105 protein-coding genes, 2 pseudogenes, 1 riboswitch and 1 other annotated feature (2 of these 109 only partly in view) are annotated in these 115343 nt (G+C 38.6%); of the genes and pseudogenes, 73 read left to right on the forward strand and 34 right to left on the reverse strand.

Going from position 1 to position 115343, the window contains the following annotated elements:
* Positions 1-63 carry the beginning of an AzlC family ABC transporter permease gene (locus tag MHH87_RS03390; protein WP_340747924.1) on the reverse strand. The gene continues 654 nt to the left of window position 1, outside the view, so the window shows 63 of its 717 coding nt (coding positions 1-63); the start codon lies at positions 61-63; the stop codon falls past the left edge of the window.
* 114 nt (positions 64-177) lie between these two features.
* Between MHH87_RS03390 and MHH87_RS03395 the strand changes: the two genes are divergently transcribed.
* The 4 genes from MHH87_RS03395 (at position 178) to addA (ending at position 8999) form a co-directional block, all read left to right on the forward strand.
* Positions 178-729 (forward strand): helix-turn-helix domain-containing protein, encoded by a 552-nt coding sequence (locus tag MHH87_RS03395; RefSeq protein ID WP_340747925.1) that lies wholly within the window; start codon positions 178-180, stop codon positions 727-729.
* A gap of 11 nt (positions 730-740) precedes the next feature.
* Positions 741-1367 carry a TVP38/TMEM64 family protein gene (locus tag MHH87_RS03400; RefSeq protein ID WP_340747926.1) on the forward strand — a complete coding sequence of 209 codons (627 nt, stop codon included), beginning with the start codon at positions 741-743 and terminating at the stop codon, positions 1365-1367.
* 380 nt (positions 1368-1747) lie between these two features.
* A complete protein-coding gene (addB, locus tag MHH87_RS03405; protein ID WP_340747927.1) occupies positions 1748-5299 on the forward strand; it encodes a helicase-exonuclease AddAB subunit AddB in 3552 nt (1183 codons plus the stop codon).
* Positions 5286-8999, forward strand: a complete 3714-nt coding sequence (gene addA / locus MHH87_RS03410; RefSeq protein ID WP_340747928.1) for a helicase-exonuclease AddAB subunit AddA — start codon at positions 5286-5288, stop codon at positions 8997-8999. Before addB ends, addA begins: the two co-directional genes overlap by 14 nt.
* A 51-nt stretch (positions 9000-9050) precedes the next feature.
* On the opposite strand, the pseudogene MHH87_RS03415 reads toward addA, so the two are convergent.
* Positions 9051-9337: pseudogene (locus MHH87_RS03415) on the reverse strand (transposase); the annotation flags it as partial.
* 662 nt (positions 9338-9999) lie between these two features.
* Between MHH87_RS03415 and MHH87_RS03420 the strand changes: the two are divergent.
* The 9 genes from MHH87_RS03420 (at position 10000) to MHH87_RS03460 (ending at position 20581) form a co-directional block, all read left to right on the forward strand.
* Complete coding sequence (locus MHH87_RS03420) at positions 10000-11175, forward strand: DUF418 domain-containing protein (RefSeq protein ID WP_340747929.1); 1176 nt, start codon at positions 10000-10002, stop codon at positions 11173-11175.
* A 56-nt stretch (positions 11176-11231) separates the two neighbouring features.
* On the forward strand, positions 11232-12134 hold the full coding sequence (locus MHH87_RS03425) for a fumarylacetoacetate hydrolase family protein (RefSeq protein WP_340747930.1): 903 nt from the start codon (positions 11232-11234) through the stop codon (positions 12132-12134).
* 123 nt (positions 12135-12257) lie between these two features.
* Positions 12258-12626 carry a YisL family protein gene (locus MHH87_RS03430; RefSeq protein WP_340747931.1) on the forward strand — a complete coding sequence of 123 codons (369 nt, stop codon included), beginning with the start codon at positions 12258-12260 and terminating at the stop codon, positions 12624-12626.
* Positions 12627-12831: 205 nt separating this feature from the next.
* Positions 12832-14301, forward strand: coding sequence for an alpha-amylase family glycosyl hydrolase (locus MHH87_RS03435; RefSeq protein WP_340747932.1), 1470 nt, complete (start codon positions 12832-12834; stop codon positions 14299-14301).
* Between the two features lie 483 nt (positions 14302-14784).
* Positions 14785-15816, forward strand: coding sequence for an ABC transporter ATP-binding protein (locus MHH87_RS03440; protein WP_340747933.1), 1032 nt, complete (start codon positions 14785-14787; stop codon positions 15814-15816).
* Positions 15797-16744 carry an ATP-binding cassette domain-containing protein gene (locus MHH87_RS03445; RefSeq protein ID WP_340747934.1) on the forward strand — a complete coding sequence of 316 codons (948 nt, stop codon included), beginning with the start codon at positions 15797-15799 and terminating at the stop codon, positions 16742-16744. Before MHH87_RS03440 ends, MHH87_RS03445 begins: the two co-directional genes overlap by 20 nt.
* A 1-nt stretch (position 16745) precedes the next feature.
* Positions 16746-17708: an oligopeptide ABC transporter permease gene (gene opp4B / locus MHH87_RS03450; RefSeq protein ID WP_340747935.1), complete on the forward strand. Its 963-nt coding sequence runs from the start codon at positions 16746-16748 to the stop codon at positions 17706-17708.
* A 37-nt stretch (positions 17709-17745) separates the two neighbouring features.
* Positions 17746-18651, forward strand: coding sequence for an ABC transporter permease (locus tag MHH87_RS03455; protein ID WP_340747936.1), 906 nt, complete (start codon positions 17746-17748; stop codon positions 18649-18651).
* Positions 18652-18778: 127 nt separating this feature from the next.
* The gene (locus tag MHH87_RS03460; RefSeq protein WP_340747937.1) at positions 18779-20581 is read left to right on the forward strand and encodes an oligopeptide ABC transporter substrate-binding protein; all 1803 of its coding nucleotides are present in this window, start codon (positions 18779-18781) and stop codon (positions 20579-20581) included.
* A 644-nt stretch (positions 20582-21225) separates the two neighbouring features.
* Here MHH87_RS03460 and MHH87_RS03465 read toward each other — a convergent pair.
* Together MHH87_RS03465 and MHH87_RS03470 are read right to left on the reverse strand one after the other, a co-directional pair.
* Positions 21226-21437 (reverse strand): annotated as a pseudogene (locus MHH87_RS03465) (IS5/IS1182 family transposase); the annotation flags it as partial.
* Between the two features lie 425 nt (positions 21438-21862).
* The gene (locus MHH87_RS03470; protein ID WP_340747938.1) at positions 21863-22669 is read right to left on the reverse strand and encodes a Cof-type HAD-IIB family hydrolase; all 807 of its coding nucleotides are present in this window, start codon (positions 22667-22669) and stop codon (positions 21863-21865) included.
* 122 nt (positions 22670-22791) lie between these two features.
* Here MHH87_RS03470 and MHH87_RS03475 point away from each other — a divergent pair, with 122 nt between their 5' ends.
* Both MHH87_RS03475 and MHH87_RS03480 read left to right on the forward strand, forming a co-directional pair.
* Entirely contained in the window at positions 22792-23550 is a 759-nt protein-coding gene (locus MHH87_RS03475) for a prolyl oligopeptidase family serine peptidase (protein ID WP_340747939.1), read from the forward strand.
* Between the two features lie 54 nt (positions 23551-23604).
* Positions 23605-23919: a metal-sulfur cluster assembly factor gene (locus tag MHH87_RS03480; protein ID WP_445683071.1), complete on the forward strand. Its 315-nt coding sequence runs from the start codon at positions 23605-23607 to the stop codon at positions 23917-23919.
* Positions 23920-24094: 175 nt separating this feature from the next.
* Here MHH87_RS03480 and MHH87_RS03485 read toward each other — a convergent pair whose 3' ends face one another.
* Positions 24095-24766, reverse strand: coding sequence for a Crp/Fnr family transcriptional regulator (locus tag MHH87_RS03485; RefSeq protein WP_340747940.1), 672 nt, complete (start codon positions 24764-24766; stop codon positions 24095-24097).
* Between the two features lie 214 nt (positions 24767-24980).
* Between MHH87_RS03485 and MHH87_RS03490 the strand changes: the two genes are divergently transcribed.
* Entirely contained in the window at positions 24981-27113 is a 2133-nt protein-coding gene (locus MHH87_RS03490; protein ID WP_340747941.1) for an ATP-dependent Clp protease ATP-binding subunit, read from the forward strand.
* 124 nt (positions 27114-27237) lie between these two features.
* Here the strand turns inward: MHH87_RS03490 and MHH87_RS03495 are convergent, their stop codons facing one another.
* The gene (locus MHH87_RS03495; RefSeq protein WP_340747942.1) at positions 27238-27429 is read right to left on the reverse strand and encodes a YjzD family protein; all 192 of its coding nucleotides are present in this window, start codon (positions 27427-27429) and stop codon (positions 27238-27240) included.
* 206 nt (positions 27430-27635) lie between these two features.
* Between MHH87_RS03495 and MHH87_RS03500 the strand changes: the two genes are divergently transcribed.
* Both MHH87_RS03500 and fabF read left to right on the forward strand, forming a co-directional pair.
* Complete coding sequence (locus MHH87_RS03500; protein WP_340747943.1) at positions 27636-28574, forward strand: beta-ketoacyl-ACP synthase III; 939 nt, start codon at positions 27636-27638, stop codon at positions 28572-28574.
* Positions 28575-28606: 32 nt separating this feature from the next.
* The gene (gene fabF, locus MHH87_RS03505; protein ID WP_340747944.1) at positions 28607-29845 is read left to right on the forward strand and encodes a beta-ketoacyl-ACP synthase II; all 1239 of its coding nucleotides are present in this window, start codon (positions 28607-28609) and stop codon (positions 29843-29845) included.
* A gap of 247 nt (positions 29846-30092) precedes the next feature.
* Here fabF and trpS read toward each other — a convergent pair whose 3' ends face one another.
* Complete coding sequence (gene trpS, locus MHH87_RS03510; protein WP_340747945.1) at positions 30093-31082, reverse strand: tryptophan--tRNA ligase; 990 nt, start codon at positions 31080-31082, stop codon at positions 30093-30095.
* Between the two features lie 62 nt (positions 31083-31144).
* Positions 31145-31355: a binding site (T-box leader), on the reverse strand.
* A gap of 421 nt (positions 31356-31776) precedes the next feature.
* Here trpS and spxA point away from each other — a divergent pair.
* The 4 genes from spxA to pepF all read left to right on the forward strand — a co-directional run bounded on the left by spxA (position 31777) and on the right by pepF (position 36450).
* Positions 31777-32175, forward strand: coding sequence for a transcriptional regulator SpxA (spxA, locus tag MHH87_RS03515; RefSeq protein WP_340747946.1), 399 nt, complete (start codon positions 31777-31779; stop codon positions 32173-32175).
* 420 nt (positions 32176-32595) lie between these two features.
* A complete protein-coding gene (gene mecA / locus MHH87_RS03520) occupies positions 32596-33249 on the forward strand; it encodes an adaptor protein MecA (RefSeq protein WP_340747947.1) in 654 nt (217 codons plus the stop codon).
* 201 nt (positions 33250-33450) lie between these two features.
* Positions 33451-34587, forward strand: a complete 1137-nt coding sequence (locus tag MHH87_RS03525; protein ID WP_340747948.1) for a competence protein CoiA — start codon at positions 33451-33453, stop codon at positions 34585-34587.
* A 54-nt stretch (positions 34588-34641) separates the two neighbouring features.
* Positions 34642-36450 carry an oligoendopeptidase F gene (gene pepF, locus MHH87_RS03530; RefSeq protein WP_340747949.1) on the forward strand — a complete coding sequence of 603 codons (1809 nt, stop codon included), beginning with the start codon at positions 34642-34644 and terminating at the stop codon, positions 36448-36450.
* Positions 36451-37231: 781 nt separating this feature from the next.
* Here the strand turns inward: pepF and MHH87_RS03535 are convergent.
* The 4 genes from MHH87_RS03535 to MHH87_RS03550 form a co-directional block, all read right to left on the reverse strand.
* Positions 37232-38038 carry a DsbA family protein gene (locus MHH87_RS03535; RefSeq protein WP_340747950.1) on the reverse strand — a complete coding sequence of 269 codons (807 nt, stop codon included), beginning with the start codon at positions 38036-38038 and terminating at the stop codon, positions 37232-37234.
* The gene (locus tag MHH87_RS03540; protein ID WP_340747951.1) at positions 38035-38436 is read right to left on the reverse strand and encodes a globin domain-containing protein; all 402 of its coding nucleotides are present in this window, start codon (positions 38434-38436) and stop codon (positions 38035-38037) included. Before MHH87_RS03540 ends, MHH87_RS03535 begins: the two co-directional genes overlap by 4 nt.
* A 169-nt stretch (positions 38437-38605) precedes the next feature.
* Positions 38606-39394, reverse strand: coding sequence for a lytic transglycosylase domain-containing protein (locus MHH87_RS03545; RefSeq protein ID WP_340747952.1), 789 nt, complete (start codon positions 39392-39394; stop codon positions 38606-38608).
* On the reverse strand, positions 39391-39978 hold the full coding sequence (locus tag MHH87_RS03550; RefSeq protein ID WP_340747953.1) for a CYTH domain-containing protein: 588 nt from the start codon (positions 39976-39978) through the stop codon (positions 39391-39393). Before MHH87_RS03550 ends, MHH87_RS03545 begins: the two co-directional genes overlap by 4 nt.
* Positions 39979-40131: 153 nt before the next feature.
* Between MHH87_RS03550 and MHH87_RS03555 the strand changes: the two genes are divergently transcribed.
* From MHH87_RS03555 to MHH87_RS03580, 6 genes are all read left to right on the forward strand, one after another.
* A complete protein-coding gene (locus MHH87_RS03555; protein ID WP_340747954.1) occupies positions 40132-40524 on the forward strand; it encodes a UPF0738 family protein in 393 nt (130 codons plus the stop codon).
* 76 nt (positions 40525-40600) lie between these two features.
* Entirely contained in the window at positions 40601-41278 is a 678-nt protein-coding gene (locus tag MHH87_RS03560) for a GTP pyrophosphokinase (protein WP_340747955.1), read from the forward strand.
* Positions 41278-42072, forward strand: coding sequence for an NAD kinase (locus MHH87_RS03565; RefSeq protein ID WP_340747956.1), 795 nt, complete (start codon positions 41278-41280; stop codon positions 42070-42072). The genes MHH87_RS03560 and MHH87_RS03565 overlap by 1 nt, the downstream gene beginning before the upstream one ends.
* Before the next feature lie 11 nt (positions 42073-42083).
* Positions 42084-42977 (forward strand): RluA family pseudouridine synthase, encoded by an 894-nt coding sequence (locus MHH87_RS03570; RefSeq protein WP_340747957.1) that lies wholly within the window; start codon positions 42084-42086, stop codon positions 42975-42977.
* Positions 42978-43206: 229 nt separating this feature from the next.
* The gene (mgtE, locus tag MHH87_RS03575) at positions 43207-44583 is read left to right on the forward strand and encodes a magnesium transporter (protein ID WP_340747958.1); all 1377 of its coding nucleotides are present in this window, start codon (positions 43207-43209) and stop codon (positions 44581-44583) included.
* Between the two features lie 32 nt (positions 44584-44615).
* Positions 44616-44975 (forward strand): 4-diphosphocytidyl-2C-methyl-D-erythritol kinase, encoded by a 360-nt coding sequence (locus MHH87_RS03580; RefSeq protein ID WP_340747959.1) that lies wholly within the window; start codon positions 44616-44618, stop codon positions 44973-44975.
* A 42-nt stretch (positions 44976-45017) separates the two neighbouring features.
* Here MHH87_RS03580 and MHH87_RS03585 read toward each other — a convergent pair whose 3' ends face one another.
* The gene (locus tag MHH87_RS03585; RefSeq protein ID WP_340747960.1) at positions 45018-45569 is read right to left on the reverse strand and encodes a CotY/CotZ family spore coat protein; all 552 of its coding nucleotides are present in this window, start codon (positions 45567-45569) and stop codon (positions 45018-45020) included.
* A 147-nt stretch (positions 45570-45716) separates the two neighbouring features.
* Here MHH87_RS03585 and MHH87_RS03590 point away from each other — a divergent pair, with 147 nt between their 5' ends.
* The 6 genes from MHH87_RS03590 (at position 45717) to MHH87_RS03615 (ending at position 48407) form a co-directional block, all read left to right on the forward strand.
* Positions 45717-46121, forward strand: coding sequence for a YhcN/YlaJ family sporulation lipoprotein (locus MHH87_RS03590; protein WP_445683072.1), 405 nt, complete (start codon positions 45717-45719; stop codon positions 46119-46121).
* The gene (gene spoVAC, locus MHH87_RS03595; RefSeq protein ID WP_340747961.1) at positions 46121-46576 is read left to right on the forward strand and encodes a stage V sporulation protein AC; all 456 of its coding nucleotides are present in this window, start codon (positions 46121-46123) and stop codon (positions 46574-46576) included. Before MHH87_RS03590 ends, spoVAC begins: the two co-directional genes overlap by 1 nt.
* Positions 46570-47565 carry a stage V sporulation protein AD gene (locus MHH87_RS03600; protein ID WP_340747962.1) on the forward strand — a complete coding sequence of 332 codons (996 nt, stop codon included), beginning with the start codon at positions 46570-46572 and terminating at the stop codon, positions 47563-47565. Before spoVAC ends, MHH87_RS03600 begins: the two co-directional genes overlap by 7 nt.
* Position 47566: 1 nt before the next feature.
* On the forward strand, positions 47567-47941 hold the full coding sequence (gene spoVAE / locus MHH87_RS03605) for a stage V sporulation protein AE (RefSeq protein ID WP_445683073.1): 375 nt from the start codon (positions 47567-47569) through the stop codon (positions 47939-47941).
* Between the two features lie 64 nt (positions 47942-48005).
* Positions 48006-48143, forward strand: a complete 138-nt coding sequence (locus MHH87_RS03610; RefSeq protein ID WP_340747963.1) for a YjcZ family sporulation protein — start codon at positions 48006-48008, stop codon at positions 48141-48143.
* A 15-nt stretch (positions 48144-48158) separates the two neighbouring features.
* Complete coding sequence (locus tag MHH87_RS03615) at positions 48159-48407, forward strand: stage VI sporulation protein F (RefSeq protein WP_340747964.1); 249 nt, start codon at positions 48159-48161, stop codon at positions 48405-48407.
* Positions 48408-48596: 189 nt separating this feature from the next.
* Here the strand turns inward: MHH87_RS03615 and MHH87_RS03620 are convergent, their stop codons facing one another.
* From MHH87_RS03620 to MHH87_RS03630, 3 genes are all read right to left on the reverse strand, one after another.
* The gene (locus MHH87_RS03620) at positions 48597-49025 is read right to left on the reverse strand and encodes a GNAT family N-acetyltransferase (protein ID WP_340747965.1); all 429 of its coding nucleotides are present in this window, start codon (positions 49023-49025) and stop codon (positions 48597-48599) included.
* 4 nt (positions 49026-49029) lie between these two features.
* Entirely contained in the window at positions 49030-49545 is a 516-nt protein-coding gene (locus MHH87_RS03625) for a YjcG family protein (protein ID WP_340747966.1), read from the reverse strand.
* A gap of 83 nt (positions 49546-49628) precedes the next feature.
* Positions 49629-50348, reverse strand: a complete 720-nt coding sequence (locus tag MHH87_RS03630) for an alpha/beta hydrolase (RefSeq protein WP_340747967.1) — start codon at positions 50346-50348, stop codon at positions 49629-49631.
* A gap of 118 nt (positions 50349-50466) precedes the next feature.
* On the opposite strand from MHH87_RS03630, the gene MHH87_RS03635 reads away from it, so the two are divergent.
* Positions 50467-51048, forward strand: coding sequence for a phosphatidylglycerophosphatase A family protein (locus MHH87_RS03635; protein ID WP_340747968.1), 582 nt, complete (start codon positions 50467-50469; stop codon positions 51046-51048).
* Positions 51049-51310: 262 nt separating this feature from the next.
* Here the strand turns inward: MHH87_RS03635 and MHH87_RS03640 are convergent, their stop codons facing one another.
* Complete coding sequence (locus MHH87_RS03640) at positions 51311-52771, reverse strand: IS1182 family transposase (protein ID WP_340747541.1); 1461 nt, start codon at positions 52769-52771, stop codon at positions 51311-51313.
* Between the two features lie 453 nt (positions 52772-53224).
* Between MHH87_RS03640 and MHH87_RS03645 the strand changes: the two genes are divergently transcribed.
* The 4 genes from MHH87_RS03645 (at position 53225) to MHH87_RS03660 (ending at position 57215) form a co-directional block, all read left to right on the forward strand.
* The gene (locus tag MHH87_RS03645; RefSeq protein WP_340747969.1) at positions 53225-53485 is read left to right on the forward strand and encodes a hypothetical protein; all 261 of its coding nucleotides are present in this window, start codon (positions 53225-53227) and stop codon (positions 53483-53485) included.
* A 551-nt stretch (positions 53486-54036) separates the two neighbouring features.
* Positions 54037-54831: a thermonuclease family protein gene (locus MHH87_RS03650; RefSeq protein WP_340747970.1), complete on the forward strand. Its 795-nt coding sequence runs from the start codon at positions 54037-54039 to the stop codon at positions 54829-54831.
* Between the two features lie 149 nt (positions 54832-54980).
* On the forward strand, positions 54981-56333 hold the full coding sequence (locus tag MHH87_RS03655; RefSeq protein ID WP_340747971.1) for a transposase: 1353 nt from the start codon (positions 54981-54983) through the stop codon (positions 56331-56333).
* 357 nt (positions 56334-56690) lie between these two features.
* On the forward strand, positions 56691-57215 hold the full coding sequence (locus MHH87_RS03660) for a GNAT family N-acetyltransferase (protein ID WP_340747972.1): 525 nt from the start codon (positions 56691-56693) through the stop codon (positions 57213-57215).
* A 226-nt stretch (positions 57216-57441) separates the two neighbouring features.
* Here MHH87_RS03660 and MHH87_RS03665 read toward each other — a convergent pair whose 3' ends face one another.
* Positions 57442-57567: a bacitracin ABC transporter ATP-binding protein gene (locus MHH87_RS03665; protein WP_340747973.1), complete on the reverse strand. Its 126-nt coding sequence runs from the start codon at positions 57565-57567 to the stop codon at positions 57442-57444.
* Positions 57568-57703: 136 nt separating this feature from the next.
* Positions 57704-57848, forward strand: a riboswitch (cyclic di-AMP (ydaO/yuaA leader).
* 161 nt (positions 57849-58009) lie between these two features.
* Between MHH87_RS03665 and MHH87_RS03670 the strand changes: the two genes are divergently transcribed.
* Entirely contained in the window at positions 58010-59836 is a 1827-nt protein-coding gene (locus tag MHH87_RS03670) for an APC family permease (protein ID WP_340747974.1), read from the forward strand.
* Positions 59837-60515: 679 nt separating this feature from the next.
* Here the strand turns inward: MHH87_RS03670 and MHH87_RS03675 are convergent.
* Both MHH87_RS03675 and MHH87_RS03680 read right to left on the reverse strand, forming a co-directional pair.
* Positions 60516-61415, reverse strand: coding sequence for an IS30 family transposase (locus MHH87_RS03675; RefSeq protein WP_340747975.1), 900 nt, complete (start codon positions 61413-61415; stop codon positions 60516-60518).
* A 262-nt stretch (positions 61416-61677) separates the two neighbouring features.
* Positions 61678-62055 (reverse strand): SET domain-containing protein, encoded by a 378-nt coding sequence (locus tag MHH87_RS03680; RefSeq protein WP_340747976.1) that lies wholly within the window; start codon positions 62053-62055, stop codon positions 61678-61680.
* Between the two features lie 363 nt (positions 62056-62418).
* On the opposite strand from MHH87_RS03680, the gene MHH87_RS03685 reads away from it, so the two are divergent.
* From MHH87_RS03685 to MHH87_RS03695, 3 genes are all read left to right on the forward strand, one after another.
* Complete coding sequence (locus MHH87_RS03685; protein WP_340747977.1) at positions 62419-62949, forward strand: YceI family protein; 531 nt, start codon at positions 62419-62421, stop codon at positions 62947-62949.
* A gap of 121 nt (positions 62950-63070) precedes the next feature.
* Positions 63071-64354, forward strand: coding sequence for an AAA family ATPase (locus MHH87_RS03690; RefSeq protein ID WP_340747978.1), 1284 nt, complete (start codon positions 63071-63073; stop codon positions 64352-64354).
* The gene (locus tag MHH87_RS03695) at positions 64351-64926 is read left to right on the forward strand and encodes an RloB family protein (RefSeq protein ID WP_340747979.1); all 576 of its coding nucleotides are present in this window, start codon (positions 64351-64353) and stop codon (positions 64924-64926) included. The genes MHH87_RS03690 and MHH87_RS03695 overlap by 4 nt, the downstream gene beginning before the upstream one ends.
* Before the next feature lie 24 nt (positions 64927-64950).
* On the opposite strand, the gene MHH87_RS03700 is transcribed toward MHH87_RS03695, so the two are convergent.
* Both MHH87_RS03700 and MHH87_RS03705 read right to left on the reverse strand, forming a co-directional pair.
* Complete coding sequence (locus MHH87_RS03700; RefSeq protein ID WP_340747980.1) at positions 64951-65445, reverse strand: hypothetical protein; 495 nt, start codon at positions 65443-65445, stop codon at positions 64951-64953.
* 201 nt (positions 65446-65646) lie between these two features.
* Positions 65647-65802, reverse strand: a complete 156-nt coding sequence (locus MHH87_RS03705) for a hypothetical protein (protein WP_340747981.1) — start codon at positions 65800-65802, stop codon at positions 65647-65649.
* A 233-nt stretch (positions 65803-66035) separates the two neighbouring features.
* Here MHH87_RS03705 and MHH87_RS03710 point away from each other — a divergent pair, with 233 nt between their 5' ends.
* A complete protein-coding gene (locus MHH87_RS03710) occupies positions 66036-67424 on the forward strand; it encodes an aldehyde dehydrogenase (protein ID WP_340747982.1) in 1389 nt (462 codons plus the stop codon).
* A gap of 311 nt (positions 67425-67735) precedes the next feature.
* Here MHH87_RS03710 and MHH87_RS03715 read toward each other — a convergent pair whose 3' ends face one another.
* Complete coding sequence (locus tag MHH87_RS03715; RefSeq protein ID WP_340747983.1) at positions 67736-69313, reverse strand: two-component system sensor histidine kinase NtrB; 1578 nt, start codon at positions 69311-69313, stop codon at positions 67736-67738.
* A 156-nt stretch (positions 69314-69469) separates the two neighbouring features.
* Between MHH87_RS03715 and MHH87_RS03720 the strand changes: the two genes are divergently transcribed.
* The 7 genes from MHH87_RS03720 to MHH87_RS03750 all read left to right on the forward strand — a co-directional run bounded on the left by MHH87_RS03720 (position 69470) and on the right by MHH87_RS03750 (position 80920).
* Positions 69470-70531 carry a M42 family metallopeptidase gene (locus tag MHH87_RS03720; protein WP_340747984.1) on the forward strand — a complete coding sequence of 354 codons (1062 nt, stop codon included), beginning with the start codon at positions 69470-69472 and terminating at the stop codon, positions 70529-70531.
* 4 nt (positions 70532-70535) lie between these two features.
* Complete coding sequence (locus tag MHH87_RS03725; protein WP_340747985.1) at positions 70536-72005, forward strand: UDP-N-acetylmuramoyl-L-alanyl-D-glutamate--2,6-diaminopimelate ligase; 1470 nt, start codon at positions 70536-70538, stop codon at positions 72003-72005.
* 183 nt (positions 72006-72188) lie between these two features.
* Complete coding sequence (locus tag MHH87_RS03730; protein WP_340747986.1) at positions 72189-73766, forward strand: peptide chain release factor 3; 1578 nt, start codon at positions 72189-72191, stop codon at positions 73764-73766.
* 439 nt (positions 73767-74205) lie between these two features.
* The gene (locus MHH87_RS03735) at positions 74206-77259 is read left to right on the forward strand and encodes an efflux RND transporter permease subunit (protein ID WP_340747987.1); all 3054 of its coding nucleotides are present in this window, start codon (positions 74206-74208) and stop codon (positions 77257-77259) included.
* Between the two features lie 18 nt (positions 77260-77277).
* Positions 77278-78363, forward strand: coding sequence for an SDR family oxidoreductase (locus MHH87_RS03740; RefSeq protein WP_340747988.1), 1086 nt, complete (start codon positions 77278-77280; stop codon positions 78361-78363).
* 334 nt (positions 78364-78697) lie between these two features.
* On the forward strand, positions 78698-79453 hold the full coding sequence (locus tag MHH87_RS03745; protein WP_340747989.1) for a TerC family protein: 756 nt from the start codon (positions 78698-78700) through the stop codon (positions 79451-79453).
* 117 nt (positions 79454-79570) lie between these two features.
* Positions 79571-80920: a TrkH family potassium uptake protein gene (locus tag MHH87_RS03750; protein WP_340747990.1), complete on the forward strand. Its 1350-nt coding sequence runs from the start codon at positions 79571-79573 to the stop codon at positions 80918-80920.
* Positions 80921-80964: 44 nt separating this feature from the next.
* On the opposite strand, the gene MHH87_RS03755 is transcribed toward MHH87_RS03750, so the two are convergent.
* Positions 80965-82698 carry a B12-binding domain-containing radical SAM protein gene (locus MHH87_RS03755; protein WP_340747991.1) on the reverse strand — a complete coding sequence of 578 codons (1734 nt, stop codon included), beginning with the start codon at positions 82696-82698 and terminating at the stop codon, positions 80965-80967.
* Between the two features lie 324 nt (positions 82699-83022).
* On the reverse strand, positions 83023-84243 hold the full coding sequence (locus MHH87_RS03760) for an ISL3 family transposase (protein ID WP_340747992.1): 1221 nt from the start codon (positions 84241-84243) through the stop codon (positions 83023-83025).
* Positions 84244-84419: 176 nt separating this feature from the next.
* Here MHH87_RS03760 and MHH87_RS03765 point away from each other — a divergent pair, with 176 nt between their 5' ends.
* Entirely contained in the window at positions 84420-85736 is a 1317-nt protein-coding gene (locus MHH87_RS03765; RefSeq protein ID WP_340747993.1) for an ATP-binding protein, read from the forward strand.
* A gap of 80 nt (positions 85737-85816) precedes the next feature.
* The gene (locus MHH87_RS03770) at positions 85817-86263 is read left to right on the forward strand and encodes a MarR family winged helix-turn-helix transcriptional regulator (RefSeq protein ID WP_340747994.1); all 447 of its coding nucleotides are present in this window, start codon (positions 85817-85819) and stop codon (positions 86261-86263) included.
* Between the two features lie 240 nt (positions 86264-86503).
* On the opposite strand, the gene MHH87_RS03775 is transcribed toward MHH87_RS03770, so the two are convergent.
* From MHH87_RS03775 to MHH87_RS03790, 4 genes are all read right to left on the reverse strand, one after another.
* Complete coding sequence (locus tag MHH87_RS03775) at positions 86504-86677, reverse strand: hypothetical protein (protein WP_340747995.1); 174 nt, start codon at positions 86675-86677, stop codon at positions 86504-86506.
* A 56-nt stretch (positions 86678-86733) separates the two neighbouring features.
* Positions 86734-86931, reverse strand: coding sequence for a hypothetical protein (locus MHH87_RS03780; protein WP_340747996.1), 198 nt, complete (start codon positions 86929-86931; stop codon positions 86734-86736).
* 118 nt (positions 86932-87049) lie between these two features.
* Positions 87050-87661, reverse strand: a complete 612-nt coding sequence (locus tag MHH87_RS03785) for a CPBP family intramembrane glutamic endopeptidase (protein ID WP_340747997.1) — start codon at positions 87659-87661, stop codon at positions 87050-87052.
* Positions 87662-87832: 171 nt separating this feature from the next.
* Positions 87833-88015 carry a YkvS family protein gene (locus tag MHH87_RS03790; RefSeq protein ID WP_340747998.1) on the reverse strand — a complete coding sequence of 61 codons (183 nt, stop codon included), beginning with the start codon at positions 88013-88015 and terminating at the stop codon, positions 87833-87835.
* A gap of 121 nt (positions 88016-88136) precedes the next feature.
* Here MHH87_RS03790 and MHH87_RS03795 point away from each other — a divergent pair, with 121 nt between their 5' ends.
* The 16 genes from MHH87_RS03795 to MHH87_RS03870 all read left to right on the forward strand — a co-directional run bounded on the left by MHH87_RS03795 (position 88137) and on the right by MHH87_RS03870 (position 106220).
* Entirely contained in the window at positions 88137-88325 is a 189-nt protein-coding gene (locus tag MHH87_RS03795; RefSeq protein WP_340747999.1) for a hypothetical protein, read from the forward strand.
* Between the two features lie 100 nt (positions 88326-88425).
* Positions 88426-88641 carry an aspartyl-phosphate phosphatase Spo0E family protein gene (locus tag MHH87_RS03800; RefSeq protein WP_340748000.1) on the forward strand — a complete coding sequence of 72 codons (216 nt, stop codon included), beginning with the start codon at positions 88426-88428 and terminating at the stop codon, positions 88639-88641.
* Positions 88642-88827: 186 nt separating this feature from the next.
* Entirely contained in the window at positions 88828-89697 is an 870-nt protein-coding gene (locus tag MHH87_RS03805) for an NAD(P)-dependent oxidoreductase (protein WP_340748001.1), read from the forward strand.
* 278 nt (positions 89698-89975) lie between these two features.
* A complete protein-coding gene (locus MHH87_RS03810; RefSeq protein ID WP_340748002.1) occupies positions 89976-90881 on the forward strand; it encodes a chemotaxis protein in 906 nt (301 codons plus the stop codon).
* A 147-nt stretch (positions 90882-91028) separates the two neighbouring features.
* Positions 91029-92570 carry a Ppx/GppA phosphatase family protein gene (locus MHH87_RS03815; RefSeq protein WP_340748003.1) on the forward strand — a complete coding sequence of 514 codons (1542 nt, stop codon included), beginning with the start codon at positions 91029-91031 and terminating at the stop codon, positions 92568-92570.
* 2 nt (positions 92571-92572) lie between these two features.
* The gene (locus tag MHH87_RS03820) at positions 92573-94738 is read left to right on the forward strand and encodes an RNA degradosome polyphosphate kinase (RefSeq protein ID WP_340748004.1); all 2166 of its coding nucleotides are present in this window, start codon (positions 92573-92575) and stop codon (positions 94736-94738) included.
* Positions 94739-94835: 97 nt separating this feature from the next.
* A complete protein-coding gene (locus MHH87_RS03825; protein ID WP_340748005.1) occupies positions 94836-96860 on the forward strand; it encodes a sensor domain-containing protein in 2025 nt (674 codons plus the stop codon).
* A 248-nt stretch (positions 96861-97108) separates the two neighbouring features.
* Positions 97109-97876 (forward strand): 2,4-dienoyl-CoA reductase, encoded by a 768-nt coding sequence (gene fadH / locus MHH87_RS03830; protein WP_340748006.1) that lies wholly within the window; start codon positions 97109-97111, stop codon positions 97874-97876.
* A gap of 102 nt (positions 97877-97978) precedes the next feature.
* On the forward strand, positions 97979-98221 hold the full coding sequence (locus MHH87_RS03835; RefSeq protein WP_340748007.1) for a short-chain dehydrogenase: 243 nt from the start codon (positions 97979-97981) through the stop codon (positions 98219-98221).
* A gap of 296 nt (positions 98222-98517) precedes the next feature.
* Positions 98518-98964, forward strand: a complete 447-nt coding sequence (gene cbpB / locus MHH87_RS03840) for a cyclic-di-AMP-binding protein CbpB (protein ID WP_340748008.1) — start codon at positions 98518-98520, stop codon at positions 98962-98964.
* Positions 98965-99148: 184 nt separating this feature from the next.
* Entirely contained in the window at positions 99149-100045 is an 897-nt protein-coding gene (locus MHH87_RS03845; protein WP_340748009.1) for a LysR family transcriptional regulator, read from the forward strand.
* Between the two features lie 83 nt (positions 100046-100128).
* The gene (gene dapD, locus MHH87_RS03850; RefSeq protein ID WP_445683074.1) at positions 100129-100845 is read left to right on the forward strand and encodes a 2,3,4,5-tetrahydropyridine-2,6-dicarboxylate N-acetyltransferase; all 717 of its coding nucleotides are present in this window, start codon (positions 100129-100131) and stop codon (positions 100843-100845) included.
* Positions 100846-100857: 12 nt separating this feature from the next.
* Positions 100858-101976 (forward strand): N-acetyldiaminopimelate deacetylase, encoded by a 1119-nt coding sequence (locus MHH87_RS03855; RefSeq protein ID WP_340748010.1) that lies wholly within the window; start codon positions 100858-100860, stop codon positions 101974-101976.
* A 167-nt stretch (positions 101977-102143) separates the two neighbouring features.
* A complete protein-coding gene (locus tag MHH87_RS03860; RefSeq protein WP_340748011.1) occupies positions 102144-104477 on the forward strand; it encodes a hypothetical protein in 2334 nt (777 codons plus the stop codon).
* A complete protein-coding gene (locus MHH87_RS03865; protein ID WP_340748012.1) occupies positions 104470-105405 on the forward strand; it encodes an ABC transporter ATP-binding protein in 936 nt (311 codons plus the stop codon). Before MHH87_RS03860 ends, MHH87_RS03865 begins: the two co-directional genes overlap by 8 nt.
* Positions 105402-106220, forward strand: coding sequence for an ABC transporter permease (locus MHH87_RS03870; RefSeq protein WP_340748013.1), 819 nt, complete (start codon positions 105402-105404; stop codon positions 106218-106220). Before MHH87_RS03865 ends, MHH87_RS03870 begins: the two co-directional genes overlap by 4 nt.
* Before the next feature lie 51 nt (positions 106221-106271).
* Here MHH87_RS03870 and MHH87_RS03875 read toward each other — a convergent pair whose 3' ends face one another.
* Positions 106272-107462 carry an MFS transporter gene (locus tag MHH87_RS03875; protein ID WP_340748014.1) on the reverse strand — a complete coding sequence of 397 codons (1191 nt, stop codon included), beginning with the start codon at positions 107460-107462 and terminating at the stop codon, positions 106272-106274.
* Positions 107463-107822: 360 nt separating this feature from the next.
* On the opposite strand from MHH87_RS03875, the gene MHH87_RS03880 reads away from it, so the two are divergent.
* Positions 107823-108803, forward strand: coding sequence for an MBL fold metallo-hydrolase (locus MHH87_RS03880; protein WP_340748015.1), 981 nt, complete (start codon positions 107823-107825; stop codon positions 108801-108803).
* Between the two features lie 188 nt (positions 108804-108991).
* Here MHH87_RS03880 and MHH87_RS03885 read toward each other — a convergent pair whose 3' ends face one another.
* From MHH87_RS03885 to MHH87_RS03905, 5 genes are read right to left on the reverse strand one after another with little or no spacing between them, the layout of a single operon-like run.
* Complete coding sequence (locus MHH87_RS03885; protein ID WP_340748016.1) at positions 108992-110068, reverse strand: ABC transporter substrate-binding protein; 1077 nt, start codon at positions 110066-110068, stop codon at positions 108992-108994.
* Positions 110065-110865 (reverse strand): ABC transporter permease, encoded by an 801-nt coding sequence (locus MHH87_RS03890; protein ID WP_340748017.1) that lies wholly within the window; start codon positions 110863-110865, stop codon positions 110065-110067. The genes MHH87_RS03885 and MHH87_RS03890 overlap by 4 nt, the downstream gene beginning before the upstream one ends.
* On the reverse strand, positions 110865-111671 hold the full coding sequence (locus MHH87_RS03895) for an ABC transporter permease (RefSeq protein WP_340748018.1): 807 nt from the start codon (positions 111669-111671) through the stop codon (positions 110865-110867). The genes MHH87_RS03890 and MHH87_RS03895 overlap by 1 nt, the downstream gene beginning before the upstream one ends.
* On the reverse strand, positions 111661-112764 hold the full coding sequence (locus MHH87_RS03900; RefSeq protein WP_340748019.1) for an ABC transporter ATP-binding protein: 1104 nt from the start codon (positions 112762-112764) through the stop codon (positions 111661-111663). The genes MHH87_RS03895 and MHH87_RS03900 overlap by 11 nt, the downstream gene beginning before the upstream one ends.
* Before the next feature lie 17 nt (positions 112765-112781).
* Complete coding sequence (locus MHH87_RS03905) at positions 112782-113324, reverse strand: helix-turn-helix domain-containing protein (RefSeq protein WP_340748020.1); 543 nt, start codon at positions 113322-113324, stop codon at positions 112782-112784.
* A gap of 422 nt (positions 113325-113746) precedes the next feature.
* On the opposite strand from MHH87_RS03905, the gene MHH87_RS03910 reads away from it, so the two are divergent.
* From MHH87_RS03910 to MHH87_RS03920, 3 genes are all read left to right on the forward strand, one after another.
* Positions 113747-114289 carry a peroxiredoxin gene (locus MHH87_RS03910; protein ID WP_340748021.1) on the forward strand — a complete coding sequence of 181 codons (543 nt, stop codon included), beginning with the start codon at positions 113747-113749 and terminating at the stop codon, positions 114287-114289.
* 152 nt (positions 114290-114441) lie between these two features.
* A complete protein-coding gene (locus MHH87_RS03915; protein ID WP_340748022.1) occupies positions 114442-114909 on the forward strand; it encodes a redoxin domain-containing protein in 468 nt (155 codons plus the stop codon).
* A gap of 140 nt (positions 114910-115049) precedes the next feature.
* Positions 115050-115343, forward strand: partial view of a potassium channel family protein gene (locus MHH87_RS03920; RefSeq protein ID WP_340748023.1) — the 5' portion only. 366 nt of this gene lie beyond the right edge of the window; 294 of the gene's 660 nt are visible here — the first part of the coding sequence; it begins with the start codon at positions 115050-115052; its stop codon lies beyond the right edge, outside the window.

Below are 115343 nucleotides of genomic sequence, written 5' to 3' on the forward strand. Positions count from 1 at the left end.
AAAGTAGCCGATTGCAATGGGCATACCGGCTTTCAAACCAGTAAAAAATCCGAGTTTTTTCATGTCTTTTTCCTCCCGCAACACTAATGATATACTATAATGAAATTAAAATATCCAGAAAATGTTTACTAGATTATACAATTGTCCGTTTAAATAAACAAGAGGGTGAAAATTAAAATGGAGCAAATGAGTCGGAATTTAGGCTTCCAACTAAAAAAAATACGACAACAACGCAGTTTGAGTTTAGATGATGTAGCAAAAGCAACAGCAGTAAGTAAGGCACAGCTAGCACAAATTGAAAAAGGTGAATCGAATCCAACTGTATCCACGATTTGGAAAATTGCTGCGGGCTTACGCATTTCTTTTTCCTCGCTATTACAGCCACCTCATGAGCAGTTCCAAAAATATGATGGCAATCGTGCGGATTTTGTGGCGGAGGATAACGGCAAGTATCGTGTTTATTCGATTATTCCTTATGATCCTGAGCGGGGCTGGGAGTTGTATAAAGTCGAAATGGATGCCGGTGCAGTACATAAGAGTGAGGCACATACAGAGGGCGTTGAGGAAACGATTACTGTCATTGAAGGACAAGCAATCATAGAAGCGGGCGAGATGAAGGAACTATTAATACAGGGGGAAACGTTAGTATTTTCTGGACATCAAACCCATCAATATGAAAATCCAACGAATACACGGACTGTATTACACTTAATCTTGCAATACAGGTAGAGGTGAACGATATGTTAGATTGGTTAACCTTCGATAATATCGAAAATATAACGGAGCAGTATAAATTACTCGGTCCGATAATGGGCGTTTTACTAACGTTTTTTGAAGCGTTTATGCCGTTCTTACCATTAGTAGTCATTGTCGTAGCGAATGCGAGTGCATACGGCTTGTTTTGGGGCTTTATTTTATCGTGGTTAGGGACAGTGTTAGGCTCCTATGCTGTGTTTTTACTTTTGCGCCGATTCGGGCATCATAAACGTGCTAACTTCTTAACCCAGCGTGTACAAGTACAAAAGCTTATAAAATGGGTAGACATGCGCGGAATCGCACCATTATTTGCTTTACTGTGCTTCCCGTTTACACCGATTGTAATCGTTAATATTGTGGCCGGTTTATCAAATATAAAAAAGCAATATTACTTTTTGACATTATTCATTGCCAAGCCTGTTATGATTTTTAGTATGAGTTATCTCGGTAGTGATTTACGTTCGATTTTGAGCAGTCCTGTAAAACTCATTTTTGCCGTAGTAGTGCTAATTATCGTTTGGTTTGCAGGAAAGGCTTTTGAGAATCATTTAAATAAAAGAGTAGAACGTGATTTACGTAAAATTGAACAGAGAAAACGAGACAGCCTGTAAATTTTAGGACACTGAAAAAGTCTTAAGCCAGTTCTTGAACGATGTATCGTTCAAGAACTGGCTTTTTTCTTCGATGTCGTTGATTTCCGTTGCGGCGGACGCTTTTCTGGGGGCGAGCCTTGAGCCGCTTCCCTCGCTGCGCTCAGTCCAGGGTCTCAAGCTGCTCGCTAAATCCCCTAGAAGTCGCCGCCTCCACTCCAATCAACTTTGAGCCGTTTACAAACAACATTTTGAAAAATAATAATTAATGAAAAGAACTACTTTAGTATTAAAAAAGGACATCATCGCTCACTTTTTTTGGGTGAAATGTTTCTTTCTAAGCACCGCGAACGTGCATTCTCATGTACAATAAATATAACAAAAAAATGGAGGTGAGGAACATGTCATTACGTATTATTTCAGGTCGAGCAGGGACTGGGAAAACAACAAAAATTCATCGAGAAATCATTGACGATTTACAAGATCATCCGCTCGGGCCGCCAATCTTTATTATTGTCCCAGATCAGATGTCTTTTACGACGGAATATGAATTAACGAATAAATATGATGTGCAAGGAATTATGCGTGCGCAAGTAATGACGTTTAAACGTTTAGCGTGGTATGTACTTCAGGAAACAGGCGGTATTGCCCGCGATAAACTAGATAGTGTCGGTTATCGTATGCTTATTCGCCGTGTATTAGAGGAACATAAAGAGGAGTTCCAACTATTTCGCCAGGCGGCAGGGAAGCGTGGTTTTACAAAGGAAATTGAACGGTTACTGAAGGAGTTCAATCAATACAATGTAACTGGTGAAACTATCGGTCCAATTATTGACGAATTGCAAGCTACGAAAGCGTCCAATACATTACTAGCAAAAATGAAGGATTTGCAAATTATTGTAGAAGAATTAGAAGCACGTGTGGGAAATAGCTATGTAGATGGAGAAGGTTTTTATCCTGTGCTTATTGAGCAGCTACCAAACGCGGAAAGCTTGCATGGCGCTCAAGTTTATTTAGACGGTTTTACATCCTTTACAATGCGAGAATTTGAAATTGTGAAGCAACTGTTATCGTTAACGAAACGCGTGACGATTATTTTACCATTTGAAGGAGAACAGGATGCGTTTGATGCGGGCGCAATTTTCCACCGCGGTGCCCAGACGTATGAGAAGCTACTGACCTTTACAAGAGAGTTTGGTATTGAAGTAGAGGAACGCGAGCATTTGGAGCAAAATTTCCGTTTTGAAAAAGACGATATACATCATGTCGAGCGTTACTTTAATGCCCCGATAATTGAACGAAAGCAGGCAGATGGACATGTCCAAATTATAGAAGGAGCGAATCGTCGTGCGGAAGTGCAAGGTATTGCCCGGGAAATACGTCGACTAGTGGAAGAAGAAGGACTTCGATACAACAACATTGGTGTCATGTATCGACAAGCAGACGTCTATGATCCGATTATTTTTACAACATTCGAGCAGTATGGTATCCCCCTATTCTCGAATGAAAAACGACCGATGCTACATCATCCGCTTATTGAATTTAGCCGTTCAGTTCTTGAGGCTGTATTAACAAATTGGCAATATGAAACGGTTTTCCGTAGCATTAAAACCGATTTATTTTTCCCACTAAAAGCAAATAAAGTAGCCATGCGAGAAAAAATGGATCAGCTCGAAAACTTCGTCATTGCGAAAGGTATTATCGGCAATCGCTGGCATGATGACAATGTATGGTTTTATAAAAAAATGCGTTCATTTGAAAATGTCACAAAAATTCAAACAACGGCAGAACTTGCGATGCAAACGTATTTGACTAGTGCGCGTGATTTAGTTCGTAATCCGCTTCTGGCACTAGATAAGAAGTTGAAGAAAGCAAAAAATGGAAAGGACATTGCCGTTGCGCTCTATGAGTTTATGGAGGGTCTTTCTATTTATGATAAGCTCGTTCAGCTAAAGGACTTAGAGCTTGAAAAAGGCGAGCTAGATTATGCGAGTGAGCATGAGCAGGCGTGGAATGGCTGGGTGAATGTGCTTGAGCAGTTCGTTCTCATGTTTGGGGAGCAAGACATTTCAGTAGAGGATGCCGCACAAATTTTAGATGAAGGTTTTGAAAGCTTACAGTTCTCAAATATTCCACCATCTATTGATGAAGTAACGGTATCAACGGTTGAATTTGCTCGCTTTGATAATATGAAGGTTGTATTCATTATTGGCGTCAATGATGGTATCTATCCGATGCGTATGGATAATGAAGGGATTATTTCGGATGCAGAACGTGAAAGTTTTGAGGCTATCCAATACGAGCTGTCTCCAAGTTCTAAAAACCGCCTATTACAAGAATCATTTTTAATTTATCGTGCATTTTCATCTCCAAAATACCGCTTATACGTGACGTATCCGAGTGCAGATGAGGAAAGTAAAGGATTACTACCATCCCTTTATATTAACCGTTTGCATAAATTATTTGAGGTGAATGGCAAGCGAACATTGCCACACACACGTATTTTCATTGATCCAATTGAGGAAATGGATGCTGCGAAGGTTTTATCTTATTTACGTCATCCTGCACCCGCGCTAGGATTTTTAATGATGCAATTAAAGCGTGCCGAGACTGCGCAAGATGTAGCAGATGAGTGGCTCGCGCTGAAGGCCTATTATGAGCAGGATGCAGAGTGGCAGCGCGTGCTGGAAGTTGTGATGAAGCCGCTTCTGCAAAAAAATGAGGCAGAGCCGCTACGTGAAGAGATTACGCAACAATTATACGGCGAGGAATTACGCGCAAGTGTGTCGCGTATTGAGAAATTTTATAGTTGTGCATTCTCGCATTTCTCAGCGTACGGCTTACGCTTAAATGAACGTTCGGAATACCGTCTTGAAACGTTTGCGATGGGGGACCTGTTCCACGAGGCACTGCGTCAAATTTTATCAGAAACAGAGCCACAAGCATTTAAAACGTATTCCCAATGTTTAGCAAAGGCGCGTCAAACAGTGGAAAGTTTAGTGAGTATTTTCTCCTACCGCATTTTGGAAAGCAATGCGCGTTATACGTATATTAAAGAAAAGCTAATTCGCATTGTTGGACGTACTTTATTTGCCTTAAATGCACATGACACGAAATCAAAATTCAAGCCACTTGTGCATGAGAAACCATTTGGGATGACCGATGCGAAAAACATTGATGAAGCACAGCAAAAGTCTTTAAAAGCGCTTGAGATTAAATTAAAAAATGAACGGAAAATGCTGTTAAGTGGCCAAATAGACCGGATTGATGGCTATAAAGAGGGTAGTAATTACTTTATGCGTGTCGTTGATTATAAATCATCTGGCCGCCAGTTGGATTTAAATGAAGTATATTACGGGATTTCTTTGCAGTTACTAACGTATTTAGACGTGGCACTGCGTAATGCGAAGGACTTGATTCCGAATATGGCCGAAATTGAAAACTTAATCGCAAAATCTGCAGGTGTACTGTATGTGCATGTGCATGATCCGCTGTTAACGCTTGAAGATTACGGCAATGAAGTGCTGCGTGAGCAAACACGTTTAGAAAATTACCGGATGACAGGGTTACTGACGAATGAAACGAATGTCCTACAGGCAATGGATGATGAGCTGAATCCACAAGTGAAGTCAGCAATAATTCCAGTAGAATTGAAAAAAGATGGCAGCCCAAATGCCCATTCTAAAGTAGTAGATGAACAGGAAATGGACGTACTGCAACGCTTCGTTCACCGTAAATTAGAGGACGCCGGCAATGAAATTTACGCAGGAACAACGGCAATTAATCCGTTCAGCTTGCGCACGAAAAACGCCTGTACGTTTTGTAGCTTCAAATCCGTTTGTCAGTTTGATTTGACGGAAAGTGACCAGCAATATAATCAATTAAAACCAGCGAAGTCAGCGGACATACTAGGCACGATTAAAAAGGAGTTGAACGTTGATGATACCGACTAAACCAGCAACTGCACAATGGACTGCTGAACAATGGAAGGCGATTTGGGCTAGTGGACAAGACATCCTTGTGTCAGCAGCAGCTGGCTCAGGAAAAACCGCCGTCTTAATCGAACGCCTTATTCAAAAAATACTTGCTCCAGAAGAGCGCCGCATAGACGTGGATCAGCTACTCGTTGTAACGTTTACAAACGCATCTGCTGCAGAAATGCGTAGCCGAATGGCGGAGGCGTTAGAAAAAGCGATTGCCAATGATCCTGAAAATACGTTTTTACGCCGTCAACTTAGCTTATTAAATAAGGCGCAAATTTCTACATTGCACTCCTTTTGTTTAGCGATCTGCCGTCAATATGCGTATTTAATTGATTTGGATCCAGGCTTCCGTATTGCGAGCCAAGATGAAGTAGCGCTACTGCGTGATGATGTATTAGCAGAAGTACTTGAACAATCGTACCGCGAGGACAATGCGACAGATTTTACAAAGGACGATATGTATTTACTTGTCGATAGCTTTACCGCGGACCGTAATGATCAGGACATTGAAGTATTAATTGAAAAGCTTTATGAAATGTCACGTGTGCAACCGGATCCGTTTAAATGGCTAGACCGTTTGCCAACTGAATATGAAATACCGGAACATTATACAGTCGATGATCTTGACTATGTACAAGATTTAAAACAGTCAATTGCCTACTCACTCATGCAAGCGTGTGAAAACTTAGAGGCAACAAAAAAGTTTTGTACGGATTCGTTTGGATTAGAAGCCTATGGGGAAATGGCGACAATTGAAGCCTTCGCTGCTGAGCAATTACTGCAATTCATTCAAAAAGATACGTGGGAAGACGTTTACAACTATATCCATACGATGGAGTGGCGTGATTTACGTAAAGGCCCCAGACCGAAAAATCCAGATAAAGAGATAAAGGATTTAGCGATGGCGAAGCGTAAAGAAGCAAAAGAGATTATTGATGGGATTAAGAGCAAGTTTTTCGCGCGAAAGCCGCATTATTTAATTCAAGAAATTCGCAATATGCGTCCGATTATTGAAACGCTTGTGAAGCTAACAAAGCTGTATAGTGTGGCGTTTAAAGCCGCTAAACTTGAGCGTGGACTTGTTGATTTTTCTGATTTAGAGCATTTTGCACTCGAGATTTTAACGCTACGAGATGAGCAAGGGGGACTGCAACCGTCTGATGTGGCGATGCAGTTCCAGGAGCGCTTTAGTGAAGTTCTTGTCGATGAATATCAGGATGTAAACATGCTACAAGAGACGATTTTACAGCTTGTGAAAAGCGGGGATGAGGCAACCGGCAATATGTTCATGGTCGGGGACGTGAAGCAATCTATCTATGCGTTTCGCTTAGCGGAGCCACGCTTGTTTTTAAATAAATACAAAAAGTTTGAAGAAAATCCAACGCATAATGGCATGAAAATTGATTTAAATGCCAATTTCCGTAGCCGTCAAGAAGTACTCGCAAGCACAAACTATGTGTTCGAGCAAATTATGGATGAGACGGTTGGCGAAATTGACTATGATGAACAAGCAGCACTGAAATTTAGTGCCCGTTACAATGAAAAAAATATTCCAGTAGAGCTTGTAGTACTAGATGAAAAAACGACGGAAGCACCGAGTGGAGAAGCGGATGATAGCCAAGACGAAAAAGAAGAGGAAACATTAAAGCGTGTGCAAAAAGAAGCGCGTTATATGATTCAACAAATTCGTAAAATGGTTGATAGCGGAATGGAAGTATTTAATCCGAAAGATCATTCCACACGTCCAGTTCGTTATAGCGATATTGTTATATTAATGCGTTCGATGAGCTGGGCACCGCAGCTTTCCGAGGAGTTTAAAGCAGCGGGAATCCCGTTATATGCAGAGTCCTCAAAAGGGTACTTTGATGCACTGGAAGTAATGATCATGCTAAATACGTTAAAGGTAATTGATAATCCGTACCAAGATATTCCACTTGCCTCTGTACTGCGTGCACCGTTTATCGGGTTGACAGAAAATGAACTCGCGGAAATACGCTTAGCGAAACAGAATGCCACGTTTTATGAGGCGTTAAAGTCGTATATGGACAACGAGACAGGTACGTTATCCATTGATACGGAAAGCAAATTGAAGAAGTTTGTCAGCCATCTGGAGCAGTGGCGTGATTTTGCCCGCCGCGGATCATTAGCGGATTTAATTTGGCAAATTTATTTACAAACAAATTATTTTGAAATGGTCGGGGCGATGACAAACGGCAAGCAGCGCCAGGCAAATTTACGTGCGCTTCATGACCGTGCCCTAAGCTATGAAAAGACCTCATTCCGCGGGTTATTCCGCTTCCTACGTTTTATTGATCGTATGAAGTCACGCGGTGATGATTTAGGTATTGCGAAGTCAATTGGTGAAGGGGATAATGTTGTCCGCCTTGTGACAATTCACTCGTCAAAAGGACTGGAGTTTCCGGTAGTATTCGTGGCAGATATGGCTCATCGCTTTAATACGAAAGATTTCCATGGTAAGTATATTTTTGATCAAGACTTTGGTTTAGCGGTGAAGGCAATTGATCCGATAGAGCGCATTATTGCAACATCTCTACCATTTTTGGCTTTGAAGGAAAAGAAAATGGCAAAGATGAAAGCAGAGGAGATGCGTATTTTATATGTAGCGATGACACGTGCAAAAGAACGCCTTATTTTAGTCGGCTCCGTAAAAAACTGGGAGAAGAAAAAAGCGCAGTGGGATTTAATGCAAAATATTGCGGCCAATGAAATTTTGCCAAGCTATCTTCGTGCCTCTAGCTCCAATTATTTAGAGTGGGTTGGTCATGCGGTGGCACGTCATAATGACTATTTAACAATCGCTTCTACGGACACCGATACGACAGAAACAGCATTAACAACTTCTTTATGGCATGTTAAAGTCGTGCCAGCCGAGCGCTTCACGACACCGGTTGAGCAAGGAGAAGTTGTGGAGGAAATGGAGCAACGTCCGGTAAACAAGGAGCTGCTAGAGCAGTTAACGAAACGCTTTACGGCAAGCTATCCGTTTGCCAATGCTGTGACGAAAAAATCGAAAACATCGGTAACAGAAATTAAACGGATCGTTAGTTTGCAGCAGGAGGAGCAAGATTATAATCCATCTGTGCGCAATACGAAGGCGATTATGAAACGACCGAGCTTTATGCAGGAGAAGGAGCTATCGTCTGCTGAAAAGGGAACGGCTGTTCATACAGTGATGCAACTTGTTCCACAGCAAGGACTGACAACCGAACAGGAAGTAGCGAATTTTATTGCGACACTCGTTGAAAAAGAGCTACTGAAACAGTCGGAAGCAGATGTGATTGAATCGGAACGTATTTTGCAGTTTTTCCATTCTGCAATCGGTCAGCGTTTTACGAACGCACAAAAAGTGTTACGTGAAGTACCATTTACGTTAAGTCGAAAGGATGCAGATGGCGATAAGCAAATCGTGCAAGGGGTAATTGACTGTATGTTCCAAGAAACGGATGGGGACTGGGTTCTACTCGACTATAAGACGGACCAAATCCGCAAGCCATTTGATACAGAACCAGCGCTAACCGAGGAACTGACTAAGCGCTACAAAGTACAGCTAGAAATTTATACAGAAGCGATAGAAAACATTAAACACGTAAAGGTAAAGGAGAAAGTGCTTTACTTATACGCAATTGGTGAAAGCATCATAATTGCTTAAAAAAACTACTTATTATTTTTTGAGCGAGCTTGGATTAATGATAGGATTTTATGGCACCAGATTTAAAAAATAATTGAATGATATACCGTATTTTGAGCGTTCCACTAAGTCGACGTCTGCTACATCATGAAGTGCCTTTAATAATAAGTACCTAAACATAAGGATTTGGGAACCGCGTTACGTTTATTATCTAAACAATATTTTGTTTTTAACTCTTCTAATATGAATGTAAAATTTACAAGTTCATTGATTTGGCGAAGCTTTTTATCTTTTGGTACAACGATCTCATAAATCGATATGTATGGACTTAGGTTAAAGGTTTCTTGATTTGAAATCATGGGGCGCACCACCTGTATTTACTTTATTTTATTATCCAGGAAAGGATGTTTCTTAGAGAGGAAAAGAAACATCCTTCTAAGAAAGCAGATACTAGTTGATTGGAGTGGAAGGCGGCGACTCCAGCCGGAATAGCATGAGGTGAAGACCCCGCAGGAGCGATTTAGGAACAAAGGCTAAGAACGCCACGTCCTGTGGCAACGCCTTCGTGACCAACATCGTGTTGGCCCGAGGAGGCTGAGGCCATGCCGGCGGAACGCGTCCGCCTGGAACGCAAATCAACGGCTCGCTATGAAATACCTAGAGGACTTTTCAGTACCCTCCTATTTTTTAGTGGATAAGAAATTATAACGTTCCCATCCACATCAACTCGTCCAATTTCTGGGCGAGTTGTGTTTTTCTAAGAATTTTTTATAAGGGGAGTATTTTTTCTTAATGAACACTCAAATAGACGAAATGAACATACAACTTAACCGTAAATAAGTGCCATTTGCACTTAATTTCAAATAAGTTGTATATCAAGTTCGACGATTTTTACAATTCACGTAAATAAATTTCGCTGGTAATTTTCCTCGCTCGGATTTTAGCAATATACTTTTTTTAGTGTAGAATGGAGTTACATAGTTACGTCACGAATTTTGTTTGCGTATAGGAGGACAACAGTGTGAATTTTCAACCCGTGGGAGCGAATGAACGAATTTCATCGCTTGATATTTTAAGAGGATTTAGTTTACTTGGTATTTTACTAGTTAATATGTTCGGTTTTTATTTACCAATGCCGTACGTGTTTGACTTAAGTTATTGGTTTACGGAGGCGCAAGATATTATTTTGCATCAAATCTTAGATATTTATGTGCAAAGTAGTTTTTATCCGTTATTTTCAATGTTGTTCGGTTATGGCTTAGCCATGCAATATATGAAGGCGCAAAAAACAGGAACCAATTTTTATCAATTTGCACCGAAGCGTTTAGTCATTTTATTTATTATTGGAATGCTGCACGCCATTCTTATTTGGTGGGGCGATATTTTAGCAATTTACGCATTTTGCGGCTTCTTTTTACTGATGCTCCTTCGTTTCAAGGGCGGTACATTACTAACAATTGCTCTTGCCATAAATGGATTGTTTCACGCCTTTTTATTGTTTGTTTATGCACAGATGGGTATGTTGTCAATGCCGGTTGAGAAGGCAGCTGTAGATATCACGGCGATTGAAAATGTGATTACAGCATACGGTGTCGGTACTTGGACAGATGCATTTATGCAACGTCTCGACGATCTGTCCTTACAGATGGGCGGCGACATGTGGATCTCTGGATTATTTACAATTTTACCGTATATGTTAGTCGGTGCAGCTGCAGCAAAATGGCGTTTAATTGAGCGTGCCAAGGAAAAAATGGGTCTCTGGATTGCGCTCGCTATACTCGGCCTTGGACTTGGTATTTTTATTAAAAGTGCACCGATTACGTTTACACGTACATATGGACTCGATTATTTAAAAGTGTATGTCGGAGGGCCGCTATTATCGATCGGCTATATTGCTGTAATTGTTCTTGTATGCTTACTTCCTATTGCCTTAAAACTATTAGGACCAATTGCGAAAGCCGGTCGTATGTCTATGACGCTATATTTAATGCAATCCGTTATTTGTACAACATTATTTTATCATTGGGGCTTTGGATTATATGGACAAGTAGATGTACAAATGGGTATCTACATTGCACTTGGAATTTATGCTACTCAGCTTGTCATTGCTGAACTATGGCTATCGAAATTTACTCAAGGTCCAGTTGAAGCAACAGTGAAAAAATTAACTTATAGAAAAAAGTTGTCAGAAAAGTAAGGCAAGTTCTGTGGATATGATGTATCATGTAGGAAAAAGAAGGAGCGCTTTATACTATGAAAATGTTATCATTTAAGCTAAATGAGCAAGTGAAGTTCGGTCCGAAAGTTAAAAGAGAAGAAGCAGTTTGGGATGTAGTAGAAATTCAACAACAACTACAAGTACTACCTTCTTTTCCGTCAACAATTATTGACGGGATCTCGTTAGGTTTTGATTTCGTTGAGCAAATTCGCAAATTAGTAGATGCTGCTCAAAAAGCGGAAAATGGGGACCGATTTAAATGCGCATTCACTGAAATTGAGTGGCTTTCACCAATTCCACGTACGCCTAAAAATATTTTGTGTGTTGGCAAAAACTATGATGAGCACGCAAAAGAAATGGGCGCTGAAAAAGCACCTGAAGACATTATGGTTTTCACGAAGTCTCCAACAGCAATTGCTGCGGATGAAGCAACATTACCGATCCATGCTGAAAAGACGAGTACGCTAGATTACGAGGGTGAACTTGCAGTAGTGATTGGCAAGCGCGGCAAGGATATTCCTAAAGGGATGGCGTTTGATTACGTATTCGGGTATACAATCGGCAACGATATTACAGCACGAGAGCTACAAGAAAAACATAAGCAGTATTTCTTAGGAAAAAGCTTGGAAGGAACTTGTCCATTAGGTCCGTACCTTGTCACGAAGGACGAAATTCCTGATCCACATGCACTTTCCGTTGTCACGAAAGTAAATGGCGAGGTACGTCAAAACGGTTCTACAAAGGACATGATGTTCTCAGTAGGTGACATTGTTTCGATTTTATCGCAGCATGTAACACTTGAACCGGGAGATGTCATTTTAACGGGTACGCCAGCTGGAGTCGGTAAAGGCATGAACCCACCAGTATATTTAAAAGCTGGCGACGAAGTGAAAATTTCGATTGAGGGTATTGGTACATTAGCGAACCGTTTTGCTTAACTCGTTCGATGAAAAGACAAGATTCATTAATTTCTAAAGATATCCAAGCCATATAATTGAATCACATCCCATCGCATGTTAGGATATTGCATGAAGAGAAAAAAATATGAGGTGGGAAAAAGAATGGATTTATTAACTGGTTCAACACATTTACACATTACAACATGGGTACTGGCAATCATTCTATTTTTAGTAGCAGCACTTGCAAGCAAAAAGTTAACAGGCGTTCAAATGGCGCTACGTGTCGTGTACATATTAATGATCATTACTGGTGGTGCATTATTTATGGAATACCGCGATATCGTAACTGAAGGCGGCATGTATTACGACATGAAAGTATTGTTCGGTGTGTTAGTGATCGGATTTATGGAAATGATTTTAGCTCGTAAAAATAAAGGTAAATCATTAAATATCTTCTGGATTTTATTTGGTGTTGTTTTACTTGTAACGCTTTACTTAGGTTTAAGTGGCGGTATTGGTATGAATTTCTAATAGATGAATGATCGAAAGCTACTTCGGAAATTTTGAAGTAGCTTTTTTTTAGGTAAATATAGCCGTTTGAGAAAATACTGAGATTCATTTTCACGATTGTCACCTTTTTGTCGTAAATAAATAGAAATAACTGTGAAAAGGTAGCGACCAACAGATGAATTTTTGGTAAAATTACGTTTGATTGTTGTGAAAGAGAGGGATTAATTTGAGATTTAAAAAGTGGATCGGTGCGACTGCGGCAAGCGTATTACTTGCGGCCTCGTTTTCAACAGCCTCTATTGCGAGTGCTGAAGCAACACGTACAATCGCGGATGAAAGTATATATGATTTATTAGTAGACCGTTTCTTTAATGGTACAGGTACAAATGATATTGATGTGAATGCAAAAGACCCAACATTGTTTGCTGGTGGCGACTTTAAGGGACTTGTTGCCAAAAAAGACTTCATCGATAAAATGGGCTTTACGATTGTTTCGATTGGTTCTGTATTTGATACAGAAAAATATGATGGCTCAATGCCAACTAGCTACACAACACTTGAAGAACATTTCGGTACAGAAGATGAATTAAAAGAAGCAATTACTGCTTATCGTGCTAGCGATATGAAAATTATGGTCGATTTCCCACTATCAAATGTAAGTGCTAATCATGAATGGGCGACAGATGCTTCAAAAGCAGCCTGGGTAGCTAGTTCACAAGATGGCAAGGTACAGTGGGATTTGTCGAATTCAGATGTACAGCAAGCATTAATAGATGCGGTTGTAACCTTTGTTAAAACGTCGGATGTGGATGGCATTCGTTTAACAAATTTAGAAAATGCAGATACAGCCTTTGTGAATGAAGTAATTGATGCTATTAAAGCAGTGAAATCAACTATTTATATCATTTCAAATGAAGAAAGTGACGCAAATTTTGATGCGAAATATTACGCAGATACACAGGAAATTTACCGTAATATTTATAAAAATGTTGATTTAGATTCTACACATATTGATGCGCATGTGGAAGAATATATAAACGGTGACGGAATTCCGACACAGTTAATGTTCGATAATTTAAATACGAATCGGTTTACATTAGATTCAGCAAATGAAAATATGTTCCCGCCAACACGTATTAAAACAGCAATTTCTGGTACGCTTTTATTACCAGGGCTTCCAGTTATTCAGTACGGTTCGGAAATTGCGATGAATGGTGAAGCTGGTCCGGAAGCGCACCAATTCTATAACTTCAAAACAGATACAGAGTTAATTGACTATATTGGCGATTTGCAATCATTACGAAATGACTCTGAAACATTGCGTACCGGAGAATTCAAATGGCTGAAGAATGAAAATGGTTTCATTGCATTTGAACGTAAATCCGAAGATGAAACATGGATTGTTGTTATTAATAATACAGGTGAAACTAATCGTGTGAACATTTCACCAGAAGAAATCGGCGAAGGGAAAGAACTTCGCGGGATGTTTGAAAGCGAAATTATCCGTAAAAACAAAGAGGGCTATTATCCAATAATTTTAGACCGTGAAATGGTAGAAATATACCAAGTCATTGAAAAACGTGGATTAAATACTTCATATATAGTAGCTCTTGCATTAGTTGGAATTTTATACGCAGGATTCATGGTGATTATTATTAAACGTGGACGTAAACGCCGCGCAGAAAAAGGTCAATAAAAAGTAGAATAATTAATAAATTATAAGCTGCAAGTGCATTTAGACGTCTAAATGCACTTGCAGTTTTTTTGATAGATAAGAAAGTATAACTTTCTTATCTACATAAGTAAGGACATCATCTCGCCCTATATTGGGCGAGATGTGTCTTTCTAACGTTTAATAAACTATAACTTCTCTATGTCATAAACTTCTACTAGCGTAGGTTTCTCTATTTTTTCACAATAGTTATTCTAATTAATTCAAGTAATATCATGTAATAAGAATAGAAATCTACGCATAAATAGTTATACATACACTACCAGTCTCTCTCATATTGTGAACATTAATAGTTTTGCTAGCCATGAATTATAAATTTTGAATTTTCGACTATATTGAATATAAGTATTATAAAAAGAATCCGGTAAAGGATATAAAATATGCGATATTTATTTGATTTAATTTCCTTAATATTCTAGCGTATTTTCGTTTGAAAGGAGAATTAATTTGAAAACATCCAAAGAGCTATTAAAGATAAAAGATTTATACACCGGTTTTCGAATTAAAGATACGTTTTTTGATGCAGTTGACGGAGTATCGCTTACATTAAAAGAAAATGAAATTCTTGCAATTGTAGGTGAATCAGGATGTGGTAAAAGTACGCTTGCAATGTCCATTATTGGATTACATGATCACAATAGAACACGTATACAAGGAGAAATCCTATTTAAAAATAAAAACTTAGCGATAATGATGGAGGAAGAGCTCAACGATGTCCGCGGCTTAGATATCGGTATGATTTTCCAGGATCCATTATCCGCTTTAAACCCGTTAATGAGAATTGATGAGCAAATTGAAGAGGGTTTGATTTATCATACGAAATTAACAAAGGATCAGCGCAAGGCACGTGTGCAGGAGTTATTAAGGCAAGTGGGAATACCAAACCCCGAGCGTGTGGCAAAACAATTTCCACATCAATTATCTGGTGGTATGCGTCAACGTGTCATTATTGCAATTGCCATTTCGTGTAAGCCAAAAATCATTATTGCGGACGAGCCAACGACAGCGCTAGATGTAACGATTCAAGCGCAGATTTTAGATTTATTAAAAGATTTACAAGCTGAAACAGGTGCTGGGATCATTTTGATTACCCATGATTTAGGGGTTGTCGTCGAAGTAGCGGACCGCGTCTCCGTTATGTATGCAGGCCAAATTATTGAAGAAGCTTCAGTAGAAGAGCTTTTCATGAATCCGAAGCATCCGTATACGCGTTCATTATTTAACTCCATACCGCAAATGAACGCAGCGGAGGGAGCGAAGCTAAACGTCATTGAAGGAATGGTCCCTTCATTAGTAAAGCTGCCACGTCAAGGTTGCCGATTTGCTTCACGAATTTCATGGATTCCGCTTTCTGCACATGAAGAGACACCGACGTTACATGAAGTTTCTCCTGGACATTTAGTACGATGCACGTGCTGGCAAGAGTTTTATTTAAAAGCGAAGAAGGAGGACGATCATCATGAGTTTCATGCAGATTAATGATTTAAAAGTCCATTACCCAATTCGCGGTGGATTTTTTAATACGGTCGTAGATAAAGTCTATGCTATTGATGGGATTTCGATGGAGTTTGAAAAAGGCAAAGCGTACGGTTTAGTAGGTGAATCCGGCTGCGGGAAATCAACAACGGGTAAGGCTATTATTGGGTTAGAAAAAATTTCATCGGGTTCGATTTTTTATGAGGGCGAAAACATGACGAATAAACGTCGAGATCGTCAGTCTTCCTATAACCGTGATATTCAGATGATTTTCCAAGATGCAAATTCAAGCTTAAATCCACGTAAGCGTGTACAAGAAATATTAGCAGAACCCATTCATAATTTTTTAAACCTAACTCCGCATGAAGAAAACAGAAAAATCAGTGAATTACTTGCCGTTGTTGGAATGCCGGAAGATGCGAAATTAAAATATCCACATGAATTTTCGGGCGGTCAAAAGCAACGTTTAGGTATTGCACGAGCGATTGCGACAAATCCTAAACTTATTATTGCAGATGAACCTGTCTCGGCGTTAGATTTATCCGTTCAGGCACAAGTACTGAACTTTATGAAAGATATCCAAAGTGAATTTGGACTGAGCTATCTATTTATTTCACATGATTTAGGTGTTGTTAAACATATGTGTGACAATATTGCCATTATGTATAAAGGACGTTTCGTAGAATCTGGTTCTAAAAAAGACATTTATGAAAATCCACAGCATATTTATACGAAGCGTTTATTATCCGCGATTCCTGATGTTACACCAATTGGTCGCGAGGCGCGCAAAGTACAACGTATTGAAGTAGAGCGTCACTATCAACAGGAACATAAAATGTATTTTGACGAAAATGGCCGTGTTTATGATTTAGCGCCAATATCCAATACACATTATGTCGCTATAACTTCGTTAGTGAAGGGAGGCGTTTAGGATGTGGAAAACTGTAGTCCGTCGATTCTTAATAATGATTCCACAGTTAATCGTACTCAGTTTAATTATTTTCTTCATGGCAAAATTTATGCCAGGTGATCCGTTCACTGGGAAGGTAACACCGGAAACGGATCCAGCGCGTATCGAAGAACTACGAGAAAAGGCAGGGTTAAACGATCCATGGTATCAGCAATATACTCGTTGGATGGGCAATGCATTTCAAGGGGAGCTTGGGAATAGTTATACGTATAAAGTAAAGGTAACAACATTAATTGGAGAACGTGCGTTAAATACGTTTTGGTTATCGTTGCTTAGTGCCATTTTCCTGTATGCGATTGCGGTTCCACTAGGGGTTCTCTCAGGACGCTATAGCAATTCGTTATTTGATCGGGGTGTTGTGTTGTATAGCTTTATCAGTTATGCAATCCCACTCTTCGTGTTAGCGTTAATTTTCCTTTATATTTTTGGCTATCAGTTCCACTGGTTCCCAACGAGTGGCTCGGTAAATATTAAACATGATCCAGGTACGGTGGGGTATGTATTCAGTAAAATTTATCATATGCTGCTACCAGCGATCACCTATGCAGTACTTGGAACAACGGGTGTAATCCAATATTTACGTACAGAAGTAATCGATGCAAAAACAATGGATTATGTGCGTACTGCGCGTAGTAAAGGGGTTCCAATTCGTAAAGTGTATACAAAGCATATTTTCCGGAATTCGCTACTCCCGATTGCTGCATTCTTCGGGTTTACAATTACTGGATTACTAGGTGGATCGATTTTCATTGAAACAATTTTTGGTTTCCCTGGAATGGGTCAATTATTTATTTCTTCTATTATGTCACGTGACTACAGCGTAATTACAGCGCTTGTTATGTTATATGGCTTCTTAGCATTATTAGGTAGTCTATTATCCGATATTATTATGAGCATTGTTGACCCGCGTATTAGGATTGAATAGACCATACCATACCAAATGATGAGGAGAGGTGTCGTAAATGGTTCAACTAAACAGCAAAGAGGCACTAGAAACAGGAAGCTCTCCGCCTACAGGGATGCAGGTAATTTGGCGTGAGTTTAAAAAAGATAAAGTTGCAATGTTCTCGTTAGTATCGCTTATTATAACAATCGTCGCTATTTTCATTACTGCATGGTTGTTCCTAGACCAAAAAGAAGTGATGCGTATTTCACTAGGTGGGAAATATGCGCCACCTAGTTGGGATTACTGGTTAGGAGCAGATGTTGGTGGACGGGACATTTTCGGTCAGTTAATTATTGGTGCTAAAAACTCTTTATGGATTGCCATAGCTATTACGTTAATTACGGGTGTCTTTGGGATTTTCGTGGGCTTAATATGCGGCTATTTTGGTGGGTGGATTGATAATATGTTCATGCGTATTATCGATTTCTTCATTACCATTCCGTCGTTAATGATCATTATAGTATTTATTACAATCGTACCGAAATATGATAAATGGGCGTTTATTGGCATTATGAGTATTTTTTTATGGACAGGGACAGCCCGACTTGTGCGTTCAAAAGCGTTATCCGAAAGTAAACGTGATTATGTAAATGCATCCAAAACGCTCGGCACAAATGATTTTGTCATTATCTTTAAAGAAGTTATGCCGAATTTAAGTTCGATTTTAATTGTGGAATTAACATTAAACTTTGCGGGCAACGTTGGGATAGAAACAGGGTTATCTTATCTCGGATTTGGATTACCTTCATCTACGCCGTCTTTAGGAACGTTGGTAAGCTTTGCGAATAATCCACTTGTTCTATCAACGTATTGGTGGGTGTGGTTACCCGCTTCGTTATTAATTCTATTACTCATGTTAGGTATCAACTATGTAGGGCAAGCAATAAGACGATCGGCTGATGCGAAACAACGTTTGGGATAATGACTGTTATCATATTAATCCCATGAATGGAATGTTGAAATATAGGTGTTGAGAGAATTTCATATTAACAGCGGTACTTTCATTTCTATAATGTTTTTATAAATAGGGGGAAAAGGGAGGAATACAAATGAAGAACAAAAAATGGTCACTTCTACTGATGTTGCTAGCAGTACTATTCGTATTAGCAGCATGTAGTAGTAAGGATGAAGAAACAGAAAAAGAGCTTGCATTTCCACTTAAAGTTGACAACGAAGGTAAGCCAATTACAGGTGGTACATTAATGGTCGCAATGCAAAAGGATGAGCCTTTCCAGGGAATCTTCTCTTATACATTATACGAAGATGCCTATGATGATTATTTAATGCAATTTGCATCGAATAAAATTTTCGCAACGGATGGGAATTTCTTATTTACGGATAAAGGAATTGCTAGCTATGAAATAACTTCTCAAGCTACCAAAAAAGATCCAGGCGCAAAAAACATCGTCTCGGTTAAAATCCGTGACGGTGTAAAATGGTCAGACGGTGCACCACTTAAAATTGAGGACTTAATGTTACCATATGAAATCATCGGTCACGGTGACTACACGGGCGTTCGATATGATGGTGATTTCCAAAATATCATTGGTGCAGAAGAGTATCATGCGGGTGCAGCAGACACAATTTCAGGCTTAGTGAAAGTGGATGAATCTACTTTACAATTACATTTAAAAGAAATCTCACCCGGCTTAGCTTCTGGTGGTGACGGGATCTTATACTATGCAGAGCCAAGTCATATAATTGGTGACATTCCAGTGACGGAATTATTAGAAAATGATGCAATTCGTAAAAATCCAGTTACGCTTGGTGCTTTCGTCATCGATAAAGTAGTTGCTGGTGAAACTGTGCAATACAAAGCAAACGGAAATTACTGGAAAGGTAAGCCAAAGCTGGAATCAGTCATTGTTAAAGTAGTGCCATCATCTTCTATCGCTAAAGCGTTAGAATCTGGTGAATACGATTTAACTTTAGCGTTCGGTTCAACTAAATATGTTGAGGTTGAAAATTTAACAAATATTGATATTTTAGCACGCCCAGAGCTTTACTATTCATACTTAGGTTTTAAACTAGGTAAATGGGATACTGCTACTAAATCTGTAGCCACTGATCTAGAAGGATCAAAAATGGGTGATGTGAATCTACGTAAAGCAATGGCTTACGCTTTAAACGTAGAAGAGGTAACAGAAGTATTCTATGATGGCTTACGCGAACGTGCAAATGCAATCGTGCCGCCAGTATTTTCGTCATTCCACGACAGCAGCTTGGAAGGTTTCAATTATGATCCAGAAAAAGCAAATGAGCTATTAGATAAAGCTGGCTACAAAGATGTGGATGACGATGGTTTCCGTGAAGACAAAAATGGGAAACCATTAGAAATTAAATTAGCGACAATGTCTGGTGACGATGTAGCAGAGCAAATCGCTGCATTCTGGTTACAGAATTGGGAAGAGGTTGGCTTAAAAGTAACTTATACAGATGGTCGTACAATTGAGTTCAACTCATTCTACGATAAAGTGCAAGCAGATGATCCAAAAATCGATATTTTCATGGCTGCATGGGGTGTAGCGACAAACCCATCTCCATCTGGTGTATATGGTAACGTAGCACAATATAACTTCTCTCGTTTTACTTCTGACGAGTTACAAACAGCTTTAGACAATATTGATTCTGCGAAATCTTTCGATGCGGACTACCGTGCAGAGGAATTTGCTAAATTCGAAAAAATTATTGCAGAAAACGTACCAGTAGTACCAATGATGTTCCGTTTGGAGCTAACGGCAGTGAACAAACGTGTGAAATCATACACGATTGACTACGCGGATGTAGACTTCGACTGGAACAAGGTTGAATTAGTCGCGGATGCGCCAATTAAACAACAACCGAAGAAATAATAGGTGTAAATTAGCCTAAATAAAAAGAAAACCGCTGAAGCAAAATGCCTCAACGGTTTTCTTTTTCGTCGTGGTTAACCACCGAATGCTAACGGACAGAAAGAATCTAGGTTTTATGGGAAATATTTAATGATTTATTAGTTTTTCAGGAGGGCATTGAAAAGGTCTATAAAGTAGTTTAGCCAGTTCTTGAACGAGACATCGTTTAAGAACTGGCTTTTTTCTTCGATGTCGTTGATTTCCGTTGCGGCGAACCCTTTTCTGGGGGCGAGCCTTGAGCCGCTTCCCTCGCTGCGCTCAGTCCAGGGTCTCAAGCTGCTCGCTAATCCCCTAGAAGTCGTCGCCTCCACTCCAATCAACTTGTAAACGCTAAGAATGAATGGATTATTCTCCTATCAAAAAAGAGTGATTTTCTTGTAAAATAAAAAGAAAGAATACTAACCAAAGCCAAACATCCTATTTTGTTATTAAAAAGTGCAAAGTATGCCTGTTACAAGTCTGAATCGAATATCGTTGTGGCACCTTGAATTTCGATGCCATATAAACGCGGAGCCGATGCCGCATTATAACCGTGTCCGTTTTCCAATTCACCATTCTTCCCTTCTACTTTTTAGTGATTTCAGGCTAATTGCTTAAAAGATTCCGTATTTTGAGCACTCCACTAAGTCGACTTTTGATGCATCATGAACCGGCTTTAATAATAAGTACTTAAAAATGCGGATTGGGGGAATCGGGTTACGTCCATTGTCTAAATGATATTTTGTTTTTAACTCTTCTAAAATGAGTGAAAATCCACGAGTTCATTGATTTGGCGAAGCATGTTATCTGTTGGCACGACGATCTCATAAATCGCCATTTATGGACTTAGGTTAAGGGTTTCTTGATTTGAAATCATGTGGCGCATAACCTGCATTTACATTATTTTAGTATACATTAGAAAGACACATCTCGCCCAAGATAGAGTGAGATGATGACCTTACTTATGTAGAAAAGAACGTTTCTTAGAGAGGTAAAGAAAAATTTCTTCCAAGTAAGAAGATGCTAGTTGATTGGAGTGGAAGGCGGCGACTCCAGCCGGAATAGCATGAGGTGAAGACCCCGCAGGAGCGTAGCGACGAGGAGGCTGAGGCCATGCCGGCGGAACGCGTCCGCCTGGAACGCAAATCAACGGCTCCCCAATTTTAATAAGCGAGTAAGTGAACGATAAATCGTTCATTTACTCGCTATGATATACCTTGAGGACTTTTTCAGTCGTCTCATTTTGAGCTGAAATAAGTCTTTTTATAAGTTTAAACGGTCGATTAAAATGCGGGCAATGCCGTCTTCGTTGTTGCTTAACGTAATTTCATTGGCAATGGTTTTTAATTCGTCAATCCCGTTACCCATCGCGACACCGACACCGGCATAATCAATCATCTCTAAATCATTATCTTCATCACCAAATGCGATAATTCGCTCGCGTGGGATGTTCATTTCTTTTGCTATATGAGAAAGACCGACTGCTTTACTTAAGCCTTTACGTACGATTTCAATGATTGGGAATGGTGCACCCCAACGACGATGTTCAATTAGCTCAGCATGTACTTCTTGCAAGTGCTGACGAATGATGGGCACATTCAATTCGGTTGCCTGAATAAGGAGACTTGTTGGATCGTGAAGTAAATTTATTTTTAAGTCACCCATCAGTACGCGTGGGTTCCCCATATTGAAAAATTGCATCATAGCATCTGCTTCGCGGTGAATATATACATCATCGATTACTTCAGCGATTAAATTTTCATATTCATATTTATGGACAGATTCCAAGACATCATGGACAACACGCATATCAATCGGCGAGTGTATCTCACCCCATGCTTTATTTAATGGATGATGAGTAAACGCACCGTTAAAGTTTACAATAGGTGTAGTAAGGCCAAGCTCCGTATAATACTGCTGACTTGCACGAAATGGACGTCCAGTCGCAATCATCACTTGGTGGCCGGCTTCTTTTGCTTTTAGAAGCGTTTGTTTCGTTAAAGGAGAAATAGTCTGTGTATCTGTTAATAACGTGCCGTCTAAATCTAAGACGATTAAATGTTGTTTCATGAGAAAAGCTCCTTTCATCAGTACAATTTTACCGTTAACTCGATTGTCACGTCAAAGTTTTGAAACAATAGGTATTTTTTGTTAATCTTATAAAGGAGACAAATTGTGAAGGAGTGAGCAAGGTGATTGTCATAAGGGAAGAGTGGAAAAGGATTCCGCTATTACATATTTATACTGAAGAGATGACCGAAAATACACCGGTTGTCATTTTTTTGCATGGTTTTATGAGTGCAAAAGAACATAATCTGCATTATGCCTATCAACTTGTGGAAAAAGGGGTGCGTGTCATATTACCAGATGCGTATTTGCACGGGGAACGGACGGAGCACTTATCAGAAATTCAAATGAATTTGCATTTTTGGAAAATTGTCATGAAGTCTGTAACAGAAGTACATACTTTATATCAGGAGCTTAAATTAAAAAAATTATTAGCGGCTGAACAAATTGGTATTGCTGGCACATCAATGGGTGGCATCACCACTTCAGGGTGCTTGCGTTTATATAATTGGATCCAGGCAGCGGGTATTTGCATGGGGACAACAAGCTTCACAAAACTAGCACTGCATCAGTTAGAGGATTATACGACAAAAGGAATGAGTTTTCCGATGTCACTAGAGCAACAAGCCGCTATTTTTGAAATGCTACGTAGCCATGATCTTGAACAAGCACCTGAAGTATTTGCGCGTTGCCCGATTATTTTCTGGCACGGTCAGCAAGATCGAACAGTGCCATTTTCTATGAGTTACCCTTTTTATGAGCAGTTGCAACAACAAGGTCAGGCAGAAAAGACACAATTTATTGTGGACGGTAAAGCGGGGCATGCTGTATCAAGACATGGCATGCTGGAAGTGACAAATTGGCTTGCGCAACATTTGGCTTAAATCGTAAGTTCTGATATGATTACAGTTAACACCATCGTGAAAGGGGAAACGAAAATGGCGATTGATCAAGATATGAAAGATAGTATGTTTGGAGCATTAGAAAATGTAATTGACCCTGAGCTCGGCATTGATATTGTCAACTTAGGATTAGTATATGAGGTAGATTTAAACGAAGAAGGCGTAGCAACCGTAAATATGACTTTAACGTCAATGGGTTGCCCACTAGGACCAGTAATTGTAGACCAAGTAAAAACAGCGCTTGGTGAATTACCAGAAGTAAAAGAAACAGAAGTAAATATCGTTTGGCAGCCAGCATGGTCAAAGGACAATATGTCGCGCTATGCGAAAATGGCTTTAGGCGTTCGCTAATAAATGATGAAATCCCGTTGCGTTAGTGCAATGGGATTTTTGTATGTTTAATCTACTTGTTAATTTATTGGATACAAGCAGGGGATTGGTCGGTTTAACGTTGTGACTTTAAAGTACTGAGCCTAAGAGCGTCACATCCTGCGATAACGACTAACTGACCCTCGTCGTGCGAGCCCTAATCAATTCGACAAATCGAAAGCGGGCAGTTCTCGCAGTCAATTTCGTCCTTTAAAAATTGTAAATCGAGGATCGTTATATAGCCTTTTCCAATGGTAATAACGCCATGCTTTTTTAAATCATTAAGCATACGGTTAATCATTTCTCTGCTGGTCGCACAGAGATTGGCCATTTCGGTATTCGTTAATGCATAATTAATGTAAATTTCATTTTCTGAACGAAATTCCCCGTACGTATTTGCTAAACGAATTAGCGTCGAAAATAGCGCGCCTTTTTTGCCATGAAGCACTAAATCGCGCAGGCGGCTTTGGTTTTTCATATTTTCTGTTTGAATCCATTTCAAATAGTCCATCATTAAAGAAGGATGCTCTGTTAACAGAAGCTCCAATGCGTCGTTATGTACAACAAGTAGCTCGGATGCTTCAAGTGCCTTTGCAGTTGTGGCATGATAATTCAATTTGCAAAACAATAAACTTTCTCCAATTAAGCCTTCGTTACTACAAATACGGATCGTTAATTCCTTGCCGCTCTCTGTTTCTTTACTTATTTGAATCGTACCACTTTGAATAAGAAAAATACTTTCTGCACGCTCGCCTTCTTGGAAAATGTGACTTCCTTTTTCCGCTTTAGTGTGAACGCCATGCTCCTGGAAAAGTTGAGTAATTTTCAACGGTAAAGAGTTTAATGTAACGATAAAGATCACGTCCTTTACAAAAAATGGAGTAAGTTTGTGAAATAATTACTTCTTCATTTATACAAACATGATAACACATTTTCCACGGGATGAACGGTAAAAATAAGGAAGTGAATTTTTGCATTTTCGTGTAAGTCCTCCTATAATTTAATTAGTCAATAAAGGTCAAACTTTAAAGGGGAGTGATTTTATGCAATTTCAAAAGCAGCAAGATGACCGTACACCATTAGAACAGTTTGGACGGAATTTAATAGAAGAAGTAAAAATTGGGAAAATGGATCCAGTAATTGGCCGTGACGAGGAAATTCGCAATGTTATACGTATTTTATCGCGTAAGACGAAAAACAATCCGGTGTTAATAGGGGAGCCAGGTGTAGGGAAAACCGCTATTGTCGAAGGGCTAGCACAGCGAATTGTACGCAAGGATGTACCAGAAGGGCTAAAGGACTGTCTACTATACGAGCTTGATATGAGTTCATTAATTGCAGGTGCTAGCTACCGTGGTCAATTTGAAGAACGGTTAAAAGGTGTTTTGAAGCAAGTAAAGGAGTCAGAAGGCCGTATTATTTTATTTATCGATGAAATCCATACAATTGTGGGTGCAGGAAAAACGGATGGGGCGATGGATGCTGGCAATATGCTGAAGCCGATGCTTGCGCGTGGTGAGTTACATTGTATCGGAGCGACAACACTAGATGAGTACCGCATGTATATTGAAAAGGATCCTGCACTTGAACGGCGCTTCCAGCAAGTGCTTGTACGTGAGCCGTCAATCGAGGATACGGTATCAATTTTACGAGGCTTGAAGGAGCGCTTTGAGCTACATCATGGGGTACGTATTCATGATCGTGCCATTATTGCCTCAGCCCAGCTATCAAATCGTTATATTACAGAACGTTTTTTACCAGATAAAGCGATTGATTTAATTGATGAAGCCTGTGCAATGATTCGTACAGAAATTGACTCAATGCCGCAAGAGCTAGATATCGTAACACGCCGAATTATGCAGCTTGAAATTGAAGAGCAGGCACTGACGAAGGAAAAAGATGATGCGAGTAAGAAACGTCTTGATGCGTTGCGTGCAGAGTTAAGTTCATTAAAAGAGTCTTCGGAGGATATGCGCAATCGTTGGCAAGTGGAGAAGGAACGCCTGCAAGATATTCAGAAAAAACGCGAGCAGTTGGATAAATTCCGCCGTGATTTAGAAGAAGCAGAAAATAAGTATGATTTGAACCGTGCAGCAGAACTGCGTCATGGAAAAATTCCGATGCTCGAGCAGGAGTTAAATAAGTTAGAAGCGGATATTGTGGCGAGTGAAGATAGCCGGATTTTACGTGAGGAAGTTACAGCCGAAGAGATTGCCTCTATTGTTTCTCGTTGGACAGGTATTCCGGTAACGAAGCTTGTCGAAGGCGAACGAGAAAAGCTACTGCGATTGAAAGAAACGTTACATGAACGTGTCGTTGGGCAGGATAATGCGGTTACGCTTGTAACAGAGGCAGTATGGCGTGCACGTGCAGGTATTAAAGACCCGCATAAACCAATTGGAAGCTTCTTATTTCTTGGACCAACTGGGGTCGGTAAAACGGAGCTCGCGAAGGCGCTCGCAGCACAGTTATTTGATTCAGAGGATCATTTTATTCGCATTGACATGAGTGAGTATATGGAAAAGCATAGTGTGTCACGTTTAGTTGGGGCACCTCCTGGCTATATCGGCTATGAAGAGGGTGGCCAATTAACAGAGGCTGTGCGACGTAATCCATATTCAGTTGTACTGCTGGATGAAATTGAAAAGGCACATCCAGACGTAGCGAATATTTTATTACAGGTGCTCGATGATGGCCGAATTACAGATAGCCAAGGACGAATTGTCAATTTTACAAATACGGTTATTATTATGACGTCGAATATTGGCTCCCAATATTTACTGCAAGCAAATGGAACGGATTATACAACAGAGGATTTAGTAATGGCGGCACTGCACCAGCATTTTAAGCCAGAGCTTTTAAACCGTATGGATGATATTATTATGTTCCACTCATTGTCTGCAGAACATTTCCATGCCATTGCCTGGAAATACGTACAGCAGCTACAAAAACGTGTCGGGCAGCAAGAAATTGAATTGCAAGTAGAGGGTGCAGTTATTGACTGGGTAGTCGAACACGGGGTGGATTCACAATTCGGTGCACGTCCATTAAAACGCTTTGTGCAACGTCATCTCGAGACGGTTGTTGCGCGTGAATTACTGCGCGGAGAGGTTGTTGCTGGAGATGTACTTGTCATGACGCTGGAAAATAAAGAAATAAAGCTAGAGAAAAGATAAAAAAAGCACCTTGCGAAATAAATCGCAAGGCGCTTTTTAGTGGTTTAGAAAGTATAATCTTCTTAACCAGATAATAAAGGACATCAGCTTGCCCTATTTTTGGGGCTAGATATGTCTCTCTAAATTAGTGATGCTCCGCTTCAGCAACTGGCTCGTTTGGAATAATCGCAGCTACGATTAATACTAATACGGCGAATACTACTGAAATGATAACACCTGTCATGAATTCGAACGGTACACCTAATACTGAACTTACTACGTAGTTTAACATAGAAATTAGTAGGAATGACCATAAAAATGTCACAATATATTGCATCAATTTCACCTCTATTGAACTTTATTGAGTCTTTTCATATAACTACATCTTCAATATCATACCATACGACAACTAAAAAGAAAAACAATCTTTATAAACATTTCATGAAGTTATCTAAAAATTAAGCAGTTGTGTTCACGAAAATTATGAGCTATAATTATGACCAAGTACTAATGTTTAGTCTTAAACGCAAAGGAGGACGTTTTATGAATGCGGGGATTATCGGGATTGGAAAATACGTACCTAAAAAGGTCTTAACAAATGTTGATTTAGAGAAAGTATTAGATACATCAGATGAATGGATTCGTACACGCACAGGCATTGAGGCACGTCACATTGCAGCAGAAGACGAAGAAACATCTGATTTAGCATATGAAGCAGCGAAAAATGCATTAGAACATGCTGGCATGACTGCAGATCAAATTGGGTTAATTATAGTTGCAACGGTTACACAGGATCAAAATTTCCCTAGTGTTGCTTGTCAGATTCAAGAGCGTCTTGGCGCAAAGCAGGCAGGTGCAATGGATATTTCGGCTGCCTGCTCAGGTTTTATTTATGCAACAGTTGTCGCGAAGCAATTTGTTGAAAGTAATAGCTATGAACATGTATTAATCGTAGGTGTTGAAAAACTGTCTAAGGTTGTTGATTGGGAAGACCGGAATACAGCTATTTTGTTCGGGGATGGGGCAAGTGCAGCAGTCATTAGTAAAGTATCTGAAGGGCGCGGGATTTTATCGTTTGAGCTCGGTGCAGATGGGACTGGTGGCAAGCATTTATTGATCGATCAGCAAAATAATATTCAAATGAACGGAAGAGAAGTATTTAAATTTGCTGTTCGTCAAATGGGCGAGTCAGCAATAAATGTATTAGAAAAAGCGGGCTTAACGAAGGAAGATGTTGATTTCCTTGTGCCGCACCAGGCAAATATTCGTATAATGGAAGCCGCTCGTGAACGATTAGGCTTACCGGAAGATAAGATGTCAAAGACCATTCATAAATATGGAAATACATCGGCGGCGTCGATTGGAATTTCATTGGTAGACGATTTACAGGCAGGGTATATTAAGGATGATGATGTCGTTGTACTCATTGGGTTTGGTGGAGGACTCACTTGGGGTGCTATTGCATTAAAATGGGGAAAATAATTGCATAACTAATTATTGAGAGGGGTTTATTTATGTCAAAGAGACGAGTTGTTGTTACAGGAATCGGAGCTGTTACACCAGTAGGTATTACAGCTGAAGAAACGTGGGAAAATGTAAAGGCTGGGAAATCGGGAGTCGGTCCACTAACACGTGTAGATGCGAGCAAGTTTCCGGTTAGCGTTGCAGCGGAAGTAAAAGACTTTAATATTGAAGATTATATAGAGCGTAAAGAGGCGCGTAAAATGGACCGCTTTACCCATTATGCGCTTGCTGCATCAATGATGGCGGCAAAGGACGCGAATTTAACAATTACAGAAGAAATGGCGCCGCGTGTAGGCGTTTGGATTGGTTCTGGTATTGGTGGGATGGAAACACATGAACAACAGTTTTTAACATTCCAAGAGCGCGGTGTACGTCGTGTTAGCCCGTTTTTCGTACCAATGATGATACCAGACATGGCTTCTGGGCAAGTATCGATTTATTTAGGAGCAAAGGGGATTAACTCTTGTTCGGTAACGGCTTGTGCATCTGGCACGAACTCAATTGGCGATGCCTTTAAAGTAATTGAGCGCGGTGATGCAGATGTTATGATTACAGGAGGCGCAGAGGCACCGATTGTGACGATGGCGGTAGCCGGCTTTTGTGCCAATACAGCTTTATCAACAAATCCAGATGCTGCAACAGCGTCTCGTCCATTTGATAAAAATCGTGACGGCTTTGTCATTGCAGAAGGCGCGGGTATTTTAATACTTGAGGAGCTGGAGCATGCAAAGGCGCGCGGTGCAAAAATTTATGGCGAAGTAGTAGGCTACGGTGCAACGGGTGATGCGCATCATATTACAGCACCAGCACCGAACGGAGAAGGCGCATCTCGTGCGATGGCACAGGCACTAAAAGATGCAGGTGTAGAACCTAGTGAAGTTGGCTATATTAATGCGCACGGTACAAGTACGCCGTATAATGATTTATTTGAAACGCAAGCGGTGAAAACAGTATTTGGTGAACATGCATATAAGCTAGCGATGAGCTCAACAAAGTCAGTAACGGGGCATTTACTCGGTGCGGCAGGTGGGATTGAAGCCATCTTTACTGTACTAGCTTTAAAAGAAGGGATCCTCCCTCCAACAATGAATTTACAAGAGCCAGATCCGGAATGTGATTTAGACTATGTGCCAAACGAGGCACGTAAAGCGGATATTGACTATGCGCTTAGCAATTCATTAGGATTCGGTGGGCATAACGCTTGTTTACTATTTAAAAAATATAAATAAAAAATACCTGTAGCAACTTTGCTACAGGTATTTTTTTGTGGACAACCGAATATTTGTAAGAAAAGGATGGTGTCAATCGGTCGATTTGTTTTATTTTTATTCTGTTACGGAATTTGTGTGATGTCAATTAGCAATTGCATCATGTACTTAAATTACCGAACACTTGGCTATTCCTGGCGAGCGGTAATGTTATTCATTTTTAACACAGTGGAGTTTTATTTAGCCATTGGCGCACTAATTATATTATTTATCGTCGTTTACGACCTAATCCCATCGCGTTCTCCATTTTCTTAAGCGTTTTATTTGCAATGGCATTAGCTTTCGCAGCACCCTCATCTAAAATAGTGTCAAGTTCTTCTGAATCAATTAATTCGTAATAGCGCTCTTGAATCGGAGTTAAATGCTCGATGACTACTGTTGCCACGCCTGCTTTGAAATCCCCATAGCCTTTACCGTCATATTTAGCGACTAAATCGGCAATCGAAATGCCAGTCAGTGCAGACTCGATTGTTAGTAGGTTTGATACGCCTGGTTTATTTTCCACATCAAATGCCACAATACCTTCAGAATCAGTTACGGCAGATTTAATTTTCTTTTCAATTTCTTTCGGTGTGTCTAATAAACGAATTGTTGCCTTCGTATTTGGGTCAGATTTTGACATTTTTTTTGTCGGCTCTTGTAGCGACTTAATACGTGCGCCTTCTTTTGGTAATTGAATGTCTGGAATCGTTAATACATCGTTATAGCGTTTATTGAAGCGTTCAGCAAGGTCACGTGTCAGTTCGATATGCTGCTTTTGGTCATCGCCAACTGGAACAATATTTGTATTATATAGAAGTATATCCGCTGCCATTAATGGTGGATACGTTAAAAGTGCAGCCGAAACAGACTCTTTACCGTTTGATTTATCTTTAAATTGTGTCATGCGCTCTAATTCGCCGATGGAAGCGACACATTGTAGCATCCAGCCAGCTTGAGCGTGCGCGGGTACTTCAGATTGAATAAATAATGTTGATTTTGAAGGGTCAATTCCTACTGCAACATACATCGCTGCTAAGCTACGGATATTTTTACGTAATTCAAGGCGATCCTGCGGTACTGTAATTGCGTGTTGGTCGACGATGCAGTAAATTGCTTCACCTTCGTCTTGTAAAGAGGGGAATTGTTTAATAGCGCCGATATAGTTCCCGAGTGTAATCGTACCTGTTGGCTGTACGCCAGAAAAAATTGTTGTCATGTTTTTTTCCTCCTTAGATTCAAATAAAAAAACATCATGCGTCCTCCATTAGTAAATCTAATAGAAGGGACGAATGATGTTGAATCCGCGGTACCACCCAGCTTGCCAAAAAGGCCACTCTTCTTCGTAACGTGAAGGATACGAGCTTTACTACTAGGTGTTTCGTAAAGCTAACTCAGAAGTCCATTCCATTTGACTAATCATCTGTTCGCACCAACCACAGACTCTCTAAAGATTGTGTTCAAATGTACTACTCTTCGTCTTCGTTTTTAGTGTTCGTTAGTGAAATTATATTATAAAATAAGTTCCTAATGCAAATATTTTATCTAGGAATAATCTATGTGTAGAATGGGTATATTATTTTTAGGGCAATTATTTAAATAGGAAATGATTAGGGAAAAGGGATTTTTCTCAATTATTTTTATTAAATGAGAATTAATAATTCGTGTTTTTAGAATTCGTAAATAGGTATTATATAGATGTATTTTATTGTATTTTAATTTACCTACAAAATATGAGTTTTTTCGAGATAAAATGTGAATAATTAATATTTCTCATCGAACTTTTTTTATTGACAATGTATATTCAAAAGGTAGTATTTCATGTATAATGGAAACATGATTTTACATTAAACTAATTCTAAACTAATGAATAATATGAATAGATTCCAAAATTGAGGAGAGGGAGTGAAACAATGTTAGTAACTTTATTTACTTCACCAAGTTGTACGTCATGCCGAAAAGCGAAAGCGTGGTTGGAAGAACATGATATTCCATACACAGAACGCAATATTTTTTCAGAGCCATTAAGTATTAGTGAGATTAAAGAAATTTTACGAATGACTGAGGATGGAACGGATGAAATTATTTCAACACGATCTAAGATTTTTCAAAAGTTGAATGTCGATGTTGAAAATCTACCATTACAGCGCTTATATGAGTTGATCCAAGAATACCCAGGCTTATTACGACGACCGATTATTCTAGATGAAAAACGCTTGCAGGTTGGTTATAACGAAGACGAGATTCGCCGCTTTTTACCGCGCAAAGTACGTGCCTATCAACTACAAGAAGCACAACGTATGGTGAACTAAATACATGCACAGTCAGATGTTACACAGCACGCCGCTCTTCGTAACATCTTTTTTCGTTATTAAGAAATAAGCATTTTCTTAATTACATAATAAAGGACAACATCTCGCCCTATATTTCGGCGGGATGTGTCTTTTTAGTTGTACGGAGATTTTGTTCTTGATTTCACTGAAACTGTGCAATACAATTTCAATATTCAAATAATTTTTTTTGATTAGTCTTTTTCCTTTTCATTTTGACACGGTACATCATACAATAGAGTAATAGAGATTCCGATGCAGAAAGAAAGACAAACTGCATAAGCGGTGTCATGTTCAGATGTTGGAACATCGTGTATGATTGAGCTTGTTAAGTGCAAGTCTAAAAGGCGATTCATACTGACATGTAGTTCAACGAATGACTGTGAAGGGAGTTGAAGTCTAATGGACATCGAACGTATTAATGAGAATACGCTAAAACTTTTTATTACGTATAGTGATATTGAGGATCGTGGCTATAGTCGTGAGGAAATTTGGTACAATCGCTCAAAAGGGGAAGAACTTTTTTGGGATGTTATTGGGGAAGTCAATACAGATGATTACTTCGATTTGGATGGTCCAATCTGGATTCATATTAACGCTTCGGACGTTGGCTTAGAAGTTGTTGTCACACGAGCGAATATTAATACTGAATCGGACGCGTCTGCTATGATGCAAAGCTTTGAAGAAAACCGAGATATGGCAGACCAGTTAAATGGAATGGAAGATGCGCTTTATAACACGTATGGGAAAGACCTGAAGGAAGAAGCGCAAATCGTCAATGGGCGTTTCTGCTTTAAGGATATCGACGAGCTCATTCCTTTAGCAAAACGTGCTGCACCACTAGGTTTAAAGTCATCGTTATATAAATTCGAAAATTACTATTATTTATTCGTTGATTTTCAGCATATCGAAAATAACGAAGAAGTAAAAAATTTAATGGCGCTCTTTAAAGAATATTTACCGACATCAAAAGTGACGGTACATCGTTTAATCGAGTATGGAGAAGTCATTATCGCAGAAGATTGTTTCGAAACAATTTTAACATATTTTTCATAATAAACGAGATTGCCCTTTCTTTTGGAAGAGGCAATCTTTTTTTGATTAGAAAAGTTAACTTTCCCATCACCTCGCCCTATTTGGTGCGAGGTGTGTCCTTCTACTGCCCACACTAGTTAAAAAAAAACTTTGCCCATATTTACATATTTTAGTTGAAACGAAAGAGTACCGTCCTTACAATGGTGGAAAAGGAGGTGCTTTATGCTTGTTGCATTAACCGAAGAGGAAGAATTATTTCAGTTAACGCCAAGCATAGCGGAAACAACTTTACGCCAACTACGCCAAACAGCTTTATTTTATTGCCCACAATGCAAGGAACGTCTTCTACTTAAAATTGGAAAAATTAAAGTGCCCCATTTTGCTCATTTAAAAAACAGTGCCTGTGAGTCAACTTTTTCAGAAGGTGAATCCATTACACATTTGCTTGGAAAACAACAATTTCATACATTCTTTCAGCACTTAAAATTCAATGTAGTGCTCGAGCCCTATTTGACAAAGCTACAGCAACGCCCGGATTTGCTTGTGACGACTACGCAGCGTTCGTTCGCTATTGAATTTCAGTGTAGCCGTATTGCAGCCGAACAATTTGCTGAACGAACACAAGGTTATGTGGAACATGGTATTGTCCCAATCTGGATTTTGCAAACACCGAATGCCCACTTTAAGCAAGCTGGAGTTGTTAAAATCTCGTTAAATCATTTCGTACAACAGTTTATTATAACGCAAAACAAACAGCGCTATTTATTAACCTATGATGCGCATAGTGAACAATTTTTTTATGTAAGCAATTTGCTCCCGGTATATGGACAGCAGTATTTCGGCTTCGTTCAAATATTACCGCTGTGCAAGCAAGTTTTTCCGTTTTATATCCCTTCATTATTAACAGAGCATGTGCATACAAACATGTTATCTCGATATATTCAATATAAAGATCGGCATGTTAAAGCGCGCCTGTTATTAAGTAGAAAGGGTGTGAATGACTTGTTATTGCGAAGTATTTATGAACTACGCCTTTCAAGAGAAGAGTTGCCATGCTTTATCGGTATCCCTGTTCGGCATAGTGAAGCCATCCCTCTGTTTTCTGTAGAATGGCAAATTGCTTTGTTTTATTTTATGCACTGCCATAGCCTAACGCCACAAAAGTTAAGTGAACAGGCCATTCCTTATTTCTTTAAATGGGCCAAAATGTCCTATTGTGTGGAGGCAGGCGAAGCAGTTCGGCATTATATTCAACTACTGAAAAAATTGCATATTCAGCATGTGCATTCGGTTGTTGCCGCCCCTCTATTATTTCGTGAGCTCTATTGCGAATTGGTTGCATTTGGGTGTGAAAATTGAGAAAATATAAGTGGAATTTCGAATTTCGGAATAACTAAGCTGGAGGAATAAACTATGGCGAAAACAGTATTAACGCGTGCAGAAGTACCGGAACATTTAACGTGGGATTTATCTTCAATTTTTGAATCAGATGCGGTATGGGAACAAGAGTTTAAAGCGATTGAAACGTTGTCTGAAGAAGCAGTTAATTATAAAGGGAAAGTAGCAGACGGAGCGGAAAGCTTGTATGCCACATTGCAATTTAGTGACAGCTTATATGAACGCTATAGTAAGCTTTATGTGTATGCGCATTTAAAGCATGATCAAGACACAACGAATAGTACTTACCAAGCAATGGATAGTCGTGTCAAAGCATTGGGTGCCAAAATTGGTGCGGCTTGGTCATTTATTACCCCTGAAATTTTAGCACTAGATGAAGACACACTGAATCAGTGCGTTACAAGCTATGAGCCATTACAATTATATGCACAAAGCTTGAAGGAATTAAATTTAGGACGTCCGCATGTACTTTCAGCAGATAAGGAAGAATTATTGGCACAACTTTCTGAAGTGTCGGCAGCTTCTGGCCAAACATTTAGTGTATTAAATAATGCAGACCTTGAATTCCCAAACGTAAAAAATGATGAAGGTGAAGAGGTACCACTAACACAAGGCTCTTACATCACATTTTTAGAAAGTGATAGCCGTGAAGTGCGTGAAGGTGCATTTAAGGCAATGTATAAAACGTACGGTCAATTCCGTAACACTTTTGCGTCAACTTTAGCAGGTAATGTAAAATCGCATAATGCAAAGGCGAAAATTCGTAACTATGAGTCAGCACGTCACGCGGCGATGAGCAATAATTTTATTCCTGAAAAAGTATATGACCAACTCATTTCAACAGTACATGAACATTTACCATTATTACACCGTTACGTAGCATTACGTAAACAAGTATTAGGCTTAGATGAACTGCATATGTATGATCTATTTACACCGTTAGTTAAAGAGGTGAAAATGGAGATGCCTTATGATGAGGCGAAAAAAATTATGGTCGACAGCTTTGCCCCGCTTGGAGCAGATTATCAAGCGACGGTACAAAAAGGGTTAGATAGCCGTTGGGTTGATGTTTTAGAAAACAAAGGGAAGCGTAGCGGGGCCTATTCATCAGGCACTTTTGGCACAAACCCATATGTATTAATGAACTGGCAAGATAATGTTAATAATTTATTCACACTAGCACATGAATTCGGGCATAGTATGCACAGCTATTATACGCGCCAGACGCAGCCATATCCGTACGCGAGCTACTCTATTTTCGTAGCAGAGGTCGCTTCAACATGTAATGAAGAATTATTATTTGAACATTTATTAAACACGATTGAAGATCCGCAACAAAAAATTTACTTATTAAATCACTGGTTAGACGGCTTCCGTGGTACAGTATTCCGCCAAACAATGTTTGCAGAGTTTGAGCATTTAGTACACGAAATGGATCGGAATGGCGAAGCGCTTACTGCAGAAAAGCTAACAGAAGTGTATTACAACTTAAATAAACAATATTTCGGTGAAGCAATGGTAGTAGATGAGGAAATTGGCTTAGAATGGGCACGTATTCCTCACTTCTACTACAACTATTATGTTTATCAATATGCAACTGGCCAATCTGCAGCAACGGCACTAAGCAAACAAATTTTAGAGGAAGGCCAACCAGCTGTTGATCGTTACATTAATCACTTCCTAAAAGCAGGCTGTTCAGACTTCCCAATAGAAGTATTAAAAGCTGCTGGCGTAAATATGGAGTCTCCAGCACCAATAGCAGAAGCATGTAAAGTATTTGAGATGAAATTAAATGAGTTAGAAAAGTTATTGTTAAATAATTAATTTGAGAAAACTACAGATATTGAATCTGTAGTTTTCTTTTCGTTAAAATGGATTTTTTCTAATAAAAACAGTATTTTTCTGAAAAGTTTCGATTTCAAAAAATAATAATACGGGATTATTGTATTCTTAGAAAAACATTAATCTATCAACGGTTAACCCTATAGAGCAGGGATTACTAAAATCTGAAACAAGCGAAATCCACAGCTAAAGTTACACTAATTTTTGGAAACGCTTACTATATGACAAATTTGTGAAAGAACGCTAGTTTGATTGCATACATTATTATTCCATGATAAAGTAATAGACGTGAAATACATCACATAACAAACATACACCCCTTTGTTTGAACGTGAACATTTCTCCCATCCCCTTTGTGAAAAAGAGGCGTCCTATCTGTCGAGGGTAGAGACGTCTCTTTTGTTTTTTTATAGATTAGAAAGTATGACTTTACCTAATTGTGGCGAGTTGATATTTTTTGAAAATATTAACAACTAAAATAAAGGCTCTACACCAAAATCTGTACTTGACAGCACATTACACTCCAGGCGGTCGCTTTCCGCGGGCGTGGCTTGAGCCTCCTCCTCCGCTTCGCTTCGTGCGGGGTCTCAAGGCTCACGCTTTTCCCGCAGGAGTCGCCGCCTTCCGTTCCATGTGCTTATAAAGTTGTACACTTTCTTTTAAAGAAAAGCACCTGTTTTGGTAAAGACCCAAAATAAAAGCATGTAAGAAACGAAATAAATTCGTTTCCTACATGCTTTTTATAAATTAATGTATAAGTGCATTATTTTAAGCGCCATAATGTAATATCGTCATTCATCATTCGTTCTACTTTTTGTTGGAGCATACGTTTCTTTAATTCACGTTCTGCAACTGCCTCATCAATTGAATAGATTTCAGCAACTTCCGCTGTCGTTAAACTTTGAAAACGATTGAAAAGTTCATCCATGGACGGTAATGGCTGTCGAATAATTTTCTCGCCAATCATCTCTTGTAAAACATGCTCGTATACTTCGTAGCTATACGATCCACTAACCTTTAAGCCTTCATCCTCAATGCATTCATTAAAGAAGACAATGCTTGGTACTTCGTGAACATCCATTTCACGCGTAATGTATAAATCACACTGGAATGCTCGTGCTGCTTCTTTAGAGCCAAAATCAACTGCAAATTCGTTCATATCTAAGTTGATTTCTTGTGCAATTTCTAGCAATGTCGAATGCGAATTGACATTGCGGGTTTTCAACGCAGCCACCTCTTGTAGCTTCGTTAAATAACGTGATCCTGCGCGCTTGCCTTGCAGTTCTGCAGCTTTAATAGCAATTGAAGGTAATACTGGATGTGTAATATCCAACTCATCACCTGAAACACAGCCTTTTGTACGGTTGCCTAAACAGTTCAGTGATGTAAGCTCCGTACTTAATACATAACGCCATGTAAAATAATGTTCATACTCAAGCTGTAACTTGCGAAGCGTTGACTGCACAGCAAATGCTTCGGGGCACAACGGGTCTATGAATATATATAACTCTACTGGCTTATTTGATGTAGTAGGTGTGATAGGTTGCGATAACATTTGGACATTATTCACTCAAATCCCTCCTCATCTTCATTCGGCGAGTTGATCATATGATTAGCGGTTAGCACAAGTCGTTGATAATAAATATCGCGGAATTTCCCGTCTACTCCTACTTCGTCCAACGCTTCAGCCATGCACTCAAGCCAAGCTTGTGCACGATCTGGTGTCACTTTGAAATTCATATGTCTTGCGCGCATCATTGGATGACCATGTTCTTCTGTATATAAGTTTGGCCCACCTAAGTACTGGGTCTGAAATTGTATTTGTTTGCGTATTGTTTCTGTAAAATCTTCCGGGAAAATCGGAATTAGCTCTGGATGCTTCGCTACTCGAGAGTAGAACGCATGCATAAGCGCAGAAAGCTTTTCAGCACCAAGTTCCTCGTAAGGAATCGTATATTTTCGATTCATAGGCGATACTCCTTTGTTTCTACGTTTGTACTAAAAACGGGCTTCCCGTTTTTGTACAACACCATTGTTAAGTAGTTGTTTCATTTTCAGCGATACGTTCATTCTAACAACGTCTATTCTTTTTCTCAAACAAACCGCATTGCTAAATGCATAATGTCCTGTGGAAATTTTATGTTTGATAGTAATTCATAACCTTTTTGACGTAGTTCATGGTTTCCTTAAAAGGAGGGATACCATTGTATTTATTTACGTTTCCAGGGCCCGCGTTGTAAGCGGCTAGTGCCGTTGAAATATTATTGTCGAATTTATCTAACATTTGACGTAAGTATTTTGCACCGCCCATAATATTTTGCTCAGGGTTTGTCGAATCGGCTACGCCTAAATATTTCGCCGTAGAAGGCATTAACTGCATGAGTCCCGTAGCACCAGCGGAACTGACTGCCGCTGGATTGAAGTTGGACTCCTGTTTCATCACCGCTGCGAGCAATTTTTCAGGGATATTATAAGTTGCTGATGCTTTAGCAATCGAATCAGCGTAAGTTTCAGCTCCTGCTAATATATTTCCGAAAGCTGTAGTGCCAGTGAAATCTGTCGAACGATACTGATCGATCGATTGGGTAACTGATGTATTTAAATAATTGTTAGCTGAAGCAATGCCCTTCGAATACATGAGTGAAGCCAAATACGGATTATCCGCTAATGGGGCAATTGCTGAAGCGTTATTTTTCGATTGAGAAAGTAAAGGTGATGAGGCAAGTGAGTTATAGCTTCCGAGCATGTTGGAAACGTCGGTCTCTAAACCTGTCGAAGCATTTGATAATACCTCGTCAATCATGTCAGAAAAGACGGATGAACTACCTGATAATAAAGAAGTTGTATTATTATTGCTAGTACCAATTGACTGAATTGCTTGAATTTCAAGCAATGATTTCATTGACTGAATATCTATAGTGCTCAACCTTTCTGACCCTGTAATGCTGCCATAAAACGGGCAATTTTTTTCGGTGTTTGTTGTGGAGAAATCGCGAACTCTGTCAAAAACTGTTCGAAAACATTTTTTCCCAAAGTTTCATCATTTGTTTCATATTCTACCTCATAATCGTCACACTGCAAATAAAAAGAATGATCGAAAACAAGTGTTCCCCCTTTATACGGCAGTTCTACGCGGTCCGTAGTCAATGTTCCAAATACTTGTAAGGATTCAGATGGCACATGTAAATGTTGCAGACGTTTCGACACTTCTGGAGCCGGCAAGCTTTTACCTGCAAGCATTTCGTCCGCCTGTTCTCGCGTTAAGCTATCCGTTGTTTCGAGATGTTGATGGGTCGATGATTTTTCTTTTAGCGTACATTCAATCGCATGAGAGAAAATACGTATGCGCAGACCACTCGCTAAATTTTTCAAATGGCTGTCTGGCGTATCGAAGTAATGATTAATTTGTCGATGAATTTGCGATTCCGTTACGTTAAATTCGACAAGTAGCTGCTCGTAATGCGCTTTTGTTAGAAAATTTTTAAACTCAATTTCAATTTGTTGGCTCATAAAAGTCATCCTTTTTTTTTAGATTTTCTGTAATTTTATTCGAAATTTATTATCCTGTTAAATGTTCCGTCGTTTTCTATAAAATGCACACTGCATCAAAGTTTTCTGTATGTTAAAATATGAGAAGAATGAGTAGGAAAAGGGGTTTTTCACTTGCGTAACGTTTATACAATAAACCAATTCGAAGTAGTACATAATGAGTTTCACTTTATTTTAAATGAAAGTAACGAACATATTCAAATGCAACCTGCAGGACAAGTAATTGCGGATTCAGATAATGGATCATTTATTTATATTGTGGAGGAAGGCGACGCATTTAGCTATATTAGCTTTCCAAAAACCATTTGGCCTCAGCTTTTAGAAGTTGTGAAGACAGGGCAGGATCCATTTTTACGAGTGGCTGGAGAGAGAATTCAATTAACTAATTTCTTTGAGGAGCTACACATGCTATTATTCAATATTGAAGGAAATGGTAATTACGGCGATGCGTTTGTAGCAGCTGTAGAAGAGGCTTTTGCAGAGATTTTTGTATCGGATGAAGTATAATAGTAGAAAATAGTATCAATGTGTTGTTGAAATAAAAGTGTAGACGCTTTTATTTCATGCTGGGGGGTTTTTGCAGGTGGGACAATGGGATATATTTTTAAGCCCGTATAAACAAGCAGTAGATGAGTTGAAAATCAAACTAAAAGGCATGCGTTCACAATTTGGGATGATGAGTGCTAATTCACCCATTGAATTTGTCACTGGAAGAGTTAAGCCTTTAGCAAGTATTTACGATAAATCGCTTGATAAAGGTGTACCGTTTGAACCTTCCGACCGTTTAGGTAATGAACTTCAGGACATTGCAGGTGTACGTATTATGTGTCAGTTTGTTGATGATATTGCTACAGTTACAGAGCTAATTCGTCAACGAAATGATATGAAGGTTATTGAAGAAAAAGATTATATTACACATAGTAAACCGAGTGGCTATCGCTCACACCATATGATTGTTGAATATCCAGTAGAGACGATTCAAGGCAAGAAAATGGTCGTGACAGAAATCCAAATTCGTACATTAGCGATGAATTTTTGGGCATCGATTGAGCACTCTTTAAATTATAAATATAAGGGATTATTCCCAGAAGAAATTAAAAATCGCCTCCAAAGTGCAGCAGAAGCAGCATTTCGCTTGGATGAGGAAATGTCCTCAATCCGCAGTGAAATTCAAGAGGCACAAGCGTACTTTAGTGAGTTTAAAGAAGCATCAAATCCTACGATCCGAACGACTAAAGAGGAGAAGGAGCGTGAAAAATAGTGAAATTTTCAATTCAATCACGCCGAGATTCCCAATCAAATGAATTGATGGAGCTCGCAAAAACATATTTACAAGATTTTGGTCTAATATTCGATGAAGACGAGCCGGATATCGTACTATCAATTGGAGGAGATGGGACACTGCTTCATGCGTTTCATCGCTATTCAAATCGCTTAGATAAAGTAGCGTTTGTCGGTATTCATACGGGGCATTTAGGTTTTTATGCGGACTGGAAACCGTCAGAGCTTGAAAAATTAGTGTTATCAATTGCGAAAAAAGAATTTAATGTAGTGGAATATCCTCTGTTAGAAGTACAAATACATCGCCATAGCTCGGAGTCAAGTACGTATTTAGCCTTAAATGAAGCGACCATTAAATCACCAGACGTCACACTTGTGATGGACGTAGAGTTGAACGGGGAGCATTTTGAACGTTTTCGTGGTGATGGGTTATGTGTATCAACGCCTTCTGGTAGTACAGCATATAATAAGGCACTTGGCGGGGCAATTATTCACCCAACTTTACAAGCCTTTCAGTTAACGGAAATGGCATCGATTAATAACCGTGTATTCCGTACAGTTGGTTCGTCGCTTGTTTTGCCAGCTCATCATAACTGTGCGCTAAAGCCGGTCAATGATCAGCAATTTAATATGACGATTGATCATGTGAGTGTAACGCAAACAGACGTGAAGTCGATTACGTTTAATGTTGCAAATGAACGCGTTCGTTTTGCACGATTCCGTCCTTTTCCGTTTTGGGAGCGTGTGCATGATTCATTCGTGTCAAATGAGTGAATGAGGGATAGATGGATACTAGATTTCAATTAAATTTTATCGTGCAGCAGGACGGGCAGTTACTCCGTGAAGCGATTAGTGACTGGGGCATATCAAAGCGTGCCTTGACGGCGATTAAATTCGACGGCGGGGAGTTGTTAGTGAACGGCGAGGAGCGTAATGTGCGTCATCAGCTAACAAAAGGCGACCAAGTGTCCATCATTTTTCCGTCTGAAGAGGCAAGTGAAGGGCTCGTAGCAGAAAAGGGACCATTAAAGATTTTATATGAAGATGAGGCATTACTTGTTATCGATAAACCTCCTTACATGAATACAATTCCGTCACGTGAACATCCTGCAGGTAGTGTTGCAAATTTTGTCTATGGCTATTTTTTAGAGCAGCAAATTGCCTCAACTGTTCATATTGTGACGAGACTTGACCGTGATACGTCAGGCTTAATGTGTATTGCCAAGCATCGCCATATTCATCATTTAATGAGTGAACAGCAAAAAGCAGGAGCAGTACATCGAGAATACGAAGCGCTTGTGCATGGCATTGTTCGACAAGCTAAGCAATCTATTATTGCACCTATTGGACGTAAAGAAACGAGCATTATTGAGCGTGAGGTGCGAGGAGACGGTCAGTTTGCACATACGGATGTTACGCTACTGAAGCTACTGAGCGAGCCGCAACCGATGTCCCAAATTCGTCTAAAACTTTATACAGGGCGCACCCATCAAATTCGTGTGCATATGGCGCATATTGGACATCCGCTTGTTGGAGATGAATTGTACGGTGGTAGCCGTGAGTTACTTGATCGTCAAGCGCTTCACTGCGTTTGGTTACAATTTGTGCACCCTTTAACTGGCGAAAACATTAGTTTTTCAAGTGAAATACCTGAACAGTTAACACCACCTCGTAATTGATTAACTAATAGTTAACGGAAAGATGTTCGCCAAAACGGACATCTTTTCACTGTTTTAGGGAAGAAATTTGTAAAATAAAACGTCAATCAGTGGGGATTCCGAAGTATTGGACAGAGCGATATTAGTCAGCCTGCCCGTTAATGCAAGATAAAAGTTTTGTTAAGTTTAAAAAAGGTATTTACGAATGGCGACAGTGCGTTATGATGGATGTTGAGAGGAGGGGACAAGTATGAAAGACCCACAATACGATAATGGCGAAGTGCAATATGATGAAGCCTATTTACGCAGGCTGTTAGTAGACGAAGAAATCGAAGCATTCCGCGAGCATTTTTTAGTACTTCATCCGTATGATCAAGCCCAGTTTTATGAGAAGGTAGGACCTGATATACGTCAGACCATCTATCGCTTCTTGTCTCCTCAAGAAATGTCTAATATTTTTGAGGCAATTGAGCTAGACGATGATGAATATGAAGGCTTCCTAAACGAGATGGATACCGCATATGGGGCTGCAATGCTTTCGTTCATGTATACCGATGATGCCGTAGACGTGTTAAATGAACTAGATAATGAACAACGTGAAAGCTATTTGGAAATGATGGATAGTGAAACAGTCGATGAAATTAATGAATTACTGGCATATGAGGAATATACAGCCGGTTCAATTATGACGACTGAATACGTTTCAATATTGGAAACATCAACTGTGCGTTCTGCAATGGCTGTTTTGCGTAAGGAAGCGCCAAATGCTGAAACGATTTACTATATTTTCGTAGTGAATGATAATCATCTATTAACGGGCGTTATTTCGCTTCGAGATTTAATTATTGCGGGTGAGGATACACTTATTCGCGACATTATGAGTGAACGTGTCGTATCGGTAAAATTAACGGATGACCAAGAAGGTATTGCGCAAATTATGAAAGACTATAATTTCCTTGCCATCCCAGTCGTAAACGAAGCGCGTGAACTGCAGGGGATTATTACAGTCGATGATATTATTGATGTTATCGATGAAGAAGCTGAAGATGATTACTCAAAATTAGCCGGGATTTCAGATATGGATGATATTGATGCAGGTCCATTAAGAGCGGCAGGTAAACGTTTACCATGGCTCATTATTTTATTAATCCTTGGTATGTTTACTGCAAATTTAATAGGGCACTTTGAGGAAACATTAGACAAAGTAGCACTGCTCGCCGTATTCATCCCACTTATTTCTGGAACTTCAGGGAATAGTGGCACTCAGGCGCTTGCGGTTGCAGTACGCGGGATTGCAACAGGGGAAATTGGTGGACAGAGCAAGCTGAAGCTCGTGATGCGTGAGCTATGTACGGGTCTTATTATGGGGCTTGTAAGCGGTGCAGTTGTTGTCGGCATTATTTTCGTCTGGATGCATCAGCTTATTATCGGGTTATTAGTTGGGGCGGCAATTTGCTGTTCGATATTAGTAGCGACGCTAGCAGGTTCGTTTATTCCGCTACTAATGCATAAGCTTGGCATTGACCCAGCCGTTGCATCTGGCCCGTTCATTACAACATTGAATGATGTGACGAGTATTTTAATATATCTTGGCCTAGCGACGACCTTCCTCAGTCAAATTATGTAGCTGTCACGGTATAAGGCGGATTTGCATATGGTATGAAAAAGGATGTGCGAATGATGCCAGAGGAGCCTTTGCTCTATATTTCTACGCCAACGTATCACTTAGTCCAAAAACCGATTAGCGAGGAAAGTACGCCCATCAATGAGGAAAGTACGTCCATCTATGAAAGGCCTGCGCCAGACGTTATTCGTAATGAATTGATTGCTCGTCAGCTACACTTCTTTGCTCGACCTGTAAAGCAGGCCCGTCCATTATTGATCGTATTAACTAGTGGCGAGCGATTCATTGGAACGCTACTCAATGTTCAGGGCAAGCAAGTGAAAATTAATTGTTACGAACAGATTAGGCTAATTGATGGCAATGAAATCGAAGCAATTTATATAACAAAATCATAATAAAAAGAAGGGAAAGCCTGGAAAAGCGGCTTTCCCATTTTTTTAGTTACAAATCCCAAGATTCACGTCAGCGATACATTGTACTGCACAGAAGCAGTCTAAATCTACCGTAACACAGCTATCTGTTGCAGCAAAGTCCGTTACGCCACAAATTGCGCGCATAGAAATAGCTGTGCCGTCTTCGTTTAATAGGTCAACCGGGTCTCCGTCATTATCTAGTGGTTGCAACACTCGTAATGTTGCACAGCATCCATCAAATACATCCTCAACACGGAAGTAAATTGACGTACAGATGTCATCGCAATCATTATTTCTATTTTTACTATTATGATTGTGATTATCCACAACCGGGCTAAAGCTCGCCATAAACGGCGTACCAAACTTCGTTAATAGCGTAAACACGCGTGTATCAGCTGATGTACGAGCTGGACTAACAATGCCACCAAGTGGCTCTAAAAAGCAGTTTGTTGTACATGATGAACAGTCATCATTAGTAGCACGATTTTGAATTTCTAAAACTGCACGTACGACCTCACAAACGCAGCCCTTTGATTTAGATGGGCTCACTTCATTTCCTCCTCTTCCACATCCCATTTTTTTCACCTCACTTCATTCTAGAGTCCTTCTACAATATGAAGAAAACTAAATTGTAATCGGGCGAATGACGGGATACGCCAATTTCGACAAAAAGTGATTAAATGTAAAAAACAATGAACATACTTTGCTAAAAGGAGGAATTTTGTGCGCATAATGTTAACGATTTTCCTTATTCCATTGTTGTTATTAAGTGGATGTGGCTCTGAGCAAAAGGTGTCCATTTATCAGTCCGTCAATGATTCGGAAAAAGAGAGTGAAGTAAAGGAGATGCTGGAGCAGTCAGAAGATATTGAGCAAGCAAACGTCATTTTTATTGATGAAGAATTATTCGTAGCACTCCAAGTCAAACCATGGAAAAAATTTAAAAAGAAAAAAATTGAAAACAAGTGGCAAAAAAAGCTAGAAGAGCAATATTCAAATTTACAAGTACTTGTTTCCAGTGATTTCAAGTTGTTTTGGGAGACGACAAAGCTGTTAGAAGAAGAGGATCGTCAGAAAGTAACTGAAAAAATTGATGTGTTGAAAAAACTGGCGAAGGAGGAAACATGATGGACGAGCAAAAATACAATGATCTCAAACAGCAAATTTCCCCGCCTATACCTTATGCACTGAACTTACTGAAGGCATTTGTCGTTGGCGGGATTATTTGTGCAATAGGACAAGCCATTTCGTATTTTTATATAATATTTTTTGACTTTACGGAGAAAACGGCGGGCAACCCAACTGTGGCAACGATGATTTTTATTGCCATGATTTTGACTGGATTGGGGCTCTATCGGAAACTGGGTCAGTTTGCTGGTGCGGGAAGTGCAGTGCCGGTGACGGGGTTTGGTAATGCAGTGATTTCAGCAGCAATTGAACATAAACCTGAAGGCCTTGTTCTAGGTGTTGGTAGCAATATGTTTAAACTAGCAGGCTCTGTAATTTTGTTCGGTGTCACTTCTGCCTTTTTTGTTACACTCATTAAATTAATTCTTGTCACATTGGGGGTTGTGCAGTGGTAATCATTTTTAAAACAAAACCCTCTTTACTAGCGACATCTGCAGTGGTAGGACCGCTTGAGAAGCGCAGTGTATTTCGGTCCTACTTTGATACAATTTTTGAGGATGAGCGTATGCAAGCGAATACAAATGAGAAAGGCAATGCGGCGATGATCTCCGAAGCTTGCGCAGTCGTCATGAAAAAGGCCAACATAAAAAACTTAGATATTGATTATTTTTTAGGTGGTGATTTGGTTAACCAAATGACCCCGACGACCTTTGCAGCAAGGGAACTGGCTGTCTCCTTTATTGGTTTATTTTCTGCATGTGCGACGTCTGTTTCTTCACTAATCATCGCATCCTTATTAACGGAATTAGGTGCCTCGGAGCTTGCGATTGCAGGTGCCTCTAGTCAACATAACTCGGTGGAACGGCAATTTCGCTATCCGGTTGATTACGGTGCCCAAAAACCAGCTACTGCTCAATGGACTGTAACCGCAGCAGGATATGGATTAGTCGGTAAGCATCACCCGGATTTTCCTTATATTGAAGCGGCAACAGTTGGTAAAGTAGTAGATTTCGGCGCTACTGACCCATTTCATATGGGAGGGGCAATGGCGCCCGCAGCATATCAAACGATTCAAGCGCATTTACAAAAGCGTAACCAGAAAATTCATGATTATGACGTGATTATGACCGGTGATTTAGGGAAAATTGGTTTGAAAATTTTAAAGGCCATGTTCGCCCAAAGTGGAACTAAAAAAGAAGAGCTGCAATTGTTTCGAGATGCGGGGGCGGAGTTTTATGGAGAGGATCAAGCGTTTCTAGCAGGAGCAAGTGGTGCAGGGTGCTCGGCGGCAGTGTATTTTAGCTATATAGATGCACAGTTTAAAAGTGGTCGTTATAAACGTGTGCTACTCGTTGCGACTGGTGCGCTATTATCGCCATTATCCTATCAACAAAAGGAATCCATTCCTTGTACTGCACATGCAATTGAAATAGCAATGAAATGAGGTGATCGAGATCGGGTACGCATTTTTATTTGCATTTGTTGTCGGTGGCATTATTTGTATGATTGGTCAGATATTAATGGATGTTGGTAAACTAACGCCGGGTCATACTTTATCGGCGCTTGTAGTTGGGGGAGCCATTTTGGACGGTTTTGGATTATATGAGCCACTCATTGACTTTGCCGGAGCTGGTGCAACCATTCCGATTACATCGTTCGGCAATTCTTTAACGCACGGTGCGATGGTTGAAGCAGAGAAGCACGGCTGGGTTGGCGTTTTAACTGGAATGTTTGAAGTAACTAGCTCAGGCATTAGTGCGGCCATTATTTTTGGCTTTATTGCAGCGTTAATCTTTAAATCAAAAGGAAAAGTAGATTAGACTAATACCCTCTTTCTAAGATGTTGTGTTGCATACACTACAAAATAGAAGGGGGGGATTTTTTATGTCAGGTTTTGGTTACGGATGGCAACAACCGCAATGTTGTAATTATGATCAGGGTGGGAGCAATAATAGTACAACGTTTGTGCTAATTGTTGTACTATTCATACTATTAATCATTGTAGGCGCTACATTTATTTAGAGGAGGGAGGGTTAAGTGGAAAACTCATTTTTTAAAAAAGTGGAGCGAAAAACCGGAGTAGAATTTAATGAAATTATGGCGCTTGCAAACGCAATTCAATACGCGAATTTCAAAGATGAAAAACAAGTACGTAAAATTGTACGCCGCGTGAGTAAATTAGCAAATAAGCCGATTACAAAGCAGCTAGAAGATCAAATTGTACAATCAATTCTACAAGATGGAAGCTCGCTCGATTTAAACAAAATCGAGAAATTAATGCGCTGAAAAAAGGGGTGTCTATCGGTCCAGTATACGGATCGATAGACACCCTTAATCTTAATCGGTAATGTCCAGGCATTGTCACCACACCCTCGAGGTTGCTTCGATCCCTTCTGGTGAATGCTAAAAAGATTGCTTTCATTTCGGGCTCTCCAGCACTTGTCCGGTGAAGACGTCGCGAATACCTTGTCGTTATTAGATTTGTTTTTCCATTGCACGATGTGGAATGCCAGCGTCCATAAATTCAGGGGATGTTACCACATAGCCTAGCTTTTCATAAAACGGGACAGCATAGTTTTGTGCATGCAGTTTTAGCATTTCCCAATTGTTTTCAACCGCATATTTTTCAACGGCTTCCATAATCAGTGCGCCTAGACGTTTACCACGAGAGGATTCTAGAACGCAAACACGTTCAACCTTGCCAACTTTTGGGGCGATTTCGCGTAGGCGTGAAGCCGCGATTGTTTGGTCTCCATTATTTACGATGAAATGAATTGACGTTTGGTCATGTTCATCAATTTCTAAATGTTGTGGAATACCTTGTTCTTCAACGAAAACTTTCATGCGGACGTCAAAGGCACGCCCGCGGTCCTCTTCGTTTTGTACTAATTTCACTTCAAACACAGTATCATTCAGCTCCGCTCAATTTATATGTTTCATAGGTAGTCCATGAGCCATCTTCTAATTGATACACTAAATGTATACGATCAATAGACTCCTGCGCATCTACACCAGTCATGCGCAATTGGCCGAAAATATCGTCATGTTCAGAAGCTGAAAGTTTTTGTGCAATTGTAATATGTGGTACAAACACATGCTTAGGCGCACCGATAGTTAACTGCTCCTGAAGCTCCGTATGAATCTTTTTAAGTTGCGATGTTGGTTCAATTCGGAAGTAAATCGTGTTCGTTGTTGGATAAAACGAACTAATACGTGAAGCATGAATTTGCAATGGTGCAAATTTCTCGGCAATCTCCTGAATCTTTTTTGAAATTTCCTGAATTTGCATATCATCCGCATTAAATGAATCTTTTAACGTCATATGCGGTGTAATATGCGCAAAGTGTGGATCGTAGCGCTTGCGATAAGTGTTCGCTAAATCCTGTAAGTTCTTAGATGGAAATGCAACAATTCCATAATTCAAAGTAAATTACCTCCCTTAAAGTGATCGATTTTCTTTTTTAGTATAACAGATTGCTTTTCAATAAAACATTTGAAAAGCACATATTATCCGAAAATTTCAATTAATGCTCGTTTAAGATCAGGCTTCCAATACTTCCATGTATGGTTGCCCTCAATTTCTTCGTAAAAGGTCGGAATGCCAAGTTCGATGATGAGCTCATGCAACACTCGATTCGGTGTTAGGAAGTCCTTCACCGTTTTATCCGTTGTAATTACCTCGTTTTCACGTAGGCCAATAATATGGTAAAGAGAGAGTAAATCAGTATCCTTGGCTTTACGTACCTCGTTTAGAACATATTCGTCTACATAAGGCGACTGCAGAATGACCTTACCGAAAATATTTGGGTAATTAACGGCCGTCAATAGGGAAACGGTCGCTGCCATAGAATCACCAATAAGCGCACGACTTGAGCCAACTTGGAAAGTTGTAAATTCGTTATCTAAATAGGGTACGAGTTCATGTGCTAGAAAGCGCAGATATGCCTGAAATTGATCGCCGGTAGGTATATACTTGCGCTTACGATCATCCGCGTTTTTGTATGGAACGCCTACGATGATGACATTTTCAATGATATAGTCCTCAATGAGCTGATCGGCGAGCCGTGGAATTCCACCTAATTGGAAATAATCTCTGCCATCAGAGGCGATTAAAATGTTATATTCGTATAGTGGAGAATAGTTCGCTGGTATATAGATAAGCAGCTCCAACTCCTCTTGTAAAGCATCGCTAAAAAAAGCAACCTCTTGTACAGTTCCTTTTTCCATGAATGTCACTCCTGTCTATCATTTGTAAGGAAATTGTATCATATTGGATAATAAAGGTGTAAAATAGAAGAATGTGTAGCTAAATAATCTTGAAATTAAGTAGAAACGAGGATTTATCATGCATAATAAAAATATTCGAGTTCATTCTGATAGTGTCACAAAGGCAACCTATGCTGCAATAAAGCGTCGCGGCGTTGAAATTCAAGATATAGCTGAAATCGTTTATACAATGCAGTCCCCATATAATGAAGGCTTAACGATGGAGCATTGTACTCAATCGGTTGAACGAGTGTTATGTAAGCGAGAAGTACAACATGCGGTATTAGTCGGCATCGAATTAGATGAGCTTGCCGAAAAGAAAATGTTATCTGAGCCATTACAATCAATTATTGAATCGGATGAAGGATTATTCGGAGTCGATGAAACAATTGCGCTAGGAGCTGTCTTCACATATGGAAGTATTGCGGTGACAACATTTGGCCACTTAGACAAACAAAAAATCGGCATTATTCAAAAGTTAGATACAAAGTCAGGCAATGGCGTGCACACATTCCTAGATGACTTAGTAGGAAGTATTGCAGCTTCGGCAGCTTCACGTATTGCACACCGTATGCGCGATTTAGAGGAAGAGGGCGAAACATTTGCCGATATTCCACCAGTCATTTTAGGACCTCAACCAAAAGCAAAAAAAGACATTTAATTGTAGTAGCCATTTACGCTTTTTGTAAATGGCTTTTTAGTTGATAAGGAAATTATAAAATTTCGCCATGTGGACAACTTTTAAAAAAAGTAAATGCAACGTCTAGGCTAAAGCGCCAGCCCCTCGAGGTCGCGGTCTGCCCTCTGGCGAAAGGAGGGCACTGAAAAACTTACGTTTTTTATGATGGTTTCGTTTTTCAAATAAGAATAAGGCACTTTCTGTTCGAATCGAACGGAAAGTGCCTTATTTCTTTGTCTATTACTTACACTTTTTCATTTAGCAGTTTCAATATTCGTTTGAGATTCACCGCAAATATCGTTGTGGCACCTTGGATTTGCATGCCAAATAAACCCGCTGATATGGCTGTTTTATAGCCATGCGGATTTTTTAATTCACTATTTTTCGCCTCTATTTTATAACGGTTTTTCGCAAGCTGTTTAAATGCATCAGTTTCTTGGAAAGCAGCTTGTTCTTCATGTTCAATTGATTTAATGGTCACATTATAGGTTTTACTTTTTGCCTCATCCTTATAACAGCCCTCACGCATCTGGCAGACTTTACATTTTTCAATATCAAAATAAAATGCCATTTTCGGATTTTTATTCTTATTTTTATTCTTAGAAAGTGCCTTTCGAATAGCTAGATGCCCAGCTGGACAGACAAACATACCAGCATCTTTATTGTAATCAAATTCGATTTTTCGTTGTCCGCTACCGTTTGTAATGACTGAATTTAACTTTGAAATTAATTGGAGCTCTTTTGATTTAGCATATTGTAAGTTATCTTTCGCAGAATAAGCGGCGTCACCAATCACCGTTTCAATTTCCATACCTGCCTCTTTACTTTTTTCAACTAGTTCTTGAAGATAATGACCATCACTTTTTTCACCTGTTGTCACAACCGCAGCCGTAATAATTCGTTCATCACTCATCGCAATATGCGTTTTGAAACCAAAGAAAGCCGAGTCAGCCGACTTATGTCCAACCCGCGCATCGGGATCATTTGAATAGCTTAACTGATTCTCATAATCATCAATCACTTCTTTTAAAACATTTAATTTTTCTTTCACAGCCGGGATTTGTGCAACCTTTGATTGCGTTTCCACCACTTCAACTACTTGACGACAGTAATCTAATTCTTCTGTGACTTCATTTGACGTAGGCTTCTCAGGGAATTTTCCAACCATGTTTTCGTCGAGTTGATACACGGCTTTACGTACATTTTTAGATTTTTCCTGTAAAAATTCTTTTGGCGATTTTTGATTATAACGAGCCTTTGTATGGGTAGCGTCAACGATGACCATTTTACTTAGTAGTAGCCCTTTTTCTAAGGCAATTTCAACTGTTTTCTGAATCAGTAAATCTATTAAATTCACATCTTGGAGACGAAGTCGACGGAATTTTGTCAGTGAACTTGAATCGATTACATCATCTTCTGGTGCCATCTCTAAAAAATATTTAAAGGACATATCGTATTTTGAACGCTCGACAAGGTCGGCATCCGATAGATCATGAATCACTTTTAATAGTAAATATTTAAACATACGAATCGGTGGAATCGCGTTACGGCCATTATCTAAACAGTATTTCGATTTTAGTTCGTCTAGAATAAATGAGAAATCCACAAGTTCATTAATTTGGCGAAGCATATTGTCCTTTGGGATAATTAAATCGTACAACGCCATGTACGGGCTCAAATTGAATGTTTCCTGTTTAGAAATCATGGTCGCACCACCTTTTATTAGTACTTTAATTATACAAGAAATGTGTGCGATTATACGAGGGAAGAGCCCTTCTTGTGATGAAAGTAGTTCCAGTTGATTGGAATGGAGGCGGCGACTTCTGCGGGAACAGCACGAGCGGAAGCACCCGGACTGAGCGAAGCGAGGGAGAAGGCTGGAGCCGTGCCCGCGAAAAGCGTCCGCCGGAATGGAAATCAACGGCATCGAAGAAAAAAAGCGTCCAGTAACGAATTTCCGTTCTTGGACGCTCTTACTTATAGCTGAAGGACTTTTTCAGTGCCCTCGGCGAAAGTGGTGGAGCATTTACTTTCACTTCGGGCTCGAAAGCAACTTGTCGGGGCTAAGCGGTCGCTTTAGCGCTTTTGTTCTTTGCGTCATAGCAAATGTTTGATAGGATAAGATGAGACAAAATGAACAACAGTGAGGGAACACGTTATGAAGATGAAGGATATTAAAACATTAATCACGAGCGGAACGATTTTACTTGCAGGTGCCTTGTATATGATTTTTGCGGAGCCAGCAAAAGAAAATACAAATGTCACGTCACCGCCATCACAAACACAAACGCAGTCGACAACAAAACAATCGACAAATGTTGCTGATTACATCATTACGCCACAATATGCGACAAACGCAACGGGTAATGAATTAATCGATGTGGAGTTTTTATCAGCAAATGACGGCTTATCACTATAAAACTGTACATTAAAATATTGTACACATTAAAATCGTAAAGTGTTGATATTACTGTAATTTCATGTAGGTCCCCAAAATTCATATGTACACAATAAAAATTAGTTAATTATAGATTTAGACGTATCTTAATTAACTTTGTTTGTATGGAAGTGTACATATTTAGCTCATATATAATAATGATATATCAATCAGGATGTATAAATATTGCTTAATTATAAAGGTATTATGATCTTCGGTTTTTGTGACTGAAGATTTTTTTATGTAAAGGAATTATCATTTAAAATTCTTAGTGAAAAATAAATCGAATTCATTGTGATATTAGTTTATTGATAATAGACTTAAATAAAGTGTTAAATGAATGTTGGAAGAGAGGTACAGGAAATGAGTGACAAAGATATTAAGACTTTAATTACAAGTGGAACGATTATTTTAGCAGTTGTACTGTATTTAATATTTAGTTAGAAACTAGCAGTATTCAATTGAGGATTAAAGATTTATATTAGATCTGGTTAAGAAAGTTGGACATTAATTTGAAAAAAATATTTTTTGCATTGTTTTTTTCTACATTGCTGTTAAGTGCATGTACTGAAGAGACTAGTACAGATATTATTGAAACTGAAGAAATTCAAGAGTTAGTAGCTTCATCTAATGTAACTGCTGAAAAGCATGATATAAGCAAATTTGAGCAATACGAATTACAAGAAGTCATTGATGGTGACACAATTAGAATAAAATATAACGGTAGCTCAGAAAAGGTGCGTTTTCTTCTTGTAGATGCACCCGAAACAAATCATGAAACATTGGGTGAGCAACCATATGGGCTTGAAGCGAAAGAGTTTGTAAAGCAGTTATTGGCTGGACAAGATTCGGTGTATTTAGAATTTGACGTTTCCTATCGTGATAAATACAAACGATTATTAGCATATATTTATACTAAAGATGGAATCAGTGTTCAGGAGCAACTCTTGAAAAATGGATTAGTACGAGTAGCATATATTTACGATCCCAATACAAAGCATGTAGATTGGTTTAAATCGATTCAAAAAACTGCAGAACAAGCTGTTATTGGTATTTGGTCAGTTGAAGATTACGTAACAAATCGTGGATATGATAAAGATGTATATTATGCTGCTATGAAAGAAGGACATCAATCTAAAGTAGACGAGGACAACTTGAATAATACTAGCAGTAATAGTAGTTGTGAAATTAAAGGAAATATTAATTCCAAAGGCAACAAAATTTATCATATGCCAGGACAACGTGATTATGAGAATACAGTAGCGGAAGAAATGTTCTGTACTGAAGAAGAAGCTGAAGCAGCTGGGTTTATTCCTGCTAAGCAATAATGTAGTATTAGAATAAATTATATTTGAGTTAATTTCATAACTCCAATCCCTTGTCTCCCAAGGGTTTCAAAACAATAAAAAAAGGGCACCTCCCCAATTTGGTATAATTTAAGTGACCAAACCAAAATTATCCCTGAGGTGAATGCCCTATGACTATTGTAAAACAAATGCGTCTATTTGACATCCAAGAATTAATGGAAATGGAAAGTTCTCGTCGTTTTGATGCGATTTTGGCCACTTTCGATCTACAGCCGATTTTCCAACTGTTCCGTAAAACAACCATGTACGGTGCTCCGCGAGAGTTAAACTACGGTGCGATGATTCAATCATTAGCTAATCGTCTTGTGGAACGCATTCCAACCGTAAAAGATTTAGTGAAACGGCTAAAATATGATCTTATTTTCCGATTAGATTGTGGCTTTCTATTATCAGATTCAGTACCCTCTGAAGCTTCTTATTCACGCATGGTCGACGTGATTAGCCAATCAGATGTCTTTGGTCAAATGAATGATGACCTGATTCGAGCAGCCTTTACAAAAGGGTTTTTAGCTGATGAACACGTTAGTTATGACGCGACACATTTTGAAGCGCGTGATGCGTCCAAACCATCTGAGAAAAAAGAAAAAGCACCGAAAAAACGCGGGCGTAAATCGAAAGAAGAACGTGCTGCTTGGCTCGCGGAACAAGCCGAAATCGAGGCCAATCTCACAACCTACGAAAAGAAATTAGCAGCTCAATTACCGATCCCGACAGCGACACTTCGGCAAGACATTCCGATTGAACCGAAGTGGGGCGTGAAGAAGAATAGTGACGGTAAAAACACGTTCTGGTTCGGCTTCAAAGGGCATTTAGCTGTCTCGACCAAAAGCCAGTACATTGTGGCATGCTTGATGTCGTCCGGCAATTTAAGTGATAGTAAAGCGGCGATTCCCCTATTAAAAAAGGTAGCGGAAGTCGTGCCAAATCAATTTACAACCGCTATTTTCGATGCAGGATATGACTACGAAGCGATTTACCGCCAAATCATAAATCAAGACATGAAAGCGATCATTCCTTATGTGAAACGCCGTGAATCTGAAATTTTAGGCTTGGATGAACATTTCCGTCCAACGTGTGTACGGGAACATAGCTACTGTTACGACAGCTTTGACAAGAAATACCAAAGCTTAAAATTTACACGTCCGAAAGAATGTGCAACGTGTCCATTATGCGAGGATTCACTGTGTCAAAAAGTCTTTAAAATCAAGTGTGAAACGGATATTCGCAAGTATACGTACCCAGCAAGAGGCTCCGCATTATGGGACAAACTATATAAAGAACGTACAGCCTTTGAACGCGTGAATGCCTACTTAAAAGAATATTTCCAATTAAATAATGTCCGTCACCGAACAGGTAGAAAAGCCAAGCTACATTTCAATCTGGTGACGTTTATTTATAATGCCTGCAAATTAGCCGTCGATCGTTTGAATGCACAATTAAATGCACAAAATACAGCTGCATAATTTTTAAAAAATGAAAATCAGGAAATTGGGCTAGTCTAAGCTCTTGAAAAAATCGAGTTATGAAATTGATTCAAATAATGAACTAAAAAACACCCCGTAAAAGTTAGAAACAAAATCTAACTTTTACGGGGTGTTTTTGTAAATATTGAACGTTTACTTGAACACTGATAGCGAGTTTGTGAAGAAATGTACTTAAACTATAGGAGGACTTTACTTGAAGAACATTGAGTTGCATAGGCAGCTCTTTTTTCTTCTTCAACTAACGAGGCAGTATAGTTCAATAAGAATACGGAATTTTATGTTAGGATATATACATAAACATAATACATTTTTAATGATTATTTAAGGAGTGGTAGAATGTTTCCTGTGCTTGAAACGAAACGATTAGTATTAAAGGAATTAGTTGAAAATGATGCTCAAAATATCTTAAAGTGTTTTTCGAATGATGATGTATTACGTTATTACGGTCAGAAACCTCTAACAAGTATAGAGCAGGTAAAACAAATTATTAAAAATTTCGCAGAACAATTCAAAGAAAAAAGTGGAATGAAATGGGGTATTGAACTCAAAGAAACAGGTACTATTATTGGAACAATTGGATTGCAGGAGTGGTCTTTGGAACATAAAAGAGCGAACATAAGCTATGCAATTTTCCCAGAAAAATGGGGTAATGGATATGCTAGTGAAGCTGTTGATAAAGTGATTTCGTATGGGTTTCAAGAACTTGGATTAGAACGTATAGGTGCAGTTGTTTTTGTTGAAAATAAAGCTTCGAGTCAGTTATTAATAAAATTAGGTTTTACAAAGGAAGGTACGCTAAAAAAGTATATGTATCAAAATGATAAACCATACGATACGGATGTTTACTCACTGTTAAAGTAAAAACAGGTTTAGTTAGTTTTTAACATTCCAATATTCTTAAATGATTTTAGTTATTGAACTATCAGGTGCTTTACTTGAAGAACATTGAGTTGCATATGCAGCTCTTTTTTTCTTTATTGAACTAACGAGGCAGGTTACTTGAATATGTAGGCCAACAAAAAAAACCGCACACAATGCGGTCTGATGTTCAATATTTATGGGATACCTTTTTAGGTAGACTTATATTCTAATCATCATTACTAATGGGTTCCTTATTTTGTTCATTTGTGTTATCCCCATATTGCTGATTAATTTCTTTAGCTAACTCATCTAAAAATTCATCAGATAAAAAGGGACTATTTTCTTTAAACATGTAAATCCTCCTTTGACGTCTAAAATTTGAATTAATATCTACGTTACTAACATTTACGTTTTCCTAAGTTTTAATCCTTTTACATAAAATTTATTTACTTTTGCTGAACACAGCAGTATTATAATCACAGTTTCAAATTTCTAAATCGCTGAAACCATTAGGTACGGGGGAACCGTTTTTTGGGGGTGTTACTTAACCCAAGGGGTGAATCCTTTCTAGGTAGGGCTACTCAAAGGTCCGAATCCGACAGCTAACCTCGTAAGCGTTATATGGGAAGGAAGGTGGAGCTTGTGACACGAAAAAAGCGATGTGTTTACAGGTCTATTAACTATGACTTGTAGGCACTTTTTTTATTCATGTAAAAATTTTGCTCTTTTTGGATAAATGACTGGTGATAGGGGAATATATAACCTATTCACACTATTTAGGCGGTGAGTAATTAATGATTTCATCCATAAAAAGGTTTTTAATCGGACGACCTTTGAAATCCAATGAATTAGGAGAACAGAAGCTTAACAAAACAAAAGCATTAGCCATCCTTTCTTCTGATGCTCTGTCATCAGTGGCATATGGTCCTGAACAAATTTTAATAGTTTTAGTTACGATTGGTGCAGCAGCATTTTGGTATTCAATTCCTATCGCAGTTGGGGTATTAATTCTCTTAACAGCTCTCATATTATCTTATAGGCAAATCATCTTTGCTTATCCTCATGGGGGTGGAGCGTATGTGGTTTCGAAAAGCAATCTAGGTGTAAATCCAGGCTTAATAGCTGGAGGTTCTTTATTGGTGGATTACATATTAACTGTTGCTGTAAGTGTGTCTGCTGGCACTGATGCTATCACATCTGCCTTTCCCACCTTACATGACTTTAATGTAGAAATTGCCATTGCTTTTGTGATTTTTATTACAATTTTGAATTTAAGAGGAGTAACGGAGTCTGCTTCAATATTAGCCTACCCCGTTTACTTATTCGTTTTAGCGGTGTTCATATTAATTGGTGTGGGTATTTATAATATTCTAACAGGAGGAGTTTCGCCCGAACTACGCACCCCAATAGGTACACCTGTGGCGGGAATCAGTTTATTTATTCTTTTAAGAGCATTTGCTTCAGGAAGCTCTGCCTTAACAGGTGTTGAAGCCATATCGAATGCCATTCCTAATTTTAAAGACTCAGCTCCTAATAATGCTGCTAAAACATTAATGGCAATGGGAGCCTTGCTTTCCATACTGTTTTCAGGAATCGTAATTTTAGCCTATTATTACGGCATTGCTCCAAGTGGAGAGGTAACCGTTGTTTCCCAAATTGCTGAAGAAACTTTCGGACGGAATTTCATGTACTTTATTATTCAAGGTACTACAGCATTGATATTAATCCTTGCTGCAAATACTGGTTATTCTGCTTTCCCTTTGTTGGCGGTTAATCTCGCAAAAGATAAGTTTATTCCCAGAATGTTTCTGATGAGGGGAGACCGATTAGGATATTCTAATGGAATCATCATACTTGGTATTACTTCTATTATTTTAATTTTTGCTTTTCAGGCAGAAACAGAGCATCTTATCCCACTTTATGCAGTTGGAGTATTCCTTCCATTTACTTTGTCTCAATCGGGAATGATGGTTAAATGGCTGCGAGAAAAACCTAAAGGGTGGATTCCAAAATTCATAATCAATACAACGGGTGCCGTTATTAGCTTTACGGTCACAATGATGTTCTTTTTAACAAAATTCTCACAGGTTTGGTCAATTTTAATTTTTCTACCTATCATTGTCTTCCTCTTTCATCGAATTAGAAAGCATTATGAAGCTGTTGGAGACCAACTTAGGCTCACAACTTGTGAATCATCTATGACCATTGAAGGTAATGTTATGATAGTGCCTGTTGCTGGCATGACTCATGTTGTAGAAAATTCCTTGAACTATGCTAAATCTCTTTCTCCTGACCAAATTATTGCTGTATATGTGGCATTCGAGAGAGAAGACGAGCAAAGGTTTGAAGAAAAATGGAAGAAGTGGCAACCTGATGTAAGATTAGTAACACTGCATTCTCATTACAGAAGTATCATCAATCCACTTACCAAATTTGTTGATATTGTAGAGCATAAAGCGAAGGAAGGTAATTATAAGGTAACGGTTATCATTCCACAATTTATTCCTAAAAAAGGCTGGCACAATATTCTTCATAACCAATCAAGTTTAATTATTCGTGCCTTCTTGTTGTATCGGAGAGACGTAGTCGTAACAACTGTACCTTATCATTTAAAAAAATAAAAAAGCGGGGCTTTATGTACCTCCTTATTTTGATATTAATCGGAGCTACTTAAAGCAGCTCTTTCTTCTTGAATTACCATGTAAGGACAGTATTTTCTTGCGTATTTTGTGGTGAGCGCTGGATTCATGGTTGGCTAACAGTGTTAAAGTTCAATATGAGCAAACTGCTTCTACAGCCTTTGATCTTCTGCAATCGGGCGCGATTGTTGAACAACATAAGTAGAAAATGATGAAACCTTTTTATTAAAACTAAATTCAAATTTACAAAAGAGAAATCCATTTTGATCAATCTTTTTTCAAAATGGATTCTTTTATTTGCCATAAAACACGGATTCGAATGATATTTTTGATCAAACTTTGTTTCAAAGCTAGACTTAGGATAAAATATTAGAGCTACAACTAATTGTGCTAAAGTGTGTATTAGAAAATAACTTAGGGGCCTTTTGCAATACCTTCTCATTTTTCTGATATTCAGCAATTGGGCGCTTTACTGTGGAAGGTGTTTTTTTGATATGCCAGTACACATTAAGGGATTGATTTTGTTAAGTTAAAATAAGATTGTGAAGATTTTCACTTAAACTAATTGGGTGCTTTAGTGGAATAAGGAGATTTAAAATAATAAATCTTTTTATAAGACCGTTTGTCAAATTAAGTGCAACAGTTCTTCCTGAAACGCCTCTTATGCAGTTTTCCAGTTAAGGCATTTCCTTGGTCGTTTGTTAATGAGATCGAGTGCTTGTTTCATCTCATCTGGTGCGACGTTATCGAAATTCGTTTTCTTTGGGAAGAACTCCCGCAGTAAGCCGTTCCCATTTTCATTACTCCCACGTTGCCAAGAAGAATAGGCATCCGCAAAATAGACCTGGATATTTAGTTCTTTCTCTAGCACGTTGTAACAGCTAAATTCTTTCCCACGATCCGTTGTAGCGGTTTGAATCGCACCTTTGGGTAACTGCTGATGTAAAAGTTTTGCGGCTGATTCCATTGATTTCGCCGAACGGTCTGCTATTAAAATTCCTTTGTACCAGCGTGTTTTACGCTCAATGAAAGTAGCGACGCAGCCCTTTGCTTGCCCACGTCCAGAAACGACTGTATCGAGCTCCCAATGACCAAATGTTTCGCGTTTACGAACTTCTTTGGGGCGTTTTGAGATGGGTGTACCAATGTTAAAACGACCTCTTGTTTCTCGCGGTTTCTGGCGTTTTCCTTTTTGACGAAGGACCGTTAATGGCACTTCTAATAAGCCCTGATAAATCCAACGATAGATGGTCTTAAAACTCAGCTTTCCTCGATACAAGCGGCCAACAATCTGTTCCGGTGACCAAGTTTCACCCAACTTTTCTTGAACAGCTTCTTTTAACTTGGTTGTCAATTTTGACTTCGCACCACAGTTCAATTTATTGGCTTGATAGCGTGCCTGTGCTTCTTCAGCTGTACAATTGGCATGTCTTTTTAATTCACGTGAAATGGTAGAAGGCTGTCGATTTAATTGTTTCGCAATTTCTCGGATCGGATAGCCTAGTTCAAGTAATGTTTCTATTTTCACACGTTCCGATATGGTAAGATGTTTGTAGCTCATAACGATTTCCTCCGTTCAAATGTTGGTGTGGTAACTACATTTTACACGAGGTCGTTATGGGCTTCTTTTATTTACCCTTGGGTGTTGGCACTTAATATTACAATTCGTCTCCTAAAAAACAGAAAAACCATCTATCAGTTATTTTGATAGATGGTTAATAAATTTGTTTAAAAAATTATTTTCTGCAATGCTAAATTGTTTTGGAATACTAAAGTGGGTTCATTTAGGAAGGCGAATCGTTAAGAATCGACTCTCTATCCGTTTATTCCTGATTAAACCACAGTTCATCTTTATCATCAACGTCGCCATTATAATTGATTAAAATTTCATCTCCTGCTTTTATATCTGTGTAAGCATAGAAGTCAAAAGTTTGATTTTTAAAATTAATCTCATACATTGCATTTGGTTCATAAGAATGATTAAACAACATTCCATAACCAAGAAGGATAGCTGATCGACCTATTCCATACTCAAAAGCGTAATCAGCAAGCAAGGTTTGCTCAATGTATTGATGCTCTTCGTTTGGATAAGAAATGACAGGTGCTTCATGTAAAAGATCGCCTTTTTTGAAATCACATGTAGCAAATACCCCTCTATTGAATTCTCCATCACTTAATGGAGATGTTTTTACCTCAATCATGTTTGTTCGCCTACTCACTTTTAAAAATTTTCTTTCTAACTGTAACATTAATTTGAACTTTGAGCTCCTATTATTTGAATATGTTAAAGAATTTTTTATTATTAACGACTTTATTGTAAATTAAACACCCATATTGTCACCAAACAACAAGTAAAGTTATTGCTCTAACTTTTTTCTTGATGTAATTTAATTATCTATATATGAAGTTACAAATAGTAAGTTTTATTACTATTTGTAACTTCATATGCATAGTATAAAGAATAGTGCGAAATTGTTTCCCATTTAGTTAGGGTAACAATTTAAGTAGCTATTTTAATTTTTGAAAACAATCTCGAATTCGAGATAATTAGGAGGAAATATAAAATGACTAAATGGACAATTGATCAATCACACTCAAACATTGGCTTCTCAGTTAAACACATGATGGTATCAAAAGTTAAAGGACAATTCGATGCATATAGTGCAACAGTTGAAGCAGCTGACCTTTCGGATTTAACAGGGGCAACTATTCATTTTGATATTCAAACAGCAAGCATTAACACACGTAGCGAAGACCGTGATAACCATTTAAAGTCAGGTGATTTCTTCGACGCAGAAAATTACCCAAGTATTAAATTCGAGTCAACAAATATTTCAAAATCAGGAGATGGCTATGCAGTTACTGGTAACTTAACAATTAAAGATGTTATGAATGAAGTTACATTTGAAACTGAATTCAACGGTAAAGGTACAAATCCTTGGGGCCAAGAAGTGTACGGCTTTGAAGCGGAAGCTAAAATTAATCGTGAAGAATTCGGTTTAGTTTGGAACGCAGCACTAGAAACTGGTGGCGTATTAGTTGGAAAAGACATTAAAATTAGTGTGGAACTTGAATTAAATCCAGCGGCAGAGTAATTATTACTTTCATGCAAACGACAAATCTCTTACTAGATTTGTCGTTTTCTCCATTTTTGAGGAGAATTTTAGTTTTTCAATGTATAATAGAATAACTTATGCATTGAATGGGGGAAGAAGATTGTTAGTAGATCTTAAAGTGAAAAACTGTTTGTCCTATAAAGAGGAAACAGTGTTTTCAATGGTATGTGGCGCACGCGTGCGAAAGTTAAAGGATACGCATACAATTGCCTCAACTAAAGTGAAGGTCGTTAAAAGCGCCTTTATTTTCGGCCCAAATGGTAGTGGTAAATCGAATTTATTTGCGGCATTAAAAGTATTACGTTCTCTCTTATTTAATTTTGAAAGTTTAAATAATATTAAACAAATGAAGCTACCCTACCAGCCATTTAAGCTTGGCTCCGATTTTCAGGAACCGACTGAATTTGCTATTTCACTTATGCTTGACGGTGAGCTCTTTGAGTTTGAAGTGCGTTATGATCATGAAAAAATCGTTTATGAGCGCTTCTCCAAGGTGATGAAATCGGGCACGAAGCATTTTTTTAAGCGTACATATGATGAGAAGACAAAGAAATATGATTATGTGACAGGGAAGAAGAGCCATGTCGAACTTATTCACTATACACGGCAAAATACGGCGTTTCTCGCGATTTTAAATGTGTTTAATGATCCTGATGCAGCAAAGGTTTTTGATTGGTTTATGAGCAAAATTATTTTCTTAGATGAATCCAATCGTCTCTCAAGTCATCCACTCATCCGTAAGCTTGAAGAGGATGATTTTAAGCAAGAGGTCATTCAGTTGTTGAAAATTGCGGATTTTTCCATTCAAGATGTGTCAGCAAAACGTGTAGAGCGTAAGGAGAAAAATTCTATATTACATGATTATGAGGCGCTAGATAGTGTCATTCAGGAAATGGATATTGACCTTCACTATTTATCATTTGATTCATTCGGTACACCCATTGGTACAAAGTCGATTAACTGGACGATGGATTCCAAAGGGACGATTCGTATGCTGTACCTAGCTTGTGTCATGGTGGATGCATATAATAAAGGGAAAACGATTTTTATCGATGAGTTTGATACGGCATTTCATGTATCGATTTGTGAATTTTTAATGGCAATCATGAATAGTAAACGTAACGGCAATAATCAGTTTGTCGTGACGAGCCATGAAATTGATTTACTGGATCAGCCATTACGTCCTGACCAAATATGGTTTGTGAATAAAAGCTATAAAAATGAATCGGAGCTGTATTCATTATTTGATTTTGCAGATTTACATAAAAAACGTGCAGAAATTTCCTATGCGAAGCGTTATTTAAAAGGGGAGTTTGGTGCAACGCCCGTTATTAATGAATACTTGTCCGAGCGCTACTTAGATGAGGAGGGGCAACCACAATGAAAATGCGTGAACGAGGATCATTAGCTTTACGCAAAACGATTTTGATTTATTGTGAAGGCGAGACAGAGCGTATTTATTTTGAGCAAATGAAAATTTTAAAACGCTCCAAAATGGTCAGTGTAAAAATTAAAAATGTGAAGCGTTCTGCATTAAAGTTAGCACAGCATGCGTATCGCGATTCAAGCTACCAACCATTTGATGAAGTATGGGTTGTGTTTGATAAAGACGATTTAACGGAAAAGCAGCTTGAGGAAGTGAACGACTTTTGTGAACGTCACGAAATACTGATAGCCTACACAAATGAAGCATTTGAGCTATGGCTGCTTTTACACTTTGAGCAAATTGATGTAACACAAGTGTACCCACGAGCGCTGCTTAATGAAAAAATGGGAGACTATTTAAACGTAGCGCGTTATTTCCGAAATAAGGGTAATGCAGAAGTCATTGCTCCAATTGCGCTACGTCATGAGATAGCGATGAAAAACTGTAGTGAAATGATGGCACTACGGAATTCAGATAGCCGAGATAATCCGTACTGTAATTTGCATGAGATGATTCGTAACGTATTTTAGTGCTCACATAGCGTGGGCATTTTTTTAATGTAAGCTTTCATGTTTATGGTAATACGAAGCGATGGAAGCGAGCTCTCTATAAGAAATAGTAGGTAACTGTTGTAGCGTATCGCGTGAGAAAGTTAGCGTGAGTACTTCGATATTGTCATTTCTTACAAGCATATGCCAAACGAAGGTGAAAGTGGCTACTGCCTCTAACGTTTTAATCTGTTGAAGCATATTATAAGTATCCTTTAGTAGTGTATCCTCATCCATAAACTCGCTACTTTGCAAATGTAAAACTACATCCTGCTCCTTCTCTTGTTGCGATACTTGAAGATCGAGGATAGCATTTTCTAGTAATTGGTTGTTAGCAATTTCAGTAACTGCTACCATAGTGCCATAGCTAGGGGTTTTGTCGACAGTTGTTTGACCTATTTCCTCAGGTGTGTTCGGTTCGCTAGTAAATGTTAGGCTAATAATACCGAGGCAAATAAGTAGAATGAATATAAATATGAATAATCTCTTAAAGTTTTTCACGGAAGGCGTCCTCCATCTATTATGTAGATGACTTTTAATATAAATAAGAACCTCTATAATCAGTACTGTTAGTAGGTTTTATTTTTGGACTTCAGTTGTTCCGACTGAAATCGATTGTGACTAATCATTATAAGAGAAATTGCAGAAGATTTCAAATTGAAGGAGGTGTCTCAAATGTACTTTGAGACACCTCCTTATGAGTTAAGTATGCTGTTCGTCTTGCATCGTATGTGGAGATGTTTGCTCGTCAAAGTATAAAAATGATTCATCCTCCAGTTGAAATGTTTTTTGTTCATTTAATCCAACCGATAAAGGTCCTGAAAAAATCTCTTCCCACCAAGTTTCTGTTGTAATCATTAATATGGCCTCCTTCGTACGATAGAAATGTAATGACATATTCGTTCATTTGGTAAAGAGGTATTTCCCTTGCGTATCCTTTTGTTAACATATAGCATTCATAACATAATTATTACAAAAACTAATAACATATAGAAGGATTTGTGAAGGTGATTGTAGTAGTTACTACAGTAGTTAATATGTGTGAAGCACTTAAATTTATGCATCAAGTCAAAAAGAAAGGGTGAAGAAAATTGAATTTTACATCTCAAAATGTAGAACAAATGATAGCTGAGCAACGATCATTTTATTTTTCACGCGCTACAAAAAATGTGGAATTTCGTAAACAACAATTGCTCAAGCTAAAGTCAGTAATAAAAAAATATGAAGCGGAAGTGATTCAAGCACTTCATTTTGATTTACGAAAAAGTGAGTTCGAAGCGTATTCAACGGAAATAGGAATGGTTTACGATAGTATTGCCTATTTTATAAAAAATATTGATGACTGGATGAAACCAGAGGTAATTAAAACGCCAATACATTTTCAGCCAGGCAAGAGTTTTATCGTCCGGGAGCCGTATGGTGTAGTATTAATAATTGGACCGTTTAATTACCCATTCCAGCTTGTAATAGAGCCATTAATTGGTGCGATTATTAGTGGTAATACAGCCATTGTTAAGCCGTCAGAGTCGTCTGTACATACGGCTGCCATTGTGAAAACGATACTTGAGGAAGCATTTAATCCGAATTATGTTCGCGTAGTAGAAGGTGAAAAAGAAGAAGTAACGGCGCTTATTCATGCGTCATTTGATTATATTTTCTTTACAGGTAGCGTTGCAGTTGGGAAGATTGTTGCACGCGCAGCTGCAGAGCGATTAACACCTGTTGCCCTAGAACTTGGCGGAAAGAGCCCGACGATTGTAGATCAAACTGCAAATTTAGAAGTAGCTGCACGAAGAATTGCCTGGGGTAAGTTTAGTAATACCGGACAAACATGCGTTGCACCGGATTATTTACTTGTACATCAAAAAGTATATAAGGAATTTGTGAAGGCATTACAAACAACAATTCGTGAATTTTTCGGTAAGGATGTGCAGCAAAGTCCAGATTTTGGCCGCATCATCAATGTGCGTCAGTTTGACCGTTTGCAAAAGATATTGGACGCAGAACAGGCCAATATTACAATTGGTGGGACAACGGATCGAGACGATTTATATATTGCACCGACTATTATTGAGAATGTTAGTTGGAATAGTCCTGTCATGGAGGACGAACTATTTGGACCAGTATTACCGGTTATGTCTTACGAAGAGTTGCCAGTAGCCATTCACCAAGTGCGCCAGTTACCAAAACCATTAGCTGCCTATTTCTTCTCTGAAAATGATAAGGCTATTGACTACTTCTTGCAGGAACTGCCGTTTGGTGGGGGCTGTATAAATGACGTCATAACGCATGTTGGTAACACCCACCTTCCATTTGGTGGTGTAGGTCCTTCTGGAGTAAAGGCATATCACGGTAAAGCGAGTTTTGAAAACTTTACACATCCAAAGTCGATTTTAAAGCGTTCATCGAAGCTTGCGAATAATTTATTATTTCCACCATATAAGCAAAAAATAAAATTAGTACGCACAATTTTAAAATAAAAAAGTAGTGCTTTTAGCTGAAAACGCAGATTACAAAATGATATGCAATAATAGAGGCTACACCAAAAGTGTTATTCTTACTTTTGATGTAGCCTCTTTTCAAAAAATAAGCAAGAATCACTTTTTAGTAATGTCTAGTATTCGCCCCGCACGCTCGAATTCGGGGTTTGGCCTCGGGGGAAAGTGGTGGAGCGTTTACATTCGCTTCGGGCTCTCGTCGCACAGGGACGTGCTATGGCCGAAAATGCCGCATCGACGCGGCGTTGTCGGCCAGCGCTTGTCAAATGCAAACTGGCGCAAATACGCTTTTCTTAAATTTGAGCAATCGGGAACTTCATTACTATTTCAGTGCCGACCTTTTCCTTACTACGAATTTTAATCGTTCCATTGTGATCCTGAATTATTTTATTCGTGATCATCATGCCGAGCCCAGTTCCTTTCGTTTTTGTCGTATAAAATGGCTCGAAAATTCGGTCCAATAAATGCGGTGGGATGCCACAGCCGGAATCTGTAATACTAATATATAAATCTTTATGATTATCGATACACATTTCAAATACAATCGTGCCGTTATGTCCAATAGCTTCAATGGCGTTTTTAATCAGATTAATTAATACTTGTTTAATCTGATTTTCATTTCCGCTAATTTTTATATTAAGTGGATGTATATTGCTTATGAATTCGATTTGGCGATGCTGAAATTCATATTTGAAAAAGTCCGTAATCTCGTTTGAAATTTCGCTAATATTAATGAGGGTTGGTGTATCTAGGTGTGGGCGTGATAACACAAGAAACTCGGACATTATTAAATCGATGCGTTCAATTTCATTTTTGATTATATTTGTATAGTCTTGATATGGGGAGCAGTCATCCTCGCTAATCATTTGAAAGAATCCTGAAATTACGGTCATCGGATTACGAATTTCATGTGCTACACCTGCAGCAATTTCACCTGCAAGCTTTAATTTTTCGGATTGCATTACCAGTTTTTCATTTTCTTTAATATATGAGATATCGCGAGAAATAACTGACACCGCGACCATTTCTCCATGACGATTATAAATCGGTGATAAAGAAATAAGGGCATCAAAAAATGTGCCATCCTTCCTCATATCTTCTGTTTCAAGTAACGTAATACTTTCACCTCTAAGTAATCGAATAAAGCGTTCTTGCGCAGCGTCAGTATTCTTTGGTGGAACGAGCGGCACTGTATTGCCAAGGCATTCCGCGCGTTTCCAACCGTATAATTTTTCAAATGCAGGATTTACTTCGATAATTTTATTATTTAAGTCGAAAACGGCAATCGCATCATTCGCGTGTTCAAAAAATAACCGCAAGTATGCTTCCTTGGATAAAAGTTCTTGGACTTTTGCAATATTTTGCTTTTCAACGCGTTGCCAGAAGTTATTAATTAAAAGTGTTTGCATCGCACCAATTATCGTAATAAATATAATTGAAAATGTAAAAACAGGCATGTAAGCTGTCAGACTTAAATTTATTTCCCATGTCAAGGCAAATACTAAAACTATCGCTGATTCAACCGTTGTAACGAGTGCTAAAATAGTATTTAGTATAGGTGATTGATAAATGGAGACAAGCAGTAAAGAGAATATGAACCAATATAAATATAAAATATAGAAGCTTTGTACAATTAGGAGTAAAATAATAATATTTAAACCGAATATTAAACAATATTGCACGATGCGAGGATTTACCTTTAAGTAGATGAATAAACCAATGATCACGCCGAAAATAATAGAAATATACGAATTATTATTGCGGTACTCAAAAAATCCAGCTAACACAGTAATGTAATGAACCGTTTGTGCAATGATAAAAGAAGCATAAAACAGCATATTTCTTTTATATAAAATTTCTGTTTTTTGCATGGTGCACCCCTAGTCTTATTGATATTTACATAATACATGATTTAACAGTGTCGATAAATGCCGAATTTTGATATGATGAACTGAACTGAACTGAACTGAACTGAACTGAACTGAACTGAACTGAACTGAACTGAACTGAACTGAGGGGGCTTAGTGATGAAGTCATTATGGAATGAATACGAGACACTTGAGTTGCTAAAGCAATTAATCTCTATAGCAAGTCCATCTGGATTTACAACGGATATTATGAATGAAATTGGTGCCTTTTTAAAAAGCAATGGTATTGATTATAAAAAAACAAATAAAGGTGCGATTATTGCATCCTTTAAAGGCGGAAATGATGAGCAACACCGTTTATTAACCGCACATACAGATACATTAGGTGCGATGGTTAAAGAAATTAAGCCGAGTGGGCGACTTCGCTTAGTGATGATAGGCGGCTTTAACTGGAATGCAGTAGAAGGTGAATATTGTACAATTCATACTGCAAATGGCAAAAAAATTCGGGGCACAATTTTAATGCACGAAACAACCGTTCATGTTTACAAGGGGGCAGGTGAGCTGAAGCGAGATGAAAATCATATAGAAGTTCGCATTGATGAAAAAGCAATTACTGCAGAAGATATACGTGCGTTCGGAATAGAGGTTGGGGATTTTGTATCATTTGATCCGCGCTTTGAAGTAACGGAGTCCGGTTTTGTGAAATCGCGCCATTTAGATGATAAAGCAAGTACAGCGTTATTATTGCAATTGATGAAGGGTTTAAAAGAACAAGCAACCTTGCTACCGTACACAACGCATTTCTACATTTCAAATAATGAAGAAATCGGCTACGGTGGGAATTCCAATATTCCAGAGCAAGTTGTAGAATATATCGCAGTGGATATGGGGGCTATTGGAGACGGACAAGCATCGGATGAGTACACGGTATCCATTTGTGCGAAAGATTCTAGTGGACCGTATCATTACGAGTTAACGCGTCAATTAGTTAGGTTAGCAAAAACATCTGGTATTGATTTTAAATTAGATATTTACCCGTATTATGGTTCAGATGCATCAGCTGCGATTCGTGCGGGCGTTGATGTGCGCCATGCATTATTTGGACCGGGCATTGAATCATCACATGCTTATGAACGTACGCATGTGGATTCTTTAAAGGCAACAGCGGAATTATTAGTTGCTTACATTATTTCGCCTATGATTGAAATGGAGGATTAATTTTATGTACGCGGAAGAACTATTAAGTACAATTGCGCAGAAGAAAGTCGTTGGTCAATTACCGAATATTATAAAAGATATTGCGATTGATTCGCGTAGCGTACAACCAAGTAGCGTTTTTATTTGTATTAAAGGCTATACAGTAGATGGACATGATTTCGCTCAAAAGGCCGTGGACGCAGGTGCAACTGTCATCGTTACAGAACGTGAACTTCAGCTAGAAGGAAATGCAGTACAAGTAATTGTTCGTAGTACGGAACGAACGCTTGGAATTTTAGCGGCAAAGTTTTTTGATTACCCGTCAAATGATCTAATGATGATTGGCGTCACCGGTACGAATGGAAAAACAAGTGTATCTGGCATTATTCACAACATTTTTGTTGGACTAGGTGAGAAGTCGGCACTATGTGGAACAATCGGCTTTAATTTAAACGGTGTGTTATATGAATCAGCGAATACAACAAGTGATGCGCTGAATACACAACAAATGATTTTTCGTGCAAAAATGGAAGGCTGTCGTGCGATGGTCATGGAAGTATCTTCTCACGGATTAGCACTTGGTCGCTTAGCAGGCGTTGATTATGACGTAGCGATTTTTACGAACTTAACGCATGATCACCTTGATTTCCACGGTACGATGGACGAGTATGGCAACGCAAAAGGCCTACTATTCTCTCAGCTAGGACAAGACTTAGAGAAAAATAAACATGTTGTATTAAATGCAGACGATCCGTGGTCTGAAAAATATGCAAGCCTAACACCATATCCAATTTGGACATATGGTTTACAAAATGAAGCGATGTTTAGTGCTGAAAATTGCCGTTATGAAAACGGGATGACATCATTTAATATGATTACACCTGAAGGCACTTTCCCAGTTACGATGAATTTACTTGGTGAATTTAATATTTATAATGTACTCGCTGCAACTGCAACTTTTTATGCACGTGGTTTTGCATTAGAAGCAGTTATTGAGCAAATTGAAAAGCTTCCGCCTGTAAAAGGTCGTATGGAAAAGGTCGAAACAGAGCTACCGATTCAAATTTTCGTTGATTATGCGCATACACCTGACGCGATTGAAAAGGCCATCAATGCTGCACTGCCGTACAAAAAGCCTGAAAGTAAATTAATTTTCTTAGTTGGCACAGGTGGTGGACGCGACAAATCGAAACGACCAACGATGGCTGAAAAAGCATCAGAAGCAGATTACGTCATTTTAACGACAGATGATCCACGCTTCGAAGAATATGATAGTATTACTGGTGATCTTGCAAAAGGCATGAAGCATAGTCACTTTGCTTGTATTGGGGACCGTGCCGAAGCAGTTCGTCACGCAGTTAGTGTTGCGGAACCAGGAGATATTATTATTTTTGCAGGTAAAGGACATGAAGATTACCAAATTATCGAAAACACAAAATATCCACATAGCGATGCAGGAATAGCGATTGAAGCAGGCCGCGTAAAATTTGTATAATTAGATGCCCTCTTTTCAAGTAGAAAAGGGGGTTTTTTTGGTAGATAAGAAAGGGCAGCATCTTACCCAATTTTGGACGAGGTGTTTCTTTCTAATTTCAGTATGGAAAAAAAGTAAAAATGGTTGTACCCAGCAAGCATTTTCTTTTATGATAAGAAAGTATGAAAAAAGGAGACGGAAAACATGACTTCAAATTTAGAACAAGATATATTATCTCGTCGTACCTTCGCCATCATCAGTCACCCGGATGCTGGTAAAACGACGATTACAGAAAAACTACTATTATTCGGTGGCGCAATTCGTGATGCGGGTACAGTAAAAGGGAAAAAATCAGGTAAATTTGCAACATCTGACTGGATGGAAATTGAGAAACAACGTGGGATCTCTGTAACATCTTCAGTAATGCAATTTGATTATAGTGATTGCCGTGTCAATATTTTAGATACACCTGGTCACCAAGATTTCTCGGAAGATACGTATCGTACGTTAATGGCAGTAGATAGTGCTGTTATGATTGTCGATGCTGCGAAAGGAATCGAGGCACAAACATTAAAGCTATTTAAAGTGTGTAAAATGCGTGGTATCCCAATTTTCACATTCATTAACAAGCTTGACCGTCAAGGGAAAGAGCCGCTTGAATTAATCCAAGAGCTAGAAGAAGTACTAGGTATTAATGCGTACCCAATGAACTGGCCAATTGGTATGGGGAAAGAGTTCCTAGGTATTTATGATCGCTATAACAAACGTATTGAGCAATTTCGTACAGAAGAAGAAGAGCGTTTCTTACCAATCGATGAAAACGGCGAACTAGCTGTAGACCATCCGATGAAAGTAACATCTTACTATACGCAAGCAATTGACGACATTATGCTTTTGAATGAAGCAGGGAATGCGTATTCAAAAGAAAAAATAAACCGTGGTGAATTAACACCTGTATTCTTCGGTTCAGCGTTAACAAACTTTGGTGTCCAAACGTTCTTAGATACGTATTTACAATTTGCGCCAACACCACAGCCGCGTATTACAGAAGATGAACAGTTTATCGATCCAGTGGATTACAAAGAGTTTTCAGGGTTCATTTTCAAAATCCAAGCAAATATGAATCCTGCGCACCGTGATCGTATTGCATTTGTTCGTATTGTATCGGGTCAATTTGATCGTGGTATGAACATGACACTTGCTCGTACAGGGAAGTCTTTCAAAGTGACTCAGTCAACACAGTTTCTTGCAGATGATCGTGAAACAGTTGAAACAGCGGTAGCTGGTGATATTATCGGTCTTTATGATACAGGAACGTACCAAATTGGTGATACAGTTGTCGGTGGTAAGAAAACATTCTTATTTGAAAAGTTACCGCAGTTCACGCCGGAAATTTTCATGAAAGTTACAGCGAAAAATGTAATGAAATCAAAGCAATTCCATAAAGGGATATTGCAACTTGTACAAGAAGGTGCGATTCAGTACTACAAAACACTTCACACAGAAGAGGTTATTCTTGGTGCAGTTGGTCAGCTTCAATTTGAAGTATTCGAGCACCGCATGAAAAATGAATATAATGTAGAAGTGAAAATGGAGCCAGTTGGTCAAAAAATCGCTCGCTGGATAGAGAACGAAGAAGATGTAAAAGAATCAATGTCTTCATCTCGTTCAATTTTAGTGAAAGACCGTTTTGACAACTTAGTATTCTTATTTGAAAACGAATTTGCTATGCGTTGGTTCTCAGATAAAAACGAAAATATTAAATTATATAGCTTATTATAATAAAATGGCTGTCCGTGCATGCGGGGTTACTGAAAAAGTCTATAGAGTAGTTTAGCCAGTTTTTGAACGATATACCGTTCAAGAACTGGCTTTTTTCTTCGTGAAGGAAAGTATAAAATTTCGCCATGTGGATAACTTTCAAATAAGTAAATGCAACGTCTAGACTTAAGCACCAGCCCCTTGAGGTCGCAGTCTGCCCTCTGACGAAAGTGGTGGAGTATTTATTTTCGCTTCGGGCTCGCAAGCAGCTTGCCCGAATGCAAACGGGCGCGAATGTGCTTTCTTTATTAACTGGGAATTTTTTGTATAAAAGGAACCATGCTTTGCTAAAGCTACATAAAGGGTATTTGCAAGAAATAGCGAATATTAGTATAGGAGTATAAAGGAAATATGGTGAAAATTGTTGCGATTTATGTTTTATACGAGAGAGGTGACAGCAATGAAAATTAGTGATTTTTCAATTAAACGCCCCGTTTTCACGTTGGTAACGATGGCGCTTGTCATTATATTAGGATTAGTGTCGTTAATAAAAATTCCAGTTACATTAATTCCTGATTTGAATCCACCGATTGGGGTTGTCGTGACAAACTATCCTGGAGCGAGCCCATTAGAGGTCAATGAAAAAGTAACGAAGCCGCTCGAGCAAACACTTGCTACGTTACCAGGCATCAAAAAAATTCAGTCGACTACGCAAGAAGGCACAAACTTAATAATATTAGAATTTACATGGTCGACAGATATGAACAAAATCCAAACCGATATATTGCAACGCCTTGATTTAGTTAGGTTACCGGACGATGCGGGTAAGCCAAGCTTTTTAAAATTTGACCCTTCACAGTTCCCGATTATCCAGCTGGCTCTACAAGCAGAGCAGGATAATGTAGACGTGCGTACAATTGCAGAAGCTTTAGAACAACAGCTAAAGCGGACAGAGGGTGTTGCTAGTGTAACGGTGTCTGGTAAGTTAGTCGAAGAAATTCGAATTGAAGTGGACCCGAAAAAGCTAGTCGATAAAGGTTTAACGCAGTCAGATATTGTTCAAATCGTGCAAGCAAACAATATTTCAATGCCAGGCGAGTCGATTAATACAGAGGACGGTCAGCTGTTAACAACGAGGATTGTCAGTACTTTGACATCACCTGAGGAAATTGCAGAATTAATAGTATCGGTCAATCCATTAACCGGAGAGGCGCTTTTATTAGGTGATGTGGCGGTAGTTGAGCGTGCGGAGCAACAGCAGCAAACAATTACGCGCGCAAATGATAACCCGGCCGTATTAATGTCCGTTTTACAAGAATCTGGCGCAAATACAGCGAGCGTTTCTACTTCGTTTCAAAAGGAGCTAGACGAATTACTACAAAAGCCTGAGTATGCAGGGGTGCGAGCAGATATATTATTCGACCAAGGCGATTATGTTCGGATGTCGATTAGTAATATTAGTTCCTCTCTCATTTTTGGCGGTGTATTTGCTATGCTCGTGTTATTTGTCTTCCTACGCGGTATAAAAAGTCCAATTATTGTCGGCATTGCGATTCCGTACTCCGTCATCGTGACGTTTGTGCTCATGTATTTTGCAGATTTCTCGCTCAATATTATGACGCTTGGCGCACTTGCGCTTGGCATAGGCATGCTAGTCGATAATGCCATTGTCGTTATTGAAAATATTGAACGGCATATATCACTTGGGAAAACGCCGCGCGAGGCAGCATCGATAGGGACAAAGGAAGTAGGACTAGCTATTATTGCTTCGACGCTAACGACTGTTGCGGTATTTGTACCGGTTATTTTCATCAGTGGGCTGATCGGACAAATTTTTACGGAATTTGCACTGACAATTTCCTTTAGTTTATTCGCTTCATTAGTCGTAGCATTAACGGTAGTGCCGATGCTAGCAAGCCGGTTATTAACGGAGAAAAACGGCAATTTAATTGAACAGCGAGAGCGATCAAAACTATATCAAACATATAAACAGTCCATAAAGTGGGCGCTACACCATCGTTTGCTCGTTTTATCGATTACAATACTTCTATTTATTGCATCCAGCTTCATTCTGTATAAAACGGGTACAGAATTCATTCCAGCAACAGATGAAGGGTTTGTTACGGTAGGCGTGAAGTTACCGAAAAGTGCGTCTGTGACAGCGACTGAAAAAATCGTCACGGAAATTGAAGAACGATTACGTGAGGAACCAGAAGTAGATGTACTTGTCAGTCTGATTGGTGGAAATCAGCAATCATTATCGCGCGGCACAAGCAATACTAACGAAAGTGAAATTTCCGTCAAGTTGGTAGGACTTGATGAAAGGGAACGTTCTGTTTTTGACTTTGTCGAAGAAATCGAAAAAGAAGTGATAGAAATGATTGGGGAACGAGCAGAAGTTACGTTTGCACTCTCCTCGTCATCTGGCTCAACACCAAATACATTAACGTTCCGCGCAACTGATACGGATGAAGTACGCTTGAAGGAAACGGTCAAGAAAATTCAACAGGAGCTTACGCAAATTGATTCAGTCGTAAAGGTAACGACGGATTTAGATAATACAGTTGAAGAAGTGCAAATTCAAGTAGACCGCAAAGCCGCAAAGGATGTCGGCTTATTGCCAGCGCAAATTGCACAAGCAGTCAACAGTATGACACGTGGGCTGTTTACAACACAAGTTATTGCGGAAGACGGCGTGGTACTTTCTGTTTATACAAGCTTTGGAAATACATTCAATACGAATGTAGAAGCATTAAAAACGATGAAGTTACGCACATCGGCTGGCCAATTTGTTGAATTACAAGAGGTAGCTACCATTCGCGTAGACCTAGGACCAACATCTATTCGTCGTTCAGATCAAGCCTCGGCCGTAGCTTTTTTTGTAAAATATGATACGAGTGAATCACTAAGTGGTATTTCAAACAAAGTGGATGAGGCCATCTCAAGTATTGAAATACCTTCTCAAACGCAAATCATTTTTGGAGGGGACCGAGAGCTATTTGATAATGCGAAAAAAGATATGTATTTAGCGATAATTTTATCCGTTGTGCTCGTATATATCGTCATGGCTGCGCAGTTCGAATCGTTTAAATATCCGTTTATTATGATGTTTAGCGTGCCGCTCATGGTTATTGGCGTGGCGCTTAGTTTATGGTTAACAAAAACATTGTTAGGCGTAACAGCGATTATCGGAATTCTCGTATTAGTAGGAATTGTAGTCAATAATGGTATTGTGCTCGTCGATTATATTAATCAGAAAAAAGCACAGGGACTGAATTCATATGATGCCATCATTGTCGGGACACAAGATCGAGTACGCCCAATTTTAATGACGGCACTTACAACGATACTTGGCCTGATCCCGCTGGCAATAGGTCTTGGGGAAGGTACAGAAATCAACCAACCAATGGCAATTATTGTAATCGGAGGCCTCTTGACATCAACGATCTTAACTTTATTTATTGTGCCGATTATATATAGTTTATTTGATAAAGATACAAGAAAAATAAATTAAGCGATTGGGGGTTAGAAGATGGCTGTTCACTTTTTTACGGGATTTCCAGGATTTATAACGAGTCAGTTAATTCGTACAGTATTTAAGGATGGGATTACGAGACAAGCATATGCAGTTGTGTTGTCACCTGAATTTTCAAAGGCGCAAACGGAACGAGAAGCTATTCAAGAAGAGTATCCAGGCTGCCAAATCGAATTATTCGAGGGGGATATTACATTGCCGAATTTAGGTATTGAAAATGCAGAGTTAGCCACTATTGCTCCGCGTATTTCAGTGCTATGGCATTTAGCTGCAGTTTATGATTTAGCCGTAAAACGTGAAATTGCTTGGAAGGTTAATGTTCACGGTACAGCTTGTGTGAATGATTTTGCTCGTGAGTTGCCTAATTTAAAGCGCTATATGTATTTCAGTACGGCTTATGTAGCAGGAAGACGTACAGGTACCTTACTAGAAACCGAGTTAATTCGGCCAGAAGCATTTAAAAATTATTACGAAGAAACAAAATTTGAGGCAGAGCTCCGTGTAGAAGATTTGAAGAAGGAGCTTCCGGTGACAATTATTCGCCCGAGCATTGTCTGTGGTCATTCAGAAACAGGGGCAACGATTAAGTTTGACGGACCGTACTTCTTCTTAAATATGATTGATCGTTTAAAGGGTCTACCGTTCATCCCACATGTCGGTAGTAAGCACACGACGATTAATGTTGTACCAGTGGATTATATTTTTAAGGCTGTTTCATTTATTTGCACAGAGCCTTCCGCAGCAGGGAAAACTTTGCATTTGACGGATCCAAAACCGCATTTAGTGAATGATGTATACCGAGCGATGACAAAAGAAATGACGGGGAAATATCCTGTAGGTCGTTTACTAATAGGGTTAATAAAAATTGGGCTCAGTATAAAAAAGGTTCGTCAAACACTCGGCGTAGAATATGAAACGTCCGATTATTTAGACTGGGAGGCGAATTTTGATTGCACTGAGGCGCAAAAAGTATTATCAAAAGGTAATATTACATGCACCGATTTTATTGAGACGATGCCAGCGATGGTTAAATACTATAATGAAAATAAATATAAAAAGGAATATCATATTTCCATAAAATAAATACACTTGCAATTACCTTTAAAATCCGTTAAACTATTTTCATACAGTAACTAAATATCCAATGACATTTCGTCAAAGGGGAGTAGCTATAAGTGAATTGTTAGGAAACGACGAATAAAAAAGCGTTTACTAACGATTGGTTGACTTATTTCACATTCGTCATTACGTGGTTCGGAGCCATCGGGTGTGATAGCATGAATTTGCTTAGCAAGACCTTTGCCTATTAATAGGCAGAGGTCTTTTATTTTGCCTAAAAGTGGATATTTATGTGAAAATAATATTTTTTTGAGATGCTCTGAAAATGGGTATACAGAAAAAAAGGAGGAAGTACAGTATGGAAGCAATTTTATTAGAGTACGCATGGGTATTACTTGTACTTGTATTTTTAGAAGGGTTACTTGCTGCAGATAATGCAGTTGTAATGGCAGTTATGGTAAAGCACTTACCTCGTGAACAGCAGAAGAAGGCATTATTTTATGGATTATTGGGTGCATTCGTTTTCCGTTTCATTGCCCTATTCTTAATTACGATTCTAGCCAATTATTGGCAAATTCAAGCAATTGGAGCGATTTATTTACTGTTCATCTGTATTAAGCATTTATATGACAACCACTTTAATAAAGGTGGGGAAGATAAGCAGGAAGAGAAAAAAGGCTCTGGTTTCTGGATGACAGTATTAAAAGTGGAATTTGCGGATATCGCGTTTGCGATTGACTCAATGTTAGCCGCAGTTGCTATTGCAATTACATTACCACATATAGGTGATATGACAGTGGGTGGGATTAATGCCGGTCCATTTGCAGTAATGTTCTTAGGAGGATTTATTGGACTAGTAATTATGCGTTTTGCAGCACAATGGTTCGTAAAAATTCTTGCAGATTACCCATCACTTGAAACATCAGCATTCCTAATCGTAGGTTGGGTAGGGGTTAAGTTAGCGGTATTAGCGTTAGGTCACGAAAAATTAGCAATTATTGATACACACTTCCCGCATTCAACAACATGGGAAATCATTTTCTGGGTAGTTCTTTTAGGCTTAGCAATCGGTGGTTATGTAACAAGTGTTGCAAAAGGTAAAAAAGAAGTATAAGACAACTTGTTTGAAGTAGATAGAAGAGGGGGACAATGTAATCATTGTCTCTCTTTTCTTTTGTCGTGTTATTCATTATACTAAGAAATAGTTTCCATTACGATGGGAGGGCGTTTCATGCCTTTTAGAAGAAAAACAACACGAAAGATCACACCTTTCCAAGCACTCGTTTCCTATTATTTCATTGCAATCGCGACGTCCTTTTTACTACTTCGTATTCCTGGTGTACATATGGAAGGAGTGGAAGTTTCCTATTTAGATAGTTTATTTACAGCTGTGAGTGCAGTCAGTGTAACCGGTTTGTCGACGGTTAATGTGTCACAAACGTATAGCGGCTTTGGATTAGGAATGATTTTATTAGTACTGCAATTTGGTGCGATTGGTATTATGTCGATTGGTACGTTTTTATGGTTACTTGTCGGAAAGAAAATTGGTATGCGCGAACGACAGCTTATTATGATTGACCATAATCAGTATAATTTGTCGGGTGTCGTTCAGCTCATTCAAGAAATTGTGAAAATTTTATTCATCATTGAAATAATCGGTGCATTCATATTATCTATTCATTTTAAGCGTTATTTTGAAACGTGGGAGGATGCAATTATCAATGGTGTATTTGCATCGATTTCAGCGACAACAAACGGGGGCTTTGATATTACCGGCATGAGCTTGCAGCCGTTCCATTTAGACTATTTTGTGCAGATTGTGACGATGGTGCTCATTGTACTCGGTGCCATTGGATTTCCGGTATTAATTGAAGTGAAAACCTTTTTATTAAAAAAAGACCGGGCATTTCGCTTTAGTTTATTTACAAAAATTACGACCGCTACATATGGAATTTTATTTGTAGTAGGTGCGATTGTTATATTAATTATTGAGTCGTTCCATTCATTCAGAGGGATGAAGTGGCATGAGGCATTATTTTCTGCGATGTATCATTCGGTTTCTACACGTTCAGCCGGACTTACGACGTATGATGTACGTACATTTAGTGAAGCCACGGATATTTTTATGAGCTTTCTCATGTTTATTGGTGCGTCACCAAGTTCAGTTGGGGGCGGAATTCGGACGACGACGTTTGCTATCGCAATTTTATTTTTAATTTCGTATGCGCGCGGACGTGATGTCATTCAAATTTTTAAGCGGGAAATTCATTTAATTGATGTGTTCCGTTCGTTTGTCGTTATTATATTAGCACTATTTATGGTCATGGTGGCGACGATGATTTTACTAATTACTGAGCAGCATGCGACAACAATACAAATTGTTTTTGAAATTACATCAGCTTTCGGAACATGCGGGATGTCACTAGGCATAACAGAAAATTTGTCACCAATCGGGAAAATAATCATTATTATTTTAATGTTTGTTGGACGAGTCGGGCTTATTTCATTCCTCTATTCACTCGGTGGGAAATCAAATAAAGTGAAATATAATTACCCGAAGGAACGTGTCATAATTGGATAAAATAGCAACAGGGCGAAAGGAATAAATCCTTTGCCCTGTTGTTTTTAATTAAACGTATAAAAATAAGGTTGCTGACCGTTACGGAAGTATGTGAATAAATAGCCTTGTTGTTTTACTGGGTGGCCAAGCTCATAACCTGCTAATTCGATATGGAACGGAATAATTAGCGAATGCTTGAATAGTTCACGTTCGTTAATTTGCATAGCCTCAAATTGCTCACCAACAAGTGTTGGATTAGCTTTAATACGGTGGTATAGCCCTTTTAACGACTTTTCTTCGACACGGTCATTCCACCAAAGCTTACGCGGCTGGAATTGCTGTACTAGTAAATAGTCATATTTCATTAAGCTCGTCACAACATCTATGTCAACATTACTCAGCGTTTCTAAAAATTCGATTAGGCGGCGGAATAAATCTTCTAGCTGATGCCCGATACGAGACCAGCCCTTGTTTTCCCAGTACGTACCGAAGTTTTGGAAGAAGTCGAATGGTGTGTCAAATACTTCTCTTACTAAGTATTCTATTGTATTGTCCATACGGTGTGCGTTCCAGTACTTCTCAAGCACGTCCTCAGCATGCTTAATGCGTACAATATCATTGAAAGTTAACACATTGTTTGAGAAAATCTCATATGGTGCAACGTCAACATACGTATAGCCAAATTTTTCAGCTTCTAGACGTAGCCCAGTCCCCCGAAGCAGTTTTAAGAAGCCAAGCTGCAGCTCTTCTGGACGCATTTTGAATACATCATTGAACGTGTCACGGAAAGACGCATAATCTTCTTCAGGAAGACCGGCAATTAAATCTAAATGCTGATCAATTTTGCCACCATCCTTGACCATTGTGACCGTTCGCTTTAATTTTTCAAAGTTTTGACGGCGTTTTACAAGTTCATTCGTTAAATCATTTGTTGATTGAACACCAATTTCAAAGCGGAATAAGCCTTTTGGTGCGTTATCATTCAAGAACTGAATAACCTCTGGGCGCATAATGTCAGCGGTAATTTCAAATTGGAATACTACACCTGGCTTATGTTCATCAATTAAAAACTGGAACATTTCCATCGCATAGCTCCGGCTAATATTAAACGTACGGTCAACGAATTTAATGGTACGTGCTCCTTTGTCCATTAAGAAGCGAATATCCTCTTTAATTTTTTCGCGGTTAAAATAGCGAACACCTACTTCAATAGAAGATAAACAAAACTGACAGCTAAACGGGCAGCCGCGGCTTGTTTCAATATATTGAATGCGTTTGCTGATATGTGGCAAGTCTTCATCAAAACGAAATGGTGAAGCAAGTTCTCGTAAATCAATTTTTGGCGGCTGCACATGTACTTTTACTTTCTCATCTTCTAAATAGCAAACGCCTGGCACATCTTCAATAGAAATTTCACCATTCACATGGCGCAAAAGCTCTTTAAATGACACTTCACCTTCACCCATAATAATATAGTCAATTTCCCGATGCTTACGTAGCCAGTCATGCACGTCATAGGAAACCTCTGGACCACCTAAAACAATTTTTACCTTCGGTAGCACGGTTTTTAACATTTGAATGACATGAATCGTTTCTTGGATATTCCAAATATAGCAGCTAAAGCCGACAACATCCGGCTGTTTTTGGAATATATCTGATACGATATTAAAAGCCGGGTCCTTAATGGTGTATTCAGCAAGTTGTGCATCAAATTCAGGAAGCGCGCTTGCTTTTAAATAGCGGATTGCTAAGTTTGTGTGTATATACTTTGCGTTTAAAGTAGCTAAAACAATATTCATATGATAAATCTCCTCTTCATAAACTCTATTGTATCAGTGTATGACTTAGTGGACAATATGGTATATATTACCCATTTTATAACCTACCTATATATGGAATAATTTATACTAATTGGATACAAAATAACGTCATTTAAAAATGCTTTTTACCTAAAATAAAATTATTTAAGGGGGGCAACATCAATTTGATAAAACCAATTGATTTAATGTTTGAGGAGCTGTTTCAACGTGCCGATGATTTAATCATGGTTGTCCATATTTCTCGTAAAATAGAATATATCGGTTCTTTGTCAATAGTTGGGGTGGGGATACAATTCTCCACCCTTATCCTATTTCATTGCCGACTGTTTTGTATTGATGTGTTAATAAAATTTTGGCGCGTAATCGATCAAATCGACGGTAGCCAAAAGCATTGCGTTTAATTACTTTTGTTAAATTATTTAAACCTTCTACGAAGCCATTTGAATAGTTAAATGTAAAAGAGTTGAGGATTTCTGTTTGCCAATTTTGAAGGGTTTTCACACTGCGTTGAAACTCCGGAATATCAGCTTCTTCTACCGCTTCATAAAACTTCAGAAGGAATTCCTTCGTTTCCTTTAGTTTCTCTGCACCATTCTCTTTCGCCAGTTCAAACCATTCTCGAAACTGTTCCTTTAACTGATAAGCCAATTTTAATTCTGCTGAAAAGCTGAAATAGCGTTTTAAATACCACTGGTCTTTCTCAGTTACATCCTTAGGTTTCTTAAAAAATACATGACGCTTCTTCTTTACTTTCTTACGATCGTAATCATTCCATTCCTTCTGAATACGTACTCGAACACGATCGATTGCCCAATAAATATAGCGAACAAAGTGAAAGCGATCCGCAATGATAATTGGGTTATCCAGCGCTTCTTGAACTGCTGCTTTAAATGAATGACTCATATCCATAACGACCATTTCAACATTTGCCCCATGCTCACGCAAATAGGCTTTAATGGTTTCTTTTTTCCGGTCCGGTAAAATATCAATAGGTTCTTTTGTCACTGCATCGGCAATAATTAGTTGAAACTTTTCCCCACCTGCATTGCCTTTGAATTCATCAATGGCAATCACCTTTGGCAAGGCTGTTTCTCCCTTAATTTTTCCAGGAACAATCCGATCAAATCTGCGAATGATGGTACTAACCGATGCCCCATATTGGTGCGCAATCTCAGTGAAGGTTTTGGCTTTCACTGAACGGATTTGAGCCATTTGATTCCACTCATTAGAATAGCGTTGATAGGGCGAAACAACTTGATTCTTCTCCGCAAAACGCTTCCCGCACGTACAAGCATAACGGCGTTTACGATAAAATAAAGTCGTCATTCGTTCTGCCATTTTTAAATGTTTTACCTTAGTCCAACGATAATCGTGCACACGGCGTGTATCTTCTCCACAGTTTGGACAAACCTGCGTCGTTATGGGCATTTCAAAATGAATCAGATACTGCCCTCCACGCACCTCTGTCTTTAAAATAATCGCGTCTTCAAATCCTGGTAAACTTATGTTAGAATGCATGTACACGTAACCCCCATCTTATCTTTTGTTCAGCAACTAAAGTATAAGACATTTGGGTGTTACGTGTCTTTTTTTACCCTCAAATTGTAGTAATACCCCAACATTTAGTATAGAACCAATATATCAACGATAAAGCATCAGAAGCTCTCCAAATTAAAAATAAACAACCAAATTATTTGAACATGGACAAGGATTCTTTCGAAACATGGAGTGAATTTATAGAAAAAATCGAAAAGGAAGTAAATGCGAACTGTACAATTAATCTATTAGATAGTGAGGGGCATTATAAAAAGGTCAAGCTTATGGGCTATTTCATTCCAGAAAAACAATTCATTTTTGCCCGTGTCATTGTTTACCCATTAATTAAGGACGAGAAAGAAAGAAAAGAAACTACTCTTCCCTTCGATCGAATGATTAAAAACATTTCGCACGGAGTTATTTTGTCGTCTATTAATGGTAAAGTGATTACCGCGAATAATAAAGCACTCGAACTGATCAGGCGGGAGCATTGGCAGGTAGTAAATCGCAGTCACGATTGTCTGTTCGAGGATTTTAATAATAATTCCACATCAGTTTTGCAATACTATGGAAAACTCGCCAATAATGAACTGGCAACAATTGTATGTACCAGGCCAAGCGCAAATGGTGAGACAAGCTACTTTCATTTTGAAAGTAAAATTGACAATAACTTAAGTGTAATTATTACGACAATTACAGATGAAACAGAAAAAATAAGATTACTTGAAAAAATTGAACACCAGCAAACCTTGAATTTGATTGGCCAATTAGCAGCATCAATTGCCCATGAAATTCGAAATCCAATGACCTCATTGCAGGGCTTTTTACAGCTTATTAAAAGCCAAGTGGATGAAGAAAACCAACATTATTTTACGATAATGGAATCAGAATTACAACGAATTGATTTATTAGTTTCTGATTTGCTTAATTTGTCTAAGCCGAAAACAATTGAATACGAGCATATTTGTTTTTTAGAACTTGTAAAAGAAGTAATTGACTTGATGCAATCACAAGCAATTATCTCGAATACGATTATAGAATTTACATGTGATGAAACGATGGAATACTCTATTATCGGAAACAAAACACGTTTAAAGCAAATGGCTATTAATATGATTAAAAACGGGATTGAAGCAATGCCATATGGAGGTAGTATAACGGTTCAATTACTAGCAACTGCTGAACAAACGATTGAATTTATTATTTGTGACGAAGGGCAAGGCATGGACCAACAAACGCTTGAAAACTTGTTTAACCCGTTTTATACAACAAAGACCACGGGCACAGGGCTTGGACTCGTAATGGTAAAGAAAGTCGTTGAAGAACATAATGGTAAAATTGAGGTCCAAAGTAAAGTTGGAAAAGGCTCACAATTTAAACTAATTTTAAATCAATTTAATGAGCATTCTATGAACTACTACCGTCATCTAGAGTCAGGTGGCACATTGGAAATGAAATCTCAAAATATCTCAATTATTTAAAATCTATTATGTCTTTTGACAAAGCTTTTCACATATCGCTATAATACTTGTATACTACTCGAAATAGAGGATGATTTGTCATGGCGTCAGAAGATATTAAACAATCTTTAAAGTTATTTATCGTGTTATCACGTGCACATAAAGCAATTAATGAATCGACGAATCAATTTTTCCAAAAAAATGGTGTGAATCCAACAGAATTTGCCGTCTTAGAACTACTTTATCACAAAGGTCGACAGCCGCTTCAGCAAATCGGTAATAAAATTTTGCTCGCTAGTGGATCCATTACGTACGTTGTTGATAAGCTTGAAAAAAGAGGTTATTTAACACGTGTTTCATGTCCAAATGATCGACGTGTAACGTACGCAGAGATTACCGAAGAGGGTACTATATTTATGGATGAGCTGTTCCCGCAGCATGAACAGCATTTACACGAACTTCTTAGCTCGCTGTCAGTAGATGACAAAGATGTAGCGATTGAGTTATTGAAAAAATTAGGTTTATCAATAAAAGATTTATCGTATTAAAAAGAGGGATGACAACATGTCATCCCTCTTTTTAAGGTAGATAAGAAAGAATAACATTCCCATCCACATTAGTAAGGACATAAACGGGCCCTATTTTGGGCGCGTTGTGTCTTTCTAATCAATTGTAAAGCCCATTTGTAAAAAGGCATCTTTCAAATCCGTTACATAATCATCATAAATTGTTAAAAGAACAAGTTTCTCTTGTAATTCAAAAATTACGCTGATAACTTTATCTGATTCTTATTCAATCATAAAACTCGCACTATTTGTAATGGCTGAACGATTTTTTACGTAGGCTGCTAAGTCCAGCGTGTCGTAAAGACCTTCTGGAGCCATTGCCACAACCGCGTGCTCTGTGTCAGCTACCAAGTCGTTAAATGACATGTCAACTTCTATGAATGTTTCAATGCGCATGGAAAGAGCATCATGGGCATTATAAAACAGTATATCCTTGCCAGGTTCTTCTGCTGTCAGTGTAAAGTTGTAGATTCTGTTATTTCTGTTTGATGTGCTACATACGTGAGAGAAGGCACAGCTTCTTCAGGTATTAGTTGTTGTACTGTTGGTTGTGTTACTGCTTCTGTATCTTCATTCATGTCATTTTCATTACTGTCTTCAATTGTCTCAGACGTTTGCGGTATTTGTTGTTGTTCTTTGTTACATGCCACAAGGAGCAACATGACGAATAATATTGAACAATAAAAAGCTAAGTTCTTTTCTCAAAGAAAATCCCCCTTAAAATAAGTAGATACGTATGTGTAGGATAAGTTTCAAGGGTTAACGTTGTTAGGTTATTGGTAAGATTAAAAATAGTAACAAAACAAATACAACGTGCGCTACAATAATAAGGGGTAAGCTTTTTTTCCACTCATAAAGTAATCCCCAAATTATACTCGCGACGATTGCAGCTAGTGCACCAGGCATAAAACCACTAATTGCCAGCGATAAAGAAAATAGAAGGGCGGTTACGAACACAGCAACGACCGGGCTTGCCCAACGCTTTATTTGTTGTTGAACATAACCACGCCAAAACATTTCTTCGCCGACAACGATAATGAAAATTAGCAATAAATAATGCCAAATATTCGCAGGACCATAGTCTTCTAAAAATTTGTTAATATCTTTTATAGCGCTTGAATCTAAATACGGAAGAATAAAATAGCCAAGTTTGACAAATCCGTACGTAATTGTTCCGTAGCCTATGCCAAAAATCAAATATTGCCAAGTGGGGAGCTGATCTTCAAACTTTCCAGCCAATAATGAGATGGCAATACCAATAAGTAAAGTAAAAGCATATAAATACCAAAAAATTGTTCTTCCTTCAAATGTGTAAAACAGCATACTGTAAATGAATACTAAAGAAAGAAGGAGTACAATTGTATGTTTGTATTGTTTCATTCGTATATGACCTCCTATCGCTAATAGTATCAAAAAAAACCCTTTTCATCATCTTTTAATGATAAAAAGGGCAATTTGTTTTGTTAGTGGATAAGAAAGTATAAGTTTCTCATTCACATAAGTAAGTACATCAACGCGTCCTATTTTGGATGGGGTGTGTCTTACTAATGCTTAATTACTATGTAATATTTTATAGCGTTTATGGTTAACAACTGTTTTTTCTTCCATTTCAAGGTCATGAAAATTTTCCATAATTGTAATATCAACAATTACAGAGTTTTCATTTACTTTTTCAACAATCCCTTGTAGACCATCTTTAAACTCGATAATATTTCCAACTTCTGCAACTTTCATAAGCAGTCAGCTCCTTCATCGACTAATAACTAACAGTTTGCAATAAAATTTACTATACGTAAAGACTTTTTTGAATAATTAATCACTTTTAACTACTTTATAGAAGAGAGGTACAAATTTAATGGGTGAATATAAACAAATGCTCGAACAATTACGGAGCGGAGAAGTAGCATCAATTGAAATACCGAAGGAACAATATTTACAATTTCGTGAACAACTCGTGAAAGACGAACAATTTAAACATTTTCGTGGCGAAGCAAAACAAGGTGGAAACATAGTGTTCACATACCTAGCAGCACCTAGGACATAGAAGAAAATTGTCGAAATTTAGTAGGTGAATATTTTGATGCATTTTCGGTAAAGATGTATAATATTGGAAAGTGTATGAAAATATTAGGGGGAGAAGGTTATTGGAAAAAGGGATTTTGCAGCAACTTGAATTTCAGCGGCATTTGATGATTAAATCCGGCCTTGAAAATGGACTTCAGAGTGAAAAAACAATTCTCCTGAGTCGCCAGCTGGATTTAATAATTAATGCATATGATGCACAAAAGTATAGAACAAAGATAATTGATCAACCTGATAAAAAAAATAGTTACAGTAATTCAGCTGAAAATTCTCTATAACATGTTTAGATACAGTAGATTTGGGAATAATAAAATTGAACACAGCAACATTCTCATTTCCCCCTTTTAGAGCAGGAGCAAATCGCTTACTGCTCTCTTTTTATGTAAATTTTCTTTTTTTTCACTCACTTCTTTATATCTTTTGATAAACTAAAGAATAGAAAAAGAATTTGGAGGGGATTTTTTATGGAAGCAAAACAAATTGCTTTTATCGGGACAGGTGTTATGGGTGCAAGTATTGTGAAACATTTATTAAAAGCTGGCCATTCCGTTACGGTTAATACACGTACAAAATCAAAAGCCGAGCCATTACTCGCATTAGGTGCGACATGGGGAGCTACTCCAGCTGAGGCGAGCGAGCAGAAGGATATTATCTTTACGATGGTCGGTTATCCAAAAGATGTGGAAGAAGTATACTGCGGGGAGCAGGGGATTTTCTCTGCTGCAAAGGAGGGGGCAATCGTTGTTGATATGACGACATCGGAGCCTACTTTAGCGCTGAAATTACACAGTATTGCACAGGAAAAAGGTTTACATAGTATAGATGCCCCCGTTTCTGGTGGAGATATTGGGGCACAAAATGGCACTTTGTCGCTTATGATTGGTGGCAATCAGGAAATTGTTGAATATATGAGACCGATTTTTGAAACGTTCGGAGCGAATATTGTGTATCAGGGTACTGCTGGAGCTGGACAACATACGAAAATGTGCAATCAAATTGTTATTGCCTCTGGAATGGTAGGCGTATGTGAAGCGATGGCGTACGGCTTAAAGGCAGGCCTTTCGCTGGAAGAAGTGCTTAAATCAATTTCTTCAGGTGCAGCAGGCTCTTGGTCGCTAAGCAATTTAGCCCCACGTATGTTAAGCGGTGATTTAGAACCCGGGTTTTATATTAAACATTTTATTAAAGACATGAAAATTGCCCTTGACGAAGCAGAGCGAATGAATTTACAGTTGCCTGGCTTAGCTCTAGCAAAGCAGCTTTACGATACATTGCTTGAACAAGGCTACGGTGAAAAGGGTACTCAAGCTTTAATAAAATATTATAGCGAATAAATTAGCTCGATTTGTAAGCGGGGTAGGTAAGTGTAATAACAATGTTTTACGTATTACATGATTATGAACTATTAATGTGAAATGTCTATCAGTGTACATGAGAATTGTGATAGTTGTTAATCACATACTCAAGGACGTCATCTAGCCCTATTTCCGCGCGAGAGGTAACTTTCTAATAATAAAGTAGTTTAAATTCACAATCGATTATAGGAGAATTGACTAGCCTATGATACAATTATTGTATAATACAGTGGTAATTTGAAAGGAGTGGGCATGCTTTGGATAACAATAAAGGCATTTTATTAGAGAGCGGCACAAATGAACTAGAAATCGTTGAATTTGAAGTAGCAAATAACAAGTTTGGTATTAATGTTATTAAGGTGAAAGAGATAATTCAGCCAATTCCAGTCACATTTATTCCGCATGTGCACCCACACGTTGAAGGAATTATTCAATTACGTGGAGAGGTATTACCAGTTGTTGATATGCTAAAGGTGCTAGGTATCCAAAATACACAACGTAATCCACAGCAAAAGTACATTGTTGCAGAGTTTAATAAGCAACGTGTCGTTTTCCACGTAGATAATGTAACGCAAATTCACCGCATTTCATGGGATCAAATTGAGAAACCTTCTGATATGTATCAAGGCGGAACATCGCAAGTAATAGGTGTAATTAAACAAAACGAAGCGATGATTTTACTACTTGATTTTGAAAAAATTATGGTTGATATTAATCCGGACTCAAGCATTAGTGTTGAATCTGTTAAAAAATTAGGGCCACGTGATCGCTCTGAAAAGAAAATTGTCATTGCAGAGGATTCGCCATTACTACGAAAGTTGCTTCATGACACAATGAATGCAGCGGGCTATGCGAATACTGAGTTTTTCGAGAATGGCCGTGATGCATATGAATACTTAGAGGCGCTTGCGAAGGCTGATAAAAATATTGAAAAATATGTTCAGCTAGTTGTTACAGATATTGAGATGCCACAAATGGATGGGCATCATTTAACAAAAAAAATAAAGACGCATTCAGATTTACAAAAGTTACCCGTTATTATTTTCTCTAGCTTAATTACTGATGACCTGCGACATAAAGGGGATCAAGTAGGAGCGGAGGATCAAATTTCTAAGCCGGAAATTGCCGAGCTTATTTTACGTATGGATCAGTTAATGCTATAAGTTAGTACTTAAATAAGTTCTGTATCCAACAAATTTATAAGTTATTTAGAAAGCCGGAAACTTGTAAAAGTAATTCCGGTTTTTTTATAAAATTGTGTAGATGAAACGCTGTGTAAGAGAACTTATAGAAAGGAGTGACTGAATACTATGAAAAAAATAAATACGGCTATTATTGATATCGGCTCAAATACGATTCGATTAGTGTTTTATGAATATGATAAAAACGAGGGTTTACATGAGTTTGGCAATATTAAAACAGTAGCCCGGTTACGTACACATATATTACCAAATGGTGAAATGGCAGAGGAAGGAATTCAGTTGCTGTTAAAAACACTGTCTTCATTTAAACAAATTTTAGCAGATTATAACGTTACAGATATTAAAGCAGTGGCAACAGCCGCCGTTCGCCAAGCGATAAATAATGAAGCAATTATTACACGTATGATACAAGAAACCGGCATTGCAATTGATATTTTATCGGAGGAGGAAGAAGCATATTTTGGCTTTATTGCCGTAGCTCACTCTATGGATACACCGTCCGCCGTGACAATTGATATTGGTGGGGGCTCAACTGAAATTACTTTATTTAAAAATAAAAAGCTGCAAAAAACTATTAGCTTCCCATTCGGTACGGTTTCATTAAAACAAAAATTTGTACAAGGTCATATCATTAATGAGCAGGAACGTCTTGCCTTACAGAATTATGTAAAAGAAGGATTTAAATCACTGAGCTGGATTGAGAATGTGAAACTGCCAATCATTGCCATTGGGGGGAGTGCCCGAAATGTAGCCCAAATTCATCAGCAAAAAGTGGACTATCCTTTATCTGGTGTTCATCAATATGAAATGACGAGAAATGACATTATTCAGCTAAAAGAAGAACTAGCCAAAATGCCCTTTGAACAACTAAAGCAGCTAGACGGCTTGTCCTCTGACCGGGCAGACATTATTGTACCCGCCCTAGAAGTATTTTCCTCGTTAATGGAAGTAGTCGGCACACAATCTTTCCAGTTAAGTAAGAAAGGTTTACGTGAAGGACTAATTATTAGCCGCATCTTACATGAAGATGTAAAAGCATTTGATAAATACAATGTGTTTGAGGATAATGCACGGCGGTTAGCTTTTGAATATGGACGCTCAGAAGAAGAAGTAAATATGCTAAATAACCTAAGCGAGCAGTTTTATCGTGAGTGCTGCCATGTAGAACTACTTGAATATAATGAGGAGCATTTACAGCTTATCAAAAAAGCCTCAAAAGTGTTTGCCATTGGTGAATACATCGAGTTAGATTCGTCTAGCCAGCATACATTTTATTTACTGGCGAACCAGTCAATTGTTGGGATGAACCATGAAGACCGCGTCAAGTTAGCGTTATTGGCATCCTACAAAAACCGAGATTATTTCAGACGTTTTGCAGCGCCATTTGAAACATGGTTTACAAAAGAAGAATTAAAACAGATACGTGACTTTGGTGCACTTTTGAAGTTTGTTTATGCCCTAAATGTATCGAAGCGCAATATTGTCAGTAAAATTACAGTGGAGCTTATAGATGACATAATTCATGTAGTTGTAACAACGAGCGAGCGTGCAATAGCAGAGGCATATCAAGTAGAGAGACAGAAGAAGCATATAGAACGTGTATTTAAACGTAGTGTAATAATTCATTTTAATGAGGAAGGATGGAAGTGAGTATGACGACGGATTTTGATGTAGATAACACATATGAAAACGAATTTCAAACACAAAGGGAATTGACGAAAGCACTGTTGCTTGAGGAAATTGCCAAACCGCAATATTATAACAACCGAGAATTAAGTTGGCTTGCTTTTAATGAACGTGTTTTAGAAGAAGCGGAAGATGTAAATAATCCGCTACTCGAACGGTTAAAGTTTTTAGCAATTTTTAGTTCTAATTTAGATGAATTTTTTATGGTACGTGTTGCGGGTCTTCAAGATCAACTACGTGCTGGATTTCATAAGCCAGAAAATAAATCGGGTTTAACACCAAAAGAGCAGTTAACAAAAATTGCTGAACGCACTCAGGCACTTGTGCGTCGCCAAACAGAAGTGTATCGACATTTAATGGATGACTTACTGCCACGAGAAAATGTCTATATTCGTGATGTAAAGCTACTTACACCCGAGCAAAAAACGTATATTAGTGAATTATTTGAAGAAACTATTTTTCCAGTATTAACTCCTGTGGCTGTCGATGCATATCGTCCGTTTCCGACACTACTTGGACGTACATTAAACTTACTCGTAATGCTTGAAAATAATGGTATTGAAGCTGAAAATATGGATAAAGTAGCGATTGTTCAAGTGCCTTCTGTATTAGAGCGATTTATAAAGTTACCAACAGACGGTGATGAAACGGTATTTGTGCTATTAGAGGATGTTATTTCGAATAGCATTAATAAATTATTTTACGGCTATAAAGTAAAATCTACGCAGGCATTCCGTCTAACGCGTAACGCAGATTTAACGATTCATGAGGAAGGTGCACAAGATTTACTTGTAGAAATCGAAAAAGAACTGAAAAAGCGTAAATGGGGTGTAGGTAGCCGTCTTGAAGTACGTGATGGTGAGATGAATGATGATGTCCTTGATTATTTACTCGATGAATTTGAAATTGAGGAATCAGATGTTTTCAAAATTGATGGACCGCTTGATTTAACCGCGATGTTCTCTTTTGTAAAGACCATTTCCATTGGTCGCGAGCATTTAGAGTATGAAAGCTTTATTCCACAACCACCACAAGATTTACAATCCGATGAAAATATTTTTGAAAAGGCATTAGTGCAGGATTTATTTTTCCATCATCCATTCGAGTCGTTTGTTCCGATTGTTGACTTCATTTCAGAGGCAGCCAATGACCCGAGTGTGCTCGCTATTAAACAAACGCTGTATCGTGTAAGTGGAAATTCGCCAATTATTCAAGCTTTAAAACAAGCAGCAGAAAATGGCAAACAAGTAACCGTGTTAGTGGAGTTAAAGGCTCGTTTTGATGAGGAAAATAATGTGCACTGGGCGAAACAGTTAGAACAGGCGGGTTGTCTTGTTATTTATGGCATGAATAATTTAAAAACCCATTCAAAAATTACATTAGTCGTTCGGCGCCGCCATGGGAAAATTGAGCGTTTTGTGCATTTAGGAACGGGAAATTACAATGATGCGACTGCAAAAATTTACACAGATATGGGAATTATTACGTCCAACAAGGAATTTGGCATTGACGCGACGAATTTCTTTAATTACTTAAGTGGCTATACAGAAAAACCGAAATTTCATCATTTAGTTGTCGCACCGTTCGATATTCGAGATGAGTTTATTAGTTTAATAAATGAAGAGATTCGTATGCATAGAGAATTTGGCGGGGGCTTTATCCGTGCAAAAATGAATTCATTAACAGATAAAGATTTAATGATGAAGCTATATGAGGCAGCCATCGAAGGTGTGAAAATCGAACTCATTATTCGTGGGATTTGCTGTATTCGACCGGGAATCCCTGGTATCAGTGAGAATATAACGGTGACGAGTATTGTTGGACGTTTCTTAGAACATTCTCGAATTTTCTGGTTCCATCACAACGGTGAGGATAAAGTATTTTTATCCTCCGCAGATATGATGACGCGCAATATGATAAAGCGTGTTGAAATATTATTCCCGGTATATGCAGCGGATATTAAAAAACGTATTATAAAAATTATGAACTTGCAGCTACAAGATAATCAAAAAGCTCGTATCCAAGACTCTAATGGTAAATATCATTATAAAGAAGACCATAATGGCACAAAGCGTATTAATAGTCAGGAACTATTTTTAATTGAGTCATTAGGCACAGTGGTAGAGGAATAATTTGGGGAAATTACGGTTAAGTTGCATTAGGTGAGTTCGTCCAATTGACGTTCATGTAGTGAAATGAAGCGAAGTTCCATTCAATGGGGGATTCAAAATGACTAATTCAATAACAGTAGCGATAAATAAAAAATTACATGACATCATTCAACTTAATCCTTTTGATGCGGTCGCGATCTTAAAGTTCCATGACGGGCACTGTTCTGTTGAGATGGTCAATACGAGTGCGACGGTGCTGTTTAATACACAGTTTACTGCGGGCATGGATGCAGTTGTGTTTTTTAAAGATGCCCATTGGAATCAGTTACAGCCTTGTTTAAATAAACAGGGTGAAATGCATTATGTGACATTACAAAATGCAAAGCAAATTGTCGTGAATATGCAACCTGTAACTACTTCGGAGGGAAGTTATATAAGTGTTGTGATGCGATTAATAACGAATGATGTTACGGCAGCACTTGAGGCGCAAATAGAAACAGCGAAACATTTATACTTTGTTGAGCAATATGTAGATCCTGTCATTTCACTGGATTTAAATGGTCATATTATTTATGCCAATATAGCCGCTGCAAACAAGTTAGCTATATTAGGAAATCAAATACTAGGAAAAAGCATTTTTGAGCTCATAGACGAAGAGTATGTCGGACAGTTTGGGCCGCTCTTCCGAAATACACTTGAAGGCTATCCGATGGGTATGCCACAATGCGTATTGAAAAATAAAATGTTTAGTGAGGAGCCCGTTTGCTTAAAAACATTTCCTACATATTGGGATGGAAAAGTCATTGGCGCTCACATTGTCATTAAAAATGTAGATGAGTTTTTCAATGATCGAGAACATCATCATTTTATTGTATACCAGGATGAATTGACAGGCTTATTTAACCGACGTGCTTTAAATGAACAATGGACCATGTATTCGGAACGTCAGCACGAGATGAATATTGCATTAATTCTCGTTGATTTAGATCGATTTAAAAAGTTCAATGAATCGCTCGGTAAGAATAAAGCGGATGGTATGCTCTATGAAGTAAGTAAACGGTTTGGTCAACTGCGAAATGAATTTTGTGAAGTATTTCGGTATAACGGCGATGAATTCGTGTTTTTAGTACGCTATTATGCGCGCGAAGAAGTAGAGGTTATTGCAAATGAAATTTTACGTGTTTTACTAGAACCGTTCGTTGTTGAGGAGCAGGAGTATTTCATTACAGCGTCCATTGGCATAGCATCTAGCGTGGTAGGTCAACCTTTAGAGCTAGATAAATTACTTCACCGTGCAGACCAGGCGTTGTTTTATGTGAAAAATCATGGGCGGTCTCATTACCGGTTTTATCGCAAGGAAATGAGTCAAGCGTTTCCAAATGAAGCGTTAATTGAGGCACATTTACGTCGCGCGATTGAATTTGATGAATTGGCTGTTCACTTCCAACCTCAAATCGATTTAGTGACGAATCGCATTGATAGTTTTGAAGCGCTTTTACGTTGGAATAATAAAAAATTTGGTGCTGTTCCGCCTTCGCAGTTTATACCAATTGCAGAGTCTTCTGGATTAATTATTCACATAGGTGACTGGATTCTCGAACGAGTATTTCAGTATCAAAAAGAATGGCGTGAGCTAGGTTATCGTCCCGTACGCATTGCAATAAATATTTCGCCAAAGCAGTTCAAGCAAGAGCAGTTCGTTTCTAAAATAAAACATTTACTTGAAACGTATGAGATTGAACCGGAATTTGTAGAGCTTGAAATTACAGAGGGCTCAATGACAAACGTTCATGAAACGTCTTCTATTTTGAGACATCTGAAACAATTGGGTGTATATGTTTCAGTAGATGATTTCGGGACAGGGTATTCTTCGCTTAGCTATTTGAAAACATATCCGATTGATATTATTAAAATCGATCAGTCCTTTATTGCCGATATTGAAAAGGATAAGAAAAATGAGGCAATCATTAAAGCGATCATTTTACTGTCACATAATTTAGGGCTTGAAGTTGTGGCCGAGGGCGTCGAAGAAAAAAACCAAGAGCAATTCCTGAAGAATAATAACTGTGAAAAAGTGCAGGGCTATTTATATAATAAACCTCTGCCTGTCGAAAAAGTAATTGAACAATATTTTATCAATTAATGAAAAGCTAATGAATCGCAACGAGTGGTTCATTAGCTTTTTTTATTGTTAAGGAAATTAGAAAATTTCGCCTTGTGGAGAACATTTAAATATGTAAATGCAACGTCTAGGCGAAAGCGCCAGTAAAATCAATGCTTTTTGTTAAATTTGAAGATAAATTATTTAGGATTATATGTAAGAATATTGTGAATTATGGTAAAATGAAAAGTGAATTACAATTCATTTTTTAGCAAAGGGGAAAGATGACCATGTTGCAAAATAAAACGATTCTTATTACAGGTGGCTCTAGTGGGATGGGGCTAGGTATGGCGAAGCAATTCGTCAAAGACGGGGCAAATGTTGTAATTACTGGACGTGATGCTGAGCGTTTAGCGCAAGCGAAAAATGAAATTCTTGAATTCGGTGATACAATTGAAACGTTTCAAATGGATGTACGTGAACCTGAGCAAGTACAAGCAATGTTAGAGTTTGCAGTTGCGAAATTTGGACAAGTGGATAGCTTAGTGAACAACGCAGCAGGGAATTTCCTTGTGCAGGCGGAAAAATTATCTGCCAATGGCTGGAAGGCTGTTATTGATATCGTTTTAAATGGAACATTTTACTGTTCCTCAGCAATCGGGAAATATTGGATTGAGAATGGCATCAAAGGCTCAATGATTAATATGGTCGCTACATACGCTTGGGGTGCAGGTGCAGGTGTTGTCCATTCAGCAGCGGCAAAAGCAGGCGTATTATCATTAACACGCACTCTTGCAGTCGAATGGGGATCGCAGTACGGTATTCGTGTAAATGCAATTGCACCAGGTCCAATTGAGCGTACGGGCGGAGCAGGCAAGCTGTGGGAATCACCAGAGCAAGCTGCGCGTACACTAAAATCTGTGCCATTAGGTCGACTGGGTACACCGGAAGAAGTTGCAGACTTGGCGGCATTTATGCTATCAGAAAAAGCAACCTATATGAACGGGGAGTGCATTACATTAGATGGTGGTTCTTGGTTAAATCAATTTCCTTTCTAACTTTTATCTGTGGGTGCCCAAACGTAAAAGCGTAGTTGATTATGAATAAAACATAGCTGGATTGTTCCATACTAGCTGTACTTAGAAAGGTGGAGAGTACAGATGGGAATATGGTTATATCCAGCTATTTTTGTTGTCTTAATCATTTGTATCGTTGCATATTATTTAACAGTCAGTGTCGCACATAATGTAGAGGACAGTGGGCGAGAGATGGATACCCCAATCCCGGAATCGCTTAAAAACCATCCGTTTATTCTTAATCCCATTATTTTAATGTATATAATTGCAGGATTGTTTTCGGGAATTATGATTTTTTATTACTGGTCTACAAGCAGTAGCTATTGAAAATTTTACCTCTACTTTGGTGCCATTCATAGTCAGCGAATCCCTAATTATGATATTATATAATTAAGCAATCATTCGCTGTTCTACAAAGTGAAGGCATACAGTGAAACTTCAATCAGCAGGGTTTTCGACATACAAAAATGTGCTAGTGCCGACGTTGCCACTAGGATGTGGCGATTTAGTCAGTTTCATCCCTAATGATTGTGAGCTTCACCAATCGGGCTTTTATGGGCAGTTGATCCCCTAATTATGGGGATTTTACTGCCCGTTATTGCGAGATAAAGGAGTAGAAGGTCATGATTTCATTGAACAACAAAGCTTTACTAGAAATGCCAATTACTGATTTTATTATTTCATCTGACAAAGTTGCACATGTTCAAAGTGGAAATAGTGCAGAACATGGTTTACTTGTTTTAACTAAAACAGGCTATTCATCCATCCCTGTTTTAGATGTAAAATACCGTCTACAAGGCTTACTAAGTGCAAAAATGATTACGGAAGCGATTTTAGGCTTAGAACGAATCGAATATGATAAACTAGCTAACTTAAAAGTAGAAGAAGTGATGGAACGCGAGGTTGTCTATTTAAAGGTGACGGATTCATTCCAACGCGCACTTGATTTAGTGATTAATCATGCATTTTTATGTGTAGTAGATGAAGCAGGTACGTTCGTTGGTATTATGACTAGACGTATAATATTGAAGCAGTTAAAAAAATATATTTACACACAAATTCATTCATAAAAGAGCCGAATCGACAAAATCCACTAGTGGGTTTTGTCGATTTTTAGTGGTTAAGAAAAATTAAATTTCTTAAGCACATACTAAAGGATATCGTTTCGATTTTGGAGCGAGATGTTTCTGTCTAAATTGCATTCAGTGGGTGCTTAAAGTGGGCTGAGTATTTTATTTCAAGGAGGCAAAGTGCATGACTGTAACAGAGGCAGAAATAATAAAGATTTTAGCAGAGGAAAAAAATATGCGAAAAGCGGCCGAGCGTTTATTTTTAACACAGCCTGCATTATCGCAGCGTCTCCAATCAATTGAAAAGGACTGGGGGGCACAGCTATTTATTCGCTCTCAAAAAGGACTTACACCAACACCTGCAGGAGAGCTAGTTGTGCAGTATGCCAGTGAAACCATTACGCGTCGTGAAGAAGTATTTGAAACGATTCAAGCACTTAATTCCAAAGTGCACGGCACATTAAAAATTGCCTGTGCATCAATTGTCGGGCAAAACTGGTTACCGAAAGTGCTAAAAGATTTCGTGACGCAATACCCGGATGCGAAAATTTCTTTAATGACCGGATGGAGCTCAGAAATTGTAAAGGCGCTTTACGAGGGAGAGGCACATGTAGGAATAGTGCGTGGCCAGGCAGATTGGAAAGGGAAGAAAATGCATCTATTCCGCGATATGATGTATTTAGTCGATAAAGAAATTACCGAAATGGAAGATATATTGACATCAGATCGCCCGTTTATTCAATTTAAAAGTGATTCGGACTATTACCAGGAAATTCAGCAGTGGTGGCAGCGTCATTTCAACTCCAATCCACGCCATCAGATTATAGTAGATCAAATTGAAACGTGTAAGCAAATGGCGGTAAATGGAATTGGTTATGCGATTTTGCCATCAATTACGTTAAATGGCGAGGAAAAGGTCAATAAAATTCCGCTAACGAATACAGAAAAAGATCACGGTCTAACACGTGATACATGGCTAATCGGCTATGAATCGTCGTTTGAACTCCGCCAAGTAGAAGCGTTTGTAAATGTTGTGCAGGATCACGCACGCTGCTTGTATGATTACTCGAAAGGGCAGTAACAAATTTGTAGGTGCTAATTAAATGAAGATTTAGTATAATTATTACGTGTTAATTAATCTTACATGGAATGGGGTAGGGATGAATGACTATTAAGTTAGATGCGCAGGCAATAATTAGCTTTATTTCACAATCTAAAAAAGTAACACCGGTAAAAGTATATGTAAAAGGGGACGGTGTTGCGAATTTATTATATGGTGAGGACTCAAAAGTATTTGGAGAAGGTAATAGTGCAGTCGTATTTGGTGAATGGACTGAAATTGAAGCAGCCTTAGCTTCTCATGGAGATAAGATTACAGACTATGTTATCGAAAATGACAGAAGAAATTCAGGTGTTCCACTTTTAGATACAAAAACTATAAATGCGCGTATTGAGCCTGGTGCAATTATTCGGGATCAAGTATTGATTGGCGATCAAGCGGTAATTATGATGGGTGCTGTAATTAATATCGGTGCTGAAATTGGTGCGAAAACGATGATTGATATGGGTGCAATTTTAGGCGGTCGTGTAATTGTTGGTGAAAACTGTCATATTGGTGCGGGAACTGTACTTGCAGGTGTAATTGAGCCACCTTCTGCAACACCGGTAATTATTGAAGATAATGTTATGATTGGTGCCAATGCGGTTGTTTTAGAAGGTGTCCGTGTTGGGAAAGGTGCGGTTGTTGCAGCAGGGGCAATCGTGATTGAAGATGTAGCGCCGTACACAGTTGTTGGCGGTGTTCCAGCGCGTGTACTAAAGAAAATCGATGAAAAAACAAAGTCAAAAACAGAAATTATTGATTCTCTACGAAATTTATAAGAAGGTGTCGTTATGAAAGACCTTTTACAAGTAAGACGTGATTTACATAAAATTCCTGAGTTGGGCTTTATAGAGTTCAAAACGCAAGCCTATTTATTAGCTCGTATTGCCGAGTGTCCACAAGAATGTTTACAAGTAACGACGTGGCGCACAGGAATTGTTGTGAAAATTACTGGAAAGAATGCGACGAAAACGATTGGTTGGCGTACAGATATTGATGGTTTACCTGTTGTGGAGGAAACGGAGCTAGATTTTGTTTCTGAGCATACGGGTCAGATGCATGCATGTGGCCATGATTGTCATATGGCAATAGCGTTAGCGTTAGTTCGGACGTTTGCTACAAATCCACCCGCGCAAAATGTCATTGTCTATTTCCAACCGGCTGAGGAAGGGCCAGGTGGTGCTGAGCCTATGCTTGCCTGGTTAAAATCGGAGCGTCCAGATTTACTTGCAGATGAAATTTATGCACTGCATATCGCGCCGGAATACCCAATTGGAACGATTGCAACAAAGTCGGGGCTACTATTTGCCAATACGTCTGAATTGTTTATTGATTTAAAAGGTGTTGGAGGTCATGCAGCATATCCACATAAAACTAGGGATATGACCGTTGCAACGGCAAACTTAATCGTGCAGCTACAAACAATTATTAGCCGTAATATTGATCCATTAGATAGCGCCGTAATTACAATTGGCAAAATGACGTCTGGTACTGTACAAAATGTCATTGCTGAAAATGCGCGTCTTGAAGGGACAATTCGTACACTAAACCCGGAAGCCATGGCACAGGTAAAGAGTCGTATTGAAGCGCTTTGTGCAGGGATTGAGACAGCCTTTGAGTGCACGGTGACGATTGATTATGGCTCGATGTATTATGAGGTGAATAATAACACGCAATGTGCACAGCGTTTGTTGGCATTTGCTGAGCAGTTTGACGGTGCAAATGCGTATGAGTGCCCTGCTGCAATGACGGGAGAGGATTTCGGTTATTTCGTGAAGGAATTACCAGGCGCGATGTTTTGGACGGGAGCAAACTGTACATACGGTTTGCACCATTCCAAATTGAGCCCAGATGAAAAACTTCTATCGTTTAATGCATCGTTTGTAGAGCAATTTATAAGGGATTTATAAACGAATCGCTATGTATAACAGCATAGCGATTTTTTAGTTTGTTGTTTAAGAACATCATCTCGCTCTAATTTAAGATGAGGTGGGTATTTCTAATGAACTTTCTGTATTTTATGGAACTTATTGTACTGCGAAACGTACAGATAAGTAGATGAAAGGGGAGGTGCAGTGTGAAAAAATATTTCATAGCGTTCATCATTGTTTTTCTATGTATGCCTGCTGCGTTAGCATCAGCTAGCTTTACCATTAATGCGCAATACGGGTTTGAAGGAAAAGGACGTTTTAATACGACGATACCCGTAACAGTCATTATAACGAATGAGGGAGAAGATTTTTCCGGACAGCTTGTTACAACGTTTCCAGAAAGTTATCAGCTTCAAACAGGGCAAGTATATCCGCTAACAATTGAGGCAGGAGAAACAAAGAAGCTTCAGTTCTTTCTTGCCAACTACCCAGAGCAACACTATTACAATAATCAAGGTGAGTTTTTTCATATATTCAAAGGGGATATAGAGAGTGGTCAAAAAGTAAAGGACGTAACAATTAATGAAGTAAAACCGACGATGTACGGAATAGATTCAAACGTCATTGCTACATTTGACAATGAAGTTATTGCATCCGCGTTACAAAAATTACGTTCACTAAATAAAGAAATACCGATTGAAGTAATAGCGCTAAATACAGACGTAGAGGCGTTACCAGAAGATGTACGTGAATTAGCAATGTTTTCTACCATACTGCTGGATAATACGGATTTTTCTAACCTGTCATTGGCCCAACAGGAAACATTATATGAGTGGGTTGAACAGGGGGGGCAGTTAGTCACAGATGGCAGTATCGATGAATCGGTGTTTGCAGAAGACGCAGCATTAGCCTATGAATCCGGTCAAAAACTCCTGACAACTAAACAACTTCATACATTCGCAAAAGACGGCACATTTTATGAAGATATTAATGTACAGCAAGTTAAGGTACAGGATGATGCAACGTCATTTGAAGTTGACGGAATTATTTTAGGGGCGAATCATCCAATAGGCAAGGGCATGCTCATCCAAACAGCCTTTCCATTGAGCGCTGCACCACTTGTTGAAATGGATGGCTATGCAAATGTTATCAATGAAATGCTGCAGTTTAACCAGCACCAGTTCAACTTATCAGGGACAACAATTCATGATGAAATTGCCAATCAAATGGCCGATGTCAATGAGTTATTTCCATCGTTTGCGTTTTCTACATGGAAAATTATCGGCGTATTAGCGCTTTATGTTTTACTCATTGGACCTCTCCTATATTTGGTGCTGAAAAGAAAAGATAAACGTGAGCAAGCATGGTGGATTATTCCAGCCATTTCTCTTGTATTTTCAATCGCCTTTTTCTTCTATGGGGCAAAAGATCGCCTCATTAGTCCACAACTACAACAATCAGCTGTCTGGAAAGTAATGGATTCAGGTTCAGAGCAATATTTTATTCAATCCGTTCTCGCAAATAAAAGTGGAGACTTTACGTTTAAACTTCAAGGAGAAACGACAGCTGCGGCTTACAAAATGGGCGAGGTACAATTAGCAAATCCAAATAAAGAAAAATGGGGCTATGTGGAACAGACAGAAGATGGATCTCAAATTACATTAAAAAACGTAAATTACTGGGGCGTGCAATCTATTGTCGGTTATACGAAAACAAGTGATCAACAAAAATTTGACATTCAGCTGCAAAACGACAATGGCCATCTTACGGGTACGATTACGAATACTTTTGCAGTAGATATAGAAAACGTTCAACTTTGGACAGGAACAACATTTATTAAACTTGGGTCACTGCAGCAAGGTGAAACGATAACGATAGATGAACAGATTGTATCAACAATCTTATTACCTGTTTCGACGTTACGTAATAATTATGACTCGGCGATTCGTGTGGAAGAATTAGCAGAAAAACGCTACGAACGCTTACTTAGTTTTGCTCATTCAACGATGTATAGCGAACAGCTACCTGCAATAATTGGGGAAGCGAAACATGCAAATATTGGTGGGGAATTACTGGGGAAAGCGTCAATAACATCATCCACATTAATTGTACAGCCGCTTGATGTACCAACAACTTTCTCAGGCAGTGTTACGTTAACTAATGATGCATTTACACGAGAGCTAACCTCGAAAATGTACGAGGGCCATCCAGAAAAAATCATATCTGAGGAAGATGGACGTTATTTTGAAAATGGAGAGTACACATTACGCTACAGTTTACCTGCAACGATAAAGAATGTAGAGATAGATTGGGAACATTTATCGCTGGCGTTAACAGAACCACGCATCTCGATGAAAATTTACAATGGTACAACAGAGAAATTTGAGGACATCTCAGCCAATTATTCCTCTACGAATGCACATGATTATATATCAGATAAAGGCCAGATTGAGTTGCAGCTAATTTATTCTTCCGATGACTACGGAGATGTAGCGCAATTGCCAAAACTTACGCTGAAAGGGGAGAAAAGCCATGATTGAATTTCAGCAAGTAACAAAAAAATATGGAAACTTTACTGCACTGGATCAACTTCAACTAACGATTGAGGCCGGCACAATTTTTGGCTTTGTTGGGGCAAACGGGGCAGGGAAATCAACCGCCTTCTCGATTATAGCCACATTGCTGCAGCCAAGCGCTGGTGATGTAATCGTAAACGGCAAAAGTGTTGTACAGGATGGTGCGGCAGTACGTGCTCAGATAGGTTATATGCCTGACTTTTTTGGAGTTTATGATCAATTAAAGGCAGAGGAGTATTTAGATTTTTACGGTGCAGCATACGGCCTATCAACAGCGGAACGAAAGGAACGGATTCCTGAACTGCTGCAACTCGTTCGGTTAGCAGAAAAACGCCATGTCTATGTGGATGATTTATCGCGTGGTATGAAGCAGCGCTTATGCTTAGCACGTTCACTCATGCATAATCCGCAAATACTAATTTTAGATGAACCGGCTTCGGGCTTAGATCCACGTGCACGCGTGGAAATGCGCGATATTTTAAAAGATTTGAAACGTGATGGGAAGACGATATTAATTTCTTCTCATATTTTGCCAGAGCTTGCGGAGATTTGTGATGAGATTGGTGTGTTGCATGAAGGGAAACTTATTGCACAGGGGAATATTCGTTCAATTCAGGCGCAGCTTCAAGGTGAAGTGTATATTACGGTGAAAATTATCGGGGAGCTACTGGATGCAACTGCATTTTTTGCGGCACATAAGCTAGTAGAGCGTTTAGAAAGCAATGATTTTGAAAGAACAATTTCATTTGCCTTTGCAGGTGATGAGTTACAGCAAGCCGAACTGCTAAAGCAGGCAGTCCTCGCAAATATTGTTATGACTGCATTTGAAGTGCAGGAGAAGGATTTAGAGGATGTCTTTATGACAATTACGAAAGGGGCGAATGACGAATGAAAGATAAACCATTCAATCCTGTATTAATGAAGGAATTAAAATTGCGTTTTCGAAATGCGAAAAGCTTTTCAGGCATTGTCTTCTATTTATTAGCATTAACAGTGTTTATTTTTGCGTATTTGGCAATTGTCACCGGCTTTATCAATAGTGGCTTTTTCCGCCCGTCAGAAAGCTTTATTTTATTTTGCGCCTTAACCGTGCTGCAAATGGGGCTTGTCTTATTTATGACACCAGCGCTAACAGCTGGAGCAATTAGTTCAGAGCGTGAAAAACAAACGTTAAATATATTACTGACGACAACACAAACTTCGTCACAAATTATTATTGGCAAGCTATTATCATCCATTGCCTTTTTGCTACTTATTTTATTTGCGACGATGCCATTGTATAGCTTAGTGTTTCTATTTGGAGGCATCTCACCTAGTCAGCTACTCTCTGTGTTTTTTTTCTTTATTTTAACGGTATTTGCGATTGGTAGCTTGGGGATTTTATTTTCAACGATTACGAAGAAAACAGTTGTATCGATGATTAGCACTTACGGAGCAACGATTTTCCTGACGGTGTTTACGTTTATCTTTTTCATCGTAGGGGCAACGAAAACAAACGGGGAGACAACTTCACTATTATCCTATTTTTGGATTAGTATTAATCCATTTGCTGTTGTGCTGTCTATTTTATCGCCGGATGTTACGATGGCGATTAATGAAGTGACACAAATAACACAACCGTCGTGGATCCTTTATACGGTCGTTTATTTAGTCATCGCGATTGTCAGCGTGCTAATAGCTATTCGTCAATTGCGCTCTTCAAAATGATAAAAAAACTGGCATGTGAAGTTGCTAAATTTCACATGTCAGCCTAGACGGTTATTTACTTGGCGCCTGCATTAAATGCGGCGCTTTTTTTGATGTCCATAAAAACGCTAAAATGAAGCATGACACTAAAACAACTGTTCCTAAAATATAGGGGGAATCTCGGTTCCAGTCGAATAATATACCAGCCAGCGCGGGTCCGAACATATTACCCAAGCTCATATAAGCGTTATTCATTCCGGCAGCAAAGCCTTGTTCAGGTCCCGCTAACTTAGAAATTAACGTATTGACGGCTGGGCGAATAAAGGTCGTTGCTACAGAGAATAAAGTTGCCACAACTAAAATGACGAAGAAGCCATTTATGTAAATGACTAATAGCATCGTGATGGCAGCAAGTAATAAATTCGCTAAAATGACCTTCATTTCACCGAAGCGTATGAACAGTTTATTAATGACAAACATTTGTAAAATGACTCCGGCAAAACCACCAACCGTTAAAATAATAGCGATGTCGGTAGGGGTATAACTAAATTTAGTGCTTAAATAAAGTGATAAAGTCGCTTGGAAATTCGAAATACCAAAGCTAAATGTAAAGACAATGATTAAAAATACGAAATAGGAAGTTTTTACAGAGCGTGCTAACTGTTTGACTAAGTTTTCACGTGTTGTGTCTTGTCCCACTTGCCCTTTAACATTTGGTAGGAATTGCGCAGAAAAAATGGCTGCAAGAAGTGCTACTGCCCCAGCTAAATAAAAAGGGAATGTTAAATCTACATTTGCTAAAAAGCCACCAACTCCCGGCCCAATCATAAAGCCGAGTGACATCGCCGCACCAATCATACCCATTCCTTTGCCGCGCTCCTCATACGTTGTAATATCCGCAACAAAGGCCATAATCGGCGGCATGATAAACGCCGCACCAACGCCACTTAAGAAGCGAGCAAGGAATAAAATCCAAACTTCAGAGGCAAATCCAAATAAGATTTGTGAAAAACCGTAGACGATCAGCCCCCCAACAATAAGTAATTTGCGTCCGTGACGGTCAGAAAGATCTCCTGCAATGGGTGAGAATAAAAACTGTGCAAGAGCAAAACCTGCAATTAAGAAGCCCAACACTTGTCCGCCAACACCAAATATTTGTAGATATGCCGGCATGACAGGCACAATAATCCCTATGCCGCCCATCGTAATGAACATATTAAACATTAATATATATAAAGCTAGTTTATTCGTTTTTTGCTCCATAAAGTGCCTACTTTCCTTAAATATGTTCAGATTACAATAAATTCTACCATAAGTTGTTGGCAACAGCTATTTTTTGTGGTTTATATAGGGAAATACGTTTTTTTGAGCAAGTAGTATTTATACAGTAATTTACTATTGTGGACAATGGCGGAGAAGTCCTAACAAACCTTTGAGATTTCTCCACATAATAGTATATTGTGCTGCTAAATCGGCATTTCTTCAATTGGAGGTTCTATAGTTGTGGTAGGAGAAATTCCTGTAAATATTCCCCTATAAAACAGCGGTTATACCTGTAGGGGCGCATAAATAGAAGTTACTGGGAAACGCCTATCAAATAAAGTCTAGGGGATGGGGAAGTAAGTGTTAGAGCTATTTAAAGTAGGAAAAAAGACGGTATATCCAATTATTTATGACGTTAATTACGGTCAAATGAAATCAATCAATTGCTATTTATTGGATGATGGTGACAAACTGACGCTAATCGATGCTGGGCTTCAACATGAGAAATACATTGAATTTTTTGATGCAAAGCTAGCGGAGTATGGTTTTACATTTGAATCCATTGACCAAATTTTATTGACGCATCATCATGAGGATCATACAGGACAAGTGAATCGAATTATTGAGCACAAGGCCATGCCGGTGTTTGCGCATCATTTGGCTATTGAACGTGTGCATTTTGAGCAAGTATATTTACATAAAAAGCAGGATTTTTTTATACGATTATATGAGGAATATGGTTGTTCAAATTTTGCGAGTGAGCGCTTTAAAAAAATGGCTAATACCTTACTACAAAGGGATAAATTAAAACTAACAACGGATGTGCAACCTTTATATGCAGATGACTTAATTTGCGGCATGAAGGTTATTGAGGTACCTGGACATTCGCCTGATTCAATTGTTTTTTATGACGAAGAGACGAAATGGCTATTTGCTGGAGATCTCGTATTAAAATCAGGATCGACGAACGCATTAATTGATTTTGATGAAAAATTACAGCTATTACCGACAGTAGCGCAATACGAAGAATCACTAAAACGGTGTAGAAAGCTAGCTACAAGTGTAGTATTTGCAGGCCATCAAGCCCCTTTTTCGAATCATGCAGAAATTATTGAAAAAAATCTTGCACGTATCGCGAGGAAATATGAGCGCATCGTTCGAGTTGTTGAAAATGGGCATCATCAAGCGATGGACATTGCCCATGCTTTGTACGGTGAAAGGTTAGAAAAAGAATTTTCATTGATCATGTCTGAAGTAATTGGCTATTTATATTATGCGGAAAGGCAATGTAAACTTTCCAAAACGATGAAAGACGGCGAATGGGTTTTTAACGTCAAATAAGAAAAGCGCAGAATGCTCGTTAAAGCATCCTGCGCTTATTATAAGAGATAAGAAAGTATAACTTTTTGATAATGTCTAGGCATTCGCGCCGCACGCTCGAGGTCCTGGCGAAAGTGGTGGGGCGTTTACTTTCGCTTCGGGCTCGCAAGCAGCTTACCCGCGTGCAAACGGGCGCGAATGCGCTTTTCTTAGCGAAGACTCATTTTAAATTCTAAGAAATATTCATTAAATTTACCTAGCCATTCAAGACCAAGGTTTTCGTATACTTCTAAATGATCGCGTAGCTCCTCACTTGGATAGAATCGCTCGTCTTCGATAACTTCTGGATCCATTAAGTCCATTGCGGCTTTATTTGGTGTAGAATAACCAACATAATCCGCATTCTGAGCTGCGTTTTCAGAATCTAACATGAAATTAATGAACGCATGTGCGCCGTCAATATTTTTTGATGTTTTTGGAATGACCATATTATCAAACCATAAATTAGAACCTTCTTTCGGTACGGCAAAGTTTAGTTCTTCATTTTCCCACATCATATCGGCTGCTTGGCCTGACCAAATAAGGGCCACTGCTGCTTCATTATTCACCATTAACGGTGTAATTTCGTCGCCGATAATTGCTTTTACGTTTGGCGATAACTCGATTAATTTATCCGTCGCTTGCCGAAGAAGGATGTCATCTTTAGCGTTTAGTGATTCACCGATTGAGTTTAGACCCATGCCCATTACTTCACGTGAGCCGTCAACTAGGAAAACTTTACGCTTTAATGATGCGTCCCATAAATCATCCCAAGATTCAAATGTTAAATGCTCCTCGATTAAGTTCGGATTATAAACAATACCAACCGTTCCCCAAAAATAAGGGATAGAGTACTCATTTCCTGGGTCAAAAGCTAAATCTAAAAAATATGGATCGATATTATTCAGGTTCGGAACTTTTGATAAATCAAGCGGAATTAATAAATCGTCCTCTTTCATTGATTCCACAGTGTACTCAGATGGCACGGCAATGTCGTAAGCTGAACCACCCTGTTGTACTTTTGTCATCATCGCTTCGTTAGAATCAAATGTTTCATAAGTAACCTTTATCCCTGTTTCTTCTTCAAATTTATCGATTAATTCTGGATCGATGTATTCGCCCCAGTTAAAAACTGTTAATGTATTTGCACTACCTTTACTACCAGTCGATTGCATTTGATCGGCCACCACAAATAGTAGGGCGCACGCAATAACAATGGCAATCGTTGCTTGAATTAACTCTCTCATCGATGCCCCTCCGTTCCTGTAGATTTTGAACGGCTATTAATGAAGTAGTAGCCGACTACGACTAATACAGTGATAAAGAATACTAAGCCTGAAATTGCGTTTACTGTTAATGAAATGCCAGCCCGTGCCATGGAGTAAATTTCTACAGATAATGTACTGAAGCCATTACCCGTAACGAAAAATGTAACAGCGAAATCATCTAATGAATACGTCATGGCCATAAAGAAGCCAGCAAATATACCTGGTGAGATATACGGTAAAATAACACGTACTAATACATCTCGCTTCGTCGCACCTAAATCGCGTGCTGCATCAATAAGTGACGTATTCATTTCCAATAATTTTGGTAAAACCATTAATACAACGATCGGTACGCTGAACGCGACATGTGATACAAGTACCGATGCGAAGCCCAGCTTAATGCCAATCATCGTAAATAAAATTAAGAAGCTCGCCCCGATAACAACATCTGGGCTTACGATTAAGACATTGTTAAGTGATAATAGCGTGTTGCGCATTTTTTTATTTTTAACAGAGATAATCCCAATTGCCCCAAGCGTTCCAATAATTGTTGCGATTAAGCCTGAAAGCAGTGCAACGATTACTGTATTAAGTAAAATAACGATAAGGCGTGAATCCTCAAAAACAGCCTTGTAATGCTCTAACGTAAATGATTCAAAGCTGTTCATAGTGCCGCCACTATTGAATGAATAAAAAATTAAATAGAGAATCGGCGCATAAAGTACAACAAAAACAAAAACTAAATAAGCTTTCGAAGTAGCGGATAAATTTTTCATTATACGCGTCCTCCTTTAGACTTTTGACCTGTAAAGATCATTGTAATCACCATGAAGAAAATTAAGAACACAGCAATTGTCGAACCCATTCCCCAGTTTTGCGAAACAAGAAATTGCTGTTCAATGGCAGTACCTAGTGTGATGACTTGGTTTCCCGCAATTAAGCGTGTAATCATGAATAGTGATAGGGCAGGAATGAACGTTACTTGAATCCCTGCTTTCACACCGTCAACTGTTAATGGGAAAATGACACGACGGAATGTTATAAAGCTTGATGCTCCTAAGTCACGCGCTGCATACACAAGCGTCGGATTTAATTTATCAAGCGAGTTGAAAATCGGGATAATCATAAACGGAATAAAAATGTAAACCGATACGAAGACAAAACTAAAGTCTGTAAATAAAATTTGCGTTGGATCAAAGCCTAATACTTCAATCACGGCATTTATCGGACCATAAAGACCGAAAATCCCGATAAATGCATACGTTTTTAGCAGTAAGTTAATCCATGATGGAATAATAATTAGCATAAGCCATAAACGTTTATGCTTCGTTTTAGTTAATAAATAAGCTGTAGGGTAAGCGAAAATTAATGTAAATAAGGTAATTAAAAACGCATACCAAAAGCTACTTAATGTCATTTTTAAATAAACCGGTGAGAAAAACTTTTGATAGTTAGCAAGCGTAAAGTTCCCATTAAGGTCAAGCATTGAATAGTAAACGACTAACGCAATGGGTGCGATAACGAATAATGCGATCCATAGAACATAAGGAATTAATGCGCCTTTTGAATTTTTACTCTGCATGCTCGTCGTCTCCGTAAGATTCTAAACGCTTATCGAAATCTTCTTCTGTTTCGTTCAAGCGCATCACGTGAATCGCCTCTGGATCGAAGTCTAAACCGATTTCTGCACCTACTTCTGCCTTTTTCAGTGAATGTACTAGCCATTCATTGCCGTCTATATCATAAGTTGAAATCTCATAGTGCACACCGCGGAATAATTGCGTATCTACTTTTACGATTAATTTTCCTTGCTCGATTGTCGTAATTTCTAAATCCTCTGGGCGAATGACGATATCAACTCTTTCATTCGGATTTAAACCTTGGTCAACACATTCAAATGTTTTCCCTGCGAAACGTACTTTGAAATCTTCAATCATGGCACCGTCAACGATATTTGATTCCCCGATAAAGTCTGCTACGAAGCGGTTAATCGGCTCGTCATAAATATCTACAGGTGTACCAGATTGCTTAATTTCACCTTCAGATAAAACGAAAATTTCATCACTCATCGCCAATGCTTCTTCTTGGTCATGCGTTACAAAGACGAATGTTTTGCCAAGGCGCTGCTGTAATTCTCGCAATTCATATTGCATCTCTGTACGTAATTTAAGATCAAGTGCTGATAATGGCTCATCTAATAAGATAACTTCTGGATCGTTGACGATGGCACGCGCAATCGCAACACGTTGACGCTGCCCACCAGACATTTCAGAAATTTCACGGTTACCGTAGCCTGCTAAGTTAACGAATTTTAACGCCTCTAATACGCGCTCTTGTACTTCTACTTCTTTTACTTTTTTAATACGTAAACCAAATGCCACGTTTTCAAATACATTTAAATGGGGGAATAGTGCATAGTCTTGGAATACTGTATTTACTTGTCGTTCATTTGCGGGAATATCATTAATGCGTTTGCCATTAAAAAATATATCGCCACTTGTCGCATCCGTAAAGCCTGCGATAATGCGTAAAATTGTTGTTTTACCGCAACCAGATGGACCTAAAAGTGTGTAGAACTTCCCTTTTTCGAGCTCGAAATTTATATTTTTTAAAACAACTGTACCGTCATCATATGATTTTTTGACGTTTTCAAAACGAATAATTGTATTATCCATCAAAGAACCTCCTAAATTTATAAATAAGATTGGGACGCTACAAGTAGCAGTTTAGTGATGCCGTTATGTGCATTGAAAATTTGGTGGTGGGATGAAGCTTCATAATATACAGCATTTCCTTCACTAGCTATATATTCTTCATTCCCTATTACGACACGAATACGCCCGTTTAATACATAAATGAATGTTTCGGATAATGAAGGGTCAAACTGTTTGAACTCAGCATCTTTTTGCAACGTTAAAAAGACCGGCTCCATTTCCTTCTCATTGGATGTCGGAATTAACCACTCAATTTCATACTTTTTTTCGCTATCAATAAAGCTTGTTTGATCGTCCTTCGTAAATACGATTTTTTCATTCCCAGGCTCATCATCGAAAAAGTCCTTTGGTGTTGAACCAAGAACTTCCAGTAAATTGAATAATGTTTCAATGGAAGGGGAGTTTAAGTCGCGCTCTAGTTGTGAGATATATCCTTTAGTTAAATCTGTGCGTTCGCCAAGTTCTTCTTGCGTTAAGCCCTTTTTTAACCGGAGTGCTTTTATTTTCGTTCCAATTTGCATATATTTTAGCTCCTCTTATAGTTTAGTAATTTTAAACTCCTAGTATTCAAAGTTTACTTTTACAAAACTTTAAGTTTATTAATGCAACGATAATTATACATAATAAATTTTGAATTTCAAGTATAATACAGTAGGAAAGGCCAAAAAACTAAAAAACATTGAAATTTAATGATTTTATGGTTGTATGGATGAAATTGAGTAGATTCTAGAAGAATTGAGTCGAAATGCAATGAAAAATGACATTGGTTTGTATTAACGAAGATAAAAGGTAGTATTTTCTTTATTGAATATCAACATTTCGACAAAAAGTTGTCAAAAATTGATGTGATTATTTAAAAAAACACTCTAAAATATAGAAAAAAAATAGAAAACTTGGTATGTTGAGAGATGGATTAAATAATACATAGTTGGAGGGAATATAAATGGCAGAACGTATGGTTGGCAAACAGGCACCACGATTTGAGATGGACGCTGTGCTTGCGGATAAAACTTTCGGTAAAGTTTCTTTAGAAAAAAATATGGCAGAAGATAAATGGACAGTATTATTCTTCTATCCAATGGACTTCACATTCGTATGTCCTACAGAAATTACTGCGATGTCTGATCGTTACGACGAATTCGAAGACCTAGATGCTGAAGTAATCGGCGTTTCTACAGATACAATTCACACGCATTTAGCATGGATCAACACGGACCGTACACAAAACGGCCTTGGTCAATTAGCATACCCACTAGCTGCTGATACAAATCATAAAGTAGCAACTGACTACGGTGTGTTAATTGAAGAAGAAGGCATTGCATTACGTGGACTATTCATCATCAATCCAGAAGGTGAGCTACAATATCAAACCGTATTCCATAACAATATTGGTCGTGATGTAGATGAAACACTACGCGTGTTACAAGCATTACAAACGGGTGGACTATGCCCGGCTAACTGGCGTCCAGGTCAAGCAACTCTATAATCTTCGACATGCTTGAAAACTGTAAATAATTTGATAAAGTATTGTTTTGTACCTGTCGCTGTGCTTTCGGTACAGAAAAGAGGGTGTCTCAGTTCCCTTATGAGACACCCTCTTTTCACAACATACATATGCTATATTGAGGAGGCAATAATATGAAATTACGTGCAGAAATGCCTGAACTTACAGGGGCTTCAACTTGGCTGAATAGTAAGGCCATTACAAAACAACAATTAGTGGGGGAGAAACCAACACTAATTCATTTCTGGTCAGTAAGCTGTTATTTATGTAAAGAAGCAATGCCAGAAGTGAATGCATTCCGTGATCAGTACAAAGAAGAACTGAACGTTATTGCCGTTCACATGCCGCGTGCTTCAGAGGATACAGATTTAGCTAAAATTAAAATGATTGCGGCAGAACATGACATTACGCAGCCGATTTTTGTAGATAATGATATGAAGTTAACGGATGCTTTTGACAATCAGTACGTTCCTGCGTACTACGTGTTTGATAAATCGGGCGTCCTTCGTCATTTCCAAGCTGGTGGAAGCGGCATGAAAATGTTAGAAAAACGAGTGAATCGTGTATTAGATGAAATGCGTATTGAGAAAAAACGCTCATAAAATCAAGGCGGGGCCCAGTGCACCGTCTTTTTCTGTGTTTAAGAACATCATCTCGCCCTATTTGTGCCTTTCTAATTTTGCATAAAGGGTGGAAATTGATGTAAACTGAGGGCAATGGGGAAAAATCCGGAGGGAAGAACATGAAAAAAGAATTCGTAGTAATTGGCCTTGGTCGATTTGGTGGTAGTATTGTTCGGGAACTTGTCAAACAAGGAGCTGCTGTTATGGCAATTGATTCCCATTCTGAACGTGTCGATGAGTTTGCGCAAATTGCCACGCAAGCAATTGTAGCAGATACAACAGATGAATCGGTTATTAAATCACTTGGTATCCGGAATTTTGAGCATGTCATTGTCGCGATTGGGGAGGATATTCAGTCGAGTATTTTAACGACACTTATTTTAAAGGAGTTAGGTGTTCCGCAAATTACAGTA

Source organism: Solibacillus sp. FSL H8-0538, from assembly GCF_038003525.1.
Taxonomy (GTDB): Bacteria; Bacillota; Bacilli; order Bacillales_A; family Planococcaceae; genus JBBOPI01.

What these genes read in the sequence shown, in the direction of transcription:
- MHH87_RS03730 (WP_340747986.1), top strand. Translation starts at nt 72,189, where the DNA reads ATGACTTCAAATTTAGAACAAGATATATTATCTCGTCGTACCTTCGCC.
- MHH87_RS03455 (WP_340747936.1), top strand. Translation starts at nt 17,746, where the DNA reads ATGGTTCAACTAAACAGCAAAGAGGCACTAGAAACAGGAAGCTCTCCG.
- MHH87_RS03580 (WP_340747959.1), top strand. Translation starts at nt 44,616, where the DNA reads ATGAAAAAGGATGTGCGAATGATGCCAGAGGAGCCTTTGCTCTATATT.
- MHH87_RS03905 (WP_340748020.1), bottom strand. Translation starts at nt 113,324, where the DNA reads ATGCAAATTGGAACGAAAATAAAAGCACTCCGGTTAAAAAAGGGCTTA.
- MHH87_RS03770 (WP_340747994.1), top strand. Translation starts at nt 85,817, where the DNA reads ATGGCGTCAGAAGATATTAAACAATCTTTAAAGTTATTTATCGTGTTA.
- cbpB (WP_340748008.1), top strand. Translation starts at nt 98,518, where the DNA reads ATGATTTCATTGAACAACAAAGCTTTACTAGAAATGCCAATTACTGAT.
- MHH87_RS03845 (WP_340748009.1), top strand. Translation starts at nt 99,149, where the DNA reads ATGACTGTAACAGAGGCAGAAATAATAAAGATTTTAGCAGAGGAAAAA.
- MHH87_RS03570 (WP_340747957.1), top strand. Translation starts at nt 42,084, where the DNA reads ATGGATACTAGATTTCAATTAAATTTTATCGTGCAGCAGGACGGGCAG.
- MHH87_RS03855 (WP_340748010.1), top strand. Translation starts at nt 100,858, where the DNA reads ATGAAAGACCTTTTACAAGTAAGACGTGATTTACATAAAATTCCTGAG.
- MHH87_RS03425 (WP_340747930.1), top strand. Translation starts at nt 11,232, where the DNA reads ATGAAAATGTTATCATTTAAGCTAAATGAGCAAGTGAAGTTCGGTCCG.
- MHH87_RS03915 (WP_340748022.1), top strand. Translation starts at nt 114,442, where the DNA reads ATGAAATTACGTGCAGAAATGCCTGAACTTACAGGGGCTTCAACTTGG.
- MHH87_RS03870 (WP_340748013.1), top strand. Translation starts at nt 105,402, where the DNA reads ATGAAAGATAAACCATTCAATCCTGTATTAATGAAGGAATTAAAATTG.
- spoVAC (WP_340747961.1), top strand. Translation starts at nt 46,121, where the DNA reads ATGGACGAGCAAAAATACAATGATCTCAAACAGCAAATTTCCCCGCCT.
- MHH87_RS03805 (WP_340748001.1), top strand. Translation starts at nt 88,828, where the DNA reads ATGGAAGCAAAACAAATTGCTTTTATCGGGACAGGTGTTATGGGTGCA.
- MHH87_RS03480 (WP_445683071.1), top strand. Translation starts at nt 23,605, where the DNA reads ATGGCGATTGATCAAGATATGAAAGATAGTATGTTTGGAGCATTAGAA.
- addB (WP_340747927.1), top strand. Translation starts at nt 1,748, where the DNA reads ATGTCATTACGTATTATTTCAGGTCGAGCAGGGACTGGGAAAACAACA.
- MHH87_RS03635 (WP_340747968.1), top strand. Translation starts at nt 50,467, where the DNA reads ATGCATAATAAAAATATTCGAGTTCATTCTGATAGTGTCACAAAGGCA.
- MHH87_RS03445 (WP_340747934.1), top strand. Translation starts at nt 15,797, where the DNA reads ATGAGTTTCATGCAGATTAATGATTTAAAAGTCCATTACCCAATTCGC.
- MHH87_RS03865 (WP_340748012.1), top strand. Translation starts at nt 104,470, where the DNA reads ATGATTGAATTTCAGCAAGTAACAAAAAAATATGGAAACTTTACTGCA.
- MHH87_RS03670 (WP_340747974.1), top strand. Translation starts at nt 58,010, where the DNA reads ATGATTTCATCCATAAAAAGGTTTTTAATCGGACGACCTTTGAAATCC.
- MHH87_RS03640 (WP_340747541.1), bottom strand. Translation starts at nt 52,771, where the DNA reads ATGATTTCTAAACAGGAAACATTCAATTTGAGCCCGTACATGGCGTTG.
- MHH87_RS03655 (WP_340747971.1), top strand. Translation starts at nt 54,981, where the DNA reads ATGACTATTGTAAAACAAATGCGTCTATTTGACATCCAAGAATTAATG.
- spxA (WP_340747946.1), top strand. Translation starts at nt 31,777, where the DNA reads ATGTTAGTAACTTTATTTACTTCACCAAGTTGTACGTCATGCCGAAAA.
- MHH87_RS03430 (WP_340747931.1), top strand. Translation starts at nt 12,258, where the DNA reads ATGGATTTATTAACTGGTTCAACACATTTACACATTACAACATGGGTA.
- MHH87_RS03875 (WP_340748014.1), bottom strand. Translation starts at nt 107,462, where the DNA reads ATGGAGCAAAAAACGAATAAACTAGCTTTATATATATTAATGTTTAAT.
- trpS (WP_340747945.1), bottom strand. Translation starts at nt 31,082, where the DNA reads ATGACAACAATTTTTTCTGGCGTACAGCCAACAGGTACGATTACACTC.
- MHH87_RS03395 (WP_340747925.1), top strand. Translation starts at nt 178, where the DNA reads ATGGAGCAAATGAGTCGGAATTTAGGCTTCCAACTAAAAAAAATACGA.
- MHH87_RS03890 (WP_340748017.1), bottom strand. Translation starts at nt 110,865, where the DNA reads ATGAAAAATTTATCCGCTACTTCGAAAGCTTATTTAGTTTTTGTTTTT.
- dapD (WP_445683074.1), top strand. Translation starts at nt 100,129, where the DNA reads ATGACTATTAAGTTAGATGCGCAGGCAATAATTAGCTTTATTTCACAA.
- MHH87_RS03665 (WP_340747973.1), bottom strand. Translation starts at nt 57,567, where the DNA reads ATGTTTAAAGAAAATAGTCCCTTTTTATCTGATGAATTTTTAGATGAG.
- MHH87_RS03765 (WP_340747993.1), top strand. Translation starts at nt 84,420, where the DNA reads ATGGACAAGGATTCTTTCGAAACATGGAGTGAATTTATAGAAAAAATC.
- addA (WP_340747928.1), top strand. Translation starts at nt 5,286, where the DNA reads ATGATACCGACTAAACCAGCAACTGCACAATGGACTGCTGAACAATGG.
- MHH87_RS03645 (WP_340747969.1), top strand. Translation starts at nt 53,225, where the DNA reads ATGAAGATGAAGGATATTAAAACATTAATCACGAGCGGAACGATTTTA.
- MHH87_RS03820 (WP_340748004.1), top strand. Translation starts at nt 92,573, where the DNA reads ATGACGACGGATTTTGATGTAGATAACACATATGAAAACGAATTTCAA.
- MHH87_RS03490 (WP_340747941.1), top strand. Translation starts at nt 24,981, where the DNA reads ATGCAATTTCAAAAGCAGCAAGATGACCGTACACCATTAGAACAGTTT.
- MHH87_RS03715 (WP_340747983.1), bottom strand. Translation starts at nt 69,313, where the DNA reads ATGCAAAAAACAGAAATTTTATATAAAAGAAATATGCTGTTTTATGCT.
- MHH87_RS03750 (WP_340747990.1), top strand. Translation starts at nt 79,571, where the DNA reads ATGCCTTTTAGAAGAAAAACAACACGAAAGATCACACCTTTCCAAGCA.
- MHH87_RS03775 (WP_340747995.1), bottom strand. Translation starts at nt 86,677, where the DNA reads ATGCGCATTGAAACATTCATAGAAGTTGACATGTCATTTAACGACTTG.
- MHH87_RS03785 (WP_340747997.1), bottom strand. Translation starts at nt 87,661, where the DNA reads ATGAAACAATACAAACATACAATTGTACTCCTTCTTTCTTTAGTATTC.
- MHH87_RS03500 (WP_340747943.1), top strand. Translation starts at nt 27,636, where the DNA reads ATGAATGCGGGGATTATCGGGATTGGAAAATACGTACCTAAAAAGGTC.
- MHH87_RS03495 (WP_340747942.1), bottom strand. Translation starts at nt 27,429, where the DNA reads ATGCAATATATTGTGACATTTTTATGGTCATTCCTACTAATTTCTATG.
- MHH87_RS03910 (WP_340748021.1), top strand. Translation starts at nt 113,747, where the DNA reads ATGGCAGAACGTATGGTTGGCAAACAGGCACCACGATTTGAGATGGAC.
- MHH87_RS03900 (WP_340748019.1), bottom strand. Translation starts at nt 112,764, where the DNA reads ATGGATAATACAATTATTCGTTTTGAAAACGTCAAAAAATCATATGAT.
- pepF (WP_340747949.1), top strand. Translation starts at nt 34,642, where the DNA reads ATGGCGAAAACAGTATTAACGCGTGCAGAAGTACCGGAACATTTAACG.
- MHH87_RS03550 (WP_340747953.1), bottom strand. Translation starts at nt 39,978, where the DNA reads ATGAGCCAACAAATTGAAATTGAGTTTAAAAATTTTCTAACAAAAGCG.
- MHH87_RS03675 (WP_340747975.1), bottom strand. Translation starts at nt 61,415, where the DNA reads ATGAGCTACAAACATCTTACCATATCGGAACGTGTGAAAATAGAAACA.
- MHH87_RS03705 (WP_340747981.1), bottom strand. Translation starts at nt 65,802, where the DNA reads ATGATTACAACAGAAACTTGGTGGGAAGAGATTTTTTCAGGACCTTTA.
- MHH87_RS03630 (WP_340747967.1), bottom strand. Translation starts at nt 50,348, where the DNA reads ATGGAAAAAGGAACTGTACAAGAGGTTGCTTTTTTTAGCGATGCTTTA.
- mecA (WP_340747947.1), top strand. Translation starts at nt 32,596, where the DNA reads ATGGACATCGAACGTATTAATGAGAATACGCTAAAACTTTTTATTACG.
- MHH87_RS03685 (WP_340747977.1), top strand. Translation starts at nt 62,419, where the DNA reads ATGACTAAATGGACAATTGATCAATCACACTCAAACATTGGCTTCTCA.
- MHH87_RS03460 (WP_340747937.1), top strand. Translation starts at nt 18,779, where the DNA reads ATGAAGAACAAAAAATGGTCACTTCTACTGATGTTGCTAGCAGTACTA.
- MHH87_RS03885 (WP_340748016.1), bottom strand. Translation starts at nt 110,068, where the DNA reads ATGAGAGAGTTAATTCAAGCAACGATTGCCATTGTTATTGCGTGCGCC.
- MHH87_RS03695 (WP_340747979.1), top strand. Translation starts at nt 64,351, where the DNA reads ATGAAAATGCGTGAACGAGGATCATTAGCTTTACGCAAAACGATTTTG.
- MHH87_RS03680 (WP_340747976.1), bottom strand. Translation starts at nt 62,055, where the DNA reads ATGATTGAGGTAAAAACATCTCCATTAAGTGATGGAGAATTCAATAGA.
- MHH87_RS03725 (WP_340747985.1), top strand. Translation starts at nt 70,536, where the DNA reads ATGTACGCGGAAGAACTATTAAGTACAATTGCGCAGAAGAAAGTCGTT.
- MHH87_RS03720 (WP_340747984.1), top strand. Translation starts at nt 69,470, where the DNA reads ATGAAGTCATTATGGAATGAATACGAGACACTTGAGTTGCTAAAGCAA.
- MHH87_RS03400 (WP_340747926.1), top strand. Translation starts at nt 741, where the DNA reads ATGTTAGATTGGTTAACCTTCGATAATATCGAAAATATAACGGAGCAG.
- MHH87_RS03795 (WP_340747999.1), top strand. Translation starts at nt 88,137, where the DNA reads ATGGGTGAATATAAACAAATGCTCGAACAATTACGGAGCGGAGAAGTA.
- MHH87_RS03525 (WP_340747948.1), top strand. Translation starts at nt 33,451, where the DNA reads ATGCTTGTTGCATTAACCGAAGAGGAAGAATTATTTCAGTTAACGCCA.
- MHH87_RS03735 (WP_340747987.1), top strand. Translation starts at nt 74,206, where the DNA reads ATGAAAATTAGTGATTTTTCAATTAAACGCCCCGTTTTCACGTTGGTA.
- MHH87_RS03825 (WP_340748005.1), top strand. Translation starts at nt 94,836, where the DNA reads ATGACTAATTCAATAACAGTAGCGATAAATAAAAAATTACATGACATC.
- MHH87_RS03815 (WP_340748003.1), top strand. Translation starts at nt 91,029, where the DNA reads ATGAAAAAAATAAATACGGCTATTATTGATATCGGCTCAAATACGATT.
- fadH (WP_340748006.1), top strand. Translation starts at nt 97,109, where the DNA reads ATGTTGCAAAATAAAACGATTCTTATTACAGGTGGCTCTAGTGGGATG.
- MHH87_RS03610 (WP_340747963.1), top strand. Translation starts at nt 48,006, where the DNA reads ATGTCAGGTTTTGGTTACGGATGGCAACAACCGCAATGTTGTAATTAT.
- MHH87_RS03470 (WP_340747938.1), bottom strand. Translation starts at nt 22,669, where the DNA reads ATGAAACAACATTTAATCGTCTTAGATTTAGACGGCACGTTATTAACA.
- MHH87_RS03540 (WP_340747951.1), bottom strand. Translation starts at nt 38,436, where the DNA reads ATGAATCGAAAATATACGATTCCTTACGAGGAACTTGGTGCTGAAAAG.
- mgtE (WP_340747958.1), top strand. Translation starts at nt 43,207, where the DNA reads ATGAAAGACCCACAATACGATAATGGCGAAGTGCAATATGATGAAGCC.
- MHH87_RS03585 (WP_340747960.1), bottom strand. Translation starts at nt 45,569, where the DNA reads ATGGGATGTGGAAGAGGAGGAAATGAAGTGAGCCCATCTAAATCAAAG.
- opp4B (WP_340747935.1), top strand. Translation starts at nt 16,746, where the DNA reads ATGTGGAAAACTGTAGTCCGTCGATTCTTAATAATGATTCCACAGTTA.
- MHH87_RS03835 (WP_340748007.1), top strand. Translation starts at nt 97,979, where the DNA reads ATGGGAATATGGTTATATCCAGCTATTTTTGTTGTCTTAATCATTTGT.
- fabF (WP_340747944.1), top strand. Translation starts at nt 28,607, where the DNA reads ATGTCAAAGAGACGAGTTGTTGTTACAGGAATCGGAGCTGTTACACCA.
- MHH87_RS03740 (WP_340747988.1), top strand. Translation starts at nt 77,278, where the DNA reads ATGGCTGTTCACTTTTTTACGGGATTTCCAGGATTTATAACGAGTCAG.
- MHH87_RS03755 (WP_340747991.1), bottom strand. Translation starts at nt 82,698, where the DNA reads ATGAATATTGTTTTAGCTACTTTAAACGCAAAGTATATACACACAAAC.
- MHH87_RS03790 (WP_340747998.1), bottom strand. Translation starts at nt 88,015, where the DNA reads ATGAAAGTTGCAGAAGTTGGAAATATTATCGAGTTTAAAGATGGTCTA.
- MHH87_RS03895 (WP_340748018.1), bottom strand. Translation starts at nt 111,671, where the DNA reads ATGCAGAGTAAAAATTCAAAAGGCGCATTAATTCCTTATGTTCTATGG.
- MHH87_RS03745 (WP_340747989.1), top strand. Translation starts at nt 78,698, where the DNA reads ATGGAAGCAATTTTATTAGAGTACGCATGGGTATTACTTGTACTTGTA.
- MHH87_RS03660 (WP_340747972.1), top strand. Translation starts at nt 56,691, where the DNA reads ATGTTTCCTGTGCTTGAAACGAAACGATTAGTATTAAAGGAATTAGTT.